Origin of the sequence: Nocardioides mangrovi, assembly GCF_020073815.1 — a bacterium.
Taxonomy (GTDB): Bacteria; Actinomycetota; Actinomycetes; order Propionibacteriales; family Nocardioidaceae; genus Nocardioides; species Nocardioides mangrovi.
Window position 1 is genome coordinate 111,999 of the sequence record NZ_JAIQZJ010000004.1, and the last position, 108,170, is coordinate 220,168.

Below are 108,170 nucleotides of genomic sequence, written 5' to 3' on the forward strand. Positions count from 1 at the left end.
GGTCGCGGCCCAGGATCTCGGCCATCATCGCGTTGGCGTACGTCGTCCGACCCGAGTCGTCGAACACCCAGACGCCGTCCGGGCCGGCCGCGAAGAGCCGCCGCACGACGTCGGGGTCGGCGTCGTCCAGCCATTCCGGATCGAGCATTGTTCGATGATGACGCACAACGAGGCGAAAGGCAGACCATGAACCACCGGAAGCTCGGCACACCCCAGGATCCGACCTTCGGGTTGGACACCTTCGGCGACGTCTCGACCGGCCCCGACGGTGTCCCGGTCAGCCAGGCGGAGACGATCCGGCAGGTCGTCGCCGAGGCCGAGCTGGCCGACGCGGTCGGCCTGGACTTCTTCGGCGTCGGTGAGCACCACCGTCCCGACTTCGCGGTCAGCGCACCCGACGTGGTGCTCGCCGGGATCGCCGGCCGCACCCGCCGGATCCGGCTGGGCACCTCGGTGACGGTGCTCAGCTCCGACGACCCGATCCGGGTCTTCCAGCGCCTCTCCACGCTCGACGCGTTGTCTGGGGGCCGCGGCGAGATCACGGTCGGTCGGGGCTCCTTCACCGAGTCCTTCCCCCTCTTCGGTCTGTCGCTGGAGGACTATGAGGAGCTCTTCTCCAGCCGGCTGGAGACGCTGGCCTCGCTCCTGCGCGGGGAGCCCGTCAACGACGTGGACGTGCAGCCCCGGCCCGAGCAGGACCTGGTCGTCTGGGTCGGGGTCGGCGGCACCCCGGAGTCGGTCGTCCGTGCCGCGTCGTACGGGCTGCCGCTCGTGGTGGCCGTGATCGGGGGGTCGCCGGAGCAGTTCGTGCCGCTGGTCGACCTCTACCACCGGGCGCTCGCCCACTACGGCCGCGGCGACCTGCCGGTGTCGATGCACAGCCCGGGCCACGTCGCCGCGACCGACGAGCTGGCCCGCGGGCAGCTCTACCCGCACCAGGCCGCGGCGTTCACCAAGATCGGCCGCGAGCGCGGCTGGGGTCCCTACACGCCGGCCCAGTTCGAGGCGAGCGCCGGCCCGACCGGCTCGCTCTTCGTCGGCTCGCCCGAGACTGTCGCGCAGAAGGTCGCGTGGGCGATCCGCACCCTCGGCCTCTCCCGCTTCCAGATGAAGTACGCCGTCGGCTCGCTGCCGCACGAGGAGCGGATGGAGTCGATCCGGCTCTACGGCACCGAGGTGGTGCCGCGGGTTCGCGAGATCCTCGAGGTGTCACCCGAGTGACGATCGCCACCCGGCCTCGTTGACAGGAGCATGCGCGTCCGCCTGCTGCTCCTCCTCGCCCTGCTGACCCCGCTGCTCCCGGTGCTGACGGTGCTGCCCTCGGGCAGCAGCGCGGCCGCACCGCGACCACGGCTGGTCGTCGAGGTGCTCTCGACCCGCGCCGACCTGGTCTCCGCGGGCGACGTGCTCGTCGCGGTGCGGATCCCGGCCGGGGTGCGGCCGGGGTGGGTGCGGGTGACCGCGGGCGGCCGGGACGTGACCAGGCGCTTCGCCGTACGCGACGACGGGCGCTACCTCGGCCTCGTGAGGGGGCTCCCGCTCGGCCGCACCGTGCTGCGCGCCAGCGCACCGGGCGCGCGGGCGGGCTCGATCACGGTCACCGACCACCCGGCGGGCGGGCCGCTCTTCTCGGGTCCGCAGACGCGGCACTACGTCTGCCAGGACGGCGCCACCGACGCCCGGTGCGATGAACCGGCGACCTACGACCTGCTCTACCGCTCCACGAACCCGCTGCAGGCCGACCTCCAGCCCTACGACCCCGCCGACCCGCCCGCCGACGTCGCCACCACGACCACCGACCAGGGCGTCGAGGTGCCCTTCATCGTCCGTCGCGAGCAGGGCTTCCTCGACCGCGACCGCTACACGATCCTCACGCTCTGGCAGCCCGGTCAGCGGTGGAGGCCGTGGTCGCCCCAGGAGCAGTGGAACCACAAGCTGCTGGTCACCCACGGCGGTGGCTGCGGCGCGTCGTACACCCCCGGCGAGCCGCCGCTCGCCGACTACTCCGGCACCCTCGACGGCGTCCCGGCCACGACCCCGAGCTACGTGACCGCCCTCGGCCTCGGCTTCGCCGTCCTCTCGACGGCGCTCGACAACACCGGCCACAACTGCTCGGTCGCGATGAACGCCGAGTCGGTGCTGATGGCCAAGGAGCGGCTCGTCGAGCGGTACGGCGAGCTGCGCTACACGATCGGCACCGGCTGCTCGGGCGGGTCGATCGCCCAGCACACCGTGGCCAACGCCTACCCCGGCATCTACCAGGGCCTGATCACCAGCTGCTCCTACCCCGACACCTTCACGGCCGGCGCGCAGTTCGCCGACTACCACCTGCTGCGGCTCTACTTCGAGGACCCGTCCCGGTGGGGGACCGGCGTGGTGTGGTCGCCGACCCAGATGGCCCAGGTCGAGGGTCACCTCTCGCACCTCAACGCCGTCGTCGCCGACGAGGGCCTCTTCAAGGCGGCTCTCAACCCCGAGAACGCCTGTCCCGGCACGTCCGACCCGGTCGCCGGCGACCCGTCGACCCGCTACGACTCCGAGACCAATCCGACCGGCGTCCGCTGCTCGGTGCTGGACCTGCTGGTCAACCAGCTCGGCCGCCGGCCGGCGTCGGTGTGGACCTCGCAGGAGAAGGCGGCGGGTCACGGCTTCGGCGGGCTGCCCTTCTCCAACGACGGCGTGCTCTACGGGCTCTCCGCGCTGGAGGACGGCACCATCACGCCCGGGCAGTTCATCGACCTCAACGTCAAGATCGGCGGCCTCGACGTCGACTCCCAGCCGATCGAGCAGCGCATCGAGGGCGACCCGGCCGCGATCGCCAACGCCTACCGCACCGGGCTGATCGACGAGGCCAACCACCTCGACGAGGTCGCGATGATCAACCACGGCGGCCCCGACCCGGGCCTGGCCCACGACTACGCCCACGCGTTCTGGACCGAGGAGCGGCTGATGGCCGACCAGGGCGACACCGACAACCGGGTGATGTGGTTCGGCCCGACCCCGCTGATCGGCGACGTCAGCTGGGCGACCGAGGCGCTGACCAAGATGGACGAGTGGCTCTCCGCGGTCGAGGCCGACGACTCCTCGGCACCGCTGGCCACCAAGGTCGCGACCGACCGGCCCGACGACGTCACCGACCGCTGCGTGGTCGACCGGCTCGCCCGGGCCTGCGACGTCGAGCAGCTGCAGGTCCTCCAGACCCGGCTGTCCACGCCGCGGCAGGAGGCGGGCGGCCCGCTCGCGAACGACATCGTCGCGTGCGCGCTCGCGCCGCTCGACCGGGCCGACTTCGGCTTCATGGTCGTGCCCTTCACCGACGAGGAGTGGGCGACGCTCGAGCAGACCTTCCGGCACGGTGTCTGCGACTGGTCGGAGCGCGGCCGCGGCCAGGGGCCGGCCGAGACCTGGCTCCGCTACGACGCCCGTGGCGGCGGCGTCGCGTACGGCGGCCGCCCGCTGCCCGCCGTGCCCGCCCACTCCGGCGGCGGGCTGACCGGCCCGGCGTGGCAGGTGATGCTGCGCAGGTGACGGAGGCGGTCGCGCCTACTTCGACTCGAACCGACCGAGCTCGGTCGCGTCGTCCCGCAGCCTGTCCCAGGGCTCCCGCGTGGTCCCGAGAGCGCTGCACAGGTACGCCGTGCTCGCCCGGCGGATCAGCTCGACCCGGTCCGGGCTCTCGTCGGTGGTGTGGGTGTCGTCGTAGGCGGTGATGCCGCCGAGGGAGTGCTCCGCGCCGGCCAGGACGAGCAGGTCGGTGGCGCCGGGCGCCAGTCGGAAGCCGTCGGTGAACCAGTCGGGTCCGCGTACGGACAGCGGCGAGTCGTCGGCGTCCCCGGCGATGACCAGCGACGGGGTGGTGAGGTCGGAGAAGTCCGGGCTCATGAAGGGGAAGTGCTCCTGGGCGAACGGCGAGAGGTCGGCGCCGCCAGTCCCCGTGAGGGCGAGCAGGACGGCCGCCTTCACCCGCTCGTCCTTCGCAGACGCCGACGAGGTGCCGTCGGCGCCGACGACGCGAGCACCGACGAGCGCGCTCGCGGTGGTGGCGCCGTACGAATGGCCGGCGACGGCCAGGCGGCCGGTCTCGGTGCGCTCGGCGAGGCCGGGGATCGCGGCGAGCACGGTCCCGAGCTCGTCGATGACCTGACGCAGGTCGCGGATCCGGATCTCCCAGAGCTCGGCGCTCCGGGGATCGTCCGCGTCGAGGCCCTGGGCGTCCAGGTGGTTCGGCTGGACGACCACGAACCCCTGGTCGGCCCAGTGGTCGACCAGGGGTCGGTAGCTGTCCATCGAGGCGCCGAAGGCGCCGTACCCGTGGGAGAACACGATCACCGGCAGGCCGGTGCCGGTGCTCGGGGCCGTCAGGTGGACCAGGAGGTCGTCGCCCCGGTCGGGGGCGGCCAGGGCGATCGGGCGGACGGAGACGGTCGGGGTGGTCAGGGTGCTCACATCGGGTCCTTCGGGTAGATTCGAAGCGGAACGTTGTTCCGGAAGAACCACCATAAGCGGAACGCTGTTCCGTTTTCAAGGAGGAGCCCGTGGTGTCGACACCAGCACGCCCCCAGCGCTCGGACGCGCGCCGCAACCAGCAGTCGTTGCTCGATGCTGCGGGCGCGGTGTTCGTACGGGCCGGGATCGACGCTCCGGTCCGCGAAATCGCGCGGGAGGCCGGCGTCGGTACCGGCACCATCTACCGGCACTTCCCGACCCGCGCCGACCTCGTGGTCGCGGTGTTCCAGCACCAGGTCGACTCCCTGGCCGCCGTCGGCGACGACGTGGCGCTGCGGGACTGGATCCTGCGGTTCGCCGACTTCCTCGTCACCAAGCACGGCCTCGCCGATGCCATGGCCTCCGACCGCGTCGGCTTCGAGCGGCTGCACGCGGGGTTCGTGGTCCGGCTCGAGCCCATCTGCGCCCGGCTGCTCGGCGTGGAGGTCTCCGCGGGCCGGATGCGTGACGACGTGCGGCCGCTCGAGCTGATGCGGGCGGTCGGCAACCTCTGCATCGGTGCCGAGGGCGACGACGAGTACGACGCCCGGCGGATGATCGAGGTGCTGCTGAGGGGCCTGACCGCCTGACCGCCCGGACTCCTCGGGGACGGAGGGTTGACGTCGGGACGGTCGAGAAGGAAGCGTGCGCGCATGGAGCGCGTGCCGCACGAGAACGTCGCGACCGTCCTGGTCGAGCCGGCGGTCCTGCACGAGCTCGAGGTGCACCTGATGACCCTCGACCTGCGGCTGTGGCCGATCGCGACCGCGCCGATCTGCGAGGACGGCCCGCGCCGGGCCTTCCAGGTCCGCCGCCGGATGCTGATGGCCAGGCGCGGCGCGTGGGACGACGCGGCCGCGTGGACACCCGTGTGGATCGGCTTCGGCGAGAGCTGGTACGACGGCGCCGAGCCGCTGCCGTGGGCCGCCCACCAGGTCCTGTGGACCACCCTCGAGCAGTACGCCGACCACGTCCGCTACCGGCTCGGCCTGGGTGGGATCCCGCGGCTCGACGTCCCCCACGAACGCACCGCCTGACCTGCAGGTTCGTCGTGTGATCGTGGCCACCGAACCCTTCGGTGGAGCCGGATCCCTTGTCAGCATGGGGGGATGATCGACTGGTCCGACACGATGGTGCAGGTCCTCGTCGCGCTCGGCGTCGCCGTCGTGGTGGTCGTCGCGGCCCGCCTCGTCTGCCGGCTGGCGGCCCGCCGCTGGCCGCAGGTCGGTGAGCTCGAGCGCCGCAGCCGGGTGCCCTTCCGGGTGCTGGTCCTCATGGTCACCCTCAACCCGGTGGTCGCGACGCTGCGCCCGGCGGAGGCCGACACCACCTGGTGGGTCGCCGGCGCCCAGGCCGCCGAGGTGCTCGCGATCGTCGCCGCCGGGTGGTTCCTCACCTCGGTGGTGCTCTTCCTCGAGGACGTCGGGCTGAGCCGCTACCGGGTCGACGTGGCCGACAACCGGCTGGCGCGCCGGATGCGCACCCAGGTCCTCGTCATCCGTCGGCTCACCATCGCCGCCGGTGCGGTGGTCACCCTCGGTGCGGTGCTGCTCAGCTTCCCGGGGGTGAAGGCGATCGGCGCGAGCGTGCTCGCCTCGGCAGGCCTGATCAGCGTGGTGGCCGCGCTCGCCGCGCAGTCGGTGCTCGCCAACGTCTTCGCCGGCATCCAGATCGCCTTCGGCGACGCGGTGCGCCTCGACGACGTGGTGATCGTCGAGGACGAGTGGGGCTGGATCGAGGAGATCACCCTGACCTACGTCGTCGTCCGGCTCTGGGACGACCGGCGCCTGGTGCTGCCCTCGACCTACTTCACCACGACGCCGTTCCAGAACTGGACCCGCCACAAGTCCGAGCTCCTCGGCTCGGTCGAGCTCGACGTCGACTGGCGCGTCGACACCGCCGCCCTGCGCGAGCAGCTCGACGTCGCGCTCTCGACCACCGATCTCTGGGACGGCCGCGGCAAGGTCCTCCAGGTCACCGACGCCGTCGGTGGCTGGGTCCGTGTGCGGGTGCTCGTCACCGCCTCCGACGCGCCCCGGCTCTTCGACCTGCGCTGCCACGTGCGCGAGCACCTGGTCACCTGGATCCGCGACCACGACGCCGGCGTACCCCGGCAGCGCGTAGAGCTGGTCGAGCGGCCGCGCAGCGCCTGACCCCGCTGGAGGGGTCGACACCGGTCGGGGTCGTCGGGCTGCGGCAGCGTCGTGGTGTGGGCCAGGCTGGTGGCGTGACAGACCGCGTCCACGTGCTGCCCGGCTCCTTCAACGTCCGCGACCTCGGCGGCCTGGCGACCGCTGACGGCCGGTCGGTGCGGGCGGGTGCGGTGTTCCGCAGCGACTACCCGGCGTTCGCCGAGCGCGAGGACGGCGCCGACGTACGACGCCTCGGGCTGCGCACCGTCGTCGACCTCCGGCGGGGCACGGAGGCGGCGGTCGAGCGGGTCCCGTGGGAGGACCACGGGGTCGCCTACCACCGCTGCCCGATCACCGCCTTCGAGAAGTCCTCGTGGGAGGCGCGCTACGCGGCCTACCTGCAGGACCGCCCCGAGACCGTCGTCGAGGCCGTCGAGCTGGTGCTGTCGCCCGCCAACCACCCGGTGCTCTTCCACTGCGCGGCCGGCAAGGACCGCACCGGCCTGGTCGCCGCCCTCGTCCTGTCGGTGCTGGGCGTGCCGGAGGAGGAGATCGTGGCCGACTACGCGCTGTCCGCCGACAGCGTCGTCCACATCGTGGGGCGACTGAACGGCATCGACCTCTACCGCGAGCTCTTCGGCGAGCTCGACGCCGATGCGCAGCACCCGCACCCGGAGCACATGGAGGGGCTGCTCGCCTGGCTGCGCGCGTACGGCGGGGCCGAGCGCTGGCTCCTCGACCACGGCCTGGGCGCCGACCGGATCGCCGCGGCCCGCTCCGCACTCCTTGAATAAACGGTCATACCATTCTAATGTGCGCATGTGACCACCGCCTCAACGAGGCGCGACGGAGGAGTCGGAGATGGCGGCAGCGCTGAAGACCGTTCGGGACCGGTACACGGACGTCGAGATCGCGGCGTACTACTACGCGGGCTCGTGGCAGCCGACCAGCTTCAACCAGCTGCTGGCCGAGCAGGCCCGGGCGCAGCCCGACGACACCTTCGTCTTCGACAGCACCACCTCGATCAGCTACGCGGCGATGCACGAGCGGGCGCTGCGGCTCGCGGTCGGGCTCAAGCGGGCCGGGCTGACGGCCGGTGACCGGATCGCGGTGCAGCTGCCCAACTGGACCGAGTTCCCGCTGATCGCGGCCGCGGCCAACCGGATCGGCGTCGTACTGGTGCCGATCATGCCGATCTACCGCGGCGACGAGGTCGGGTTCGTGCTCCGCCACTCCGGCGCGCGGGCCGTGATCACCTGCGGCGAGTTCCGCGGCTTCGACCACCACGCGATGATGCGCAGCCTGCTCGCCGAGGCACCCGAGGTGGAGAACCTGTACGTCGCGCGCGGCACCGGTGCCGACAGCCTCGCCGCCCTCGAGGTCGGCGGCGACCTCGCCGCACTGGCCGCGGAGGCCGGCCCCGACGCGTCGCCCGACGACCCCTTCCTCATCGTCTACACCTCCGGCACCACCTCGCGGCCCAAGGGGTGCTTCCACACGTTCAACACGATCCGGGCCAGTGCCGCCGCGATCCGCGCGAGCCTCGACTACGGCCGCGACGACGTGCAGTTCGGACCCAGCCCCGTCACCCACAGCACCGGGCTGGTCACCAGCGTGGTCCTCCCGCTGCTCGTGGGCGCCAGCTCCTACCTGATGGAGGTCTTCGAGCCGGGCGAGGCGCTGCGGCGCATCGAGCAGCACCGGCTGACCGCGGCGGTCACGGCGACGCCGTTCCTCCAGATGCTGATGCAGGCCTACGACCCCGACCAGCACGACGCGTCGAGCCTCCGGCTCTGGGTGTGCGCCGGGTCGCCGATCCCGGGGTCCGTGGTCGAGCGGTCGCGGGAGATGTTCGCCGGGTGCCGCACCCTGAGCCTCTACGGGCGGTCGGAGAACTTCCTCACCACGATGTGCACGGTCCGCGACGACGAGGGCCGCTCGATCACCAGCGACGGCTCGGCCGTCGCCGGCGCCGAGGTCAAGATCGTCGGCACCGACGGGCTCGAGGTGCCCCGGGGCGAGGAGGGCGACATCGCCTATCGCGGCCCCAGCCACATGATCGAGTACTTCCACGACGACGAGGAGACCGCGCTGCTCTTCACGCCCGAGGGCTTCTCGCGCTCGGGCGACCTCGGCCGGATGGACGCCGACGGCTACGTCCGGGTCACCGGGCGGCTCAAGGACATCGTCATCCGCGGCGGCATGAACATCAGCGCCCGCGAGCTCGAGGAGCACCTGCTGCGACACCCGGGCATCGCCAACGTCGCGGCGGTGGGCATGCCCGACGAGCGGCTCGGCGAGAAGGTCTGCGTGTACGTCGTCCTCGCGCCCGGGGCCGAGCCGCTCGAGCTCGCCGACGTGACGGCGTACCTCCGTGAGCACGAGGTCGCCACCCAGAAGCTGCCCGAGCGCCTCGAGCTCGTCCCCGAGCTCCCGATGACGGCCACCGGGAAGATCCAGAAGCACCTGCTCCGTGCCCAGATCGCGGCGCAGCTCGAGTCGGAGGTCGTTCCCGCATGACCGTCACCCAGCAGCGAGCCGGCCACGCCGGACCGACCCTCGACGCCGAGCGCCGCTACGAGGAGCTCGCCCGGCGGCACGCCATCGAGCTCCGCCTCTCCGCGACCGGCGCGACCGGCGGAGGGATCGCCGCGCTGGTGCAGGGCACCGCCGCGATGACCGCCAACCCGGTCTGGCTGATCGACCCCCGCTCGCGCCTGGTCGCCCGGTCGAAGGAGGCCCGCGGCTCCGACTTCAAGGTGCCGGACCTCGACGTGCTCCTCGCGGACCAGGGCGACGTCGACCTCGACGCCCCCGAGCCGCTGCTCATCACGCCCAGCCCCGGGACCGGCCTCGTCCGCCGCCACGTCGTCGTCCCGGTCAGCCGTGACTCGGTGCTCTTCGCCTGGCTGGTCGTCGCCGAGGTCTCCACCCGCCTGACGCGCGAGGAGGTCTGGCTGGCGCACCGCGCGGCCTTCCACCTCGCCAGCGAGTACGCCGTCCAGCAGCGGGTCGCCCGGGTGTCCTGGAACGCGCGCGCCGCGCTCGCCCGCCAGCTGGTCCGGGGCTCCAACCGCGACGACGACGTCAGCGCGGCCGCCGACTACCTCGGCGTCCGCGTCGACGCGGACCGGGTGCTCGTCTACCTCACCGACGCTCCCGGCGACGAGCCGCGCGACGAGGAGGCCGTGTCGGCGCTGGTCGCGCGCGAGCTCGGGGTCGAGGTGCTCGGCTCGCGTGGACGCGAGGGCACGATCCTCCTGGTCGAGGTGCTCGAGGGTGCCGCGCACATGGCGGCGGTCCACGAGGTCAAGCGCGCGATGCGCCGCGTGGTCGCCGAGCTCGGCGAGCCCGACGCGATCGTCGGCGTCTCCGCGGTGACGCGGGCCGACGCCCTCCAGCGCTCCTACCGGGAGACGCGCGAGGTCGTGCTCTGCGTGGACCGCTTCGCGCGGGCCGGTGACCGGATCATCGCCGTCGACGACCTGGGCCCGGCGCGGCTGCTGGTCGCGAACGGCGACGTCGGCGCCGTCCGCCGCTACGTCGACGACGTGCTGGGTGCGCTGCTCGGCAACGTCCCCGGATCGGCCGACCTGCTGCGCACCCTCCAGTGCTTCTTCGACACCGGACGCTCGGTCCGCGAGTCCGCCGCCCGGCTCGGGATCCACGAGAACACCGTGCGGCTCCGGATGGCCAAGATCCACGACCTCACCGGCCTCGACGTCGCCGCCAACTCCAACGACCAGCTCAGCGCGCAGACCGCGCTGCTGGTGCTGCGCCTCGAGGGCCACCCGGCGATCCCGCCCTTCGACGACGGCTCCGCGACCGCCTGATGCGCGCACTGGTGCTGCCGGCCACGACCGGGCCGGACGGCGCCGGCCTCGCCGACGTACCCGAGCCCGACGGCGCGCACCCGTGGGCCGACGGGGAGCGGCTCCTGGTCGACGTGCGGGCAGCGGCGGTCTCCTTCCCCGACGTCCTGCAGAGCCGGGGCCGCTACCAGCACGGCGCACCGGCGCCGTACGTCGTCGGCGGCGAGTACGCCGGCACCGTGCTCGAGGCGCCGGCCGGCTCGCGCTTCCGCCCCGGCGACCGGGTCGCGGGCTTCACCTGCTGGGGCGCCATCGCCGAGCGGACGCTCGCGATCCCGCGCCACACCGTCCGGATCCCCGACGCGATGTCGTGGGTCGAGGGCGCGGCCTTCTACCTCAACTACGTCACGGCGTGGTTCACGCTCCACCGGGCCGGCTTCCGTGACGGCGAGTCGGTGCTCGTGCACGGCGCCGCCGGCGGTGTCGGCACCGCGACCCTCGACCTGCTGCGCGGGCGCGCGAAGCCGGTGGTCGCCGTGGTGTCCTCGGAGCGGAAGGCCGAGGTGGCCCGCGGCTGCGGGGCCGACGAGGTGGTGCCGGCCGGCGGGGACTGGCTCGGCGAGGTCCGCGAGCTGACCCACGGGCTGGGCGTCGACGTGGTGGTCGACCCCGTCGGCGGCGACCGCTTCACCGACTCGCTGCGCGCCCTGGACGTCGGCGGTCGCCTGATGGTCGTGGGCTTCGCGGACGGTGCGATCCCGGAGGTGAAGGTCAACCGCCTGCTGCTGCGCGACCTCACGGTGATGGGCGTGGCGCTGGAGCCCTGGCAGCAGCGCTTCGCCGGGTTCGCCGACGAGCTCACCGACGCCCTGGAGCAGGCGGCCACCCGCGTCTCGCCGTACGTCGGCACGGTGCTGCCGCTCGAGCGCGCCCACGAGGCGATGGGGATCCTGGACCGGCGCGAGGCCCTCGGCAAGGTCGTGGTCGAGGTGGCCTCAGACCGGTAGGTGCACCAGCATCCCGCCGTCGACGGGGAGCACCTGCCCGGTGATGAAGGACGAGCGCTCGCTCGCGAGGAAGAGGTAGGCCTCGGCGAGCTCCTCGGGCCGGCCGAAGCGGCGCAGCGGGGTGTTCGCGCGCACGGCGGTCGCCCGGTCCTCGGGGAAGCGGGCGAGCGCGTTGGGCGTCGCCGTCACCCCGGGGGCCACGCAGTTGCAGCGGACGCCCTGGGGTCCGTACTGCGTGGCGACGTAGCGGGTCAGCGCCTCCACCCCGGCCTTCGCGATGCCGTACGACGCCCACCCGGCATCGGCCGCGCGGGCCTGCGTCGAGCTGGTGGTCACCACCGTCCCGTTGGTCGCGACCAGGTGGGGGAGCGCCCGGGCGGTGAGGTGCGTGGTCGCCCGGAGGTTGACGTCGAGCGAGAGGTCCCAGCCCTTGCGGTCGCTCTCCGCCACCGGTCCCTCGGACCCGACGAAGACGCCGGCGATGTTGACCAGGCTGTCGAGCCGGCCGTGCTCGGCGACGATCCGCTCGACGAGCGCATCGATGGCGTCCTCGTCGCGCAGGTCCACCCGGTGGCCGGTGCCGCCGAGCTCGGCGACCAGCTCGGCCGGGTCGTCGCGGTCGACGAGCACCGTCGTCGCGCCGGCGTCGGCGAAGCGCCGCGCGGTCGCGCTGCCGATGCCGCCGGTCGCCCCCGTGACGACGACGACCTTGTCCTGCATCTCCCGGGTCTCGCTCACAGCAGCAGCACTCCTCCGTCGACGGGGACGCCCACGCCGGTGACGTACGCCGCGGCGTCGCTGGCCAGGAAGACCGCGGTGCTCGCGATGTCGACCGGGTCGCCCAGGCGGCCGATCGGCACGCGGGCGTCGATGATCTTCTGCTGGTAGTTGGGGGAGTAGTTGGCGGTGGCCTCGGTGAGGAAGACGCCGGGGAGGATCGCGTTGACCCGGATCCCCTTCGCGCCCCACTGGGCCGCGAGGTCGCGGGTCATGCCGAGCACGCCGGCCTTCGCCGCGCTGTAGCCGGTGGCCGGCATCTTCGCCGTCGTGAGCGCCATGACCGACGACAGGTTGACGACCGCGCTGCCCGGCTCCATCACCCGGCCGGCGGCCTGGGCCATCCAGTAGGAGCCCATCAGGTTCACGTCGACGACCTCGCGGAAGTGCTCCGGGGTGTCCTCGGTGGCGGGGTGGTAGCGGCCGCCCCAGCCGGCGTTGTTGACGAGGACGTCCACGCGGCCGAGCTCGTCCACCGCGGTCCGCACGAGGCGGTCGCAGTCCTCGACCTTCGTCACGTCGGTCTCGACGGCGACGCAGCGCCTGCCGAGGGCCTCGACGCGGGCGCGGGTCTCGTCCAGCATCTCGATCCGCCGGGCGCCGATCGCCACGTCGGCGCCCGCTGCGGCCATGCCCTGGGCGATCGCCACGCCGAGGCCGCTGCTCGCGCCGGTGACGACGGCGACCTTGCCGTCCAGCCGGAACCGGTCCCGCCACGCGGGCTCGTCGTACTCCATGGGTCCTGTTCTACGGTCCCTCGCGGGCTTTGGCCCGCGGTGGCGCTCGGCGGCCTGTCGGTCTCTCCATCGCGTCGCGCGCGGCACGCTGGCGCGCGTCGCTCGGCGACCGGAGAGTGGTCGGGTGCCGGTCCAGGAGCTCTCCGATGTCGATGTCGTCGATCGCGCCACCGAGGTCGCGCGCCGTACCTGGCCGGGCGCCGTCGTCTCGGAGGTGCGCCGGCTCGAGGGCGGCGTCTCGTCGCTGACGTACGCCGCGCGCGTGTCGGCCGACGAGCTCGACCAGCAGGTCGTGCTCAAGCTCGCGCCGCCCGGACTCGAGCCGGTGCGCAACCGCGACGTGCTCCGCCAGGCGCGGGTGCTCGACGCCCTCGCCCCGGTGCCGGGCTTCCCCGTGCCGCGGGTGCTGCTGCGCGACGCCGGCGCGCCGCCGGAGGTCCCGCCGATGTTCGCGATGGAGCTGCGGCCCGGCCAGGCCTACGAGCCGCTGCTCGACGTCGCCGACCTCCCGCCGTCGGCGGCCGAGGTCGCGACCCGCGAGCACGAGCTCACGCGGGCGCTGGCCCTGCTCCAGTCGCGGACGCCGGCGTCCCTCGGGGTCGGCGACGAGCCGGTCTCGACCGCCGGCGAGGAGCTGGCGCGCTGGCAGCGGCTCTTCGCGACCGTCGACGCCGACATCGCCCCCGGGCACGAGTCGCTCGGCGAGCGCCTCGCGGCGCGGGTCCCGGCCGACATCGAGCCCCGGCTGGTCCACGGCGACTACCGCGCCGCCAACATGCTCTTCGTCGGCCCTCGTCTCGAGGCCGTCATCGACTGGGAGATCTGGTCGGTCGGCGACCCGCGCCCCGACCTGGCCTGGGTGCTGCTGCACACCGCGCCGTCGCACGTCTTCCACCCCGACCGGTCCGCCGCCGACCTCGAGGCCGGCCGCCTGATGCCGACGGCCGCCGACCTGCTCGCGACGTACGTCGCCGCGCGCCGCGAGCTCGGCGCCTCAGTGGCCGAGCTCGCGGACGCGACCACCGACCTCGACTGGTTCCTCGGGGTCGCGCACTACAAGGTCGCCTCGACGATCGCGGTGATCTGGAAGCGGGAGCGCAAGCGTCCCGAGCCCGACCCCAAGGTCGCGCACGCCGCCGCCCACCTCGACGAGGTGCTGGCGGCCGGGCACGCCGCGCTCGGCTGACGGGCCGGGCCGCGGTGCGTCAGCGGACGGTGACGACGACCTTGCCGACCGCCGTCCGGTCCTCGAGGGACGCGAGCGCGTCGGCGGCCTTCTCCATCGGGTAGGTCGCCCCGATCGCCGGGCGCAGCCGGCCGTCGTCGAGCAGCGCCTGAACGCCGTCCCGCACGCGCGCGAGCGTCCCGGGGTGCTCGGTCTCCATCACGTCCATCGTGATCCCGGTGAGGGTCAGGTTGCGCAGGAGCAGGCGGTTGACCTTGACCTCCGGGATGGAGCCGCCGGCGAAGCCGACGACGACCCCGGTGCCGCCGATCCGGAGCGACCGGACCAGGTCGAGGAAGAGGTCCGCGCCGACCTGGTCGACGAACGCCTCGACACCGCGCCCGTTCGGCGTGAGCGCGCGCACCTGGTCGAGCCACGGTCCGCCGGTCCCGTCGGTGCGCACCACGTGCGTCGCGCCGGCCCGGGCCGCCATCTCGGCCTTCGCGGCCGACGACACCAGCGCGATCGTCGACACCTCGAACGCCGGGCCGAGGTCGAGCAGGCAGGTGCCGACCCCGCCGGCCGCACCGGACACCAGGACGGTGTCGCCGGGGCGGAGGTTCGCCCGGTCGAGCGCGTACCAGGCGGTCGCGTAGTTCATGTAGATCGCGGCACCCTCGGCGTAGGACATGTCGTCGGGGATCTTCACCATGAAGTCGTCGAGGGCGAGCGCCTGCTCGGCCATCCCGCCCTGCCAGACGATCGCGGAGATCCGGTCTCCGGGTGCGACCCACGAGTCGGCCGGCGCCTCGAGCACCGTGCCCGCGATCTCGCTGCCGCAGATGTAGGGCGCGTCGACGCCGGCCTGGTACTTCCCGCGGGTCTGCAGCGGGTCGATGAACGACAGCCCGACCGCGTGCACCTCGACCAGGACCCGGCGGCCGCCGGCCCGGCGGTGCGCGCCGAGCGGCTCCGGCACCTCGCGGACGACGGCGGCCGTGGGCCCGTCGAGGGACTCGACGACGACCGCGCGCATCTGGCCGCCCATCAGTCGAAGTACGCGAAGAGGGACTCGGCCACGCAGGCCGGCTTGTCCTCGCCCTCGATCTCGAAGGTCTGCTTCATCCGGAACTTCGACCCGCCCTCGACCGGCTCGACCGCGAGCAGCTCCGCGGTCATCCGGATCCGCGAGCCGACCCGCACGGGGTTGAGCCAGCGCACCTTGTCGTAGCCGTAGTTGAGCGCCAGCGAGTGGCCGTTCATCTCGAACAGCTCGTACTGGAACTTCGGACCCAGCGACAGGGTGTAGAGCCCGTGCGCGATCGTCACCCCCCAGGGGGAGGCCGCGCCCCGCTCGGGGTCGACGTGCAGCCGCTCCCAGTCCTCGGTGGCGTCGGCGAAGGCGTTGATCCGCTCCTGGGTCACCTCGTGCCAGTCGGTGGTGCCGAGCACCTGGCCCGCACGTGCGCGGAGCTCGTCCGCGCCGGTCATCACGATCGTCATACCCCCCATGCAACAAGGCGATCGGCGTCCTGACGACCGGCTGACGGCAGGGGGCTGGAGAACTCCACACCGGCTCCTCGGCGCGGCGACCGCGTGTCCGCCGAGCCGCCGTACGGTCCCGGCCATGGACATGTCGATCCCCGCAGACGTCACCGCCTTCATCGCCGACCTCGACCGCTTCATCGACGAGGAGATCAAGCCGATCGAGGAGGCGAACCCCGAGTACTTCGACCACCGTCGGGAGTTCTCCCGCACCGACGTCGAGCGCGGTGGCATCCCCACCCGCCGGTGGCGGGAGATCATGCACGAGGCCCGGGTGCGGGCCGACAAGGCCGGCTTCTACCGCTACCCGCTGCCCGAGGCGCTCGGCGGCAAGGGCGGCTCCAACGTCGCGATGGCGGTGATCCGCGAGCACCTCGCGCACCGCGGGCCGGGTCTGCACGCCGAGCTCAGCCACGAGGCCTCGATGGTGGCCAACCTGCCGCTGGCCCTGGTGCTGCACGAGTACGGCACCGACGAGCAGAAGGAGGCCTACCTGGAGCGGCTGGTCTCGGGCGACATGGAGATGGCCTTCGGCCTCACCGAGCCGAACCACGGCAGCGACGCCACCTGGCTGGAGACGCGTGCCGTCCGCGACGGCGACGACTGGGTGATCACCGGCGCGAAGCGGTGGAACAGCGTCGTCGACGTGTCCGAGATCGACCTGGTCTTCGCCCGCACCAGCGGGCAGGACGGCAAGGCCGAGGGCATCTCGGCGTTCCTCGTCCCGACCGCCGCGGAGGGCTTCGAGGTGCCCTTCTACTGGTGGACCTTCAACATGCCGACCGACCACGCCGAGGTGCGGCTGAACGGCGTCCGCGTCCCCGCCGCCGCGATGATCGGCGAAGAGGGCCGCGGCCTGGACTGCGCCCAGCTCTTCGTCCACGAGAACCGCATCCGGCAGGCCGCGTCGTCTCTGGGCGCCGCGCAGTTCTGCATCGACAAGGCGCTGGAGTACACCGAGGAGCGCTCGCTCTTCGGTCAGAAGATGCGCGACTACCAGGGCGTGCAGTGGCAGCTGGTCGAGCTGCAGACCGAGGCCGAGCTGGTGCGCAACACGATCCTGCGGACGGCCTGGGAGATGGACAACCACGGCAAGACGGCGGTCAGCGACAAGGTCGCGATGGTGAACGTCCGGGGCAACCGGCTGGCCTGCGACGCGGCCGACCGCGCGATGCAGATCCACGGGGGTGTCGGCTACAGCCGGCACTACCCCTTCGAGCACATCTACCGGCACCACCGCCGCTACCGGATCACCGAGGGATCCGACGAGCTGCAGTACCGCCGGATCGCCGCCGGGATGTGGGACTTCAGGTCCCGCTGAGCGACCCGTCCAACCCGCCGTGCACCAGCTCCAGCACCAGCTCGACCACGACGTCCGGACCGCCGGTCGTGGCGAGCCGGTGCGCGCGGGCCGGCCAGGTGGACACCGAGAAGACCGTGCCGAGCGCGGCCTGGGTCACGGCGGCGACCTCGTCGGGGTCGAGGTTCGGCAGCCGGCGGGCGACGAGCTCCTCCCACCGGCGGGTGTAGTGGCCCATCCGCGCGGTGAAGGCCGGTCGCCACGGCTCGGCCAGGTTGCCGAGCTCCCGCTGGTGCAGGACGACGAGGTCGCGCCGCTCGAGGGCGAACCGGACGTGGTGGCGCAGTGCGCGGTCGAGGTCGTCGGCCGGGTCGGCCCCGGTCGGGGCGGTGGCCTCGTAGAGCTCGTCCATCGCGAGGTGCAGGAGGGTCGCGAGGATCTCGTCCTTGCCGCTGAAGTGGCGGTAGAGGGAGGGTCCGCTCAGGCCGGCGCGCGCGCCGATCTCGTCCATGCCGACGCCGTGGAAGCCCTTCTCGCGGAAGGCGAGGGCCGCCGCGTCCAGGATGCGCCGGTCCCGCTCGCGGAGGTCGACGGCGCGACGCACGTCCCGGGGCGGGGTCACGAGCGGACGCTAGCACGGACTGTGAACGATCGTTATCATGGGCGATCTGAATGGTCTGACCGTTACGGTCGGGTGGGGAGGTGAGGTCGGGATGGAGGCATCGTCGGCGGCCGCGTCGCGGCGTCGTGCCGAGCTCGCCGAGGCGGGCGCGGCGGCGTACCGCGTCGGCTACGAGCTCGTCGGCCCGCTCGACGACCTGCCCGAGCCCGGGGTCCCGGGCGAGTGCCTCCAGGACCTGCGGATGCTCGACGGACAGCTCGCGATCCTGGCGGGCCTGATGCGCGAGCGGCTCAGCGACGAGACCGTCGACCTGACCCGTCAGCAGGTCGCGGCGCACAGTCACGCGCTGCACGAGGTCCACACGGTGCGCTTCGGGATCCACGACCACCTCGGTCACGAGCGGCTCCGTCGTCTCGACGAGCTCGACCGCGGCCTCTCGCAGCTGCGGCTGGTCACCGACCAGGACCAGCTCCTCGAGTCGGTCTGCGAGGCGGCGGCCGAGTCCTGCGGCTTCGACCGCGTGATGCTCTCGCGCATCGACGACGACACCTGGGTGCCGTGGCACAGCTTCGCCCGCACCATCGGCCCGGCCGAGCGCCGCTTCCAGGCCTGGATGCGGCAGCCGCCGCGGATCCAGCTCTCCCACATGATGCTCGAGAGCGAGCTGGTGCGCCGGCGCGAGCCCGCGATCGTGCGCGACGCGGCCACGGACGCACGCGCCTACGCCCCGCTGGCCCAGGCCGCGACGCAGACGTCGTACGTCGCCGCGCCGATCATCTCGGGCGACCGGGTGATCGGGCTCCTGCACGCCGACAACACGACCGGCTCGGTGGCCGACCTCGACCGCGACCTGCTGTGGTTCTTCGCGATCGGGTTCGCCCAGATCTTCGAGCGTGCGGTGCTCCTGGCCCGGCTGCGCGACCAGCGCGCCGAGGTGATGCAGGCGATGAAGTCGGTCGAGGCCGTGCTCGACGAGCTGGCCACGACCGAGATCGAGCTCTCGACCCGGCAGCGGGCCTCGGAGCTCGCGAGCGCTCGGCCGGTGCCGCCCGCGGTGGTCGAGCGGTCCGTCGAGCTCGAGCGGATCCTGACCAGTCGTGAGCTCGAGGTGCTGGGCCTGATGGCCACCGGTGCCACGAACGAGCGGATCGCCCAGCGGCTGGTGATCGGCACCCAGACGGTCAAGAGCCACGTGAAGCAGATCCTGCGCAAGCTCCGCGCGGAGAACCGCGCCGAGGCGATCTCTCAGTACCTCCGCCTGACGATCGGCGCCCGCGAGGACTGAGGCCCGGGCCCCGTCGGGGCGCCGCTGGGGGTCACCACAGTCGGAGGTCGCCGCACCGTTGTCGATTCGGTCTGACCATTGTAATGTCGACATCGTTCTGCTGAGATCGACGTCACGTCGCTGGCCCTCCGAAGGGGATCCCATGGCTCTGGCTACGGTGCACGACCGCTACTCCGACGAGGAGATCGCCCGCTTCTACGAGCAGGGGCTGTGGCAGGACTACACCCTGTTCGCGGCCGTGCGGGAGCAGGCGGAGGCGCAGCCCGACAAGGTCTTCGGCACCGACTCGACGACGTCGGTCACCTATGCCGAGCTCCGGGACCGGGCGCTCGAGCTCGCGCTCGGCCTGGTGCGTCGCGGCATCGGGGTCGGGGACCGGGTCGCCGTCCAGATCCCGAGCTGGACCGACTTCTTCGTGATCTCCGCGGCCGTGGCGCGGATCGGCGCGGTCATCGTGCCGATCATGCCGATCTACCGCCGCGACGAGGTCGGCTACATCGTCGGCGCGGCCGAGGTGAAGCTCGCGATCACCACCGATCACTACCGGGGCTTCGACCACGCCCGGCTCTTCCTCGACCTCCGGGCCGAGCACCCCGGGCTCGAGACGGTCGTGGTGCTGCGCGGCTCCGGCGTACCCGCCGGCGCGATCTCGTACGACGAGCTGCCCGTCGCGATCGCGAGCCGGGAGGAGCTGGCCGCGGCCGAGGCCGAGATCGGTGCCGGCGTCGGGCCCGACGAGCCGTTCGTGATCGTCTTCAGCTCCGGCACCACCAGCCGCCCCAAGGGCTGCCTGCACACCTTCAACACCATGGCCTGCGGCGCGCGCCTGCTCGGCCGGGGCTGGGGCTACACCAGCGACGACGTGCAGTTCGGCCCGTCCCCGGTCACCCACACGACCGGTCTGGTCACCAGCTTCATCCTCCCGCTCGTGCACGGCGCCGCCTCGCACCTGATGGAGCAGTGGGAGCCGCGCGAGGGCCTCGAGCGGATCGCCAAGTTCGGGTGCACCGGGTGCGTGAGCGCGACGACCTTCCTGCAGATGGTCCTCAACGTCTACGACCCCGACGTGCACGACGCGAGCAGCATGCGCTTCTGGGTCTCGGCGGGCGCGCCGATCCCGGGCAGCTTCGTCCGGTCGGCGCGCGAGCAGTTCCCCGAGATGAAGGTGTTGAGCCTCTACGGCCGCACCGAGAACATCACCACGACCTTCTGCACGGTCGAGGACGACCCGGAGCGCTCGATCACCTCCGACGGCAAGGCGCTCCCGCTCCAGGAGGTGCGGATCGTCGACGAGCAGGGTGCCGAGGTGCCGCGGGGCGAGGAGGGCGACATCGCCTACCGCGGGGCGATGAACTGCCTGGAGTACATCAACCAGCCCGAGGAGACCGCGGTCAACTACACCGCCGACGGCTTCCACCGTTCCGGCGACCTCGGCTCCATGGACGCCGACGGCTACGTGCGGGTCACCGGCCGGCTCAAGGACATCGTCATCCGCGGCGGCCTCAACATCTCGGTGCGCCAGGTCGAGGACCTGCTCTCCGCGCACCCGGCGGTGGGCGACATCGCCGTCGTCGGTATGCCCGACCCGAAGATGGGCGAGAAGGTCTGCGCCTACCTGGTCCCGGCGTCCGGCCACGAGGCCCTCACGCTCGAGCAGATCCGCGACTACCTGCTCGGCGAGGGCCTCGCGATCCAGAAGGTGCCCGAGCGGCTCGAGATCGTGGGGGACCTGCCGACCACGGCGACCGGCAAGATCCAGAAGCACCTGCTGCGCGCCGACATCGCGGCCAAGCTCGAGAGCGTGGACGCCTGAGGTGGACCTCACCGACGCACCCGACGAGGCGGCCTTCCGGGCGGAGGTGCGGGCCTGGCTCGAGCAGACCCTGCCCACCCTCGCCTGGCCCGAGCCCGCGCGCCTCGAGGACCGCAAGCCCTTCTGGCAGCAGTGGCAGCGCGCGCTCTTCGACGCCGGGTACGCCGGCCTCACCTGGGCCGAGGAGTACGGCGGCCGCGGGCTCGACGAACGCATGCGCGCCGTCTTCTCCGAGGAGTGCGACCGGGCCGGGGCGCCCGAGCGACTCAACATCATCGGCGAGGACTTCTGCGGCCCGACCATCGCGCACTTCGGCACGGCCGAGCAGAAGGAGCGGCTGCTCCGCCCGATCCTGACCGGCGAGGAGATCTGGTGCCAGCTCTTCTCCGAGCCCGACTCGGGCTCGGACCTGGCCTCGCTCCGCACGAGGGCGACCCGGGTCGAGGGAGGCTGGAGCATCTCGGGCCAGAAGATCTGGACCTCGCGTGCGCAGATCGCGGCGTACGCGATCCTGCTGGCGCGCACCGGAGGCGCCGAGCCCGACAAGGCGCGGCACCGCGGGATCACGTTCTTCCTGGTCCCGATGGACGCCGAGGGCATCACCGTCCGGCCGCTGCGGCACATGCTCGGCGAGGCCGAGTTCAACGAGGTCTTCCTCGACGAGGTCTTCGTGCCCGACGAGATGGTCGTCGGTGCGGTCGACGGCGGCTGGCGGGTCACGATGGGCACGCTCGGCTTCGAGCGCGTCGCGATCGCCACCGGCCGGGTCAACACCACCAAGGCGATCCGCGACATCATCGACGACGTCCGCGCCGCCAAGGGCGCCGACGGGCAGCCGCGCGGCGCCGACCCGCACGTGCGCCAGCAGGTCGCGGACCTGTGGTCCCGCGCGCTGGTGCACCGGGCGATCTCGATGCGGGTCATCACCGGCGCGGACGCCGGTGGACCGCCCGGACCGGTGACGTCGATCGGGAAGCTCTACTTCTGCCCGCTGGTGGAGGACCTCGCCGACTTCCGGCTCTCGCTGGAGCCGCTCGGCGGCCAGCTCGACCTCGACGACGAGCTCAACGACACCCGCGCGTGGCTGCGCCTCGCCAACCAGGCCCGGGGCACCGCGATCGCCGGCGGCTCGACCTACATCCAGCGCAACATCGTGTCGGAGCGGATCCTCGAGATGCCGCGTGGAGGAACGTCGTGACCTACGTGTGGACCCCCGACGAGGACTACCTGGAGAACTCCAACGTCGCCCGGCTGATGCGCACGCTCGGCGTCGCGACCGCCGACGAGCTCCGCGCGCGGTCGGTCGGGGACATCGGCGCGTTCTGGCAGGCCGTGGTCGAGGACCTCGACATCCCGTTCGCGACGCCGTACGCCCAGGTCGTCGACCAGACGCGGGGCGTGGCCTGGCCGGAGTGGTTCCCCGGCGGCGGCCTCAACGCGGTCGACGCCTGCCTGGGCAAGTGGGCGGGACGGACGCCGGAGGCGGCCGCCGTCGTGCACGAGGCCGAGGACGGCACGACCTCCGAGGTGACCTACGCCGAGCTGGCCGACCGGGTCGCGCGGGTCCGGGCAGGCCTGCGCGCCGCGGGCATCGGCAAGGGCGACGCCGTCGCGCTCTACATGCCGATGACGCCGGACGCCGTGGTCGCGACGTACGCCGTGGTGAGCACCGGGGCGATGCTCGTCCCCCTCTTCTCCGGCTTCGCCCCCGGCGCGATCGCCTCGCGTGTGCAGGACGCCGGCGCCGTCGCCGTGATCACCGCCGACGGCACGCTGCGTCGCGGTCGCTCGACCTCGATGCTGCCCCAGCTGCGCGAGGCACTCGGGAGCTGCCCGACCGTGCGGACCGTCGCCGTCGTCGACAACATCGGCGAGCGCGGCGCTCTCGGCCCCGGTGAGGTCGCGTGGGAGGACTGGCTGGCGCTGGACCCCGACCCGGATGTCGAGCCGACCAGCGCCTCCGACGTGCTCCTGCTGGCCTACACCTCGGGCACCACCGGCAAGCCGAAGGGCGCCGTGCACACCCACGCCGGCTTCGTGGTGAAGACCGCCTGCGAGGTGTCCTACGGCTTCGAGATGGGTCCGGGCCGCACCTTCTGCTGGATCACCGACATGGGCTGGATCATGGGTCCGCTCTCGATCCTCGGCACCCACGGCACCGGCGGCACGCTGCTGCTCTACGAAGGCTCGCCCGACGTCCCGGACACCACCCGCCTCTGGCGCCTGGTCGAGCGCCACCGCGTCTCGATGCTCGGCGTCAGCCCGACCCTGATCCGCGCGCTGCGCAGCAAGGGGCTGCTGCCGACCCAGGCGCTCGACTCGGTGCGCGTGCTCGGCTCGACGGGCGAGCCGTGGGACCCGGAGTCCTACGAGTGGCTGGCGCGCGACGTCTTCGGCAGCCGGGTGCCGATCATCAACTTCTCCGGTGGCACCGAGGTCGGCGGCTCCTTCCTCTGCCCCTACCCGGTCGAGCCGATCCGCTCGTGCTCCCTCGGCGGCCCGGCCCTCGGCATGGACGTCGACGTCGTCGACGACCGCGCCCGGCCGGTGCGCGGCGAGATCGGCGAGCTGGTCTGCCGCCAGCCCTGGCCGGCGATGACCCGCGGCATCTGGAACGACGACGCCGAGGGCTCGCGCTACCACGAGGCCTACTGGTCGACGTACGACGGACTGTGGCGGCACGGCGACTACGCCCTGTGCGAGGAGTACGGCGACGGCACGACCGGCTGGTTCATCCTCGGCCGGTCCGACGACGTCATGAACGTGGCCGGCAAGCGCGTGGCCCCGGCCGAGATCGAGTCGGTCGTCGCGGTCGACGAGGGCGTCGCCGAGTCCGCGGTCGTCGGCATCCCCGACACGACCAAGGGCGAGGCCGTCTGGGTCTTCTACGTCGCCCGCGGGGACGAGGAGGAGTCCGTGGTCGCGGCGCGGGTGCGTGGGCGGGTCGCCGCCGAGGTCGGCAAGCCCTTCGCCCCGAGCCAGGTGCTCCGGGTGCAGCAGCTCCCGAAGACCCGCTCGGCCAAGATCCTCCGTCGGGCGATCAGGGCCGCGGTGCTCGACGCCGACCCCGGCGACCTGTCGGGTGCGGAGAACCCCCAGGCCGTCGACGAGATCCGGGTCCAGGTCAAGGCGCTGCCGTGACCGCTCCCGGGTTCGCGCTAGGCCTCGACGTCGATCGAGGTGCGGTCCTCGACCGCCATCACCGCCTCGGCGTACCCGTGGACGTGCCGCTGCATCCGGCGTACGGCGGCCTCCGGGTCGCCGGCGCGGATCGCCTCGGTGATCGACTTGTGCGCCTGGGCCGTCGTCTGCCGGACCGCCGAGTCGACGAAGCCCTGGTTGTCGGTCGAGGTGTAGATCGCCCGCGACAGCGCGAGCATGAAGCCGTTGAGCAGCTCGTTGTGGCTGGCGACCGCCACGGCGACGTGCCAGTCCACGTTGGCCTGGAGGAACTCCCCGAGCGACCCGTCGCGGGCGATCGAGTCGTTGGCGCGGTCGAGCGCGGCGAGGTCGTCGTCGGTCCGGTGCAGCGCCGCCAGCCGGGCGCACGAGGGCTCGATCGCCTCGCGCGTCTCGTGGAGCGCGGCGAGCCGGATGTTGCGGCCGCGGATGAGCAGGTCGACCGAGCTGGCGATCGACTCCTCGCCGAGACGCTGGATGAAGGCGCCACCGGCGCGGCCGGTCTTGATCCGCACCAGGCCCTGCACCTCGAGGATCCGCAGCGCCTCCCGCACGGTGGCGCGGCTCATCCCGGTCTGGGTGACGAGCTCCCGCTCGGGCGGCAGCGCCGTGCCCTCGGGGAACTCGCCCCGCAGGATGCGCTCGCGCAGCTCGTCGGCGAGCACGTCGGACGCCTTGGGGACCGACATCGGTGCCAGCTGGACCGCGACCCGCGTCGTGCCGTTCTCGGGCGATGCCGGTTCGGCCATCGTTCCCCACATTCTCAGATGTTTTTGGTCATACCTAAAGTAACAGCGAAAGGACCCCGAGATGGAGTGGAGACTCTCCGAGGAGCAGGTGTCCTACCAGGAGACGCTCCGGGACTGGCTGTCCGCGGTCGCGCCGGTCGAGTCCGTCCGCGGCTGGATCGAGGCCGCGGACCCGGCACCCTTCGTCGAGCGCCTCGCCGCTGACGGCTGGCTCGGCGTCGGCGTCGACGAGGAGCTCGGCGGCCAGGGCGGCGGTGTCGTCGAGCTCGCGCTCACGGCGGAGGAGCTCGGTCGTGCCGCGGCGCCGTCCGCGGCCTGGCTGGCCACGGTCCTCGCCGTCCCCGGTCTCGCTGGCTTCCCCGACCGCACCACGGCGTGGCTGGCGCCCGCCGAGGACGCACCCGACGCGGCGACCGGGGTCCGGGTCGACGGCGACGGGCGGCTGAGCGGCACGGTGCCGCGCGTCCTCGCCGGCGACGAGGCGGCGGCGTACGTCGTGGCCGTCGGTGCCCCGGGCGACCGGGCGCTCCGGCTGGTGGAGCGGGCCGCCCCCGGCGTCGAGGTGGCACCGCGCCGGCTGCTCGACGGCACGCGCACGGTCGCCGACGTCCACCTGGACGCGGCACGGTCCGCGCCGCTCGACCCGGACGCGGCGGCCGCCGTCCGCCGGGCCACCGACCTCGCGGCCGTCCTCGTCGCCGCCGACGCGCTGGGCGCCATGGAGCGGATGCTCGAGATGGCGGTCGCGTACAGCCTGCAGCGCCGCCAGTTCGGGGTGCCCATCGGTTCCTTCCAGGCGGTCAAGCACGCCGCGGCCGGCATCGAGGTCGCGGTCGAGGCGTCGCGCTCGGCCCTCTACTTCGCGGCCGCCTCGGTCGAGGCCGGGCTCGAGGAGTGCTCGCTGCACGCCGCGGCGGTCAAGGCGCAGGTGACCGCGGAGGCGAGCCGGGCCGCCGACACCGCGCTGACCATGCACGGCGCGATCGGCTACACCTGGGAGCACGACCTGCACCTCTTCTACAAGCGGGCGCGGCTGGACCGGTCGCTCTTCGGCGAGCCGACCGCGTGGAACGAGCGGATCGCCGACGGGCTGGCCCTCGTCTGAGCGCCCTCGGGGCGCCGACTGTGCCCGCCTCCAGTGGGCCGTCGTCGACCCGTAGTTTCTGGTCAGACCTTTTGTTAGAGTCGCACCAATTCGCTCCCCGTCGGCATCGGGGCACGGCGAGCGTCGTAGGAAGGAATCGTTCGTGGACTTCGAGCTGACGGAGGACCAGCAGACCATCCGCAAGGCGGTGGCCGAGCTGGCGGCCAAGTTCGACGACCAGTACTGGATGGAGAAGGACGCGGAGCACGAGTTCCCTCGTGAGTTCTACGACGCCTTCGCCGACGGCGGCTGGCTCGGCATCACCGCGCCCGAGGAGTACGGCGGGAGCGGCTTCGGCATCACCGAGGCCTCGATCCTGCTCGAGGAGGTCGCCGCGTCCGGCGCCGGCATGAACGGCGCGAGCTCGATGCACCTCTCGATCTTCGGGATGCACCCGGTGATCGTGCACGGCTCGGATGCGATGAAGCAGGAGACGCTGCCCCGCATCGTGACCGGCGACCTGCACGTCTGCTTCGGCGTGACCGAGCCCGGGGCCGGCCTCGACACCACGAAGATCACCACCTTCGCCAAGCGCGACGGCTCCGACTACGTGATCAACGGCCGCAAGGTCTGGATCTCCAAGGCGATGGAGTCCGAGAAGATCCTGCTGCTGACCCGCACCAGCAAGTTCGAGGACGTCGACAAGAAGACCGACGGCCTCACCCTCTTCCTCACCGATCTCGACCGCGCCCACGTCGACATCCGGCCGATCAAGAAGATGGGCCGCAACGCGGTCACCTCCAACGAGCTCTTCATCGACGACCTGCGCGTGCCGGAGGAGCACCGGATCGGCGAGGAGGGCCAGGGCTTCAAGTACATCCTCGACGGCCTCAACCCCGAGCGCTGCCTGGTCGCCGCGGAGGCGCTCGGCATCGGCCGGGCTGCGCTGCGTCGCGCGGTCCGCTACGCCAACGAGCGCGAGGTCTTCGGCCGGCCGATCGGCATGAACCAGGGCCTGCAGTTCCCGCTCGCCGACTCCCTCGCGCGCCTCGACGCGGCCGAGATGATCCTGCGCAAGGCCACCTGGCTCTACGACCAGGGCAAGCCGTGTGCGCGCGAGGCCAACACCGCCAAGTACCTCTGCGCCGACGCGGCCTTCGACACCGCCGACCGCGCGCTCCAGACGCACGGCGGCATGGGCTACTCCGAGGAGTACCACGTCGCCCGCTACTTCCGGGAGGCGCGGCTGACCCGCATCGCCCCGCTCTCGCAGGAGATGGTGCTCAACTTCCTGGGCTCCCACGTCCTCGGGCTGCCGAGGAGCTACTGATGACCGGACCCTTCTCCCTCGCCGGTCGCTCGGCGCTCGTCACCGGCGCGGGTGCCGGTGTCGGCGCCGCCGTCGCGCAGGCGTACGCCGCCGCCGGGGCCGCCGTCCTCGTGACCGACGTCGACAAGGACGCGGCCGCCGCCGTCGCCGACCGGATCGTCGCCTCCGGGGGCCGGGCGGAGTCGTGCGCGCTCGACGTCCGCGACGCCGATCAGGCGACGCAGGCCGCCACGCAGGCCGCCGGCCTCAACGACGGCACCCTGAACATCGTCGTCAACAACGCGGGCGTGATCAGCCCGGCGATGTTCCCCAAGATGACACCGGACGCGTTCCAGCTCGTCCTCGGCGTGCACGTCGGCGGCACCTTCACCGTCAGCCAGGCCGCCCTGCCCGTCCTCCCCGACGACGGCACCGGCCGGATCATCAACGTGACCTCCGCGGCCGGGCTCGTCGGCACGATCGGCCAGGCCAACTACGGCGCCGCCAAGGCCGGCGTCATCGGCCTCACCAAGTCGCTCGCCAAGGAGCTGGCCCGTCGTTCGATCACCGTCAACGCCGTCGCCCCGCTCGCCGCGACTGCCATGACCGAGAACATCCGCACCAACGAGAAGCTCGCGGAGATGACGCTCGCGCGGATCCCGCTCGGCCGCTGGGCCGACCCGGACGAGATCGCCGCGACGTTCGTCTTCTTCGCCTCCGACGCCGCGTCGTACATCACCGGGCAGGTCCTGCCCGTCGACGGCGGGACGGTGATCTGATGCCGCTGCAGGGCCGCACCGCGTGGCTGGCCGAGGCGCTGCGCACCCCCATGGGCAAGGCGCACCCCGACCGGGGCTGGTACCGCGACGTCCACCCCAACGTGATGCTCGGTGCCGTCTACACCGCGCTGCTCGAGTCCACCGGCGTCGCGCCGGGTGACGTCGAGGACCTCGTCGTCGGCTGCACCGCGCCGTTCGGCGAGCAGTCGCGCAACGTCGCCCGCAACGCCTGGCTCCAGGCGGGCTACCCCGCCGAGGTGCCGGCGACGGTGCTGGACCGGCGCTGCGGCTCGGCCCAGTCCGCGGTCGAGATGGCGGCGGCGCTGATCGCTTCAGGCACCCACGACCTGGTGATCGCCGGCGGCGTCGAGCACATGGGCCACATCCCCATGACCGCCGTCGTCGAGATCGAGAAGCTGTACGGCGCGGCCTGGCCGGCCGAGCTGCTCGCTGCCTCGGACTTCCCGGCGATGGGCGAGGCAGCCGAGCGGATCGCCGAGCGGTGGGACATCAGCCGTGCCGAGATGGACGCGTTCGCGGTGCGCTCCCACGAGCTGGCCGCGGCCGCCGTCGAGGCGGGCCGCTTCGAGCGCGAGATGATCCCGCTCGAGCTCGACGGCGAGCGTCGTACGACCGACCAGGGCATCCGTCCGGGCACCACGCTCGAGGGCCTCGCCGGCCTGAAGACCCCGTTCCGGGAGGACGGCCGGGTCACCGCCGGCAGCTCCTCGCCGCTGACCGACGGCGCCGCCGGCGTCCTGGTCGCCTCGGACGACGCGGTCACCCGGCACGGCCTGACCCGGCGGGCGAAGGTGCTCGACCAGACGACGGTCGGCGTGGACCCCGCGATCATGCTCACCGGTCCGATCCCGGCCACCCAGCGGCTGCTGGAGCGCAACGGGATGACGATGTCCGACATCGACCTGGTCGAGTGCAACGAGGCCTTCGCCTCCGTCGTGCTCGCCTGGGAGCGTGAGCTCAAGGCCGACCTCGACCGTGTCAACGTCAACGGCGGCGCCATCGCCCTGGGCCACCCGGTCGGGGCGTCCGGCTCGCGGCTCTTCGCCACGCTGCTGGCCGAGATGGAGCGACGCGACGTCGAGGTCGGCCTGGTCACGATGTGCTGCGGCGGCGGTCTCGGCACGGCCACCCTGGTGCAGCGGGTCTAGGGGCCACCGATGATCGACGTCGGCGCCTTCCTGCACCCCGGGGACGGGGTGTGGTGGGGACAGGGGAGCGCAGAGCCCGAGCCGCTGGTCAACGCCGTCCTCGACGTCGTCGACCGGGTCGGCCCGATCCGCGCGTTCTCCGGGCTCACCTGGAACGAGCGCCTCTCCGGTGACCTGCCCGAGCAGCTGACCGTCGTCTCGTACGGCGGCCTCGGCCGGCTCCGGGCCCTGAGCCGGCACGGGCGCCTCGACGTCGTGCCCTGCCACTACTCCGCGATCCCGCGGATGTTCGCGACGGGGGCGCTGCCCAACGACGTCGGCTTCGTCCAGGTGTCGCCGCCCGACCGCGACGGCTACGTGACGCTCGGGACCGGCGTCGAGTACGTCGCCGACGCGATCCCGCACACCCGCACCCTGATCGCCGAGATCAACGCGCAGATGCCGCCCACGGTCGGCGGGCCGCGACTGCCGCTGTCCGCCTTCGCCGCCGTCGTGGAGACCGACCGGCCGCTCCGCGAGGCGCCCGGGCGTCCGGCGGACCACGTCGACGTCGCGATCGCCGGCCACGTCGCGTCGATCATCGACGACGGCGCCACCATCCAGATCGGGGTCGGGTCGCTCCCGTCGGCGGTCCTCGAGGCTCTCGCCGGCCACCGCGACCTCGGCTTCCACAGCGGGATGCTCAGCGACACCGTGCTCACGCTCGTCGAGAAGGGAGTGATCACCGGCGCCAAGAAGGAGATCGATGCCGGCGTCGTGGTCACGGGTGCCGCGCTGTGCTCAGCCGGCGGCTACGCGCGGCTCGGCGCCCTTCCCGTCGAGTTCCGCGCCGCGTCGTACACGCACGCGCCGCCGGTCCTCTCCCAGCTGGGCTCGCTCGTCTCGATCAACTCCGCGATCGAGGTCGACCTGCTCGGCCAGGTGGGCGCCGAGCTCGCGCGCGGTGTCCACATCGGCGCGACCGGCGGCCAGGTGGACTTCAGCCGGGCCGCGTCGCTGACCGGCACCCGGTCGATCATCGCGCTGCGCTCGACCGTCGGGTCGGGCGAGACGTCCGAGTCGACGATCGTCCCCGCGCTGCGCAGCGGCGTCGTCACGACCGCGCGCGTCGACGTCGACGCCGTCGTCACCGAGCACGGGGTCGCCATGCTGACCGGCTGCACGGTCGCCGAGAGGGCGCTGCGACTGATCGAGGTCGCCGCGCCGGAGCACCGCGAGGCGCTGCAGCGCAGCCTCGCCGAGCAGGAGATGTGATGTCCCAGACGCAGGCCTTCCCCAACGCCACCCGTGGCGAGACGCGCACCGTGCAGATCCGCGAGGTCGGCCCCCGCGACGGCTTCCAGAACGAGCCGGAGACGATCGCGACGCCGGACAAGATCCGGCTGATCGACGCCCTCGGCCGCGCCGGGTTCAAGCGGATCGAGGTCGCCAGCTTCGTCCGGCCCGACGTCATCCCGCAGCTCTCCGACGGCATCGAGGTGCTGCGCGGCATCGACCTGCCCGACGACGTCGACCGGATGGTGCTGATCCCCAACAGCCGCGGCCTCGACAACGCCCTCGCCGTCCGGGACCTCTTCGAGGAGGCCACGCTCTTCGTCAGCGCGAGCCAGACGCACAACACGAAGAACATCAACCGGTCGGTCGAGGAGACGATGGCCGACGTGGCCGTCATGGGCAAGCGCATCGTCGCCGAGGACCTCACGCTCTGCGCCGTCATCGCGACGTCCTTCGGCTGCCCCTACGAGGGACCCGTGCCCATGGACCGGGTCCTCGACCTGGCCGAGCAGTTCGCCGCCGCGGGCGCCACCGAGATCGGCTTCGGCGACACCACCGGCATGTGCAACCCGGCGTACTCCCGCGCCTTCTTCGAGGCCGCCATCGAGCGGCTCCCCGGCATCGAGGTCACCGCCCACTTCCACAACACCCGGGGGCAGGGCCTCGCCAACGCGTACGCCGCGCTCGAGGCCGGCTGCCGCAGCTTCGAGTCCAGCTTCGGCGAGCTCGGCGGCTGCCCGGTCCCGAAGGGGTCCACGGGCAACATCGCCACCGAGGACCTCGTCTCGATGTTCCACGAGATGGGCGTCGACACCGGCCTGGACCTCGCGGCCGTGATCGAGGCGGCCCGGGAGGCACAGTCCACCCTGGGCCGGAAGCTGACCAGCCACTCGATCGTCGCCGGGCCGGTCACCTGGTACCCGGCGTCCTGAACCACTCACCCGATCCCACCAACACAGGAGAGACACCCATGAGCAACCGAGTCGCACTGGTCACCGGAGGCGCCCAGGGCATCGGCAAGGGCATCGCCACCACGCTCGGTGCCGAGGGCTTCCGGGTGGTCATCGCCGACCTCAACCTCGAGGTCGCCGAGCAGACCGCCAAGGAGATCAGCGCCGCGGGCGGCGAGGCGATCGCGGTCCAGGTCGACGTGACCTCCACCGAGTCGGTCCGTGCGGCCGTCGCGACCGTCGAGCAGGAGCTCGGCCCGGTCGAGGTGGTCGTCAACAACGCCGGCTTCGACGACTTCATGCCCTTCGTCAAGACCACCGAGGACTTCTGGGAGCGCATCCTCGACGTCAACTTCAAGGGTCACCTGCGGGTCATCCAGGCGACCGTGCCCGGCATGATCGAGCGCGGCTTCGGGCGGGTCATCAACATCGGCTCCGACGCCGGCCGCGTCGGCTCCTCCCTCGAGGCCGTCTACTCCGGCGCCAAGGGCGGCATCATCGCCTTCGGCAAGACCCTGGCCCGCGAGGTCGCCACCAAGGGCGTCACGGTCAACACCGTCTGCCCCGGCCCGACGGACACCCCGGCGCTGCGCAAGTTCGCCGACGGCCAGGGCGACGACGCCGAGAAGGTGATCGGCGGCATGGCCCGCGCCGTCCCGATGAAGCGCCTCGGCACCCCCGAGGACATCGGCCCCGCCGTGGCGTTCTTCGCCTCCGACGGCGCCGGCTTCGTCACCGGCCAGACGCTGTCGGTCAGCGGCGGCCTGACGATGGCCGGATGAGCCCCGAGACCTGGACCCCGCAGGGCGAGTGGACGGACATCCGCTACGAGACGACCCCGGACGGGATCGCCAGGATCACCATCGACCGCCCCGAGGTGCACAACGCCTTCCGGCCGCAGACCCTGGTCGAGGTCGACCAGGCGCTGCGGCTCGCCCGGGAGGACGAGCGGGTCGGCGTCATCGTCCTCACGGGCGCCGGCGACCGCGCCTTCTGCTCCGGCGGTGACCAGCGGGTGCGTGGCGAGAGCGGCTACCAGCTCGACGAGAGCGCGACCGGCCGCTTCCACGTGACCGACCTCCACGTCGCGATGCGGCGCTGCCCCAAGCCGATCGTCGCGATGGTGGCGGGCTGGGCGATCGGCGGCGGCCACGTGCTGCACCTCGTCTGCGACCTGACCATCGCGGCCGACAACGCCCGCTTCGGCCAGGTCGGCCCGCGGGTCGGCTCCTTCGACGGCGGCTACGGGTCGAGCATCCTCGCCGACCTCGTCGGGCCGAAGAAGGCCAAGGAGATCTGGTTCCTCTGCCGGCAGTACGACGCCGCGACCGCGCTCGAGATGGGTCTGGTCAACACGGTCGTCCCCCTGGCCGACCTCGAGGCCGAGACGATGCGCTGGTGCCGCGAGATGCTCGCGCTCTCGCCGTACGCGCTGCGGCTCTCGAAGCTCAGCTTCCACGCCCACGAGGACGGCTACGCCGGCATCCAGCAGCTGGCCCACGACGCCAACCTCCTCTTCTACGGCACCGCCGAAGCCGCCGAGGGCCGCGAGGCCTTCAAGGCCAAGCGCGCCCCCGACTTCACCCCGTTCCCGCGGCGTCCCTGACCCGCCGACCCCAGGAGAGTCCTGTGTCCGACACCGTCGTCACCTGGCGCACCCACGCACCCGGCATCTGGGTGGTCACCATGGACCGCCCGCCGGCCAACGCTCTCGGCCTGCCGATCCTCGACGGGCTGCACGCGCTGTGCGACGCCGCCGAGGCGGCCGGCGACGTGAAGGTCGTCGTGATCGAGTCGGCTCTGGACGGCTTCTTCGCCGCCGGGGCCGACATCAAGCACATGTCGACCATCGACGCGTCGTCCTTCCTCGCCTACGGCGACCGGATGCGCTCGGCGAACGACCGGCTCGAGGCCGCCTCCTTCCTCTCCATCGCCGCCGTCGACGGGCTCGCCCTGGGCGGCGGGCTCGAGCTCGCGATGGCCTGCACGATGCGGGTGGCGGGCGCCGCCGCGAGGCTCGGCCTCCCCGAGGTCAAGCTGGGGCTGATCCCCGGCGCCGGCGGCACCCAGCGGCTCCCGCGGCTGGTGGGCCACGGCCGGGCCCTCGACATCATGCTGACCGCGCGCCAGGTGCCCGCCGACGAGGCGCACGCGATCGGCCTCGTCGACCGGCTGACCGACGGCCGGGCCGTCGACGCGGCGCTCGACCTGGCCGCCGAGCTGGCCGGGTCGTCGCTGCCGGCCCAGCTCGCCGTCGTCCGCAGCGTCACCGCCGCCTCCGAGCTGCCGCTCGAGCAGGGCATGAAGCTCGAGGCCGAGCAGGAGCAGGGACTCTTCGAGCACGGCGAGGCCGCGGAGGGCATCGCCGCCTTCGTCGCCAAGCGCCGGCCCGACTTCGCCTGACCCGTGCCGCCCCTGGCCCCCGAGACCAGCAGGACGACGCTGCTGGCCGCGCTGGTGACCGTCTGGGTGCTGTGGGGCTCGGTCTACCTCGCCATCCGCATCGTGGTCGACGAGGTCGACCCCTTCCAGGCGATGGCCCAGCGGTTCGCCGCGGCGGCGCTGATCCTCGCCGCGATCGTCGTCGTACGGCGTGGTGCACGAGGCCTCCGCGTGTCCCGCCGGGAGGTCGGCGCGCTGGTGGCCACGGGCGTGCTGCTGGTCGGGCTCGGCAACGGGTTGCAGGCGCTCGCCCAGGTGCGCGGCCTGCCCTCGGGCGTGGCCGCGCTCGTCGTCGCGACCGTCCCGGCGTGGGCGGTGCTGCTCCGGGTCGCCACGGGGGAGCGACCGTCGTCGATGACCCTCGCCGGCGTCGCCGTCGGCTTCCTCGGCCTGGCGGTGCTCGTCCTGCTCGGCCACGGCGTCGGCGAGGCCCTGCCGATCGGTGCCGTCCTGCTCTGCCTGGGCAGCAGCATCAGCTGGACCCTCGGCTCCTTTCTGGCCGGGACGCTCGCCCTCCCCGACGACCTCTTCGTGGTGGCGACGTACCAGCAGCTGGTCGCCGCCTGCTGCTCCTCGCTGCTGGCGTTCGGTCACGGCGAGCGGTTCAGCGTCGACTACTCGGTGGGCGGCTGGGCGGCGCTCGCCTACCTCGTGGTGGCCTGCTCGATCGTCTCGTTCGTCGCCTTCGCGTGGCTGCTCACGCACGTGCCGCTGTCGCTCACCGCCACCCACGCCTACGTCAACCCGGTGGTCGCCGTGCTGCTCGGCTGGGCGATCCTCGCCGAGCCCCTCGGGGCCCCGGTCCTGGTCGGCGGCGGCATCGTCGTGAGCGCCGTGGTGCTCATCGTGACGGCCGAGCGTCGGCCCTCCGACCCCCTCTCGGAAGGGGCTCCTGTGACGGCGATCACTCCTGTGGGGGAGGCGAATGCCCCTTCAGAGGGGCGAAACTATCGAATTGTCAGACCACAATCTCTCCCACGAGCCGGTACGGACGAGCCGTGCCGCTCTCACGAGTAGGGGAGAGCTGTGAAGAGCACAGTTTCGACTAAGGCGGCGACGACCATGGCGGTCGTCCTGGTCCTGGGCACCACCCTCGCCGCCTGCGGGTCGGCGAGCAGCAACGACTCGGGGAGCGATGGCGGTGACGACAGCACGATCAAGATCGCGCTGATCCCGCCGACGAGCGGGGCGCTGGCCCAGTTCGGCACCGATGCGGTGAAGGGCTGGCAGGTCGCCGCCGACATGGTCAACGCCAAGGGCGGCATCGACGGCCACAAGGTCGAGCTGATCACCAAGGGCACCGACGCCGACCCGGCCACCACGATCCGCGTGGCCAAGGAGGCGGTGACCCAGGACGGCGCCCAGTTCATCGGCGCCGTGATGACCTCGCCCGAGCACGCGGCGCTCAACGCCCAGCTCGCCGGCATGGGGGCGCTCGACTTCAACGCGCTCGGCAAGGACGACGCGCTGGTGGGCGAGCAGTGCTCGCCGAACGCCTTCCACATCGTCCAGACGAGCAGCATGGACCTCAACGGCCTGGCGTCCTCCATCGACGAGATGCCCGGTGACAAGTGGGCGATCATGGCCGTCGACTACGCCACCGGGCACAGCGCCGCCGACAAGTTCACCGAGGAGGCGGAGAAGGCCGGCAAGACGATCGTCTCGACGCAGTTCGCGCCGCTCAACACGACCGACTTCGGCTCCTACATCACGAAGATCAAGGACAGCGGCGCCGACGCGGTCTTCGCGGTGGAGTACGGCGCCGACGGCGTCGCCTTCGTCAAGCAGGCCGAGCAGTTCAACCTCTCGTCCCAGGTCAAGACGGTCCTCGGCTTCAACATGGTCTCCGAGCCGCTCTTCCCGACGCTCGGCGACAGCATCGTCGGCTACTACAACAACGTCGGGTACGACGTGAACGCCGACAACGACCTCAACCAGGAGTTCGTGGACGCCTACACGAAGGCCAACGGCAGCGCGCCGTACTACGTCCCGGCCGACAACTTCCTCGCCGCCGAGACGCTCTTCGCCGGCATCGAGAAGGCGGGCAGCACCGACCCCGACGACGTCGCGGCCGCGCTGAACGACCTCACCTTCGACTCGATCGACGGGTCGGTGACGCTCCGCGGCGCCGACCACCAGCTGCTCCGGCCGTCGTACCTCGGTCAGGTCGAGGGCAGCGGCAAGGACCTCAGCTTCAAGATCCTGAGCTCGGCGGAGGCGTCCACCACGACGCCCGAGCCCAGCGCCGACTGCAAGATGTGAGGACGGGTTCGTGAACGCCGCGCAGCTGCTCAACGGCATCGCCCTGGGCTCCTTGTTGATGGTCCTGAGCTCGGGCCTGGCGATGATCTACGGCCTGCGCGGCGTCACGAACTTCGCGCACGGCGCGCTCTACATGTCCGGCGCGTACCTCGCCTACACGCTCTCGGACCGGCTCAGCTTCTGGGCCGCGCTGGTCCTGGTCCCGGTGATCCTCGCGGTCATCGGGGTGGTGCTGGAGATGGTCTTCTTCCGGCCGCTCCAGCACCGGTCCCACATCGAGCTCGGGCTCATCACCTTCGGCCTGGCGCTCATCGCCGAGCGCCTGGTCGTGCTGATCTGGGGGGAGAAGACCCTCTCGGTCGACCCGCCCCCCGGGCTGACGGGCACCACATCCGTCCTCGGGGTCGACTACCCGACGTACCGGCTCGGGATCATCGTCGTGGCGCTGGCGCTGGCGGCGATCCTCGTCATGTGGCTGCGCTACACCCGCACCGGGCTCTACGTCCGGGCGGCCAGCCAGGACATCGAGACCGCCGGGATCATGGGCATCGACGTCAACCGGGTGAGCCTGATCGTCGTCAGCTTCGGCGCCGCCCTGGCCGGCCTGGCCGGGACGCTCGCGGCGCCCTACGTCTCGCTCGACCCCAACATGGGCAACAGCTTCCTCATCATCGTCCTCATCGTCGTGGTGATCGGCGGCATCGGCAGCATCGGTGGCGCGATGGTCGCCGGCATGGGCCTCGGGATCATCCAGACGGTCAGCACCGTCTGGTCGCCGTCGGTCGCCGTGGTCGTCCCGTACGTCGCCCTCGTGGTCGTCCTTCTCTGGCGACCGCAGGGCCTGGCCGGAAAGAGAGTCTCGTGAGCGTGACCACCCTCCCTGACGCACCGCCGGCGGACGTCGTCGCACCGAGGTCCCGGCGCCGGCCGGGGCGCACCCTCCTCGGCGCCGGGCTCATCGTGGCGGTGCTGCTCGCCGGCCTCTCGGTGCCCTACATCATCAAGGACCCCTACACGATGGGGCTCGTCCTCGAGATGGCGCTCCTGGGCCTGCCCGCGCTGGGCATCGGCTTCCTGGCCCGCCACCTCGGCCTGATCAGCCTCGGCCACTCGGCCTTCTTCGGCGCCGCCGCCTACTCGGTCGGCATCGCGGTCAACCGGTGGGACCTCTCGCTCACGGCGGCCGTCGGCTTCGCCGTCGTCGTCGGCACCCTGGTCTCGCTCGTGATGGGCGTGCTCGTGGTGCGGGCGTCCGGCATGGGCTTCCTCATGCTGACGCTGGCGCTGTCGATGGCGCTGTGGCAGCTGGCCCTGCAGACCTCCTTCCGGCCGTGGACCGGCGCGCACGACGGCCTGCTGATCAACGCCGGCGCGGACGCGAGCTTCCTCGGCATGGGGCCGAGGGAGATCCAGGACCCCGGCCTCTTCTGGGCCGGCGTGTGGGTCTCGCTCATGGGTGCGGCCCTCGTGCTCTGGCTGGTCGGTCGCTCCCGCTTCGGCGTGCTGCTTGAGGGCATCCGCGAGAACGAGGAGCGGATGCGCTTCTCCGGCTACGGCACCTTCCTGCCGCGGCTCGCGGCCTTCACGCTCACCGGCGTCGTGGCCTCGCTGGGTGGCGCGCTCTTCGCGGTCAACGCCGGCTACATCTCGCCCGACATCCTCGGCTTCACCCGCGCCGGTGACTCGCTCATCGCCGTCCTCATCGGCGGGCCGGCGAGCCTCGCGGGGCCGCTGATCGGCACCGGACTCTTCGTGTGGGCCCAGGCGCACCTCAACTTCGGCGGCAACCTGCACCTCTTCACCGGGATCGCGCTGATCCTCGTCCTCGTCTTCCTGCCCGGCGGCCTGACCGGCGCCGTGCAGCGCATCGCCCGAGCCCTCCGGAAGGGAGGATCGCGATGAGCATCTTCTCCGCGTCGGGCCTGACGGTCCGCTACGGCGCGCTCGCCGCGCTGACCGACGTCGCCATCGAGCTCGAGCCGGGCGTGGTCCACGGCGTGATCGGCCCGAACGGAGCCGGCAAGTCGACCTTCATCGACGCCCTGTCCGGCCGCCGACGGCCGTCCTCCGGCGTCGTCCGGCTCGACGGCGACGACATCACCCGCCGCTCGGTGCGGTGGCGTCGCGCCCACGGCGTCTCCCGGTCCTTCCAGCGGACCAGCGTCTTCGGGTCGATGACCGTCCGGACGCAGCTGGAGATGATCGCCCGCCGCAACGACGAGCCCGACCTGGACGAGATCGTCTCGACGCTCGGCCTCGACGAGGTCCAGGACCAGGTCTGCTCGGAGATCGCCTACGGCACCCAGCGGTCCGTCGACCTCGCGATCGCCCTGATCGGGCGGCCGCGGGTGGTGCTCCTCGACGAGCCGTGCGCCGGCCTGGTGGCCGACGAGTCGGTCCGGATGCTCGAGCACGTCCGCACCCTCTGCACGGAGCGCGACGTCGCGGCCCTCCTGGTCGAGCACGACGTCGAGGGCGTGTTCCGCACCTGCGACGTCATCACCGTCCTCGACCTCGGCTCGGTGCTCGCCACGGGCGCCCCGGCCGAGGTCCGCGCCAACCCGGACGTCGTCCGGGCCTACCTGGGGAGCGCCGCATGAGCACCGTCCTCGAGTTCCGCCACGTCTCCGCGTCGTACGCCGGAGCGCGCATCCTGCAGGACGTCTCGTTCGCCATCGAGGAGGGCGAGACCGTCGGGCTCGTGGGACGCAACGGCGCGGGCAAGTCGACCACGCTGCTCTCCGTCTACGGCGTTCCGCAGGTCACCGGGGAGATCCTGGTCGCGGGCAAGCCGCTGCGCGGTGGCGCGCACGTGCCGACCAGCCGCGGCGTCTCGCTCGTCCCGCAGGGCAAGCGGATCTTCAGCAACCTGACCGTCGAGGAGAACATCCTGCTCGGGCGGGCCTCGCGCCGGCACGGCTCGTGGACGCTCGACGCCGTCTACGACCTCTTCCCCAACCTGGCGCGCGGCAAGGGCCGTCCCGGCACGTCGCTGTCGGGCGGCGAGCAGCAGATGCTGGCCATCGCCCGGTCGCTGATGAGCGAGCCCGCGCTGCTGATGCTGGACGAGCCGACCGAGGGCCTCGCCCCGGTCATCATCGACGCGATCGTCGAGGCGCTGATGGAGATCCAGAGCCGGGGTACGGCGCTCCTGCTGGTGGAGCAGCACATCGGCATGATCCAGAAGGTCGCCCAGCGCTACCTCGCCCTGCGCTCGGGCCAGCTGGTCGGCGAGGGCGCGGTGAGCCAGCTCGAGGACCGCGCGGTCCAGGAGCTCATCGCCCTCTAGGTCACGTCAGCGGCCCGACTGGAGCGACCTCCACCGTCGCCGGGTCACCTCATGGTCTGACCATTTATGCCCGGCCTAGTCTGGTCGGGACAGCGCCCGAACAGGGAGGACGCCACGTGGAGCACACAGGCCCGCTCGCCGGGCTCAAGGTCGTCGAGATCGGCAGCATCGGCCCGGGTCCGTTCTGCGCGATGCTGCTGGCCGACCTCGGCGCCGACGTGGTCCGGCTCGACCGCGCGAGCGGCGCGGCCCTGGTCGGTCCCAACGCCGACTTCCGCACCGAGGTCATGCACCGCGGCCGCCGGTCGGTCGCCGTCGACCTCAAGAACCCCCGCGGCCGCGAGGTCGTGCTCGAGCTGGTCCGGGACGCCGACGCCCTGCTCGAGGGCTTCCGCCCCGGCGTCACCGAGCGGTTGGGCGTCGGCCCGGAGGACTGCTGGGCGGTGAACCCGCGGCTGGTCTACGGCCGGATGACCGGCTACGGCCAGGACGGCCCGATGGCGCAGGCGGTCGGCCACGACCTCAACTACGTCGCGCAGAGCGGCGTCCTCTCGATGATCGGCCGCGCCGGTCGGGCTCCGGTCCCGCCGTTGAGCCTGGTCGGTGACTTCGGTGGCGGCGGCCTGATCCTCGCGCTCGGCCTCCTGGCCGCCGTGATCGAGGCACGGGAGTCCGGCCGCGGGCAGGTCGTCGACGCGGCGATGACCGACGGTGCGGCGCTGCTCGGCGCGGCGTTCCACGGCTTCGTCAGCAACGGCACCTGGCACAGCGGCAACGCCGGTCGCGGCACCAACATCGTCGACAGCGGCGCCCCCTTCTACGACGCCTACGCCTGCTCGGACGGCGCCTACCTCGCCGTCGCGGCGATGGAGCCGCACTTCTACGCCGAGCTGCTCGAGGTCCTCGAGCTGGACCCCGCGACCCTGCCGCCCCAGCTCGACCAGTCGCAGTGGCCCGCGCTCAAGCAGACCATCGCCGACCGCGTCCGCACCCGGACCCGCGCGGACTGGGTGGCGCGCGCCGACGGTCGTGCGTGCGTCTCCGCGGTCCTCGACCCGGAGGAGGCCTGGGCCCACCCGCACAACGTCGCCCGGCAGACCTTCACCGAGCTCGCCGGCGTCACCCAGCCGACCCCCCAGCCGCGCTTCGGCCGCACCCCGGCCCGCATCGACGGGCCGCCCCCGGCCCCCGGTGAGCACACCCGGTCCGCGCTCGCCGACTGGGGCGTCGACCCCGACACGATCGCCGCCTGGGAGCAGGCCGGCGCCGTACGACAGGAATCCCTGCAGGAGGAGATGGCGTGAGAGCGCTCGACCGCACCTACGAGACGTTGCTGCTGGAGGAGGTGGAGCCCGGCATCGTCGTCGTCACGCTCAACCGGCCCACGCGCTACAACGCGATGACGAACACCATGTTCGACGAGCTGGAGCGGATGGCGCTCGACCTCAACGACGAGGATGACTGCCGCGCGGTGGTGCTCACCGGTGCGGGCAAGGCGTTCTGCGCCGGCTACGACCTCGCCGACGCGGACCTGCTGGCCGACCTCGGCGCGATGGCGATGCTCGACCAGCAGGAGCGCGCCTGCCGCGCCCTGCTCGCGGTCCGCTCGATGCGGCACCCGGTCATCGCGGCGGTCAACGGCGCGGCCACCGGTGGCGGCCTCGCGCTCACCCTGGCCTGCGACATCCGGATCGCCGGACCCGAGGCGAAGTTCAACACCGCCTTCGTGAAGATCGGGCTCTCCTCCGGCGACCTCGGCACCTCGTGGACCCTCAGCCGGCTGTGCGGCCCCGCCATCGCCAGCGAGCTCGGCTTCACCGGCCGGATGGTGCTCGCCGAGGAGGCCGCCGCGCTGCGCCTGGTCAACCGGGTCGCCGACGACTGCGTCGCGGCCGCCCTCGAGCTGGCCCGCGAGATCAGCTCCAACAGCCCCGGCGGCGTCCAGCTCTCGAAGCGCGCGCTCCAGGCCAACATGGAGGTCGGCTCCTTCGCCGCCGCCATCGAGCTCGAGAACAGGGGCCAGGCGCTGCTCACCCGCGGCACCGACATGCCCGAAGCCCTCGCGGCCTTCAAGGAGAAGCGCCCGCCGATCTTCACCGGAGCGTGAGTCACGTGGACATCGACTTCCCCGAGCTGGAGACGCTCACGTTCGAGATCGCCGAGGAGGGCGTCGGCGTGCTGCGGATCAACCGCCCGGACCGGATGAACTCCCAGACGATCCGGATGTTCAGCGAGTACGGCGAGGCCGCGTTCGCGCTGCGCGACGCACCCCTGCGCTCGCTCGTCGTGACCGGCGCCGGCGACCGGGCCTTCTGCGCCGGCTTCGACCTCGACGAGATCCACCAGATCACCGAGATGGGCGTGCGGGAGTTCCTCAAGTTCCAGGAGACCGCGACCGGCGGTATCCAGGCCATCCGGCACCTGCCCTTCCCGGTCATCGCCGCGATCCACGGCCCGGCCACCGGCGGCGGACTCGCGCTCGCGCTCGCCGCGGACATCCGCCTCTGCGACGAGAAGGCCAAGTTCTCCGCGGCCTTCGTCAAGGTCGGTCTCTCGGTCGGCGAGCTCGGCACCTCCTACCACCTGACCCGGCTGCTCGGCCCGGCCGTGGCCGCCGAGATCGGCTACACCGCCCGCATCGTGGGCGCGGAGGAGGCCGCCCGCATCGGCCTCGTCAACCGGATGGTGCCGGCCGACTCGCTGTGGGAGGAGACCCTCGCGATGGCGCGGCTGATCGCCAGCAACAGCCCCAGCGGGGTGCGGATGTCCAAGCGCGCGATCCAGCGCAACCAGGAGATCACGTCGTACGCCGCGGCCCTGGAGCTGGAGAACCGCGGGCAGGCCCTGATGTCGCGCACGCGGGACATGCCGGAGGCGCTCGCGGCGTTCAAGGAGAAGCGCCCGCCCGTCTTCACGGGCGAGTGAGCGGCGCCGATGAGTGACTGGGACTGGTCCGAGGACGACCTCGGCCGGCTGGCCGCGTTCCTCGCCGACCGGGGGCTGACCTCGGGCGCCGTGAGCACGCGCCGGATCGGCGACGGGCACTCCAACCTCACCTACCTGGTGAGCGACGGAGCCGGCCGGAGCGTCGTCGTCCGCCGGCCGCCGCCCCCGCCGACGCCGCCGGGCGCCCACGACATGCTCCGCGAGGCGCGTTGGATCGACGCCCTCGCCGGGACGTCGGTGCCGGTGGCGCCGCTGCTCGCCACGGCCGAGGCCGGCGAGGTGATCGACGTGCACTTCTACGTCATGGGCTTCGCACGCGGACCGGTCGTCACGACACGGACCCCCACGCCGCTGGACACGCCCGGCGTACGCCGCGACCTCGGCCACGCGCTCGTGGACACCCTGGCCGACCTCCACGCCGTCGACTGGCGGGGCCGCGGCCTCGCCGACATGGGCCGGCCGGAGGGCTTCAACGAGCGGCACCTCCACCGGATGGGCCGGCTGGTCGCGGACGGTGCGGGTGACCCGCCCGCCCACTTCGCCCCGATCGTGTCGTGGCTGTCCGCCCGGGTCCCCGCCGAGTCCGGGGCGGCGATCGTCCACAACGACTACCGCGTGGGCAACGTCGTCCTCTCGGAGTCCGCGCCGGGCACCATCGCCGCCGTGCTCGACTGGGAGCTGACCACGATCGGCGACCCACTCTTCGACCTCGGCTACTTCCTCTCCTCGGTGCCCGAGCCGGACACGGCGATGACGCCGACCGAGGAGCTCGGCACAGCGATGCTCGAGCCCGGCTGGCCCACGCGCAAGGAGCTCGCCGACCGCTACGCCGAGCGCACGGGCGCCGACCTCGCGGACCTCACCTGGTACACCACGCTCGCGCTCTGGAAGCTCGCCGTGCTCTACGAGTACGGCCGGCGCCGCGCCGTCCGCGGCGTCGGCGACCCCTACTACGCAGACCAGGCGCTCGTGCAGTCCTTCCTGGACGCGGCGCACCACACCGCCGGGCTCGACCCGGCCCCTCGACCCTCGGAGCACCCGTGACCCAGACCCGCCCGGAGTTCCACGACGCGATCGTCACCCCCGCCGACCTCGACGGGCTGCCGACCGGCTTCTTCGACCGCTTCGTCGTCAACCTGCACCCGACGTCCGGCACGGCGCCGTCGGTGCTCGTCGGCTGCGGACTGCACCCCGTCCGTGGCACCGTCGACGGCTTCGCGGTGCTCGTGACGCCCACCGAGCAGCGCAACGCGCGCTTCTACACCGAGCTCGCCGCGACCGACTGGTCGTCCTGCGGCCCGCTCTCGTGGGAGGTCGTCGAGCCCAACCGCGAGTGGCGGCTCGCGCTCGGCGACAACCCGACCGGGATGACCTTCGACGTGACCTGGCGGGCTCGGGCGCCGTACTGGTGGGGGACCGTCGACGTCGACAACCCGTCGGGCGGCACGACCTCCTTCGACCACCTCTTCCAGTCCGGCCTGGTCTCCGGGACGCTGACCGTCGACGGCGACACGACCCCGGTCGACGGGTGGTACTCCCAGCGCGACCGCTCCCGCGGGCTGCGCACGATGGCCGGCGGCCAGGGGCTGCACATCTGGTACCAGGCGCAGTTCCCCGACCGCTCGATCGGCTTCCTGCTGGTCGAGCGGCGCGACGGCTCGCGGATCATGCTCGAGGGCGCCGTGATGCACACCGACGGCACGCTCGACGACATCGTCGACGTCCGGCACGCGCTGGTGCTCGACGACCTGGACCTGCGCGGCGGCACCGTCGAGGTGACCACGGCCTCGGGCGCCGTCTACCGCGTCGGGTGCGACGGCACGGCCGGTGGCGGCTTCATGGCCGGCGCCGGCTACGGCGGCCACCACGGCGAGGCGAAGGGCGTCGACCACGTGGAGGGCGAGACCTGGGAGCTCGGCTCCGTCTCCCAGCGGACGCTGGACTCCTCGCTCACCGACCGGCTCGCGACCTTCGACTGGGACGGTACGGCGGGGTCGGGGATCTTCGAGCTCGCGCTGTCCCGCTCCTCGTCGTACTCGTACGTGTCGACGCTGTAGTCATCGCTAGCGTCCTTCCATGGACCTCGGACTCGCCGACGCGCCCGCACTCGTCACCGGAGGCAACCGGGGGATCGGCCTGGCCGTCGCCCATGCGCTTGCCCGGGAGGGTGCGCGGGTCGCGCTGCTCGGCCGCGACGCCGCCGCCCTGGCCGCCGCCGCGACGGCGGTCGGGCGGGGCACGCTGACGGTCACCGCCGACACCACCGACGACGCCGCCGTGCGGGCCGCCGTGGAGACCGTGGTCCAGGAGCTCGGCGGTCTCGACGTGGTCGTCAACGCCGCTGCGCCACGGGCGCAGCCGGGCCAGCCGACCGGCCTCGCAGGCCTGGACGATGCCGACCTGCTGCACCAGGTCGACACCAAGGCGCTCGGCTACGCGCGGGTCGTGCGCGCGGCCGCGCCGCACCTCGAGCGCGGCGGCGGGCGGGTGGTGAACATCAGCGGCATGAACGCGCGCTCCACCGGGTCGATCGCCGGGTCGGTGCGCAACATCGCCGTCGTCGCGATCACCAAGAACCTCGCCGACGAGCTCGGTCCCCGGGGCGTCACGGCCACCTGCGTGCACCCCGGGCTCACCGTCACCGAGCGGGTCGAGGGCGACCCGGCCTACCTGGAGCAGGCGAGCCGCAACGGCATCGGACGACCGGTCACCGCCGACGATGTCGCGGCGGTGGTCACCTTCCTGGCCTCGCCCCGCGGGGCCGTCGCCAACGGTGCGGTGATCACCGTCGACGGCGGCCGGCCGGGGCCGATCTGGACCTGAGCACCCCCGTGGCCCAGCAGATCGGGGTCCAGCAGTCCAGCTCTAGAAGATCGACTTCGCGATGATCTCGCGCTGGATCTCGTTGGTGCCGCCGAAGATCGGCGGCGCCAGGGCGCGGCGCACCTGGAACTCCATGCCGTACTCGCGGGCGTAGCCCGCACCGCCCATCAGCTGCATGCCCTCGAGCGCCGCCTTGCGGGCCACCTCGGTCGCACGCATCTTGGCCATCGAGGACTCACGGGCGAGGCCGTCCTCGTGGCCCTCGTCGATCGCCTGGGCGACGTCGTACACGAAGGCGCGGGTGGTCTCGATGTCGGTGGCGAGGTCGGCGACGCGGTGCCGCAGCGCCTGGAAGTCCGAGATCGGCTGGCCGAAGGCGTCGCGCTGGCGCATGTAGGCGACGGCGTCCTCGAGCGCGCGGCGGGCGTTGCCGATGCTGAACGCGGCGATGATCATCCGTTCGACCGAGAGCCCGCGCATCAGGTGCTTCCAGCCCTGGCCGGGCTCGCCGACGACGGCGGAGGCGGACACCCGGGCGCCGGTGAAGAAGACGTCGTTGCAGGTGCGCGCCTCCATGGTCCGCACCTCGCGCATCTCGATGCCCGGGGTGGCGCACGGGACCATGAGCAGGGTGAGCCCGGTGTGCTTGGGGCCCGAGGTGTCCTCACGGACCAGGGTGAGCATGTGCTCGGCGACGTGGGCCGCCGAGATCCAGGTCTTCTGGCCGTCGAGGACGTACTCGTCGCCGTCGCGCACCCCGCGGGTCCGGACGGCGCCGAGGTCCGAGCCGGTGCCCGGCTCGGACAGGGCGATCGCCTCGATCCGGCCGGCGGCCAGGTTGGAGACGATCGTCTTCTTCTGCTCCTCGGTGCCCCACTTGAGATAGGTCTGCGCGGCGGTCAGACCGGTGGAGTAGCCGAGCACGGGAGCCAGGCCGCGGTTGGTCTCCTCGAGGAAGACGCACTCGTCGACGAAGCCGGCGCCGCCCCCGCCGTACTCCGACGGGAGGGAGACGCCGAGCCACCCGAGCGCGGCCATCTTCTCGAGGATGACCGGGCTGTTGGCGATCGCCTCGTGGTCGGTCAGCTCCTCGAGGCCGGCGAAGCCGCCGACCTCGCGGGCGCAGAAGTCCTCGATGGCGGCCGCGAACTCGAGCCGCTCGGCGTCCAGGCGCATGCCTCAGTTCCCCCGGTACGCCGAGAAGTCGGGCTGGCGCTTCTCGTTGAAGGCGGTGATGCCCTCCTTGGACTCCTCGGTCTCGCCGAACATCTTCAGCGTCGTGTAGGCCATGTTGCCGACGCTGATGAAGTGCTCGGTGTCGGTGTTGAAGGACTGCTTGAGCACCTTGAGCGCGGTGGGGGAGTAGGAGTTCATGGTCTTGGCCCACTCGCGCACCTCGTCCTTGAGCGAGGCGGCCGGGACGACCTTGTTGACCAGGCCCCAGTCCAGCGCCTCCTCGGCGGTGAGCCGGCGCAGCATGAACCAGATCTCGCGGGCGCGCTTCTCGCCGACGACGCGGGCGAGGTAGCCGGAGCCGAGGCCGGCGTCGAAGGAGCCGACGCGCGGGCCGTTCTGGCCGAAGGTCGCGGTGTCGGCCGCGATGGTGAGGTCGGCGAGCACGTGGAGCACGTGGCCGCCGCCGATCGCGATGCCGTTGACGGCGGCGATGACGGGCTTGGGCACGTCGCGGATCACGCGGTGCAGGGACTCGACCTCGAAGAGGCCGCTGACCGACGGGCCGTAGTCCCCGGTCTCCATCCGCTGCTTCTGGTCACCGCCCGAGCAGAACGCCTTGTCGCCGGCGCCGGTCAGGCAGATGGTGCCGACCTCGTCGCTGGCCCAGGCCCGCTTGAAGCTCAGCACGAGCTCGTCGACGGTGCGGGCGCGGAAGGCGTTGTAGCGCTCGGGCCGGTTGATGGTGATCCAGGCGAGACCGTCCTCGACCTCGTACGTCACGTCCGTGAAGTCGTCCATTGCGATCCTCGGTGTCCTCTCTCCTCGGGCCCTGCCCGCTTTGGCCTGACCATTGCCGACTGTAGGTCGGCGGAACGATCGTTCACAAGTGCCCTGCGGTGTTCCGACTGGTGGTGTCGACATCCACATCGGGCCCGGCGGTCGCGGTGGTCCGCTCCGGGCCGCCCGACGATGCTCGACGGGTGACCGACGACTTCCCGACCCTGTGCGCGTCCTTCCAGGCCGTGGCCGCCGAGGGCGGTGACCGGCTCGCCCTCGCGGCACCCGGTCACCCCGGCATCACCTGGCGGGAGTACGCCGAGCAGGTGGCCGGCCTCGCGGTCGGCTTCGCCGCTCTCGGCGTACGACGGGGCGAGCGGGTCGCGCTGCTCATGGGCCCGCGCCCCGAGTTCTCGGTGGCCGACACCGCGCTGCTGCACGCGGGAGCCACGCCGTACTCCCTCCAGGAGAGCGAGCCCGTCGACCGCCTCGTCGCCCTGCTGGGCGTGGCCGGCAGCCGCGTCCTCGTGACCGACGCGCGGCTCCTGCCGCTGGCCCGCGACGCCGCCGCACGGATGCCGCTGACGCTCGTGAGCGTCGACGGGCCGGCCGACGGGGTGCTCGGGCTCGACGACGTGCGAGCGGCGGCGGACCCGGATGCCGACGCGGCGGCGCTCTGGCGCGCGGTCACCCCGGACGACATCGCGACGCTGATCTTCACCTCCGGGACGACGGGGGTGCCGAAGGCGGTCCAGCTCTCGCACCGGGCGATCTCCTCCTCCGCCGCCGACACGTTCGCGCTCGCGCCGGTCACGCGCTTCGGCGAGGTGCTCTCCTACCTCCCCCTCAACCACATCGCCGAGCGGTTCATGAGCCACTACGCGGGCCTGACCGCGGGGCTGACCGTGCACTCGGTCCCGGACCCGGCGACGCTCTACGACGAGATCGTCCGGGTCCGGCCGACCCGGTTCTTCGGAGTTCCCCGCATCTACGAGAAGCTCGTCGACCGGATCCGCGCGCTGCTCGACGCGGACCCGTCGCTCGACGCCGACGGGCTGCGCGCGGCGGTCGGCCTCGACCGCGCCGAGTACCTCGGCGTCGCGACCGCGCCGGCGGCGTACGAGATGCTCGCCTACCTCCACGCGGTCGGCTTCCCGGTCTCCGACATCTGGGGCATGTCCGAGGCGGTGATGTGCACGCTCAACCCGCCCGGCGACATCCGGCTCGGGACGGTGGGGCGCTTCCTGCCCGGCATGGAGGGGCGCATCGCCGAGGACGGCGAGGTCCAGGTCCGGGGGCGGCACGTCTTCTCCGGCTACGTCGGCGACCCGGACCGGACGGCCGAGATCCTCGGCGCCGACGGCTGGGTCCGGACCGGCGACCTGGGCCGCATCGACGACGACTACCTCACCATCCTCGGCCGGAAGAAGGAGCTGCTGATCACGGCGACCGGCAAGAACCTGATGCCGGCGGTGATCGAGGGCGCGGTCAAGAGCGCCTCGCCGCTCATCGACCACGTCGTCGCGATCGCCGACGGACGCCGCTACGTCACCGCGCTGGTCGCCCTCGACGAGGACCAGCTCCGCTCCTTCGCCGCGGGTCGCGGCCTCACCGGCGACTTCGCCGAGCTCGCCGCGAGCCCGGAGGTCCGCGCCGAGGTCGATGCCGCCGTCCGTGCCGGCAACGAGAGGCTGGCGAAGCCGGAGACCGTCCGGGGCTTCGCGATCGCGGACGCGCCGTGGCCGCCCGGAGGCGACGAGGTCACCACCACCGCCAAGCTCCGGCGCGCCGAGATCACCACCAAGTACGCCACCACGATCGAGAGGCTCTACGCATGACCGCGTTCGACGTCGAGACCCTGCGCGGCCGCCGGGCCGACCAGCGGTGGAACCGCATGTCGGTGGGCGACCTGCTCGAGCGGGTCACCTGGAGCACGCCCGACAAGGTCGCCCTCGTGGGCTGGGCCGGCGCGTTCTCCGAACCGCGCTTCGAGCGGGTCACGTACGCCGAGGGCGACCGGATCGCCAACCAGGTCGCCCACGCGCTGCTCGCCGAGGGCGCACAGCCGGGCGACCGGGTGCTGCTCTACTGCGACAACTCCGTCGAGGCGCTGCTCACGATGGTCGGCATCGCCAAGGCCGGGATGGTCGCCGTACCGGTCAACTCGCTGCTCGCTCCGGACGTGCTGCGCCACGCCCTCGAGCTGGTCGAGCCCGCGGTCGTGGTGGCCGACGCCGGGCTGGTGGCGCGCGGAGCCGAGGTGCTCGCGGCCCACGGCCGGACGCCCGCGGCCCTCATCGAGGTCGACGGGGAGGCCGGCCCGGGCGGCCGCTCGTTCGGCGCCTGGATCGACGCCCAGCCGACCCACGAGGTCGACGTGCCCGTCAGCGGCGACGACATCTGGGCGCTGCTCTTCACGTCCGGCACCACCTCGATGCCCAAGGCCTCGATGACGGCGCACTCCTACACCTACCTGAGCGGCTACGCCTACGCGATGTCGCAGACCCGCGGGCTGCGCTACGAGACCGACCTCGTGCTCGCGACCTTCCTCCCGATCGTCTACCACTGCGGCCACAACTCGGGGATCGTGCCGGCCTGGATGAGCGGCGGCACGGCGGTGGTCGGGCGCCGGCCCGACGACGTCGGCCTGGCCGAGGCAGTGACGCGCGAGAAGGTGACGTCGGTCTGGGCGGGCTCGCCGCTGTGGGTCGAGCGCCTGGTGGCCGTGGCCGAGCAGCGCGACGACATCGACCTGTCCTCGCTGACGACGGTCATGTTCTCGTGGGGCGCGATGGGGGCGGACCTGCTGCCGCGGCTGGCGGCGGTGGCGCCCCAGGCCCAGCCGCTCGAGGTCTTCGGGCAGACCGAGTCGCAGTCGTGCTTCCGGTTCTGGCCCCAGATGCACCCCGACCGGGCCGCCGAGGCCGTCGCGGGCACCAACCACGTCGGGCTCCCGACGCCACTGCTCGCCGCCGACGTCCACGATCCCGACGGCACCAGCCTGCGCGGTCGGGCCGGCGAGCCGGGCGAGGCCGTCTACCGCAGCCCGATGATCACGCAGGGCTACTACCGCAACCCGGAGGCGACCGCGGAGGCCTTCCGCGACGGGTGGTTCCACTCCGGGGACAGCTGCCGCTACGTCGAGCCGTCGGCGCAGGACCAGGTCATGGTCGACCGGCTCAAGGACGTCGTGAAGACGGGCGGCGAGAACGTCTCCAGCCTGCGTGTCGAGAACGTCCTGGCCGAGCACCCGGCCATCGCCCGCGTCGCCGTCGTCGGCCTGCCGGACCCGACCTGGGGCGAGCTCGTCACCGCCGTCGTCTCCCTCGTCCCGGGGGAGCTCGTCGAGGAGGCCGACCTCATCGCGTGGGCCCGCGCCCGGTTGGCCGGCTACGAGACCCCGAAGCGGGTCGTGTTCGTGGCAGACCTCCCCGAGACCGTGGGCGGCAAGGTGCGCAAGCACGAGCTCCGAGCCCGGCTCGCGAGCGCCTGACATGGCGTTCGTGCGCTCCGGCGCGGAGGAGCTCTTCGGGATCGAGCTGACGGTCGGCGAGGGCGAGGCGCGGGCCTCGATGCCGGTCGGCCCGTGGTTGGTCGGCCCGGACGGGCTGCCGTCGGCGGGGGCGCTCGGCGTGCTCGCCGATGACACCTTCGGGTACGCCGTCAACGCGGCCGCCCCGGGCGGCGGCTGGTCGTCGACCACCGAGCTGTCGGTCACCTTCGTCCGTCCGCTCCCGACCTCGGGGCGGGTGCACGGCCGGGCCCTCGTCGCCGCGAGCGATGCGGCGGGAGGAGTGGCCCGGGGCGAGCTGCGCGACGACGCGGGCGAGCTCGTGGCCTACGGCCACGGTCGCAACAGGTACGTGGCGATCCCGCCGCCGCTCGAGGCGATCTCCTCCGGGCGGGTCGCCCACGGGCTGGAGCTGCCCGCCCCCGGCGAGGCCGCCGGTCTCCTCGCGATCCTCGGCGACGTCGAGGTCGCGGAGCCCGGGCTCCGCCTGACCCTCGGGCCGCGGCTCGGCAACCCCCGCGGCACGCTCCACGGCGGGATCTCGCTGGCGCTCTGCGAGCTCGCGGCGGTCTACGCGGTCCCGGGGCTCAGCACCACCAGCGCGTCGACGCACTACCTGCGGCCGGCGCCGATCGGCACCCGGCTGCTCGTCGAGCCGACGGTCCGGCACCGCGGCCGCACCCTCGCGGTCGTCGAGGTGTCGGTCCGACGTGAGGACGGCGCCGAGTGCGTGCGCGCGACCGTGGTGCGGGAGGCGTCAGCGACGTAGGCCCATGGCCCCGCTGAGCGGCATCGGCCACGGCACCGCCGCGGCCTGCGCCACCCAGGCGTCGATCCCGGCAGCGACGTCGTCGGGGTAGGGCAGCGCCCGGCGGCTGTCGAGGTCGACGTGGACCAGCGCGATCTCGACCGTGCACGAGAGGACCTCCCGACGTCGGTCGAGGATCAGGGAGATCACGTGCCCCGCGCGGGAGGATCGCTCCAGGAAGAGCGTGTGCACGCTGAAGGGATCGCCCTCGTGCATCTCGCTGAAGTAGCGGATGTGGTGCTCGGCCGTGAAGACGCCCATCCGCCTGTTCGCGCGGTAGTCACGGTCGATCCCGACGTCCCGGCAGATCCGGTCGGCGCCGTGGGCGCCGTAGTCGAGGTAGTGCCGCACGTTCATGTGCCCGTTGTCGTCGATGAACTCGGGGGCGACGGTGCCCTCGAGGACCGCCGGCACGGCGAGCACCTCGTCGTACGTCGGCTGCTGGGTGGTCGGTGGCATGGCGGCACCGTAGGACGCGGGAGCGCCGGGTGCGCAGCACCGCGGAGAGCGCGGGTGTGGGGCTCGACAGGTCGCGGGTCCGGCGTCCTTTGACCGGGCGGTCCCGCATCGTGTGTCGTCGTCGCATGCTGGAGATCACCGTGGCCGAGCTGGCCGAGGCGCAGGGGCTCGACCTGGGCGCATCCCCGTGGATGGAGGTCACCCAGGAGCGGGTCGGCACCTTCGCGGACGCGACCGACGACCACCAGTGGATCCACGTCGACACCGAGCGCGCGGCCGGCGGTCCCTTCGGCGGCACGATCGCGCACGGCTACCTGACCCTGTCGCTCGTGCCGGCGCTGCTCAAGCAGCTGATGGTGATCACCGACCACGGCCGGGGGACCAACTACGGGCTGGAGAAGGTGCGCTTCACCTCGGTCGTGCCCGTCGGCGCCGAGATCCGGCTGGCCGCCTCGATCCCCGGGGCGATCCGCCGCGACGACGGCGGCGTGCAGTACCGCGTCGCCCTCCGCGTCGAGGTGATGGGGCAGGAGAAGCCGGCGATGGTCGGCGAGTCGATCTACATGACCTACCCGGCGGGCTGAGCCCTGCCCGGGGGCAGGATCAGGCCTGGGTGGTCGGGCGGACGACGACCTCGGCCACGCCCATCCGGCGCGGCGCCCGGACGACGAAGGCGATGACGTCCGCGATGTCGCTCGGGAGCAGCGGCTCGACGTCGGCGAAGAGCCGTTCGTAGTGCTCCTGCACCGGCTGCTGCTGGTGGCCGAAGAGCTCGGTCTCGACGACGCCCGGCTCGATGACCGAGACCCGGACGTGGTGCGGCGCGAACTCCTGGCGCCACGACTCCGACGCGGCCGTCACCCCGAACTTCGTGGCGTTGTAGATCGCCACGTTGCGGTTGGCGAAGCGGCCCGCGATCGACGAGATGTTGACCAGGTCGGCGACCCGCCGCGGACCGGTCGCGGCCGCGTCCACGAGGTGGGGCAGGGCGGCCTTGGTGACGTACATCAGCGCCTTGAGGTTGAGGTCGACCATGGTCTCCCACTCCTCGAGCGTCGCCTCGAGCGTGGGGCCGTTGAGCATCCGCCCGGCGTTGTTGACCACCGTGTCGAGCCGGCCGAATCTCTCGACGGTCGCGGAGACCGCACCGGTGGCCGCGACCGGGTCCCGCAGGTCCGCGGGCAGGACGAGGCACCGCTCGCCGATCTCCGCGGCCAGCTCGTCGAGCCGGTCGGAGCGGCGGCCCACCACAGCCACCGCGGCGCCGTACGACGCGAGGGTGACCGCGACCGCGCGGCCGATCCCGCTGGTCGCGCCGGTCACGAGGGCGACGGTGCCCTCGAGGTCGCGACTCACCGGGCGAAGGTCTCGATGATCGCGGTGGTGTTCTCGGCGACCCGCTCGGCCGACAGCGTGAAGCTGGGGGAGTAGAGGGCGGCGTGGTCGTAGCGCTTCTCGAGCCGCTCGACCTGCTCGCGGACGTCGTCGGTGGTGCCGTAGGCGGCCATCTCCGCGAGCATCGCGTCGGAGACGGCATCGACCATCGCGTCGTGGTCCTTGGCCCGGAAGGCCGCCTGGATCTCCGCCGTCTCGGCGCCGAAGCCGGAGGCCTCCATGACCGTCCCGTAGGCCTTGGGCGCGACGTAGAAGGCGATCTGGGCGGCCGCCTCGCGCCGCGCCTGCTCGACGGAGTCGGCGATGGCGGTGATGATCACGCCCTTGAGCGCGACGTCGGAGGCGCTTCGGCCGGTCTTCTCGGCGCCGCGCTCGATCGCGGGCCGGGCGACGTCGCCGAGGTACTGGTCGGTGATCGTCGGGTGGCAGATCAGGCCGTTGGACACCCGGCCCGCGACCTCGATCATCCGGGCGTTCACGCCGGCGGTGTAGATCGGGATCTCCGGGCGCAGGGGCGGCTCGATGTCGGCGGTCGGCGTGATGTTGCAGGAGTAGAAGCGACCCTCGTGCACGACGGGTCCCTCGTGGAGCTGCCAGAGCCGGCGCAGCAGCGGGATCAGCTCCTCCATCCGTGAGGCCGGGCCGTCGGGGTCGGTGACCCCGTGCCAGCCGACCATCATCCCGCGGGTGCCGGTGCCGAGCCCGAGCGTGAAGCGGCCCTCGCTCATCTCGTCGAGGAAGCGCGCGTCGTTGGCGAGCACGAGGGGCGAGCGGCCGACGGCGTACGCGATCGCGCTGCCCACGCCGATCCGCGTGGTGGCCGCGGCCATCGCGGCCACGGAGACGACGGCGGAGCGGTTGAGGAACTCTCCCGACCAGGCCCCGTCGAAGCCCGCCTGCTCGGCGCGCACGGTGATGTCGCGGGTGTCCTTCAGCCCGCCTGCCAGCACGGTGATCCCTCGTGTCGTCACCCGCTCAGCATCGGCGCGCGCGGCGACCGGGGCAATCGGAGGTACCCCTGCCGGGTGGAGGGCTCACCAGTGGCGGCGACCGCCGCCGGTGGCGTCGTACCTCCGCCGCGGTGACCATGGCGACGTGGACCCACAGATCCAGCTCGGCATCGCCGTCAACGACGAGCTCTTCAGCCCGGACCCCGGTGCCCGGCGTGCTGTGCTCGACCACATGGGCGACGTCGGGCTCGACCACCTGACGGTCGGCGACCACATCAGCTTCCACGGCGGCACCGGGTTCGACGGCTTCGTCGCGGCCACCGCCGCGCTCGCCTCCCACGACTCCCTCAAGGTCCTGATCGGCGTCTACCTCGCGGGCCTGCGGCACCCGATGGCCACCGCGCGGTCGCTCGCGACCCTGTCGCAGCTGGCGCCCGGTCGGCTGACGCTGGGTGTCGGCGTGGCCGGCGAGGACCGCTCCGAGGTCAGCAACATGGGCGTGGACCCGAGCACCCGCGGCCGTCGCATGGACGAGACCCTCGGCCTGCTTCGACGGCTCGCCACGGGTGAGGCGGTCGACCACGACGGCGAGTTCTTCCACCTCGAGTCCGCGAGGATCCTGCCTCCCGTCGAGCCGCGGGTCCCGATCGTCATCGGCGGTGCGGGCGACGTGGCTGTCCGCCGTACGGCGGCGTACGGCGACGGCTGGCTCGGCATGTGGTGCTCGGCGCGCCGCTACGGCGCGACCCACCAGCAGCTGCTCGAGGCCTGCGAGCAGGCGGGCCGGGACGCGCCGACCTTCGCCGGCCTCAACATGTGGGTGGGGCTCGGCTCCGACGCGGCCGCCGCGCGCACCCGCCTCGGCGAGCGGATGTCGGCGCTCTACAACCTCCCGGCCGAGAAGTTCCAGCACATCACCGCGGCCGGCCGGCCCGAGGACGTCGCCGACTTCCTGTCCGGCTACGTCGAGGCCGGCGCGCGCACGCTGACGCTGGTGCCCGTCAGCGACGACATCCACACCGCGATCGAGCTCTCGGGCCAGGTCCGCACGCTGCTGCTGGGCTCGTGAAGGCCGCGCTCCAGCGGGAGTACGGCGGCCCGGAGGTCCTGCGGGTCGAGGACGTGCCGGACCCTGAGGCGCGACCCGGCTGGACGACCGTGCGGCTCCGGGCGGCGGCGCTGAACTGGCACGACGTCCTCGTGCGCCGCGGGCAGTACTCCTCGCCGCTGCCGCACGTCCCGGGCGCCGACGGCGCCGGGATCGACGAGAGCACCGGCGAGGAGGTCGTCGTGCTGCCCTCGCTGTGGTGGGGCAGCGACGAGTCCGCGCCGGCGACGGGCTGGGAGATCCTCGGTGACCACCGCTTCGGCACCTACGCCGAGCGGGTGGCGGTGCCGGTCGAGTGCGTGCGTCCCAAGCCCGCGGGACTGAGCTGGGCGCAGGCCGCGGCCCTGCCGCTGGTCGGCGTCACCGCCTACCGCGCGCTCTTCTCCCGGGCCGGCCTGCGCCAGGGTGAGTCGCTGCTCGTGCTCGGCGCGGGCGGCGGCGTGGCCACGATGGCGGTCTCACTCGCCGCGGCCGTCGGCGCGACCGTGTTCGTCACCTCGTCGTCGGTCGACAAGATCGACGCCGCGCGCGACCTGGGCGCCGCAGGCGGCGTCCTCTACACCGACGACGGCTGGCCGGAGGCAGCGCGGGAGGCCAACCAGGGCAGGGGATTCGACGTCGTGCTCGACTCCGTCGGCACGTGGGCGCAGTCGCTGCGGGCGCTGCGTCCCGGAGGTCGGCTGGTGGTCCTCGGCGCCTCCCGCTCGGAGCACGAGGAGCTCGCCGTCCGGCCCTACTACTTCGCCCAGCACACCCTGCTCGGCACCACCATGGGCAGTCCCGCCGACTTCGCCGGCCTGCTCGACCTGCTCGCGGCGTACGCCGTGCCGCCGCCGGTGATCGACAGCACCCATCCGCTCGACGACGTGGTCGAGGCCCACCGTCGCCTGGAGGCGGGCGCCGCCTTCGGCAAGATCATCCTGGAGACCAGCTGATGCCCGTCCGCTACGACGTCGACGACCACGGCGCCGCGTTCGTCCTGCTCGACAGCCCCGAGACCCGCAACGCGCTCAGCGACGAGCTGCTCGACGAGCTGCTCGCCCGGCTGGCCGACGCGAAGGCGGACGAGGCCGTCCGGGTCGTGGTCCTGGGCTCCACCCACGACCGGGTCTTCTCGGCCGGCGGCGACCTGAAGGCGTTCGCGTCCGACGTACCCACGGTGACGAAGTACGCCGGTCTCGATCGCTTCCCCCGGCTCTACGAGCTGATCGGCGGCCTCGGCAAGCCGGTGATCTGTGCCGCCGGCGGCGACGTGCTCGCCGGTGCCTTCGGCCTCGCCCTGGCCTGCGACCTGGTCATCGCCCGCGAGGGGGTCCGGTTCGGCTGTCCCGAGATCAACGTCGGCGTCTTCCCCTTCATGATCTCGGCGCTGATCTACCGTAACCTCGACCGGCTGAAGGCCAACGAGCTGATGATGCTCGGCGACCCGATCGACGCGACGGAGGCCGCCCGCCTCAACATCGTCAACGCGGTCGTGCCGGCCGAGGAGTTCGAGGCCACGGTCCGGAGCTGGGCGCACCGGCTCGCGGCGAAGTCGCCGTTGCTGATGCGGATGGGCAAGGACGCGATCGACGCCACCCGCGACATGAGCCTCCCGGACGCCCTGTCGGCGCTGCGGTCGCAGCTCGCGCTGGCCTTCACGACCGACGACATCCAGGAGGGCGTCAGCGCCTTCCGGGAGAAGCGCGACCCCGTGTGGCGGATGAGATGAGGACGGCTACGCACGCTCCACGCATCTACTGGTTCGTGGTCTGCTCCCACACGAGGATCGCCCGCGTCGACGGCGCGTACGTGCCGGTCCCGGACTCGGTCGCGCACGCCAAGCAGATGGGCAGCTCGCTGACCGCCTGCGGGAAGCCGGTCGGCACCTGGACCCGGCTGTTCGAGATCGCCTTCCCGAGCGACGGCGAGAACTGCGCCGACTGCCTGGCCGCGGTGACACCTCGGCGCTGACGCCCGCCGAGCACTGGAGAGAGCCACACCCGGCTGCCCTGCGGCCGCGGGCGCTCAGGAGTCCGGCTGCCTAGGGTCGGCCGGGTGACTGACGGTCAGATCGTTCTCCTCGACGGGGCCAGGACCCCGGTCGGCAGCTTCGGCGGCGCCTTCAAGGACGTCCCCGGATTCGAGCTCGGCGCGACCGCGGTGCGGGCCGCGCTCGACCGCTCGGACGTCGCACCCGAGGAGGTGCGCGAGGTCGTCATGGGGTGCATCGGCCAGGTCGGTCCCGACGCCTACAACGCCCGACGCGTCGCCGTGACCGCCGGACTCCCGACGAGCACGCCGGCGTACACCGTCAACCGCCTGTGCGGATCCGGCCTCCAGGCGATCTGGTCGGCGGCGATGGAGATGCGCTGGAACGACCTCGACATCACCGTGGCCGGCGGCGACGAGTCGATGACGCGGATGCCCTTCTACGACTTCGGCGCCCGCTCCGGCTACCAGCTCGGCGACCGCGCGCTCGTCGACGGCACGGTCATGATGCTCACCGACCCCTTCCACGGCATCCACATGGGCATCACCGCCGAGCGCGTCGCCGAGCGGTACGGCGTCTCGCGCGCCGAGCAGGACGAGTTCGCCGCCGAGTCGCAGCGCCGGGCGGCCACGCCCGAGGCGAGGGCGGCGTTCGCCGAGGAGATCGTCCCGGTCGAGGTCGGTGGCCGCCGACCGGTCACCGTCACCGAGGACGAGCACCCCAAGCCGGAGACCACCGTCGAGGCGCTCGGCCGGCTCCGCCCGGCCTTCCAGAAGGACGGCTCGGTCACCGCCGGCAACGCGTCGGGCATCAACGACGGCGGTGCCGCCGTCGTGCTCGCGACTGCGGGTGCGGCCGCGGCCCGCGGCCTCACCCCGCTCGTGTCGCTCGAGGCGGTGGCGACCGCCGCCATGGAGCCCGAGCTGATGGGCTACGCGCCCGTCCTGGCGCTGCGGTCACTCTTCGAGCAGACCGGCACCCGGCCCTCCGACATCGACGTGATCGAGCTCAACGAGGCCTTCGCGTCCCAGGCCGTCGCCGTGATCCGCGACGCCGAGCTCGACCCCGCCCGGGTCAACCCGTACGGCGGCGCCATCGCCCTCGGCCACCCGGTCGGCGCCACCGGCGCCATCCTGTCCCTCCGGGTCGCCAAGACCCTCGTCCGCGAGGACCAGGAGCTCGGCATCGTGACGATGTGCATCGGCGGCGGCCAGGCCCTCGCCGCCCTCTTCCGCCGCGTCTGAGGCCGCGCGCGCCACTCACCACGTCGCGCTCGGGGTCGACACCGGCCCGACAATGTCATACATTTCGACGTACTCAGACATGCATGATGTCGAACAACGTCGAAAGGCTCTCCGTGGATGCACCGACCGGACCGATCGCGAACCGCTGGACCCGCCTGGTCGGGGTCGCCCACCCGATCGTGCAGGAGGGACTCGGTCCGTTCCGGACCCCGCGGCTGGCCGCGGCGGTGTCGAACGCCGGTGGGCTGGGGACCGTCTCGATGCCGGGGATGCCCGAGGATCTCGAGGCCGGGGCGCGGCTCTTCCGCGACCACATCGAGGAGTGCGCGACGCTGACCGACCGGCCCTTCGCGGTCAACATCCCGGTCGGCGTGGACGCGAACGGCGAGGTCCTGCCCTTCACCGACGTCTACATCCGCATGGTCCTCGACGCCCGGGCCGCGGACGCCGAGCTGGCCCGGCGCCTGACCGTGCTCACCACCTCGGCCGGCTTCCCGGGGGCGTACGTCGACCGGATCCACGACGCCGGCATGGTCCACCAGCACAAGGTCGGGTCGACCCGTCAGGCGGTGAAGGCCGCCCAGGCCGGCGTCGACGTCGTCCTCGCCGCCGGGTTCGAGATGGGCGGCCATGCGCCCGCGGCGATGGTCCACACCTACGTCCTGGTCCCGAGCGTGACCGAGGCGGTCGACGTGCCCGTCCTGCTCACCGGCGGTGCTCGCGACGGGCGCGGCCTCGCGGCCGCCCTGGCGATGGGGGCCGAGGGTGTCGCCATGGGCACGCGCTTCATCACCAGTCGCGACAACTCGGACTGGCACCCGGCGTACATCCAGGCCCTCCTCGACGCCCGGGAGGGCGACGACGTCGCCTTCGACGGGGTCTACGGTCCCTGCCGCGGGCTGCGCAACGCGGCGTCGGACGAGCTGGTCGGGCGCGGGCGCCACGGGGGGAGCGACGCGGTCGCCGAGACGCGGTGGAAGATCGAGTCGATGCAGCGCGCCCAGACCGAGGGCGATGTCGAGCACAGCCTGGTGATGACCGGCCAGGTCGCGTCGGCCATCCGCGAGCTCGTCGACGTGGCCGAGTTCGTGCCGGCCATGGCCCAGGAGGCCGCGGACGTGCTCAGGGGCGTGGTGGGCAGCCAGCTCGGGACCCCGGTCGCCGTCGGCTGACCGGTTCGGCCGACTACTGAGCGGTCACGCGGGCGGAGACGACGACCCGGCCGTCCACGGTGCCGGTGACGTCGCCGACCCACAGCGATCGGCCCGCGTGGACCGTGTGCGCCCGGAGGTCGACCGTGGCGCCGGGCGCCCCGGCCCGCGTGTGGACGCAGTGGACCGAGGTGGTCGCCAGGTCGCAGCCGGCGTCGATCCTGGCCTGGGTGGCCACCAGCTCGGCGGCCGCGAAAGAGACGCCGCCGTGGAGGACTCCGCGCGGGTTCTCCAGTTCCGGGACCACGGCGAGCCGGGTGATGTCGCCGTCCCGCTCCAGCCCGAGCAGCGCCGCGAGTCCGCCTGCGACGGCCGCGGGGGTCGGGAGACCGCCCTGTCGCTGGGCCGCATCCGGCTCGGCCGGCCCGACGCGCCGTCCGCGCTCACGGCAGTGCGCCAGGACGCGGCCCTCCGCGTCGAGGACCTCGCCGACGGCGTACGAGCCGACCTCCACGGTGTGGGCGCGGCCGATGAGGCGGCCGGTGGTCGGCAGCGGCGCCAGCAGGTCGAGGGACAGCTCGGTGCTGACCGTCCATGCGTCCGGGGGCAGGCTCTCGATGAGCGAGTAGCCGAGGACCTCGTCGACCAGCACGCCGAGCGCGCCGACGGCCGTCCGGCCGTCCGGTCCGACGTGGCGCTCGTCGAGCACCAGGGAGCCGGTCATCGCGGCCCCTGCGCCTCCGGTCGCGTCGATCTCGTCGACGCCGAACCAGAGGTCGGGCGACGTCGCTCGGGTCGCGGTGCTCACGCGGCCGAGATCCCGCCGTTGACGCTGATGGCCTGTCCGGTGAGCTTCGCCGCGCTCGGCCCGCCCAGGAAGACGACGAGCGAGGCCTGGTCCTCGGGCTCGGCGACCCCCAGGTGCGCCTGGGCGGCCGCGCGCTCGAAGAGCTTCTTGCTGAAGCCGTCGCGCAGCACGTTCTCGGCCGTCGGGGTCCCGGCGATCAGGGACGGGGTGAGCACGTTGCAGCGCACGCCGTCCCGCTTGCCCTCGATCGCCGCGACCCGCGTGAACATGACGATCGCCGCCATCGCGGCGCCGAGCACCGACTCTCCCGGGGTGGCGACCTTGGCGGCGTCGGAGGCGATCGTGATGATGCTGCCGCCGCCCTGGTCGGCCAGCAGCGGCATGGCGGCCCGGGTGAGCAGCATCGGTGGCAGTGCCTGGCCCAGCATGATCCCGGCCACGTCGTCGTACGGGATCCGGCTCAGGAGCTCGGGCCGGTACGTGGCGGTCGTCGAGCTGACCACGACGTCGAGCCCGCCGAGCAGCCGGTGCGCCTCGTGGACGATGTGCTCGACCTGCTCGTGCTGCGCGGCGTCGCAGCGCAGGAACTCCACCTGGGCCTCCGGTGCCTGCCTGCGCAGGTCGTCGCGCACCGCCACCCCCCGCTCCTCGGTGCGAGCCAGCAGGGCGAGGCGGCGCACCCCCGCGTCGAGGAAGGCTCGAGCGCTCGCGAGCCCCACGCCGGAGGTGCCGCCGGCGATGAGCACGGCCGCCTCGTCGTACCGGGCGACCTTCGGCCTGTCGACCACGGATTCCTCCTCATGTAGGGATCTACAAATTTAGTGACTGAGTGAACTTGAGTGTCTCAGATCGACGCGGCACCATGGCGTGACCCAGGTCACTTGCCGTCCACCGAGCCCGGAGCGCCGTATGTCCACCACCGCCGCCCTCACCACCTCCTACCGACCGGCCGAGCCGGGTGAGGTCCGGGAGGCCACCGTCTGCGACCTCCTGCGTCATGCCGCGGCGACCGTGCCCGGCCGCCTGGCCCTCGTCGACTTCGGCCCCGAGGAGCGCCGCGAGTGGAGCTACGCCGAGCTGCTCACGGATGCGGAGCTCGCCGCCCGGGCGCTCCTGGCTCGCTACGAGCGCGGTGACCGCATCGCGGTCTGGGCACCCAACAGCGGGGAGTGGGTCGTCCTGCAGCACGCGATCGCGTTGGCCGGAATGGTCCTCGTGGCGCTCAATCCCGCCTACCGAGGACGGGAGATGGAGTTCGTCCTGAACCAGTCCGGGGCCGCGGCGCTCTTCTGTCCCGGGCTCTACCGGGGGTTCGACATGGCGGCGCTCGCCGACGACATCCACCCGCGCGTGCCCACGCTGCGCGGCGTCCACCGCTTCGAGGACTGGGAGGCGTTCCTGGCCAGCGGCGATCCCCGGACGGAGCTTCCGGAGGTCCAGCCGCGCGACCTCATCCAGGTCCAGTACACGTCGGGTACGACGGGCTTCCCCAAGGGCGCGATGCTCCACCACATGGGCCTGGTCAACGAGGCCACCTTCGTCGCCGAGCGGGCGGGCATGGCCGACGGCGGCGTCTACGTCAACGCGATGCCGATGTACCACATCGGGGGCGGCGCGGTGACGTCCTTCGGCGCGTGGGCGATGCGTGGCACCTTCGTGCTCCTGCCCGGCTTCGACCCGGGCGCGGTCCTCGAGGCGTTCGAGGCCTACCGGGGAACCCACACCCTGCTGGTGCCGACGATGCTGATCGCCGTCCTCGACCATCCCGACCTGCTCACCCGTGAGCTGTCGAGCGTGCAGACCATCCTGAGCGGCGCCGCTTCCGTCCCGGCGTCACTGGTGCGTCGGACGATCGCGACCCTGGACTGCCAGTTCAGCATCCTCTTCGGCCAGACCGAGTCGCACGGCGTGGTGAGCCAGACGCGGGTGACCGACACGCCGGACGACCAGGCCGACACCGTCGGGCAGCCGTTGCCCCGGCTCGAGCTCAAGATCGCCGACGTGCAGGGTGAGCCGGTGCCGATCGGCGCGCAGGGCGAGATCTGTGTCCGCGGCTACCAGAACATGCTCGGCTACTTCGACATGGAGGAGGAGACCACCGCGACCATCGACGCCGACGGCTGGCTCCACATGGGCGACATCGGGACGCTCGACGAGCGAGGCTTCCTGCGGGTCACCGGCCGGGTGAAGGACATGATCGTGCGGGGCGGCATGAACCTCTACCCGGCGGAGATCGAGGCGGTCCTGCTGGACCACCCGGCCGTCGAGACCGCCGCGGTGGTCGGCGTACCGGACGAGCACTGGGGTGAGCAGGTCGGCGCGGTCCTCCGCATCCGGTCGGGGTTCGAGCGGCCGACGTCGGCAGAGCTGACGGCGTTCGTCCGTGAGCACATCGCCCCGCACAAGGCACCGGTGTACTGGGCCTTCGCCGAGACGCTGCCGATGACCCCGAGCGGCAAGATCCAGAAGTTCGTGCTCCGCGAGCAGCTCTCGACCGGTGACCTCGTCTTCGACGAGGTCCGGTCGCCGACTCACTGAGGAGTCACGAGGCCGCCGGCGCGGCTGGCGGACAGCTCGGTCCCGGTCCAGTCGAGGGAGGCGTCGAGGTCCTCGCCGACGGCCTCGACGTAGGCCCGCACGTGTCGGTCCATCCGTCGGCGGGCGAGGTCCGCGTCGCCGGCACGGACCGCCTCGGTGATCGCGAGGTGGGCGCGGCAGGTGTCGGCCCGGACCTGGGCGTCGACGCGCCCGACATGACCGGTCGAGTCGTAGATCAGCTCGGCCAGCGCCTCCATGAGCCCGGCCAGCAGCTCGTTGCCCGAGGCCCGGGCGACGGCGACGTGCCAGTCCACGTTGGCGCGCAGGAAGCCGCTCACCTCGCCGGCGATCGCCATGGCGTGGTTGCTGGCGTCCATCGAGGCCAGGCCGGCACCGGTACGCCGGGCGGCGGCCAGGCCGGCGCAGGCCGGCTCGACCGCCGCCCGGGTCTGCAGCAGTGCCCCGACCGCGACGTGCGGTCCACGCAGCACCATGCGGACCGACCTCGCGACCAGGTGGCCGTCGGGCCGACGGACGTAGGCACCGCCGGCCCGACCCGTTCGGATCTCCACCAGCCCGTGGACCTCCAGGATCCTGAGCGCCTCACGCACCGAGGTGCGGCTCAGGCCGGACTGCGTCACCAGGGCCCGCTCGGACGGGAGCGCGGTGCCCTCGGGGAGGAAGCCGCCGGTGATGCGGTCCGCGAGCGCCTCGGCCAGCACGTCGCTGGCCTTGGGCACCCGGAGGCGGCCGAGGGATCCGGACGTCATGCGAGCGAGGTCACTTCAGGTTGCAGTCCGGGTTGGCCGTCGGGTTGTTCTCCGACGCCGGAATGGCCGCGGTGGCCTTGAGGATCAGCTGTCCCTGGGCATCTCGCTCCACGGTGCCGACGTAGGTGGGCGCCTCGATCTGGTGGTCCTCGGCGCGCATCGTGACCTCGCCCTGGATCGAGTCGTAGGTGAGGCCCTCGAGTGCGTCGGCGACGTCGCCCGGTGCGATGCTGCCCGCCTTCTCGATGCCGGCGAAGATCGTCTGCATCCCCATGTACCCGTTGCCGATGTTCTCGGTCGGGCCCTCACCGTTCTTCTCGGTGTAGGCCTTCACGAAGGCGGCGGTCTCAGGGGTGTCGGCGGTCGGCAGCCAGTTGTTGGTGCCCAGGGCGCCGACGAGCCGGTCGTCGTCGAGTGCGGCCAACGTCGTCGACGACAGACCCGTGTTGGCGAGCACCGTGTCGTACTTCTGCAGCACGCCGAACTGCAGGGCCTGCTTGTAGAAGTTCACCGCGTCGGCGCCGGCGAGCGACACGACGAGGCCACCCTTGCCGCTGAGCTGGCTGAGGTAGCTGCCGAAGTCCGTGGTGCCGAGAGGTGAGAACAGCTTCGCGCCGAGATCGCTCCCCTCGTCCTCGAGCGCGTTCTCGACACCGGTGGTGCTCGCCTGCCCGAAGGAGTAGTCCGCGGCGATGCTGTCCCACTGCGGCTCATCCTCCTGCCCCAGCCAGTAGGCGATCGTGTTGATCCCGACCGTGTCGTTGGCCGTGGTCCGGAAGTAGCGCGGCGTGCACGCCTTCCCCGTCAGGTCGTCGCTCTGTCCCTGGGTGCCGATCATCAGGGCGTCCCAGGCCTCGAGCTTGGGCGTCACCGCCGCCATCTCGGGCGACGACACCATGCCGATCACGTACGGCGCCTGCTTGTCCTGCACCAGCTTCTGGGCGGCCGCGAGGGCTCCCTCGGGGGTGCCGAGGTCGTCGGCGAACTCGAGCTCGATCTTGTGTCCGTCGATCCCGCCGTCGGCGTTCGCCTCGTCGGCGGCGAACTGGATCCCCTTGCGCTGCTCCTCGCCGTACGCCGCGTAGGGCCCCGACTGGGGCGTGACGACGGCGACCCGGATCGGGCCGTCGGTGTCCTGCTTGGCGGTGTTGGCGGCGCCGCCGGAGCAGCCCGCGGCCGCCATGGTCAGGCCGGCGGCGGCGACGATCGCTCCGCCTCGGACTCGTGCGTTCTTCATCTGTTCTCCCATCAGGACGGCCGCAGGGCCAGGTGTGGTGCGGATCAGACCCCGACGAGGTCGCGGAGCGCCTCGTCCGAGGTGTCTTCGACGCGGCCCTCAGCGACCGTCTCGCCCTTGAGCAGTACGGCGTACCGATCGGCGAGGCGGGTCACGAGGTCCAGGCGCTGCTCGATGAGCAGCATCGACGTGCCGGCCGCCTTGAGGTCGGCGAGGCAGTCCCCGAGAAGATCGATGACCACCGGCGCGAGGCCCTCGGACGGTTCGTCCAGGAGCAGCACCCGTGGGTTGGACATGAGCGCACGACCGATGGCCAGCATCTGCTGCTGGCCGCCGCTGAGCTGCGTGCCCAGCGAGTCGCGTCGCTCCTTCAGGTCCGGGAAGGTGCGGTACACGCTGGCGAGGTCCCAGGGCCCGCGCCGGCGTGGTGCCGTCCCGACGACCAGGTTCTCCTCCACGGTCAGCGTGGGGAGGATCCAGCGGCCCTGCGGCACGAGGGCCGCGCCGCGCCGGGCGGCCTCGTGCGGGCGTCGACCGCGCAGCGGCGCACCGTCGACCGTGATGCTGCCGCCGCGGAGGTGGGCGATCCCGAACATCGCGTTGAGGCTGGTGGTCTTCCCCACCCCGTTCGGGCCGAGCAGCGCGAAGGACTCGCCCTCGGCGACCTCGAAGCTCAGACCGTCGAGGATGAGGGCGTCGTCGTAGTAGGCGCGGACGCCGTCGAAGGCCAGCACCGGGGCGGTCATGCCGCGCTCCGGCCGAGGTAGGCCGCCACGACCTGCGGATCCCGGCGCACCTCCTGCGGTACGCCGTCGGCGATCACCGCTCCGTGGTCGAGCACCGTGAGCCGGTCGCACACGCGGTAGACGACCTCGAGGTGGTGCTCGACGAGCACCACCGTCATGCCGCGGTCCCGCACCAGGGCCGCGAGGTGGTCGGCGAGCGCGATGCTCTCCTCCCGCGACAGTCCCGCGGCGGGCTCGTCGAGCAGCACCAGGTCCGGGGCGCCGACCAGGGCGAGGGCGATGTCGACGCGTCGCTGTTCGCCGTACCCGATCTCGGCGGGCGTGACGGACAGGCACTGCCCGAGGTCCAGGGCAGCGACGATGGCGTCGACGTCCTGCTCGCCCACCAGCCGGGCGGCGAGGTCGAGCTGGTCCGCGACGGTGAGGGTCGGGTAGACGCTGATGCGCTGGAACGATCGGGCGATGCCGAGGTGCCGACGCCGACTGGCCGAGAGGTCGGTGATGTGCCGACCGCGGTAGCGCACGGTGCCGCTGGTCGGTCGACGCCGGCCGGACACCAGGTCGATGCAGGTGCTCTTGCCGGCGCCGTTGGGACCGATGAGGCCGTGGATCGAGCCTTCGGCGACCTCGAGGGTCACCTGGTTGACGGCCTTGACGCTGCCGTAGGCGAAGGAGAGGTCATCGAGCTGCAGCACGGCGGGCTCCTGCGGTGTCGGTGGAGGGGGCGGCTCCGGCGTCGAGCGGATCGCGAGCGGGCGCGGGTGGGGCGGGCTCCGTGGCGCGGTGACGGACCCGGACGACGGCCGCCGTCCGCGCCCGTGCCGCGATCTCGGCGAGCCCGCCGGGCGCCACCAGGACGACGATGATGAGCACGACGCCGAGCACCGCCTGGTAGTGCGCGCCGCTGCCCGACAGGTAGTTCTGCAGCACGATGAAGAGAGCTGCTCCCACCGGGGGACCCAGCACGCTGCGTACGCCGCCGATGACGGCGACGATCAGCGCCAGTCCGCCGGTGGACCAGTAGAGGGTCTCGAGCGAGATGAAGCTCGTGGTGACCAGGTTGACCGTGCCGGCCAGGCTGGCGACGAGCCCGGAGACGGTGAAGGCGACGACCCGGGGCCAGTAGGTGGCGTAGCCGGAGAAGCGCACCCGCTCCTCGTTGTCGCGGATCGAGGCCAGTCGCCGACCCCAGGTCGTCCGGCTCAGTGCCCACAGCGCGGCGACCGAGGCCATGAGCAGGCCCCACACGAGCGGCCACGCGTCGACGGGGTTGCCGTACATCACGACGTCCTTGCCGAGCAGCGACCCCTCGAGCGAGACGTTGAGCCCGTCGGCGCCCCGGGTGATCGAGTGGAGCTGCCCGCCGGCCACCCACACCAGCATCCCGATGGCGAGGGTGAGCATCGCGAACGCGATGCCCGGGACCCGGATCGTCACCAGTCCGACCACGAGCGCCGCGACCACCCCACAGCCGATGCCGGCGAGCAGGGTCAGCCCGATCGGCAGCGAGGCGTGCTCGGCGACGTACGCCGTGCCGTAGCCGGCGATGCCGTAGAACGCCGCATGGCCGAAGCTGAGCTGTCCGGTCTGGCGCAGCAGCCATCCGATGCTGAGGGCGAGGATGCCCATGATCGCGGCCTGCTGGGCGAGCTGGAGCTGGTAGAGCGTCAGCACGTACGGCGCGCCGAGGCCGACGAGCGCCAGGACGACCCAGCCGGCGACCTCCCACCGGGCGCCGCGGCGGGCCCGGCGCAGGGTGTCGGCGACGGTCGGCGCGCTCACAGCGCCGTCCTCCTGCCCGCGATGCCCTGCGGTCGCAGGAGCAGCACCACGAGCATCAGCAGGTAGGGCACGTACGCCGACAGCGTGGGCGCGTGGACCGCGGTGATGGAGTTGGCGAGGCCGATCAGGAGCGCTGCGACCATCGGCCCGCCGATGCTGCCGAGGCCGCCGACGACGACCACGATGAAGGTGATGATCAGGATCTGGGTGCCCATCGCGGGCGAAAGCGTCAGGTAGGGACCGGCCAGGACGCCGGCGAGCCCGGCCAGCCCGAAGCCGAGAGCCACGACCGTGGCGGACACCCGGTCGACGTCCACGCCCATCGCGCCGGCCGTCACCCGGTCGTCGCTGGATGCCCGGACGAAGAGTCCCGTGCGTGAGAACTTGAGCCAGGTCATCAGGCCGGCGCAGGCCAGCAGCCCGACCGCGATCACGAAGAGCCGGTACGTCGGGTAGGTGGCGAACCCGAGGTCGGTGCTCCCGGCGAGCACCGAGGGCGGGTCGATCGTGTAGGCCTGGGTGCCCCACACGGACTGCACCACGTCGGCGATCACGAAGGTGAGGCCGAAGGTCAGCAGCACCATGTCCAATGGGCTCCGGCCGACGAGGTAGCGCAGGCCGAACCGGTCCACGAGAAGCCCGGCCACGGCGAGCACGACGGGCACCACGACGAGGGCGACCCAGAACGACGTCCGGCCCGAGAGCGACATCGCGACGTACGCCGCGAGCATGTAGACGGCTCCGTGGGCGAAGTTGACCACGCCGCGGAGGCCGAAGATCAACGCCAGTCCCGAGGAGAGGACGAGGAGGAGGACGCCGAACGCGAGACCGTTCAGCACCTGGACTGACATGGACACTCCTGGGTTGTCGGGAGATGGGCAGGGTGCAGCAACCGAGGGACCCGGGTGGGTCCGCGGCGGATCGGGGCGGGACGGCGGGGGAGCCGGTCAGCGCCTCTCGTGCGCGGCGTAGGCGTCCTTGGCGACGAGCATCTTCTGCAGCTCGTTCGCGCCCTCCCAGATCTGGGTGACCTTGGCGTCACGCATCAGCCGCTCGACGGTGTAGTCGCGCATGTAGCCGTTGCCCCCGTGGAGCTGGACCGCGGTCGTCGTCACGGACATGGCGGTGTCGGAGCAGAAGAGCTTCGCCATCGACACCGCCGCTCGGGACGCGCTGGTGTTCTCCACCGCGAGGTCGCAGGCGTGGTGCAGCAGCGCCCGACCCGCCGCGACCGCGGTCGCCATGTCGGCGACCATGGCCCGCACCAGCTGGAACCGTGAGAGCGACTGCCCGAACTGCTCGCGCTGCGCGGTGTAGGCCAACGCCTCGTCCAAGGCCGCCTGGGCGATGCCCAGCGCCTGCGCCGCGACCAGCGGTCGGGTGTAGGTCAGCGTGTCCATCATGTACTGGTAGCCACGCGCCGGGTCGCCGACCACGTGGCCGTCCGGCACGAAGACGTCGTCGAGGTGGACGTCAGCGGTGGGGAAGCCGTGGAAGCCCATCTTCTCCTCGGGCTTGCCGAAGCCCAGCCCCTCGTCGCCGGCGTGAACGAGGAAGACGCCGTACGAGCTGTCGGCGCCGCTGCGCGCCAGGACGGCGTACCACGTGGAGTGGCCGGCGTTGGAGATGAACCGCTTCTGGCCGTTGAGCAGCCAGCCGCCGTCGACGCGCTCCGCACGGGTGCGGAGCGAGGCGAGGTCCGTGCCGCCCGTGGGTTCGGTCAGGCAGAAGCTCGCCAGCTCGTCGCCCCGCGCGACACCCGGCACGACCGTCGCGGCGAGCGCCGGATCGGCGTGGACCGCGACGGGGGTGAGGGCCGCCCAGGGGGTGAGCAGGATGCTCGCCGAGCTCGCGCAACCGCGGGCCACCTCCTCCACCGCGATGACCTGGGTGTGCAGGTCGGCACCGGATCCGCCGAGCTCCTCGGGGAACGCCAGGCCGGCGAGCTCCATCTCGCGGAACGCCGCCCGGGAGTGCTCGGGCACCGTGCCGGTGCGGTCGGTCTCGGCGGCGTGCGGCCTGATCCGGTCGTCGACCATCCTGCGGACGCTCGCGCGGAACTCCTCGAGCTCGGTCCGAGCCGTGACCGCGTGACCTCCGTGAGAGGCGTCCTGCGCAGGGCTGGCCTGCGTCGCCGCGATGGTCATGAGACCGCCTCGACCACGTGGACCCGGCTGTCGAACTCGTAGCCCGACAGAGCCGCCCTCATGTCCTCGACCGCGCGCTGGTCGCGGACCGCCACGACGGCGCAGAGCCGAGCGCCGGCGTGGTCCAGCGCCACCTCGGCGGTCGGGTCGATCTGGTGCGCGAGGCCGGCGACCACCCGGGTCACGACGTCGATGCGCAGGGCGGGCTTGGACACCTTGCCCACCGGCGTCAGCGGCATCTCGTCGACCACGATGACCTCGACCGGGGCCGCCGCCCGCTCGTGCACGTGCTCGCGGCAGAACGCCAGCAGGGACTGCGGGTCCGGCGCGGTGCCGAGCACCGGCTCGACGTAGACGACGGGCAGCTCTCCCTTCGCCGGGTCGGGCCTCCCGACCGCGGCCGCGATCTGGACCTCCGGGTGGGCGACCAGCGCCTCCTCGATCTCCTTGGGGTCGATGTTGTGGCCGCCACGGATGATCAGGTCCTTGGCCCGCCCGAACACCCAGACGAAGCCGTCCTCGTCGACCGAGCCGAGGTCGCCGGTGTTGCCCCACCGCCAGTGCGGAGGCAGGTCGCTCGGCACGCCCTCGGGGAAGTAGCCGCCGTCGAGTGCGGGGTCGAGATAGCCCGACATGACGGTCGGCGTGGCGGTGAGCAGGGCACCCCGCTCGCCGGGCGCGCAGTCGCGGAGCCAACGCCCGTCGGCGTCGAGCTCGACCGCCTTGACGCGCACGAAGGGCAGGGTCCGCCCCACCGAGCCGACCCGTGGCTGAGAGCCGTCGTTGAAGTGACCGGTCGTGGTGCCGTGCAGCTCGGTCATGCCCCAGTTCTCGCGCAGCCAGATCCCGAAGCGCTCGTGGAACCGCAGCACGAGGTCCATGGGCACGGTGCTGCCGCCGACGTGGAAGTCGCGGACGACGCAGCCCTCGGAGCTGCCCGAGCCGTGCAGCAGGGCGAGCGCCGTGGTCGGCGTCGCCAGCAACGAGGTCACCCGGTAGTGACGAGCGATGTCCCAGAAGGCTGCGACGGCCTCACGGGACCGGAAGCCGACCTCGGTCAGGGTGAGCAGCGTCCCGCCGAAGACGAGGGTGCGCAGGCCGAGCGAGATCGTGCCACCGCAGTGGAAGTTCGGCATGCCGTGGGCGGTCACGCCGTCGGTCTCGTTGCCCATCAGGGCCGCGACGTTCCAGGCGACCCGCAGCTGCCCGGCCTGGGACATCCGGACCAGCTTGGGGGTGCCGGTGGTGCCGCCGGTCGGCATGATCAGGGCATCGCGCCACGGGTCCTCGTCGGGGGCGAAGTCGAGCCCGCCGCCGTACGCCGCGGCCCGCGTCCGCAGGTCGGCACGGGGGTCGTCGTCGTCGACGTAGAGCACTTCGACGAGGGTCGGCACGTCGGCGAGCAGGGCCGCGGCACCGCCCTTGGCGTCGAGCGTCTCGCGGGTCGTGACGAGCACGGTCGCGCCGACCTGGCGAAGGATGGCGACCACCGGCGCGAGGTCGAGGAAGGGGTTGAGCGGCACGACCGTGCCCGCGGTCTGGCCGCCCCACAGGGCCGTGAGCCCCTCGGGGACCATCGGCAGCATCAGGCCGACGGCCGACGGCCTGCCGCCGGCGATCGCGTGGAAGAGGTTGGCGCTCGACTCGATGTCCGCGATCAGGTCGGCGAAGCTCACCGAGCGGGCCGGCGTGAGGAGGTCGGGGGGCTCGATCAGCACGATGGCCGGCTTGTCCGGCTGCTCGCGAGCGACCTCGCGCAGGCATCCGAGCACGGTGTCGGCCGGCAGCAGCCCCTCCTCGCCGTACGTCGTCTCGATCGCCACGACGTCGGCGACGCTGCGGAGGCGGCGGCGGACGAGGCGTCGGTCAGACAACGGAGATCCCCCCGTTGACGCTGAGCACCTGGCCGGTGACCCGGCGGGAGCGTGGCGACGTCAGGTACAGGGCGGCATGCGCGAGATCGCTGGGCTCCGTCAGTCCGAGGGACGCGGCGCGGGTGATCTTGTCGAAGATCTTCTTGCTGAACTCCTGCGACATCGCGCGGTCGTACGACGCGGTGTCGACGATCAGCGACGGCGTCAGCACGTTGACCCGGATCCCGTCGCGCTTGGCCTCGACGGCGAGGGTCTGGGAGAACGTGACGATGGCCGCCATCGCGGCGCCGATCCCGGTCTCGCCGGGCGTCGGCACCTTGGCGGCGTCGCTCGCGATCGTGACGATGGCGCCCGAGCCCTGCCGGCGCATGAACGGCAGCACGGCGCGGACGGTCAGCAGCGGCCCCAGTGCCTGCTGGGTGAGGATGTCGCGCAGCTGCTCGAGGGGGATCTCGTGCAGCAACGTCGGCTGGTACGGCGCGACCGTCGAGCAGACCAGCACGTCGATGCCGCCGAGGACCCGGTGCGCGGTGGCCGCCGCCTCGAGCGCGCCGTCCGGGTCGTTGAGATCCGCCGACACGAACTCGACACGTGCACTCGGAGCCTCCTCCAGCACCAGCTCGACCGCCCGCTTGCCGCGCTCCTCGTCACGTCCGATCAGCACCAGGTCGGTGCAGCCGGCGCGGACGTACTCGATCCCGGTCGCCAGCCCGACCCCGGACGTGCCTCCGGCGATCACCACACGCTGTCCGGCGAACTCGCTCATCGCCACTCCGTTCCTCATCCGAACGCTGAATCGTTCGATAGGTGAACTCTCAGACCATTTATCGGACGCAGGTGTGATCGGCGCCACGATCGTTGGTGCGGCCCATCGTGGCGTCACGTTTGACGTTTTGCAAGCCTCGGAGCGCAGATTTGTCTAAATCGAGGAGGCATCACGTCGGGCCGCGTGGAGCGATCAGGCCGGGCCTGACTCCCGGTTGATCTCCCAGAACCGCTCGTGGGCGGGCGTCGACCAGTGCCGGCGCAGGCGGCGGAAGAGCGCGGCCCCGTCCCGGCCGACCCAGTCGGGGAGCAGGGCGACGGGCAGCATCGGGTCGCGTCGCATGAACCGCTGCTGGAGGCTGAGGAGCGAGAGGTAGGACAGCAGCACGTCGTCGGGCTCGACGACCTCCTCGCGGCCCTCCTCCTGCTCGAGGAACGTGGAGTACGTCGCCCCCAGTGCGTCGAGGTCCCAGGAGCGCTCGAGCATCGTGGTCGCGTCGAGGCCGACGTCCCGCAGGTGGCCCACGAACGCGAAGCTCGTCTCCTGCAGCTCCAGCGCGGAGATCAGCCGTCGCAGCTCCTCGACCCGACCGGCGTGCGGGGTCAGCCACACCCCAGGTGTCGGGTTGCCCATGCCGAGCCAGGACAATCCCCCGTACAGGCGAGCGCGGGTGGTGCGCTGCTGCTGCGGCACCGTGACGTGCAGGACGAGCCAGCGCTCGTCCCACTCCTCGCCCCCGTCGAGGAAGAGGTGCGAGCGCCGGACGCCGCTCTCGACGAGCTCGCGACCGCGTTCGGCGAGCCGCCAGCGCACCGCGCGGCCGCGGCGCTCGCGCTCGACCCAGCCGACGGCCGCCGAGCGCGCCAGCAGCTGACGACAGGCGTGGTCCTCCACCCCCAACCCGGCGAACACCCGGAGCAGGGCGGCGGTCCAGACGCCCTCGTCAGTGTCCTTGAGCATCTCGCCCACCACGGTGATGAGCAGCGACCGGGCGCTCGCGGGCGGCAGCACGGGAACCCCGCCGCGATTGCCGGGATATCCGTCGGTGACAACCACGGGCCCCATTGTGGCGAAACCATCGATGTCATACACTTTTGAAGACTTGATAACGAAATTCGTCTAACTCCAATGGAGGCAGTGCATGGCGAGCTCAGCGCTCGAGGAACTCCGGGGAGCGGCCCGGGACCATCGGAGCTACATCGCGCGGTGGCGCGCTGAGCACCCCGGAGCCCTCGTGCTCGGGGTGATGCCGATGAACTACCCGCGGGAGCTCGCTCACGCCGCCGGCGTCCTGCCCGTCATCGTGCCCGACGACCTGGAGCCCGTGACCGAAGGACGGGGGCTGATCCCCGAGTTCTACTGCGGCTACACGCGCAACCTGGCCGACCAGGCCGCCACCGGCCGCCTCGGCCAGTACGACGCCATCCTGCTCGCCGACCACTGCATCCAGCTGCTCGGCGCGACCGACGTGGGCAGGGTCCTCGAGCCGCAGCGCGAGGTCTTCCTCGGGATGCTCGCCACGTCGTTGAGCGACTCGTGGGCCGACGCGAAGGTCAGGGAGACCCTCCAGCAGCATCGCCGGGAGATCGAGCGGATCACGGGGACGACGATCCAGGAGGAGGCCCTCCGCTCGTCCATCCGCGCCTTCAACGCCGACCGGGCGTTGCTGCGCGGGCTCCTCGACGCCCGCGCCGCCGGCAGCACGTCGTACTCCCCGGTCGAGCTCGTCGACCTGGTCGCCTCGGCCCAGGTGATGGATCCGCTCGACCACCTTCCCCTGCTGCGAGAGGTGATCGGCGAGCGCTCCGAGCAGGCCTCGGAACGTGACGACCGGGTCCGGGTCCACATCTCGGGGCACCTCTGCCACGCGCCCCGACGCGAGCTCCTCGAGGCGATCGAGGAGTCCGGGGCGACGGTCGTCGACGACGACATCTACACCGGCCGCCGGTACGCGCAGACCGACGTCGACGAGTCGCTGCCTCCGCTGGAGGCGCTCGGCCACTGGTACGCGCAGCGCAACGTCAACCTCCCCTGTCCGACCCGCGTCCAGCAGGAGGTCGACTGGGACGGCTGGCTGCTGGAGGCGATCGAGCGCAGCGGCGCCGAGGTCGTCGTCCACCTGATGCCGAAGTTCTGCGAGCCGCACATGCTCTATTACCCCGAGCTCCGCAAGGCGCTGGATGCCGCCGGCATCCCGCAGCTGCTGATCGAGACCGAGCACGAGGGCATCCCGCTCGAGTCCTTCCGCACCCGCATCGAGGCGCTCGTCGAGCGCGCGCTGCGCATGCGGCCCGCCTACGCCTGACATCTCACTCCTGGAGGAAGCATGACCATCACGACAGACGAGCCCCGCAAGGACCGCAGCCGCCGCCTCGACGTCACCCGCGCCGGCGGTCAGCTGATCACCGACTACTGGGAGGACCTGTTCACCGCACGCGAGCAGGGCAAGCAGATCGTCTGGTACAACGGCGGCGCCCTGAACCCGATCTTCCAGGCCGCCGGCCTGGCGTGGTGCCACGGCGAGGCGTTCTCGGCCCGGCTGGCCGCCCAGCAGCTGGAGGGCCCGGCCCAGCTCGCCGGGGCGGAGTACGGCTACCAGGCCGAGCTGTGCTCCTACTCGCGCACCCACCTCGGTTGCTCGGTGCTCACGATGGGCGCCGACGACGGCACCGAGAGCGGCATCGTCGGGATGCACGACCAGGAGGTGCTGGCCGCCAAGCTGCCCAAGCCGGACTTCTTCGTGAACAACTACGCCGGCTGCTCGACCGGCCAGCAGTGGGACGGCGTCTCGTTCCGGATCTTCGGCAAGCAGCTCCCGATCTTCAACGTCTCCCATCCCTACCTGTGGGGCAACAAGCCCGATGCGGGATACCTGGTGGGGGAGGAGTGGGAGGCCGCGTCGACGTACGTCGCCGAGCAGCTCCGTGAGCTGATCGCGTGGCTCGAGACCCAGACCGGTCGCCCCTTCGACTGGGACCTGCTCTCCGAGTCGATGCACTACATCAAGCGTGCCGCCGAGCTGCGGCGCGAAGGGCTCGAGCTGACCAAGGCTCGCCCGGCCCCGGCGACCTTCTGGGACTGGATCGCCAGCGTCGCGCCGATCAACTTCCTCCCGGGCGACCAGCAGCTGGTCGACTACTTCCAGGACGTGAGGGACGAGATCCAGGGCCGCATCGACCAGGGCATCTCCGCAGTCGAGGACGAGAAGTACCGCCTCTACTTCGACGGCATCATGAACTGGAACAAGCTCGGCTTCCTCTCGCGCAAGTTCGCCGAGCACGGCGCGGCCGTGCTGGCCGGGCGCTACATCCAGAACGCCTTCTGGCAGGAGCCCCAGCTCATCGATCCGGACGACCCGATCAAGGGCATGGCCCAGCACTACCTGCTCTGCCCGACCAACCACGGCGCGAAGACGATCGACTACCTGACGCTGCGCGACTGCGAGGCCTACGACATCGACGGGATCGTCTTCCACTCCACGCGGACCTGCCGCGCCTTCACCGGTCCGCAGCGCCTGCTGGCGAAGTCGGCCCAGGACAAGCTCGGGATCCCCTCGATCTTCTTCGAGGGCGACGTCGCCGATGCGTCCTTCTACAAGGAGGAGATCCTGGAGAGCCGCCTGGTCGCCATGCTCGAGTCCATCGACATGAAGCGCGCGCGGGCCTCGTGAGCCACTACCTCGGCGTGGACCTCGGGTCGACCACGGCGAAGGCCGTCGTGGTCGACGACGAGGGCGCGATTGTGTCCAGCGCGACCATCGCGATGGGGGCCGTCTCGCGCGCGGGCATGGAGGCCGCCGTCGCGCGTGCTCTCGAGCGCGCCGGCATCGAGCGGGACGCGCTCGCCGGCACCGTCTCGACCGGGTACGGCCGACGCCTGGTCCCCGGGGCCCAGAAGAGCTTCACCGAGATCACCTGTCACGCGCGGGGCACCGCGGCGATGGTGCCCGGCGTACGGCTGGTGATCGACATCGGCGGCCAGGACTCCAAGGCGATCACGGTCGACGCCGACGGGCTCGTGGACGAGTTCGCCATGAACGACCGCTGCGCGAGCGGCACCGGTCGGTTCTACGAGGTGCTGGCGCGCGCGATCGAGGTCGACCTGTCGGACCTGGGAGAGCTGGCGATGCGGGGCACGCAGGACCTCGAGGTCAGCAGCATGTGCGCCACCTTCGCCGAGACCGAGATCGTCTCCCTGCTGGCCCAGGACCTCCCGATCGCCGACATCGCGGCGTCCGTGCACCGGGCCATCGCGGCCCGCACCCTGGCCCTCGTGGCCCAGGTCGGGCGGCACACGCCCGTGGTCCTCACCGGAGGCGTGGCCAAGAACCCGGCCGCCGTCCACTTCCTGTCGCGGGCGCTCGGCGCCGAGGTCCAGGTGCCGAGCGAGCCGCAGATCACGGGCGCGTACGGCGCTGCCCTCATCGCGCGCGACGCCACCCGTCGCGGCCGTGCGCCCGTCGACGACGTGGCCGACGCCGACCACCTGTTCCCCCGGACCGACCACGGCGCCCACGGGCACTCGTGCGCCGGCTGCGACGGCACGTTGGTCGACCTGGGCCGCACCATCCCGGTTCGCTGACGAGCACCACGCGAAACGCCCCCGCCGGATCCGGCGGGGGCGTTCTGCGTTGCAGGTCAGAGCCCTGCGATGCTCGGTGGGCAGGGGCGGGGTCGAACCGCCGACCTATCACTTTTCAGGCGATCGCTCGTACCAACTGAGCTACCTGCCCGAGCGACGCACACCTTACAGGAGCGGTCCGGACGCTGCGAAAACGCCGCCGTACTGCGGACTTCTCAGGCGAGCCTGTCACTTCTCAGGCGTTGCAACGGCCGAGAAGTGCGGGATTCACCGGTGCACCGGTGAATCCCGCAGCGGCGGCCCGTCCCATCCGCGCGGCCCCGTATGATTCCGCTCGTGCTCGAGCGAGCACGGGCCCCCATCGTCTAGCGGCCCAGGACCCCGCCCTTTCACGGCGGTAGCGCCGGTTCGAATCCGGTTGGGGGTGCCAGGACCAGCACGTTGCGCGCGCGAGATCTGCCCGCAACGTGGGCGCGCTTCACTGTTCCCGGTCGGGAAGGGAGCGCGGATGACGCTGCTGGTGCGCGGCGCCGTTGCGGTCGTGCGCGGCGACGGTGTCGAGACTGCGGGCGACGTCGAGGTCGACGACGGACAGGACGTCGTCACGGTCCTCGACGCGACGGGCTGCGTCGTGACGCCCGGACTAGTCAACGCCCACCACCACCTGGCCCAGAGCGCCTTCCGGACGCTGCCGGGCACCCGCGGGGTGCCGATGGCGCAGTGGCTGCCGACGATGGCGGCGGCGTACGCCGAGGTCGGGCTCGACCCCGAGCTGATCGGCGCTGCGGCCGCGGTCGCGGTAGCCGAGGGACTGCTGTGCGGCGTGACGACGGTGGCCGACCACATGCTCAACTGGCCGTTCGACGCCTCGCTCGACCTCACGGTCGAGATGGCGGCGGCGGTGGTCGCGGCCGCCGCCCACCTCGGGTCGCGGCTCGTGTTCGTGCGCGGCAGCGCCCGCGACGACGCGGTGTGGGCGGCCGAGTCGGCCCGTGCGATCGCCGAGGAGCTGGTGCCGGTCGGCGGCGTCAGCGCCGACGGGATGCTGCAGGTGGCGGTCGGCCCGGCCGGGGCGCACAGCGACGCGCGCGAGACCTTCGACGCGATGGCCGAGGTGGCGCGCGACCGAGGGCTGCGTCGGCGCACCCAGGCCAACGAGCAGGTCGACGTCGCCATCGCGCTCGACCGCTACGGCCGCCGGCCGATCGAGCTGCTCGGCGACTGGGGCTGGCTCGCGCCCGACGTGACGCTGGCGCACCTCGTCGACCTGCTGCCCGACGAGGTCGCCGCTCTCGCGACCGCGGGCGTCACCGGCACCCACGCGCCCGGCTTCGACGTCCCGATGGGCTGGGGCGTCTCCCGCGTCGGCGACCTGCGGGCCGCCGGCATCGCCGTCGGACTCGGCACCAGCGGCGGCGGCCTCAACGACGCCGGTCACCTGCTGGCCGACGGCCGCCTGGCCCTGCAGGTCTCCGCGCTGACCGGCTCGCCCCTCTCCGCCAGGGACGTACTGGAGATGGCCACCCGGGGTTCGGCCACCGGGCTCGGCCGTCCCGACCTCGGGCACCTGGGCGAGGGGAGTGCCGGGGACCTGTGCGTGTGGGACGTGTCCGGCGTGGCGGACGCCGGCGTCGCCGACCCGGTCGCCGGCCTGCTGTGGGCCGCGCCCGGCCGCCGGCCCCGCGACGTCGTCGTCGGCGGGCGGGTCGTCGTCCGTGACCACGTCCTCCGGACGGCCGACGAGCGCGCCGTCGCCGCACGACTGAGCGCCCTCCTCGCCGTACGACGCTCCGGCTGACGAGCGCCGAGCGGTCAGTGCATCGCCATCCCGCCGGTGACGTTGAGCGCCTGGCCGGTCAGGTAGGCCCCCTCGGCCGACGCGAGGAAGAGCACGAGGCCGGCGACGTCGTCGGGCGTGCCCAGGCGGCCGAGCGGTGACAGCGACGACCAGCGACGGACGTCCTCCTCGGTGCGCGAGTCGGCGCCCATCTCGGTCGGCACGTAGCCCGGGCAGACCGCGTTGACGGTGATGCCGTGCGGGCCCCACTCCAGTGCGGCCACGCGGCTCAGCGCGACGACGGCGGCCTTGCTCGCGGCGTACGCCGCCTCGTGCGCGCCGCCCTGCTTGGCGGCCATGCTCGCGATGTTGACCACGCGGCCGCCGTCGCCGCGCGCGATCATGTGGGCGCCGGCCGCTCGGGTGACGAGGAACGTGCCGAGTGCGTTGACGTCGTTGACCCGCTGCCAGGCCTCCACACTCGTCGCCGTCAGCGGCGCGAGGTGGTGGATGCCGGCGCAGTGCACGACCACGGACAGGCCGCCGACCGTGGCGGCCGCATCGTCGAAGGCCGCGGCCACCGACGACTCGTCGCCCACGTCGGCGACGACGGCGCACGCGAGATGGTCGGTGGCGTGGGGCACGACGCGGTCGAGGCACACGACCCTGGCGCCCTCGGCCGCGAAGCGCTCGCCGATCCGTCGGCCGATGCCCGAGGCAGCGCCCGTGACCAGCACCCCGGTCCCCGTGAACCGGCCGTCCGTCGCGGTCGTCACGACAGCCGGGTGCGGGGCGGGAGCTCGAACCGGTCGATCTCGCCCAGAGCGGCGACCGCCTCGTCCGTGCTGTGCTCGAAGATCCGCTTGCCCGCATCGGCGGACGCGGTGGTCGCGTCGCCGACGATCCCCAGCGGACCGAAGTCGTCGCTGAGCCAGCCGAACGCGACGGGCTTGCCGTTGAAGCCGAGCTGCTCCCACGCGCCCAGGCCCGCCGGCACGTTGCGGACGAGCCGATCGGTGCGGACCAGGTCGGGGCGCAGGTGCAGCACGATCGAGGTCTCGGCCCAGCCGCCGTGGATGCCGATGCCCTCCTCGTCGGCCGCGCCGAGCTCGGGGCCCTCGTCGGGCACGCGCATCGCCGGCATCGCGAAGGTCATCAGCCCGAAGTGCCGCCGGATCTCTCGCAGCGCGACGCCGAGCATCGCGACGTTCCCCCCGTGCCCGTTGAGGAAGACGAGCTTGCGGGCCGGCGTCGCGGCCACCGATCGCCCGAGGTCGACGAGGGTGTCGAGCAGCGTCTCGGCCCGCAGCCACAGGGTGCCCGACGCCCAGTGGTGCTCGTCGGACTTGCCGACCGAGATGGTCGGCAGCTGCCAGACGTCGAGGCCTGCGGCCACGGCGGCGGACACCGCGGCCGTGGCGACGGACTCGGCGGTGAGCGCGTCGGTCACCAGCGGGAGGTGCGGACCGTGGTGCTCGATCGCCCCGATCGGTACGACGAGGATCGAGTCGTCGCCGAGCACCTCCAGGGTCTGCGGTCCGGTGAGCTCGGCCAGCTTGCGGGTGTCGCCCACGTGCCCTCTTCTCCTGCTTCCTCGCTGCTTCGTCTGGCGGGTGCTGCCCGGCCGCCGGGACCCGTGGGCCCCGGCGGCCGGGCGCGATCCCTAGGAGAGCCCGATCGAGGGGTCGATGAACTCGTTGGTGTAGAGGTCGGAGGCCTGGAGACCGTCCTTCACCGGCGACTTCAGCTTCTGGTAGATCGGCAGCGCCGTCTCCAGGAAGGTGCTCATCCGGTCGTCGTCGAAGTCACCGAGGGTGTCGTTCGTCCCGTTGCCGACGAGCTTGTCGGAGATCATCGTGTCGACCGAGTAGTCCGCCACGCCCTGGCTGTAGGTCCAGCCGGTGTTGTACTCCTGCACCAGCTTCAGGATCAGCGCGTTGGCCTTGCTCGGGTCGGCGAAGAAGTCGACCTCCGCCTGCTGGAGCACCGGGGTCAGTGCCTTGAGGCAGGGGGAGAGCTTGTCGAAGTCGGCCGTGCGCACGGCCATCTCGGACTGGTAGGGGTCCCATCCGGTCTCGGAGATCAGCGCGTACTTGACCGGCTTGCCCCAGCTCGGCACCTCGTTCTCGTAGATGTAGGGCTCGGCCGAGGCGAAGCCCTGCTGCACGTCCTTGCCGCCGGCGGCGACGAAGTTCGCGGGCGTGCCGTCGTAGCTGGAGTCCTGGCTGCTCTTCGACACGTAGCCGGCGTCGAGCAGGTAGTCCTGGTACGCCGAGCCGGCGAAGTAGCGCCACACGCCGCCGGACTCGTCCAGGGCCGCCTTCAGGTCGTCCACGCCCTCGACGTCCGGGTAGTACTCCGGGTCCCACATCACCATGATCGGGCTCTGGTCGAGCGGGGCGAAGAAGGCCTTGGTCGGCTGCTTGGCCGAGTTGGCGATCTGGTCGTCGGTGGTGATGTAGCCCATCGTGATCGAGTCGTCGGTGTACATCTGCTGGCCGACGCCGGTGTAGCCGATCGCCGGGCCGCCCGCACGGATCTCGAGGTTGACGCCGGTCGACTTGCCCTGGGAGTAGAGCGTGCCGGTCACCGACTTCTTGTTGGCGTCGATGACGGCGTCGTCGCCGAGCATCTCGTAGAGGTGGCCGTGCTCGGACTCGGGGTTCCAGTCGGTCTGCACGACGATGGTGGAGGGACAGCCGGCCGCGGCGAGGTCCACCCCGCTGGCGTCGGCGGACTCCGCGGCGGTGGGCGTGTCGTCGGAGGAGCCGCAGGCGGCCAGAGCGGTGACGAGGGTCAGGGCGCCCGCGAGGGCGGCCACACGCCGTGAGGATCTGCGCATCGAGGGTGTCTCTCTTTCCGTTGGGTTGTTCACTTCACCGGTTCGTACCAACGGCCGACGGCGAGCTTGGAGAGCAGGCCGAACAGCGCGAAGACGAGGACCCCGAGAAGCGCCGCCACGAAGATCGCCGCGAACAGCTCGGCGTAGAGGGTCTGGCGCGCGTAGATCATCAGCAGCGAACCCAGACCCGGGGTGCCGCGCTGGAAGAAGAAGTCGCCGACGATGGCACCGACCACGGCCAGCCCGGCCGAGGTGCGCAGCCCGACGAAGATCGCCGGGAGGGCGGCGGGGAACATCAGCTTGGCCAGCACCGTGCCGCGCCGGGCCCGCTGGAGCGCGAAGAGCTCGTGCAGCGGCCGGTCCACGGACTGCAGCCCGAAGAGCGTGTTGGAGACCATCGGGAAGAGCGCGATCATCACGCAGACGACCACGCGGGCCTTGAACTCGTAGCCGAACCAGACGCCGATGAGCGGGACGATGGCCAGGATCGGGATGGTCTGGAGGATGACGGCGTAGGGGTACGTCGAGCGCTGCACCCAGGTGGCCATCGACATCGCGACCGCCCAGGCGATGCCGATCACCGCGGCGATGGCCAGCCCGACGATCACGACCTTCGAGGTCTGCCAGAGGCTCTCGAGGATCTGGCTGCGGATGGTGCTGTCCAGGTAGCCCTGCGAGATCACCTCGTCGAGGGTGGGCAGCAGGAACTTCTTGTTCTCGGCCAGGCTCGCGTTGACGGCGTACCAGGCCGCGACGATGAGGCCGAAGACGATCAGGGGCGGGCCGGCGATCGTCACCCAGCCCAGGATGCGTCGACCAGCGCGCGGTCGCGGCGGCGCGACGTACGCCGGGGTGCTCGCGGCGGTGGGCTCGACCGTCTCCTCGACGGTCTGCTCGACGGTGCCTTCGGTGGTGGACATCAGCGGTGCCCCTCTCGCAGTGCGTGCGACACCTCGCCGACCAGCGCCGCGAACTCCGGGGTGTAGCGGATGTCGGGATCGCGCGGCATCGGCAGCGGTACGTCGATCGTCCTGACGATGTGACCGGGTCGGCCGGACATCACGACGACCTTGGTGGAGAGGTAGACGGCCTCGGAGACCGAGTGGGTGATGAACATGCCGGCGAAGCCCTGCTCGACGAAGAGCCGGATCAGCTCGTCGTTGAGCCGCTCACGGGTGATCTCGTCCAGCGCCCCGAACGGCTCGTCGAAGAGGAAGAGCTCCGGGTCGAGGGTGAGCGAGCGCGCCAGCGAGGTGCGCATCCGCATGCCGCCCGAGAGCTGCTTGGGCATGTGCTTCTCGAAGCCCTCGAGGCCGACGAGCTCGATCGCGGCCTGGGCCTTCTGGCGGCGACCCGCCCGCGACATGCCGTTGAGCTCGGCGAGCAGCTCGACGTTGCGGCGTACGTCGCGCCAGGCGAGCAGCGTGGCGTCCTGGAAGACGTAGCCGATCCGGTCGGTGTTGACGGTGACGGTCCCGTCGCTCGCGGTCTCGAGGCCGGACGCGATCCGCAGCAGCGTCGACTTGCCGCAGCCGGAGGGGCCGACGACGGTCACGAACTCGCCGCGCCGCACCGTGATGTCGACGCCCGAGAGCGCGACCGTGCCGTTGGGGAAGCGCATCGCGACGTCGCGGAAGTCGATCAGGGTTCCCGGTGGGGTGGTGCTGGTGGTGGCGTCACGGGTCGCGGCGACGGGCATGCGGGCTCGCTCTCGGGCCGGGGAGACGAAACGGCGATGTTGATCTGCTCAACATTCACGGACGCTACGAGACGAACGTTTCGCCGGCATGACGCAGTCGTAACCAGCGACCGCTCCCGATCAGCGCGTGCGGAGGGTCAGGCCGGCCAGCCGTGCTCGCGCGCCAGCGCGCCGAGGACCTCGCGCACCTTGCGGCTGGCCTCCGCGGCGAGCGGGCTCGTCGAGACGCCCTCCCGCGACACGAGCCGCCCGCCGACGTAGACCCGCTTGAGGTTGCGCAGGCCGCAGGCGAGCACGTAGGAGCGGACGGGGTGCCACAGCGGACCGACGTCCGGCGCGGCCGGGTCGACCACGACGAAGTCGGCCAGCTTGCCCACCTCGAGGCTGCCGACCCGGTCGGCCACCCCGAGCAGCTCCGCCCCGCCGAGCGTGTGCAGGCGCAGCACGGTCTCCGGCATCATGTCGAGCGGCCGGCCGCTCTCGGCGCGCACCAGGAACATCCCCGCCCGCATGTTCTGCCACGGGTCGGACACGTCGGTGCAGGCCTGGTCGTCCAGGCCCATGCCCACGGTCATCCCGGCCGCGAGCATCTGCGGCACCTTGGCGGTCCCCGACGCGAGCCGCCCGTTGGACGAGGGCTGCCACGACATGCCGCTGCCGGACTCGGCCGCGGCGGCGATGATCTCGTCGGTGGTCTGGATGAAGTGCCCGAAGATCATCCGCGGCCCGAGTGCGCCGGAGTCGCGGTAGAGCGCGAACTTCGACCGCTGCACCTCGACCGCCTCCCGCGTCTCGAGGAAGTGCGCCTGGTTGAGGGCGCCGTGGCGACGCATCGCCTCGACCTCCAGCTCCGCCGCGTCCGGGCGGTTCGACCACTGCACGCCGCCGGTCACCGCGTTGCCCAGGGCCACGTCGGGGTCGAGCCCCGCGACGTAGTCACAGACCTGGGCGAACCGGCCGAGCACCTCGTCGCTCGTGCCGACCGCGTCGTCGAGCGACGTCGAGTTCACGAAGCGCAGCCCCGCGTCGGTCTTCGCGTCGACCTGGCGCAGCTGGTAGTCGGCGGGCCGCAGCCGTCCGACCACCTGCCGTACGCCGGCGACCATCGGCTCCCACGGGATCCGGGGGTCGGTGAAGTCGTAGGCCGTCGTGACGCCGTTGCCCAGGAAGTCGAGCGCGCCGTGCAGCGTCGTCCAGTAGATGTCCTCGGCACCGGCGTGGCGGAGCAGTCCGAGCATCGAGTCGCACCAGCCGTAGAGCGTCTCGGAGACCCCGAGCCCGCGGCTGGCGCTGGTGAAGAGGTGGCTGTGGGTCGACACGAAGCCCGGCGCCACGAACGCCCCGTCCACGTCGAGGACCTCCGCGGCCGAGACGTCGGCCGGCGGGTCGCCCGCGCCGAGGGCCGCGATCCGGCCGTCGGCGACCAGCAGCCAGCCCGACTCGACGTACCCGAGGTCGTCGGCGCCCGGCGCCATGGTGATGAGCCGGGCTCCCCGCACCAGCAGGTCGGCAGCGTCAGTGTTCATGAGCGGCGCAGGTGCTCCTTCACGACGACGAGCAGGTAGGGGCGACCGTCCGGGGACCGCCAGTGGTGGGCGACCTCCGACGGGCAGGCGAGGGAGTCGCCCGGCGCGAGCAGGGAGACCTCGCCGTCGAGTCGCACCTCGACGCGGCCGCTGACGACGTAGACCCACTCGTGCTCGACGTGCACGTAGGCCTGGCCGAAGTCGGTGTTGGACCCCGCGACCTCGAGCGTCTGGAAGGGCGCGGCCGCGTCGTAGAGGACGCGGGCGTGGGCGGCGCCGTACCCACCCGTCCGGCCGGCGGTGGCGCGCAGCACCCGCGGGTCGTCGTCACCCGGCGGGCTGGTGTCGGGCACGGCGAGCAGCTCGACCTGGCTGGTCCCCAGGGCGTGCGCGATGCGCTGGAGCGAGGACATGCTCGGGCGGGCCTGGCCCCGCTCGAGCTGGCTGAGGAAGGGGTGGGACAGCGAGCTGAGCTCGGCGAGTTGGACGAGCGTGAGCCCGCGCGCGTGGCGGGCGGCGCGGATGCGCTCGCCCAGGGCGCGGGCGTCGCGGGTGTCGGGGTCGTCGGTCGGGGGAGAGGTCGTCGGCTGGGTCGGCCTGGTCGGCACGGGGTTCCTCGGGGTTCCTCGGGTTCATCGGGCGGGCGCGATGCGTGACGGGCATGAAACGAACGATTCACGTCACCGAAACTGCGGCTCCGTACGTTCGCAGATGTTGAACACATCAACATCTTGCAGCGGAAGGACGGCCCGTGTCACTCCCCCGGGACCTGCAGGTGCTGCGCCACGCCACCCTGCCCGACGGCCGCGTCGTCGACGTCGTGATCGACGACGACACGGTCACCGACGTGGTCCCGGGCGGCGGCGCGGCGCCGGCGCCGGACGGCCCCGCGGCCGAGCTCGACCTGACCGGCTTCGTGCTGATGACCGCCCCGGCCGAGCCCCACGCCCACCTGGACAAGGCGCGCAGCTGGGACGCCATCCAGCCGCCGATGGGCGACCTGGTCCGGGCGATCGACTCGTGGGTCGCGCACAGCGCGACGATGACCACCGAGGAGATCGCCGCCCGCGCCCGGGAGCAGGCCCTGCGGATGCTGCGCCAGGGCACCACCGCCGTACGGACGCATGTCGACCTGCTCCGCGGCGACCAGCCGCTGCGCGGGGTCCGCGCCCTGGTCGAGGTCCGCGAGGAGCTGGCGGGACTGATGGACCTCCAGCTCGTGGCCCTCGGCCACGAGCTGGTCGACGACGACGCGTACGCCGAGGCGCTCGACCTCGGCGTCGACCTGGTCGGCGGGGCCCCGCACCTCGCGACCGACCCGTTCGACGAGCTCGCCCGCGCCGTGCGCCTGGCCGAGCAGCACGACGTCGGCATCGACCTCCACACCGACGAGTCGCTCGACGGACCGCTGACGATCGTGGCGTTCGCCCGGGCGGTCCGCGGCTGGACGCGCCCCGTCACCGCGGGGCACTGCGTCCGCCTCGGCACGCTCGACGCCGAGGAGCTGGAGCAGGTCGTGGCCGAGATCGCCGCGAGCCCGATGGGCATCGTGTCCCTGCCGATCACCAACCTCTACCTGCAGGGGTGGGAGCACCCGGTGGCCACGCCGCGGGGGCTGACGGCGCTCCGGGCGCTGCTCGACGCCGGCGTACCCGTGGCAGGCGGTGCCGACAACGTCCGGGACCCCTTCAACCCGGTCGGGCGCAGCGACGCGCTCGAGACCGCCTCGCTGCTCGTCTCGGCCGGCCACCTGACGCTCGACGAGGCCGTCACGGCCGTCACCGACGGCGCGCGCCGGGTCATGTCGCTGCCCCTCGCCGGGGCCGTGCCCGGGCGTCGGGCCGACCTCCTCGCGGTCCGCGGGGCGAACCTCGCCGAGGTCGTCGCCGACGCCGGTCCCGACCGGTACGTCGTCCACGCCGGACGCCTGGTCGCCCACAGCCACGCCGTCCACGCGCTCGCCCCGACCCGTCCCCCTGTCTCGCCCGTCTCGCCCGTCTCGTCCGCCAAGGAGCCCGCATGACCACCCCCGTCCTCGCCGCCGTCGCCCCCGACACGATGCACGCCCTCGCCGCCGAGCTGCGCGAGCTGATCGGGGCCGACGCGGTGAGCGACGACCCCGCCTCGCTCGACAAGGCATCGGTCGACGGCGCCGTGATGTCGCCGGTCGTGGTCGACCGGCTCCCGCTCGGCCGCGCGCAGCTGGTCGCGTCACCGGTCAGTGCCGAGGAGATCGCGCTCGTGGTGGGCGCCGCGGTGCGCCACGGCGTCCCGATCACGCCCCGCGGCAAGGGCACCGGCAACTACGGCCAGGCGATCCCGATGGCCGGAGGTCTGGTCCTCGACATGTCGAAGGCGCGCACCGTCGTGGAGGTCGGCGACGGCTTCCTGACCGCCGATGCGGGGGCGACGATGATCTCCCTGGAGAAGGCGGCCGCGAAGACCGGCCAGCAGCTGCTGATGTTCCCGTCCACGGTGTCCTCGTCCATCGGCGGCTTCGTCTCCGGCGGCTCCGGCGGCACCGGGTCGATCCGGCACGGCATGCTGCACACCGGCTACGTCAAGGCGCTCGACGTGGTGCACGCCGTCCCCGACGCCGCGCTCGTGCACCTGGAGGGGGAGGAGACCGAGGCCTACCTGCACAACTACGGGACGGCCGGGATCATCGCGCGGGTCACCCTCCACCTGGAGCCGCTCCAGGACTGGCAGGCCTTCTACGCCTCGTTCGAGGACTTCCACGACGCGTTCGCGCTCGTGCGGGCGCTCACGGCGCTGACCCCGACGCCGCGGCTGGTCTCCGCCGACCTGCCCGAGGTGGCCGCGGCGCTCCCGGCCGACGCCGCGCTGCCGGCCGGGCGGGCGAGCCTGCGGGCGATCCTCGACCCCGCCTCGGTGGCCGAGGCCGAGCGGCTCGTGGTGGCCGCCGGCGGCACGGTCGAGGCGGTGCGCAGCGGCCTCCAGCCAGCGATGAAGGTGTCGACCATCAGCTACAACCACCCCGTCGAGTGGCTGATGCGGACCACCGACCGCCGGTGGTTCCACGTCGAGGTCAGCGGCGACTCCCTCATCGACCGGGTCGACGAGCTGCACGAGGTCTACCCCGGCGCGATGCTGCACCTCGAGGGACAGGCGGGCCGGCCGATCGGGATGCTCGTCGCGCCGTACACCGGTGCCGAGGACGTGTGGGCCGGGTTCGAGCGCCTCACCGCCCTCGACGTCGGTTTCCACAACCCGCACCAGTGGTACGTCGACTACCTGCCCGACCGGGCCCGGGAGCTGGCCGTCACGACCGACCCCGGAGGGCTGCTCAACCCCGGCAAGCTCGTCACCCCGGACGTCGTGACCGGCGCGGGCTCGAAGATGGCCTCGCCGCCCGTCGAGCCGCAGCGCCGGGTCGCCCCGTGACCGAGGCGCCGGCGGACCCCTTCGAGCTCCTGACCGAGTGGCTGCCGGGCAACGACGACCCCGTCCGCCCGCTGATGACCCTGGCGACGACGTCCGTCGACGGCTGGCCCGCGGCTCGCACCGTGCTGCTCAGCGAGTACGACGGGTTGGGCTTCTGGTTCCACACCGACAGTCGCTCCGACAAGATCGCGGAGGTCGACCGGGTGCCCCGTGCGGCCCTGGTGATCCACCTCCCCGCGATCGCCCGGCAGGTCGTCGTCCAGGGGACCGTCGTCCCGGCGGACCCTGCGGAGGAGGTGCGCGCCTACAACCGCCGGTCGGCGTACCTGAAGGTGCTCGCCTGGCTCAATGACGCCGACCTCGCCGCCCGGCCGCTCCCCGAACGGCAGGAGCGGTGGGCGGCGTTCTGCGCCGAGCACCCGCCGGAGTCGCTGACGCCGTCCGCGACCTGGACCGGGCGGTGCGTGCGCCCCGAGCGGCTGGTGCTGTGGTGGGGTCGCGAGGACGCCGCGAGCCGTCGGGTGGTCTACACGCGGGCCGGCGAGGGCTGGTCGATCACCGTGCGTCCCGGCTGACCGACGCCGATTGGGACACCGGCGGGGACGTGGGTTAGAGTTCCCTCGCTTCACCGGTTGGAGCGACAGCACCACCGAAGCATGGCCCCGTAGCGCAGTTGGTTAGCGCGCCGCCCTGTCACGGCGGAGGCCGCGGGTTCGAGTCCCGTCGGGGTCGCCAGCAGACGCCCCCGGATCGCGAGATCCGGGGGCGCCGCTCATTTCCGGCCAGTTCCCAGCGATCCGCCAGACTGGCCCCATGCCGGTCGAGATGACGCCCGAGGAGTTCGACGCCCTCGTCGACCGCGCGCTCGACGCGATCCCCGACGAGATCGCCGCCCTGGTGCGCAACGTCGTCGTGCTGGTCGAGGCCGAGGCCCCGGCCGACGACCCCGACCTGCTCGGCCTCTACGACGGCATCGCGCTGACCGACCGCTGGGGCGACCCGTCGATGGAGCTGCCCGACCGGATCTTCGTCTTCCGCGACAACCTGCTCGACATGTGCGACTCGCGCGCGGAGGTCGAGGACGAGGTGCGGATCACGGTCGTCCACGAGATCGCCCACCACTTCGGCATCGACGACGAGCGCCTGCACGACCTCGGCTACGCCTGACCCACCGTCCAGCCGAGAGCGCACGCGCCGAGCGCGACGACGATCGTCGCGACGGCGTACGCCGCGCCGCGCCGCCGCCCGAGCCCGTGGGTCTGGACGGCGAAGGACGAGTAGGTCGTGAAGCCGCCGCAGAAGCCGGTGCCGAGCAGCGCCGCGGCGTGGTCGGAGAGCGCGAGCGCGGAGAAGAGACCGAGCAGGAACGAGCCCGCGACGTTGGCGACGAACGTCCCGCGGTGCCAGCGGCCGTCGAGCCGGGTGGCGAGCAGGAAGCGGCAGGGCGCCCCCACTGCGGCGCCCAGCGCGACCAGGAGCGGCGTCACTCGTCACCGCCCTCGGCCTCGAAGTCGCCGCGCTGGGCGAGCGTCGACCAGTGGTCGGCGATCGCGACCGCGACCAGGCAGGCGGCCAGCGTGCCGAGCAGGTAGAGGCCGGCGGTCGCGGTCCGCCCGTGGTCGAGCAGCGCGCGCGTCTGCTCGGAGTAGGCCGACAGCGTGGTGTAGCCGCCGAGCAGGCCCGGGCCGAGGCCCACGGCGAGCGTCCGGCTGCGGCGTACGGCGGTGAGGGCCGGCAGCAGCGCGAGCAGGAAGGAGCCGGTGACGTTGATCGCGAACGTCGCCCAGGGGAAGTCGTCGGGGTCGCTCGGGAAGAGGTCGGTCAGCCACCACCGCAGCAGGGCGCCGAGCGAGCCACCGATGGCGACCGCGAGCACGAGGCGCGGCAGGGGGGAGCGATCGCTCAAGAGACGCTGCTCTGCCGGCCGGCCACGGGCGCATCCTGCCACGCGAGCGCGGCCTCGCCGCCCTCCTGCCGGACGAACTCGCTGAGGAACCAGCGCTGGAAACGGCGCTGCTCGGGGGTCCGGGCGAGCGAGAGCAGCCGCTCCTCCCGGCAGAAGGCGTCGGCGAGGTCGAGCAGCTCGATGAAGCGCCCGATGGTCGCCGCGGTCGGCCGCGGCATCGCGACCTCGAGGTCGGCGGTCGCGCTGCCGGACGCGAGCGCGGTCTCGATCTGGTCGGCGCCGAGCCCCGCCCGCAGGTCGCTCTCCAGCGAGCCGAAGAGGTCGGAGAGGTCCTTGGCGAGGGGGTAGTCGGCCTCGTGGGCGAGCGCGAGGAGCCGCACCTCCCGACGGAGCTCGCGGTAGTGGCGCTGGAACTCGATGAAGGACCGCAGGGGTACGCCGTGCAGGTGGATGCGCATCTCGTCCTCGCCCGCCGCGGGGTCGGCGGCCGGCGCGCTCGTGCCGGTGACCACGCCGGGCACCATCTCGTCGCCGTAGTGGGCGGCCGGCGCGAACCAGACGGTCTTGCCGTCCTCCTCGATGTCGACCCCCCACGCGCTCGAGCAGCGGGCCACGATGCTGAGCCCGCGGCCGAAGGTGAGCAGCAGCTCGTCGTCGAGGGTCTCGCTGCCGGGCATCAGCGGCGGCTCGACCGAGCCGTCGCGGACCTCGACGCGCGGGTGCTCGCGGGTGCCGCGCACCCGCACCGAGAGGGGCGGTCCCGCGTGCAGGAGTGCGTTGGTGACCAGCTCGGAGGTGCCGAGCTCGGCGCACTCAACGAGCTCGTCGCGACCGATCTCACGGCAGGTGTCGACCACCCAGCGGCGTGCGTCCTGCACGCTGCGGGGACCCGAGCCCAAGGACAGGGCTGGCCGATTCAGCGGCACGGTTGGTCTCCGAAGGGGCTCGTCTGGTCATGGCAGTGCCATTGTCGGCTCGTGTACCCCTGCGATTTCGGGGTGAAACCTCGCTTTCAGACGGAGATCCACGCGGTCTGGACGGGTACCGACGAGGCGATCCGTCGCGCCGGGCTCCGAGGACGGCTGATGTGATCGAACAGACCCCCCGATTGCGAGGTCGGGGGGTCTCGGCGGAACAATGGGTACGAGCGACCGTGTTCAGTTAGCACGATCCAATCGCGGCACGAAAGGTCCGACATGGCAGCGCAGCCAGTCCCGCAGGAAACCCACCAGCCGATCGGGAGCGAGGGACGCCACCGCGTGGTCGTCATCGGCTCCGGGTTCGGCGGTCTCTTCGGCACCAAGGCACTGCGCCGGTCCGACGTCGAGGTCACGCTGATCGCGAAGACGACCCACCACCTCTTCCAGCCGCTGCTCTACCAGGTCGCGACCGGCATCCTGTCCCAGGGCGAGATCGCGCCGTCGACCCGCGAGATCCTGGCCGGCCAGGACAACGCCCAGGTGCTGCTCGGCGAGGTCACCGACATCGACCTCGACGCCCGCACGGTCACCTCCAAGGTGCTGGGCCGCGAGACGACGACGCCGTACGACTCGCTCATCGTCGCGGCGGGCGCCGGTCAGTCCTACTTCGGCAACGACCACTTCTCCGAGTTCGCGCCCGGCATGAAGAGCATCGACGACGCCCTCGAGCTCCGCGGCCGGATCTTCGGTGCGTTCGAGCTCGCCGAGATCGGCGCCCAGCGCGGCGAGAACGTCGACCACCTGCTCACCTTCGTCGTGGTCGGCGCCGGCCCGACCGGGGTGGAGATGGCGGGCCAGATCGCCGAGCTCTCGCACCGCACGCTGAAGAAGGACTTCCGCGCCATCAACACCCGCCACGCGCGGGTGATCCTGGTCGACGCGGCGCCGCAGGTGCTCCCGCCGTTCGGGCAGAAGCTCGGCGCGAAGGCCAAGTCGGAGCTCGAGAAGCTCGGTGTCGAGGTGATCCTCGGCGCGATGGTGACCGACGTCGACGAGCGCGGCATCGAGATGAAGTTCAAGGACGGCCGGGTCGAGCGCATCGAGAGCGTCGCGAAGATCTGGGCCGCCGGCGTCCAGGCCAACCCGCTCGGCAAGACCCTCTCCGAGCAGAGCGGTGCCCCGCTCGACCGTGCCGGCCGGATCGCGGTCAACCCCGACCTCACCCTGCCCGGTCACCCCGAGGTCTTCGTGGTCGGCGACATGATCGCGCTCGACAACCTCCCGGGTGTCGCCCAGGTCGCGATCCAGGGCGCCAAGTACGCCGGCAAGGAGATCGACAACCGGATCAAGGGCAAGGCGTCCCAGGGCCCGTTCCACTACTTCGACAAGGGGTCGATGGCGATCATCAGCCGGTTCCGCGCGGTCGCGCTGATCGGCAAGCTGCGCCTCACCGGCGTGGTCGCCTGGCTGATGTGGCTCGCGCTGCACCTCGTCTACATCACCGGCTTCAAGAGCCGCGTCACCGCGCTGCTGCACTGGGCGGTCTCGTTCATCGGCCGCGGCCGGTCCGAGCGCACCACCACCGAGCAGCAGATCTTCGCCCGGTCGGCGCTCAGTCGCCTCAAGGGTGGTGCGGCCGACCTCGTCTCCGACCCCGGGGCGTACGACGCCGCGCGGGCGATGCTCGAGACGACCCGGCGCGCGGAGCTCGAGGCCCAGGCGGCCGAGGAGGCGCGGCTCACCGACTCCGGCGAGCGTGGCGTCCCGGTCGAGCAGCGGGTCGGCTAGCGCCTACTCGAAGTACTTCGGGGTCGGCTCCTGCCGGTCCTGCTCGGCCATCCGCTCGCGCGCCCAGCGGGGCAGGATGAAGAGGCCCTCGGCCTCGACGGTGACGCCCTCGGCGTCGCTGAGCTGACCCTTGGCCCAGGTGCGGATGCCCTCGCTGCGCTCGATCCAGGCCTCGGCGCGCAGGTCGCCGAGCGGCGTCGCGCGCCGGTAGCGCAGGGTCAGGGTCGCGGTCATGCCGGGCTTGCCGCCGGCCCCGGTGGCCTCGCCGAGCAGCTGGTCGAGGATGAGGGCCGAGACGCCGCCGTGGACCAGTCCCGGCGGTCCCTCGTACGCCGCGCCCAGGTGGAAGTCGCTCCACGCCCGGCCGGTGCTCTCCCGCTCGACCACCACCGGCGGGGACATCGCGTTGCGCAGCCCGACCACGGGGTTGCCCCAGGGCCGGCCGCGACCGGACGCGCTGTAGCGGACGCCGTACGGCCCGTCGAGCTGCTCGGCGCGCAGCCGCGCCGTCAGCGCCTCGACCTGGGCCGTGGCAGCGGCGATCTCCTCGTCGGCGACGGTGGTCCGGATGGTCGCGTCGACGAGCTCGCGCACGGCGTCGGCCAACGGACCGTAGAGCGCCCTCTGCCGCTCGATCTCCGCATCCGCCACCTCGTCGCGCACATACCCGGCCACGCCGGGGATCCTAGAACATGTTTCAGTTTCGTCGCGTCGGAAACCCGGTGGCGACCGGTCCGCACCAGTTGGTGGAATCGTCGCGTGACCACGCTCTCCCATCCCGACGCCAGCCTCGCCGACTCCTGGTCGGAGACGATCGCCGAGTTCCACGCCGCCGGCGAGGAGCACGTGCACGGCGCCGGGCTCTGGGAGTTCGACGACCTCGACGTGTCGCCGGCCGGCTGCGCGGCCGTGGCCGAGCGGCTGGTCGCGCTCGGCGACACCGCCACGCCGATCCCCGAGGACCGGGTCCACTGCACCTACTTCTGGATGACCGATGGCGACGGACCCACGCGCGAGGTCGTCGGGTTCCTGGCGCTGCGGCACGCGCTCACGCCCTGGCTGCTGGAGGAGGGCGGCCACATCGGGTACGCCGTCCGCCCCGCCCGCCGCCGTGAGGGCCACGCCGGCCGGGCGCTCGCCCTCGCCGTCGGCGAGGCCGGCGCGCTCGGCCTCGACCGGGTCCTGGTCACCTGCGACGACGACAACGTCGGCTCCCGGCGGACCATCGAGGCCGGCGGTGGTGTCTACGAGGACACCCGCAACCACAAGCTCCGCTACTGGATCGACACGGCCGGAAAATGAGGTGAACCGCCGGCGTCTCGGGTCACCGACGGTTCAACAGCGGTGAGGCTAGTGAGTCCGAGCCTCGGAGCGCAGCCCCGCGAGGCAAAATTCGTGCGAATCCGCCCGGGTGGAGTAGACCGGTCCGCGCGCGGACCGGCATCGGTGGTAGGCCCCGTGGGACTCGAACCCACAACCCATGGATTAAAAGTCCACTGCTCTGCCAATTGAGCTAGGGGCCCGGAGGCCGGCTGGGAGCCGACCGCCGGGCCAGCGTAGCGGTGGGGGACGGCGGCCCCTACTGGAGCACCGGGGGAGCGCCGTCCTCGTCGCCGGTCCAGTCCTCGTCGACGTCGAAGAGCTCGTGGGCCTTGCCCTGCTCGTCGTCCTTGTTGCCCTTGCCGCGACCAGCGGCTCCGGCTCCACCTCGGCCGCCTGCGCCGCGCGAGCCGGCGCCGGCCTTGCCGGCGGCGCGGCTGGAGCTGCTGCGGCCGGCCGCACCGGCGCCGCGGGCGCCGGTGCCGCTGCGGCCGACGGCCCCGGAGGCACCGGAGGTCGAGGTGCCGGTGCGACCGAGGACGCCGCTCGAGGAGGCGCGGGCGCCGGTGCCGATCGCTCGGCCCGCCGCGCCGGAGGCGCCGGAGACGCCGGAGGTGGGGACGACCCCGCCGCCGAGCACGCCGCGCAGTCCGCCGGAGAGCGCCGCGGCGGCGATGCCGCCGCCGGCCACGCCCGCACCGGCGCCGACCGCGCCACCGACGGAGGTGAGTCCGCCGCCCGGGGTCGCCGTCCCCGAACCGCCGGGGTCGCCGCTGCCGCCGTGGTCGTACCACCAGTCCGGCGGCGGGTCGTTGGTCGGGACCGGCCCGGGTCCACCGGTGGTCGGGTCGTTGCTGTTGTTGGTGTTCGACGGCCCGTCCCCGGGGCCGGTCGGGCCCGTGGGGCCGGTGTCGGTGGGACCCTTCGGCGGGTTCCACGGACCGGAGTCGGTCGGGCCGGCCGGCGGGTGACCGGTCGGGGTGACCGGGGTCCGGCCGCCCGGGTCGCTGCCGCCCGAGGTCGGCGCCTTCTCCGGCTGCGGGTCGGGCTCGCCGTGGATCTCCTTCATCGTGGCCGAGGAGGCCTGGAAGGTGGTGTCCATCTGGTCGGCGTGCTTCTTCGAGACCGCCTCGCGGTGGGCCATCGTGGCCTCGTAGTCGGCGACGCCCGCGTCGTAGTCCTTGCGCGCCTTGATCGACTTGTCCGAGGTGGGGTCGTCGTCGACCGGCTTGAAGTCACCGGGAGCACCGGGCTCCGGGCCGAGCGCCGCGTGCGCCTCCTGGGCGGCCTTGATCTCCTGCGCGGAGAGGCGCAGGGCCTCGGCGCCGCCGCGGAGCGCCTCGGCGCGGTCGTTCATCGCCTTCGCGGACGTCGCGAACGCGCTCTCCATCGCCTGGGAGGTCGCGTGGCCGGCCTCGCCCTCGGGCACGTCCATCGAGCATTTCTGGAGCTGCGTGGCGACGATGTCGAGCGCCCGGCCGCAGCGGTTCCACTCGATGTGGGCGGTGTCGACGACCTCGTGCTTGGCTCCCTCGAGCGCCGTGATCAGGCGGCTCTCCTCCGCGCGCGGCATCAGGCACCGTCCTGGTGGTCGTGGAAGTCGTGGTGGTTGAGGTAGTGCCCGGCGGCCTGGACGCTCTGGCGCACGGTGCCGTAGAGCTCCTGCTGCTCGGTGTCGGTGTCGTCCATGCCCTGCATGAAGGTCGTGAGGTTCTGGCTGTAGATGCCGAGCCCCTTGATCATCTCCTTGAGCGCCTCGACGACGTGCTCGTGCGCCGTGGCGGTCTGGGTGTCGAGGTCGGCGCCGGCCGCCGACCTCCCGAAGGCCCCCACCGTCGAGGTCGTGGGCTGGTCCTCGTGCAGCAGCTCCTGGTTGGTGTAGAGCACACCCTTGATCGTGTCGATCGTGTCCTGATCGACCCCGATGCCCGTCAGGACACCGGACACCTCCGCAATGAAGTTCACGTCTACTCCCCCGAGTGTGGCCAGTTCGGCTGTCACTTTCCCAGCCCCGTGTGAGTTAAAACGACGCGGGTATGACTGGGTCATGAAGCTAGCGCGCGGCCCTCGGGGGCCCCGACGACGCCCGGCCCGCGCCGGCGTCCCCGTCCTGGTCACCGGCCTCGCCCTCGCGGCGGTGCTGACCGCCTGCGGCAGCGACGGCAGCGACCCGTCGGCCGACCCGACACCCACCTCGTCGAGCTCCGGCGCGGGCAGCTCGGCGCCGACCTCGGAGAGTCCGTCGGTCGATCCCGCCACCGGTCTGGAGCTCACGCACGGCGCCCTCACGGTGCACGTCCCCGAGGGGTGGACCCGCGGGAACAGCGTCGGCACGCTCCAGGTGTCGGCGGACGCCCCGCAGCGACGCGGCTACCTCGCGATCGGCAAGATCCCGGCCGTCGACCCGGACGAGAGCGTGATGAGCCAGGGGAAGTTCGCCGCCACGCACGGCGGAGGGTGGAAGAAGGGGTCGGTCACGATCGAGCCGATCGTCAGCCTCGGCGGCGAGCCGGCGTACCACATCTCCGGCATCGAGGAGGGCCTCGGCCCGGCGGACCAGGTCGGCCTCGTCCACGACGGGGTCGCCTACACCCTGAACTTCGACCGCGACTTCGGCGACGGCACCCAGGAGGAGTGGGCGCAGATCATCGCCTCGGTCCTCGCCTCGGCCAGCTGGTCCGGCTGAGCGACCGGCCACGAGCGTCGGCGCGCGTCAGAGGACCCGGAGGCCCTTGCCGACCAGCACCGCGCCGAGGATCAGCAGCAGCACGCTCATCACCGCGGCGTTGTGCTGCTCGAGCCAGACCTTGAGCTCGTCCAGGGGGCCGGCCAGCCGGTCGTGCGCGACCAGGTAGCCGACCACGGGCACGGCCACCGTCGAGGCCGCGAGGACGGTGAAGAACGCGACCGCGACGACCACCTCGCCGGTGTCGGTCCCGGCGCCGCCGATCGCGGTGCCCGCGGCGACGCACAGCAACAGGTTCTTCGGGTTGGCCGCCGAGAGCAGCAGTCCGAGCCCCGCGCCCTTGGTGAGGGTGAGGGTGTCGATCGCCGCCATCCAGCGCGGCAGCGTCGCCTCCTGTCCCGGTCGGGGCCGGCCTCGCCACTGCCGGACCGCCATCAGGAGCAGCAGCGCGCCGAGCGCGATCTTGATCCAGCCCGCCGCGGCCGACGGGTCGTCGCCGTCGTCGTCCAGCCCGGCGCTCGACGCGATCGCGACGACGACCACGGTCGCGAGCAGGATGCCGGCCACCCAGCCGAGCAGGAACCCCGCGCTGGCGGCCCGCGCCCGGGGGCCCAGCAGCATCAGGATCGTGGCGATGACCGGCACCGGGCTGATGGCCACCCCGACCGCGAGCGGCAGGAGCTGGCCGAGCACGCTTCCCATGTCCCCAGGCTCGGGGCGCCCGAGCCGAGGCGGATCACCCGGAGCGGGTGACCGGACCGGTGCGGCGTTGCCTGTCCGTCACACCCCGGACCCACAACCTTCATCCGGCTCCTGAGAAAACCGGACGCAGCCCTCTTGCTGGAACGTGTTGCTTGGTAATGTATGCGGCGCAACAGGTGCAAGTTCCAGCAGGTCTGACGCCCGCGGAGTTTGTGATCCAACGGCGTTTCTTCTTACGTGGGCCTGCCACTCACGCGAAGTCGGAGCGACGTGTCACCGCATCTGGTGTGGACCGTCGAAGTGACGGTTCTCGCCCCGACTAAGGAGTACACGAGCAATGGCTCAGGGCACCGTGAAGTGGTTCAACGCCGAGAAGGGTTTCGGCTTCATCGCGCAGGAGGACGGCGGCGACGACGTCTTCGTGCACTACTCGGCCATCCAGACCCAGGGTTACAAGTCCCTCGACGAGAACCAGAAGGTCGAGTTCGAGGTCACCCAGGGTCCGAAGGGCCCGCAGGCGGAGAACGTCCGTCCGGTCTGACCGCGACTGACGTCTCGGGCTCAGCCCACCACGTCTTCGAGGGGCTCCACCGTTCGCGGTGGGGCCCCTTTCGCATCCCCGGACATCCGTCAGGTCACACCCAGTTTCCATGATCGGGCGTTTCGGGACGTGACCGTCGGGCAGTCTTGGCGTTAGGGGAGGTCAGACACGAGATGCAGGCGGCAGGTGATGGGGTGCAGCACGACCAGTTCGACGTGACCCTCGAAGACTCCGACCTCCTCGGCGAGGTCGAGCTGACCACGAACCTCATCATCGCGGCCAGCGAGTCCGAGGAGCACCTGAGCGTCGACGAGATCGACGAGATCCTCGGCGTCGTCCCTTCGCCGCGCCAGGGCAGTTAGGGCAGCTAGCAGGTCGCGAAGAGCACCGGACCCGACGAGAGGTCCGAGAGCACGTACGCGCCCTCGACCGGGACCAGGTCGAGCCGCACCAGATCGCCGTCCGCCGTCGCCGACGCGACCGTGAAGCGGTCGGTGAAGTCGCCGCCCTGTCCGGGGGCCGGTCCCGCCGCGAGCGTCGCACGGGTGTCGGCGTTGGTCCGGGCCTGGTCGTCGTCCTCGAAGCCCATCGCCACCAGCACGTGGCCGCCGGGCTGCATCGACATCGCGAACGCCGTGACCGGGTTGACCTCGCCCGCCTCGGCGACCAGCCGCTCGCCGGTCGCCTGGTCGTCGTCGTCCGCGTGGCTCATCGCGAGCGCCGAGCAGGTGTAGTCGCCCGCGTAGACCGACGCCGAGAGCGCGTCGCCCGACGCCGAGACGACCTCCTGCATCGGGTCGGGGAGGTCGGTGTCGCCCAGGTGGTCGACGACGCCCTGGAGGTAGTCGGCCTTGTCGCTGGTCAGCACGAGGCCGTCGCCAGCGTCGATCGCGACGTACTGCAGCTCGGGGGTCAGGTCGGCGCCGATCTCCGGGAGCAGGGTGTCGCCCCCCTGCCAGACGCCGTCGTCGCGGTCGGGCCGCGTGAAGCCGCTCGCCTCGAGCTGGTCCCCGACGTGGTCGAGGTCGGCGTCGTCCGGCAGCTTGAGGATCACCACGGCGCCGTCATCGGCCTGGCTGAAGAGCTCCCACGAGACGGTCGCGGGCGAGAAGCCGAAGTGGGCCTGGAGCACGCGGGCCGACTGGACGAGGGCCGACGCGGCGGTCAGGTCGTCGTCGTACCCCTCGTCGAGGAAGTCCTCGACCTTCCCGGGGGAGGAGTCCTCGTCGAGGTGGGCGCCGACGCGGTCGCGGACCGCCGCCCAGTCCGTCCACGAGAGCCGCTGCGCGTCCGCCGGGGCGTACGACGCGGCCCGCTCCAGCGGGGTGCGGTCGTGGTCGCGCCAGAGCCGGACACCGACCAGCGAGGCGGCCACCACGACGAGCGCCGCGACGACCACCATCGCGACCGTGGTGCGCTTCGACAACGGGGGCTCCTGTTCGCGGCTCCGGGGGTGTGAGACTAAGGGCACGACTCCCGATCCGGAAAGCGCCGGCTGCGCGAGCCTTCGCATCCGTTCTGGACGGCGTCGTCGGCGACTCGACGGGCCTCCGGCCTGCCTTCGCACCTCCTTCTTGCCAGAACGGCGCGAAGCCCCGCTCGCTACGGCGCCGGACTAAGAGCCGTACCCTGACGCCATGCCCGGGAAGGACGTGCTCGCCGCCGGCGCCGTCGTCTTCGGCTCCGGCAAGCGGGTGCTCGTCGTGCATCGTCCCCGCTACGACGACTGGTCATTCCCCAAGGGCAAGCTCGATCCGGGCGAGCACATCACCTCGGCCGCGGTCCGCGAGGTCGAGGAGGAGACCGGGCTCCACGTCCGGCTCGGGCCGCCGCTGCACGGGCAGCGCTACCCGGTGACCGGTGGCCGGATGAAGACGGTGTCCTACTGGGTCGGCCGCGCGGTCGGCGACCCCGACGTCTCCGGCTACCGCCCGAACGACGAGATCGACCAGGTCGCCTGGGTGCCGTACGACGAGGCGCGCACGCTGCTCAGCTACGAGCACGACCGCGTCACGCTGCGCGAGGCCTACCCGCTGCGGCGCAAGACCCACGCGGTGGTGGTCCTGCGGCACGGCGACGCGCGCTCCCGGAAGATGTGGCGCCGCCAGGACGACCGGCTCCGGCCGCTGCTCCAGGCGGGCCGGCTCCAGGCCCAGCGGGTGATCCCGATGCTGGCGGCGTACGACGTGACCCGGATCGTGAGCTCGAGCAGCACGCGCTGCGTCGAGACCGTCGCGCCCTACTCCGACACGACCGGGTGGAAGCTCGAGCTCGAGGACGGGCTCAGCGAGGAGGAGGCGAGCGCGGAGAGCGTCGGCGGCATCGTCGACGAGCTGATCGACGGCGACGAGAGCGCGGTGCTCTGCAGCCACCGCCCCGTGCTGCCCGCGGTCTACGAGGCCATCGGCGTCGAGGACCCGCGCCTTGCCCCCGGTGGCATGCTCGTGGTGCACGTGCGCAAGGGCGCCGTGGTCGCGTCCGAGCTCCACCAGGCGCGCTGACCGGATCGCGCTGTCAAGCCCCATTTGGGGTTGTTCACGTGATCGCCGTCTCGTGAGTCCCGGCGCGTCTTCGACTGGGCATGCCGAGTTCACCGCCCGTTCACCGACGGCCCCGGAGCCGTCCACCTCCGCTCCCTAACTTCGCGGTGACAGAGCAGAAGAGAACCCAAGTTCAGGAGCTACGAAGTGATTCGCACTTCCATCCGTCGGGCCGTGGTGCCCGGTATCGCCGTCCTCGCCCTCGCCCTGACCGGGTGCGGCGCCGGCAACGAAGACAACGCCAGCGACGGCGGCGGCTCGAGCAGCTCGGGCCTCAGCGGCGAGGTCGCCGGCGGCGGCTCGAGCGCCCAGGACTCGGCGCAGCAGGCCTGGCGCGCCGCGTTCCAGGGTGACAACCCGGACGTGACCATCACCTACGACCCGGTCGGCTCCGGCGCGGGTCGCGAGAGCTTCGAGAGCGGCGCGTTCCTCTTCGCGGGCTCCGACTCCTACATCACCGACGACGAGGGCGAGCTCAGCAAGGCCAAGGAGCAGTGCGGCGCCGACCCGATCGAGGTCCCGGCGTACATCAGCCCCATCGCGGTGGTCTTCAACCTCTCCGGCGTGGACTCGGTCAACCTCGACGCGAAGACGATCTCCGAGATCTTCGCCGGCAAGATCACGGCGTGGAACGACCCGGCCATCGCCGCGCTCAACGACGGCGTCGACCTGCCGGACACCAAGATCACCCCGGTGCACCGCTCCGACGACTCCGGCACCACCCACAACTTCACCGACTACCTGAGCAAGGCCGGTGACGGCGCCTGGACCGACGAGCCCTCGGACACCTGGCCGATCAAGGGCGGCGAGTCCGCGGAGGGCACGTCGGGCGTCATCGCCGCCGTCAAGGGCGGCGACGGGACGATCGGGTACGCCGACGAGAGCCAGGCCGGCGGCCTCGGCCAGGCCGCACTGAAGGTCGGCAGCGAGTTCAACGCGCCGAGCGCCGAGGGTGCGGCCAAGACCCTCGAGGTCTCGCAGCCGGCCGACACCGCGTCGGACTCGATGCTTGCCTACGACATCGACCGCACCACCACGGAGTCGGGCGCCTACCCCCTGATCCTGACCTCCTACCTGCTGGCCTGCCCGACCTACGACAGCGCGGGCACCGCCGACATCGTCAAGTCCTTCCTGACGTACATCGTCTCGAGCGACGGCCAGCAGGCCGCGGCGAGCGCCGCGGGCTCGGCCCCGCTGCCGGACTCGGTCTCCCAGAAGGCGACGGACGCCCTGAGCGTCATCGCCGCCAAGTAGTCCCGCTTGACCCTGAGGGCGCGGCGGTCCGGAACCCGGGCCGCCGCGCTCCCATGAACCGACAGGAGCTCCGTGTCCGTCACCGAACCGACTGAACGCGCGGCCAGGTCGCGGCCGGCGACGAGCCCGGGCGACCGGGTCTTCGCCGGGCTGTCGTCCGCCGCGGCGATCGCCATCCTGGTGGCCCTCGCCGGCGTGTTCGTCTTCCTCTTCATCGAGGGCTTCCCGGGCCTGCACGCCGACGCCGGCGTCTACAAGCCGGCGGAGGACTTCCTGTCGTACGTCGGCCCGCTCGTCTTCGGCACCGTCTGGGCCGCCGTGGTCGCCCTCGTCATCGCGGTGCCGTTCTCGATCGGCGTCGCCCTCTTCATCTCGCACTACGCACCGTCGCGGATCGCGGCCCCGATCGCCTACGTGATCGACCTCCTCGCCGCCGTGCCGAGCGTCGTCTACGGCCTCTGGGGCGGCCTCGCGCTGGCCCAGGCGACCAAGCCGGTCATCAACTGGCTCTTCGAGCACCTCGACTTCATCCCGTTCTTCGCGGGTCCGCCGTCGGTCACCGGCCGCACCATGCTGACCGCGGGCATCGTCCTCGCGGTCATGGTCGTGCCGATCGTCACCGCGATCTCGCGCGAGATCTTCGCGCAGACCCCGCGCCTCCACGAGGAGGCGGCGATGGCGCTGGGCGCCACCCGCTGGGAGACGATCCGGCTCGCGGTCTTCCCGTACGCCCGCTCCGGCGTCATCTCCGCGGTGATGCTCGGTCTCGGTCGCGCGCTCGGGGAGACGATGGCGGTCGCGATGGTCCTCTCGGCCACGCCGGTCGTCACGCTCAACCTGATCTCCGACACCAACCCGGCGACGATCGCGTCGAACATCGCCTCCAACTACAAGGAGGCGAGCCCGGACCGCCAGGCTGTCCTGATCGCGACCGGCCTGGTGCTCTTCGCGGTGACGTTCCTGGTCAACTTCGCGGCCCGCTGGGTGATCGCCCGCAGTGAACGGAGCATCACGCGATGAGCACCTCGACTCCGCTCGAGCCGGAGCTGGACGGGCTGTCCGAGGGCCTGTCCACGGTCCGGCTGCCGCGCGCCGCGGTCCTGCTGGTCGCCGCGCTCGCCGTCGCCGTGTCCGGTGGCCTGGCGCTGATCCTCGGGTGGGGACTGGTCGGCACCGTCGTGCTGGCGGTCGTCCTCTTCGACATCGGCCTGCCCCTCTGGTCCCGCCTGGTCGAGGGCGGCCGCTACGCCGCCGACCGGCTCGCGACGTGCCTGGTCTACTCCGCCTTCGCCGCCGTGCTGGTGCCGCTGGTCTGGCTGATCTGGCTGGTCCTCAAGAACGGCCTGGGCGCGATCGACGGCGAGTTCCTCACCTACTCGATGCGCGGCGTCGTCGGTGAGGGCGGCGGCATCTACCACGCGCTCATGGGCACCCTGCTCGTCACGCTCGCGACCGCCGTCATCTCCGTGCCGATCGGCATCTTCACCGCGATCTACCTCGTGGAGTACGGCAAGGGCAACCGGCTCGCCCGCTGGACGACGTTCCTGGTCGACGTGATGACCGGCATCCCCTCGATCGTGGCCGGTCTCTTCGCGCTCTCGCTCTTCGTGCTGATCTTCGGTCCGGCGATCCGGATCGGCTTCGCCGGCTCGGTGGCGCTCTCGCTGCTGATGATCCCGACGGTGGTGCGCTCGACCGAGGAGATGCTGCGGCTCGTGCCCAGCGACCTCCGGGAGGCGTCGTACGCCCTCGGCGTGCCGAAGTGGCGCACCATCGCGAAGATCGTGCTGCCGACCGCGCTCGGCGGCATCGTCACCGGCGTCGTGCTCGCCGTCTCGCGCGTCATCGGCGAGACCGCGCCGCTGCTGGTCGTCGCCGGCGCCACCGACTCGGTGAACATGAACCTCTTCAACGGGCGGATGATGACGCTGCCGGTCTACATCTACCAGCAGTACTCCTCGCCCGGGATCGCGCCGCCGACGGGTGGCGACCCGCCGGGCTACGCTCGGGCGTGGGGGGCCGCTCTGGTCCTCATCGTCATCGTCATGCTGCTGAACCTGGTGGCGCGGGTCATCGGCAAGATCTTCGCCCCCCCGACCGAACGGCGCCGTTGAGCGCAACGTTGTGTGAGAGAGAAACCATGGCCAAGAGCATCGACGTCTCCGACCTGAACATCTACTACGGGGACTTCCTCGCCGTCGAGGGCGTCAACATGACGATCCGGTCGAAGGCGGTCACCGCCTTCATCGGACCCTCCGGCTGCGGCAAGTCCACCTTCCTGCGCACCCTCAACCGGATGCACGAGGTGATCCCCGGCGCCCGCGTCGAGGGCAAGGTGGTCGTCTCCGGTCAGTCGCTCTACGACGCGGCGATCGACCCGGTCGCCGTACGCCGCCAGATCGGCATGGTCTTCCAGCGACCCAACCCCTTCCCGACGATGTCGATCTACGACAACGTGCTCGCGGGGATGCGCCTCAACTCCAAGCGGCTGAAGAAGTCCGACGCCGACGCGATCGTCGAGAAGTCGCTCAAGGGCGCCAACCTCTGGAACGAGGTCAAGGACCGCCTGTCCAAGCCCGGTATGGGCCTGTCGGGCGGCCAGCAGCAGCGCCTCTGCATCGCCCGCGCGATCGCGGTCGAGCCCGAGGTGCTGCTGATGGACGAGCCGTGCTCGGCGCTCGACCCGATCTCGACGTCGGCGATCGAGGACCTGATCCACGAGCTCAAGTCCGAGTACACGATCGTGATCGTGACCCACAACATGCAGCAGGCGGCGCGCGTCTCCGACGACACCGGCTTCTTCAACCTCAAGGCCGCCGGTCAGCCCGGCCACCTGGTGGAGTTCAACCCGACCACGAAGATGTTCACCAACCCCGACGAGGAGTCGACCGAGGCCTACATCTCGGGTCGCTTCGGATAACCCCTGCTACGCCTCAGGTGCCCTGGGGGACGGCCGATGTTCTGTCCGGAAGTGTCAGACAAAGCCAGCCAACCCAGTCATCCCAGGGAGCCCCAGGTGCCGCGCAGAGCAGTCGTGGTCGAGGACGATGCGGACACCGCGTCGCTCCTCGAGATCGCGCTGACCTCTCAGGGCTTCGAGGTGAGCATCGCCGACGAGGGTCAGGCGGCCGTCGAGATGGTGAGCGCGCTCCAGCCGGACCTGGTCACCCTCGACGTCGGCCTGCCCGGCATCGACGGGCTCGAGGTGTGCCGGCGGATCCGGCCGCTCACGGACGCGTACGTCGTCATGGTGACCGCCCAGGGCGACGAGATCGACCGGCTGATCGGGCTGGAGACCGGCGCCGACGACTACCTCCCCAAGCCGATCAGCGTCCGCGAGCTCAAGGCCCGCGTCAACGCGATGTTCCGCCGGCCCCGCCGCCTCACCGAGAGCCTCGCCCCGGCGTACGACGAGCCGGTGCCGGTCGTGTCCGTCGTACCCGACTCCGAGATCGCGCACGAGGTGCTCCGCCACGGCGACCTGACCGTCGACGTCGACGCCCACCGGGCGTGGTGCGGCGGGTCCGAGGTCAGCCTGACGCCGACCGAGTTCGACCTGCTCGTCACGCTGATGCGCTCGCCGACCCGGGTGTGGTCGCGCAGCGTCCTGATGCAGGAGGTCTGGGGTCAGACGTGGGGCGAGACGCACCACGTCGAGGTGCACATGGGCAACCTGCGGCGCAAGCTCGGCGACCGGCGCGGCGAGGTGCGGTTCGTCGAGACCGTGCGCGGCGTCGGCTATCGCCTGCGGGCCGCCAGCTGAAGGACCTTCGGCCCCCCGGGCGGACCGTCGCGCTCGTCGACGAGCGTGCCGACGGGGAACACCGCGCCCGCGCCAGGCATCGGCACCTCCGGCCCCGAGGGCACCAGGCGCCGGGGCTCGAGGGGGCGGAAGTCGACTCTCTCCGTCACGGCTACTCCTTGTCCGACCGCCAGATGAGCGAGAGCCCGAGAAGGAGGGCCGCACCGAGCGCGACCCACGAGGCACCGTAGCGGACCACGGGGGAGCGCAGGGCGCGAATGACGTCGCCGACCATCGGGACCACGTGCTCGGTCTTCCAGACGGTCGAGTCGGTGATCGTCGCGCGCCACGGGTCCGGGCCCGGGTTGGCGTCGCCCTGCGTGCGGACCATGACGCTGCCGTCGGCGTGGTGCTTGACCGCGATGACCCGGTGGGTCTCCACGTGCTGGTCGGCGACCGGCGCCCGGAAGGTGAGGATGTCGCCCACCTCGACCTCGTCGGCCGGGATCGGCTCCGACACGACCAGGTCGCCGGGGTCGATGGTGCCGGTCATGCTGCCGGTCAGCATCACCGCGGTGCGGTAGCCGAGCACGTGCGGCCCGATCGCGAGGGCCGCGAACCCGACCACCGCCGCGAGCAGCGCGACCGACGCGAGCGCGCTCAGGCCGCGCCGTACGACGGCGCGCGCCTGGGGCTCGCGGCGGTGCCGCGCGTACGCGGTGAACGGCGGCAGCTCGAGGACGTGGGCGGTCATGGGTATGGTCCGATCAGGAGGCGGTCGGGGTGACGACGGTGGTGGTGCCGGTGCGCTGGGTGCCGGTCAGGGTCCAGGTGACGCCGGTGCTGAGGCCCTGGGTGGAGCTGCCCGACGTCGACGACGGCAGGGTGAGGGTCGCTCGGATGTAGACGGCCTTGCCGGAGTTGATCGTCGGCAGCCAGCTGGAGGTCTGGCCCCAGCCGCTGGTCGGGCCGTTGTCGCCGAGCGGGCCGTTGGTCGACAGGTTCGTCGTCGTACCGGGGCAGGTCATGGCGTTGCCGTTGACGACCCAGGGCTTGTCGCAGTTGTCGACCGTGAGCCGCAGGGCCTGGGTCAGCGCGTTGTTGTTGGTGATCGTGGTGGTCAGGTCGAGCCCGCCGAGCTGCACGGAGTTCGGAGCCAGCTGGATCGTCACCGGGAACACGATCGAGTCGCCGGGCACCATCTTCGAGGCGGTGACCCCGGTGCTGTTGGCGGCCGAGTTCATCAGCACGCCGACGGTGCCCGAGTCGACCGAGGCGCCCGCGTCGGTGGTGTCGGTGTAGGCACCGAAGGTGCCGACGCCGGCGACGCTGGCGGCGCCGCCCACGAGGGCGACGGTGGCGAGGATCTTGGTGATGGTCCGGCGAGCGGTGGTGGTGCGCATCGGGGTGTCCCTTCCGTGGGTTCCCCGCCTGGCGATCGGCCTGCGGGGCGTCCTGACACACCTATGGAACAACTGTCATCTCAAGACCCCGCTGCCCGGATGCTCACCGTTTCTGCAAGACAACTGCAAGGGGTCGGATGCGGTAGTCCCGCACGTTCTCGCGGTCAGAACCGCCCTGGACCGCGAAAACGTGCGGGGCGAACGCCCCCAGGGCCCCGTGGATTACCCCCGCGCGAGATCGAGGATCCCGGCACCGTGTCGCCATGGATCTCTCCGGGGTACGACGCGACGTGGTGCTGCCCGTCCGCGTCGACCCGGAGGGCAAGACCGGACCTACGCCGCATGAGTCTCGCGGCCCGCGCTGGCGGCGCTCCAGCCGCGGACTCTTCGTGCCGGCCGAGGTCGACGCCACCACCCTCTCTCAGCGGGTGGTCGAGGCGGCGGCCGCGCTCCCGGACGACTGGGGCGGGATCACGGGTTGGGCCGCCTTGGGATGGATGGGCGGACGGTGGTTCGACGGGACCCCGTGGGGCGGTGGGGAGACGCGCCCGGTCGTTCGTGCCGTCGGGGGCAACCACTGGGCGCGCGCGCAGCCGGGGCTCCCGATCAGCGAGGAGCGGCTCAAGCCGGGTGACCTCCTGGTGGTCGACGGCGTGCGCGTGACCCACGCGGTCCGATCGGTTCTCTTCGATGTCCGCTACGCCACGAGTCTCCTGTCCGCGGTGACCACGATCGACATGGCCTGCTTCAACGACCTGGTCTCGCTGGCCGAGCTCGATGAGTTCGCGGCCGGGCTGCGCGGTTGGACGGGCATCCCGCTCTTCCGGCGGGCGCGAAGGCTGGCCCGCGAGAACAGCTGGTCACCCCAGGAGGTCGAGATGCGTCTCGAGTGGGAGCGCGCCACCGGTCGCCGGCGACCTCTGTGCAATCAGCCGGTCTTCGACCTCGACGGAGGTCTGCTGGGTACGCCGGACCTCCTCGACCCCGAGGCCGGCGTGTACGGCCAGTACGACGGAGCCTTGCACCTGGCGGGCGCCCAGCGGGCCCGTGACCTGGATCGCCAGCACGACTTCGAGTCGCACGGCCTGGTCGGGGTGACGAAGGTGGCCGCAGATCGGCAGGACCCTGTGCGGTACCTCGAGCGGCTCTCATCGGCCTATGGCCGCGCTGCCGACATCCCGGCCTCGCGTCGTCGGTGGACCATCGAGCCGCCTGGCTGGTGGCGGGACACCACGACCGTGGCTGCGCGCCGCGCCCTGGACGACGGGCTCCGGGGTCGGCTGCTCGGCCACCGGGCGGCCTGAGCGTCGAGGGTCGTAGTCCCGCACGAATTCGCGGGGGTTGGGGGCGGCCACCCCGCACACCGGCGGGGCCAAGCCCCC

The 108,170-nt window shown here is 72.2% G+C and carries 109 protein-coding genes and 4 tRNA genes (1 of these 113 only partly in view); 69 read left to right on the top strand and 44 right to left on the bottom strand.

The annotated features are described in order from the left end of the window. Nucleotides 1–148, bottom strand: partial view of a response regulator gene (locus K8U61_RS09360; protein ID WP_224122739.1) — the start only. It extends 3,071 nt beyond the left edge of the window; the window shows 148 of its 3,219 coding nt (coding positions 1–148); the start codon lies at nt 146–148; the stop codon falls past the left edge of the window. A gap of 38 nt (nt 149–186) precedes the next feature. On the opposite strand from K8U61_RS09360, the gene K8U61_RS09365 reads away from it, so the two are divergent. Then, nucleotides 187–1,221: an LLM class flavin-dependent oxidoreductase gene (locus tag K8U61_RS09365; RefSeq protein WP_224122740.1), complete on the top strand. Its 1,035-nt coding sequence runs from the start codon at nt 187–189 to the stop codon at nt 1,219–1,221. Nucleotides 1,222–1,251: 30 nt separating this feature from the next. After that, entirely contained in the window at nt 1,252–3,528 is a 2,277-nt protein-coding gene (locus tag K8U61_RS09370) for a DUF6351 family protein (protein ID WP_224122741.1), read from the top strand. A gap of 15 nt (nt 3,529–3,543) precedes the next feature. On the opposite strand, the gene K8U61_RS09375 is transcribed toward K8U61_RS09370, so the two are convergent. After that, the gene (locus K8U61_RS09375; RefSeq protein WP_224122742.1) at nt 3,544–4,446 is read right to left on the bottom strand and encodes an alpha/beta hydrolase family protein; all 903 of its coding nucleotides are present in this window, start codon (nt 4,444–4,446) and stop codon (nt 3,544–3,546) included. Between the two features lie 92 nt (nt 4,447–4,538). Here K8U61_RS09375 and K8U61_RS09380 point away from each other — a divergent pair, with 92 nt between their 5' ends. The 7 genes from K8U61_RS09380 to K8U61_RS09410 all read left to right on the top strand — a co-directional run bounded on the left by K8U61_RS09380 (nt 4,539) and on the right by K8U61_RS09410 (nt 11,436). Beyond that, a complete protein-coding gene (locus K8U61_RS09380) occupies nt 4,539–5,075 on the top strand; it encodes a TetR/AcrR family transcriptional regulator (RefSeq protein ID WP_224122743.1) in 537 nt (178 codons plus the stop codon). A gap of 63 nt (nt 5,076–5,138) precedes the next feature. Beyond that, nucleotides 5,139–5,522 (top strand): hypothetical protein, encoded by a 384-nt coding sequence (locus K8U61_RS09385; RefSeq protein ID WP_224122744.1) that lies wholly within the window; start codon nt 5,139–5,141, stop codon nt 5,520–5,522. Between the two features lie 72 nt (nt 5,523–5,594). Then, entirely contained in the window at nt 5,595–6,638 is a 1,044-nt protein-coding gene (locus tag K8U61_RS09390; protein ID WP_224122745.1) for a mechanosensitive ion channel family protein, read from the top strand. 74 nt (nt 6,639–6,712) lie between these two features. After that, the gene (locus tag K8U61_RS09395; protein WP_224122746.1) at nt 6,713–7,411 is read left to right on the top strand and encodes a tyrosine-protein phosphatase; all 699 of its coding nucleotides are present in this window, start codon (nt 6,713–6,715) and stop codon (nt 7,409–7,411) included. A 67-nt stretch (nt 7,412–7,478) separates the two neighbouring features. Beyond that, on the top strand, nt 7,479–9,137 hold the full coding sequence (locus K8U61_RS09400; RefSeq protein ID WP_224122747.1) for an AMP-binding protein: 1,659 nt from the start codon (nt 7,479–7,481) through the stop codon (nt 9,135–9,137). Beyond that, nucleotides 9,134–10,450: a PucR family transcriptional regulator gene (locus K8U61_RS09405; RefSeq protein ID WP_224122748.1), complete on the top strand. Its 1,317-nt coding sequence runs from the start codon at nt 9,134–9,136 to the stop codon at nt 10,448–10,450. Before K8U61_RS09400 ends, K8U61_RS09405 begins: the two co-directional genes overlap by 4 nt. After that, nucleotides 10,450–11,436 carry an NADPH:quinone oxidoreductase family protein gene (locus K8U61_RS09410; protein WP_224122749.1) on the top strand — a complete coding sequence of 329 codons (987 nt, stop codon included), beginning with the start codon at nt 10,450–10,452 and terminating at the stop codon, nt 11,434–11,436. Before K8U61_RS09405 ends, K8U61_RS09410 begins: the two co-directional genes overlap by 1 nt. Here K8U61_RS09410 and K8U61_RS09415 read toward each other — a convergent pair. Together K8U61_RS09415 and K8U61_RS09420 are read right to left on the bottom strand one after the other, a co-directional pair. Next, on the bottom strand, nt 11,425–12,174 hold the full coding sequence (locus K8U61_RS09415) for an SDR family NAD(P)-dependent oxidoreductase (RefSeq protein WP_224122750.1): 750 nt from the start codon (nt 12,172–12,174) through the stop codon (nt 11,425–11,427). The genes K8U61_RS09410 and K8U61_RS09415 overlap by 12 nt on opposite strands. Next, on the bottom strand, nt 12,171–12,950 hold the full coding sequence (locus K8U61_RS09420; RefSeq protein ID WP_224122751.1) for an SDR family NAD(P)-dependent oxidoreductase: 780 nt from the start codon (nt 12,948–12,950) through the stop codon (nt 12,171–12,173). The genes K8U61_RS09415 and K8U61_RS09420 overlap by 4 nt, the downstream gene beginning before the upstream one ends. Before the next feature lie 124 nt (nt 12,951–13,074). On the opposite strand from K8U61_RS09420, the gene K8U61_RS09425 reads away from it, so the two are divergent. Beyond that, nucleotides 13,075–14,136 (top strand): phosphotransferase family protein, encoded by a 1,062-nt coding sequence (locus K8U61_RS09425; RefSeq protein ID WP_224122752.1) that lies wholly within the window; start codon nt 13,075–13,077, stop codon nt 14,134–14,136. A gap of 19 nt (nt 14,137–14,155) precedes the next feature. Here K8U61_RS09425 and K8U61_RS09430 read toward each other — a convergent pair whose 3' ends face one another. Together K8U61_RS09430 and K8U61_RS09435 are read right to left on the bottom strand one after the other, a co-directional pair. Further along, nucleotides 14,156–15,163: an NADPH:quinone oxidoreductase family protein gene (locus tag K8U61_RS09430; protein ID WP_224122753.1), complete on the bottom strand. Its 1,008-nt coding sequence runs from the start codon at nt 15,161–15,163 to the stop codon at nt 14,156–14,158. Then, nucleotides 15,163–15,618 (bottom strand): MaoC family dehydratase, encoded by a 456-nt coding sequence (locus K8U61_RS09435; RefSeq protein ID WP_224122754.1) that lies wholly within the window; start codon nt 15,616–15,618, stop codon nt 15,163–15,165. The genes K8U61_RS09430 and K8U61_RS09435 overlap by 1 nt, the downstream gene beginning before the upstream one ends. Nucleotides 15,619–15,742: 124 nt before the next feature. Here K8U61_RS09435 and K8U61_RS09440 point away from each other — a divergent pair, with 124 nt between their 5' ends. After that, nucleotides 15,743–16,981, top strand: a complete 1,239-nt coding sequence (locus K8U61_RS09440; RefSeq protein ID WP_224122755.1) for an acyl-CoA dehydrogenase family protein — start codon at nt 15,743–15,745, stop codon at nt 16,979–16,981. On the opposite strand, the gene K8U61_RS09445 is transcribed toward K8U61_RS09440, so the two are convergent. Next, nucleotides 16,968–17,582, bottom strand: a complete 615-nt coding sequence (locus K8U61_RS09445) for a TetR/AcrR family transcriptional regulator (protein WP_224122756.1) — start codon at nt 17,580–17,582, stop codon at nt 16,968–16,970. The two genes, K8U61_RS09440 and K8U61_RS09445, sit on opposite strands and share 14 nt — an antisense overlap. A gap of 91 nt (nt 17,583–17,673) precedes the next feature. Here K8U61_RS09445 and K8U61_RS09450 point away from each other — a divergent pair, with 91 nt between their 5' ends. From K8U61_RS09450 to K8U61_RS09465, 4 genes are all read left to right on the top strand, one after another. Further along, nucleotides 17,674–18,867 (top strand): LuxR C-terminal-related transcriptional regulator, encoded by a 1,194-nt coding sequence (locus tag K8U61_RS09450; protein ID WP_224122757.1) that lies wholly within the window; start codon nt 17,674–17,676, stop codon nt 18,865–18,867. A 142-nt stretch (nt 18,868–19,009) separates the two neighbouring features. After that, a complete protein-coding gene (locus K8U61_RS09455) occupies nt 19,010–20,680 on the top strand; it encodes an AMP-binding protein (protein ID WP_224122758.1) in 1,671 nt (556 codons plus the stop codon). Nucleotide 20,681: 1 nt separating this feature from the next. Further along, nucleotides 20,682–21,878, top strand: a complete 1,197-nt coding sequence (locus tag K8U61_RS25430; protein WP_224122759.1) for an acyl-CoA dehydrogenase family protein — start codon at nt 20,682–20,684, stop codon at nt 21,876–21,878. After that, nucleotides 21,875–23,821, top strand: coding sequence for an AMP-binding protein (locus K8U61_RS09465; RefSeq protein ID WP_224122760.1), 1,947 nt, complete (start codon nt 21,875–21,877; stop codon nt 23,819–23,821). The genes K8U61_RS25430 and K8U61_RS09465 overlap by 4 nt, the downstream gene beginning before the upstream one ends. Before the next feature lie 17 nt (nt 23,822–23,838). Here K8U61_RS09465 and K8U61_RS09470 read toward each other — a convergent pair whose 3' ends face one another. Continuing rightward, the gene (locus K8U61_RS09470) at nt 23,839–24,609 is read right to left on the bottom strand and encodes a FadR/GntR family transcriptional regulator (protein WP_224122761.1); all 771 of its coding nucleotides are present in this window, start codon (nt 24,607–24,609) and stop codon (nt 23,839–23,841) included. A gap of 61 nt (nt 24,610–24,670) precedes the next feature. Here K8U61_RS09470 and K8U61_RS09475 point away from each other — a divergent pair, with 61 nt between their 5' ends. The 21 genes from K8U61_RS09475 to K8U61_RS09575 all read left to right on the top strand — a co-directional run bounded on the left by K8U61_RS09475 (nt 24,671) and on the right by K8U61_RS09575 (nt 44,937). Continuing rightward, on the top strand, nt 24,671–25,714 hold the full coding sequence (locus K8U61_RS09475) for an acyl-CoA dehydrogenase family protein (RefSeq protein ID WP_224122762.1): 1,044 nt from the start codon (nt 24,671–24,673) through the stop codon (nt 25,712–25,714). A gap of 142 nt (nt 25,715–25,856) precedes the next feature. Further along, complete coding sequence (locus tag K8U61_RS09480) at nt 25,857–27,023, top strand: acyl-CoA dehydrogenase family protein (protein ID WP_224122763.1); 1,167 nt, start codon at nt 25,857–25,859, stop codon at nt 27,021–27,023. Continuing rightward, nucleotides 27,023–27,781, top strand: coding sequence for a 3-oxoacyl-ACP reductase FabG (fabG, locus tag K8U61_RS09485; RefSeq protein ID WP_224122764.1), 759 nt, complete (start codon nt 27,023–27,025; stop codon nt 27,779–27,781). The genes K8U61_RS09480 and fabG overlap by 1 nt, the downstream gene beginning before the upstream one ends. After that, complete coding sequence (locus K8U61_RS09490; RefSeq protein ID WP_224122765.1) at nt 27,781–28,950, top strand: thiolase family protein; 1,170 nt, start codon at nt 27,781–27,783, stop codon at nt 28,948–28,950. Before fabG ends, K8U61_RS09490 begins: the two co-directional genes overlap by 1 nt. Before the next feature lie 9 nt (nt 28,951–28,959). Next, entirely contained in the window at nt 28,960–30,204 is a 1,245-nt protein-coding gene (locus K8U61_RS09495) for an acetyl-CoA hydrolase/transferase family protein (protein WP_224122766.1), read from the top strand. Further along, nucleotides 30,204–31,157, top strand: coding sequence for a hydroxymethylglutaryl-CoA lyase (locus K8U61_RS09500; protein ID WP_224122767.1), 954 nt, complete (start codon nt 30,204–30,206; stop codon nt 31,155–31,157). The genes K8U61_RS09495 and K8U61_RS09500 overlap by 1 nt, the downstream gene beginning before the upstream one ends. Before the next feature lie 38 nt (nt 31,158–31,195). Beyond that, complete coding sequence (locus tag K8U61_RS09505; RefSeq protein WP_224122768.1) at nt 31,196–31,957, top strand: SDR family NAD(P)-dependent oxidoreductase; 762 nt, start codon at nt 31,196–31,198, stop codon at nt 31,955–31,957. After that, nucleotides 31,954–32,781: a 1,4-dihydroxy-2-naphthoyl-CoA synthase gene (gene menB, locus K8U61_RS09510; protein WP_224122769.1), complete on the top strand. Its 828-nt coding sequence runs from the start codon at nt 31,954–31,956 to the stop codon at nt 32,779–32,781. Before K8U61_RS09505 ends, menB begins: the two co-directional genes overlap by 4 nt. 23 nt (nt 32,782–32,804) lie before the next feature. After that, on the top strand, nt 32,805–33,578 hold the full coding sequence (locus K8U61_RS09515) for an enoyl-CoA hydratase/isomerase family protein (RefSeq protein ID WP_224122770.1): 774 nt from the start codon (nt 32,805–32,807) through the stop codon (nt 33,576–33,578). Nucleotides 33,579–33,581: 3 nt separating this feature from the next. Next, complete coding sequence (locus tag K8U61_RS09520; protein ID WP_224122771.1) at nt 33,582–34,634, top strand: EamA family transporter; 1,053 nt, start codon at nt 33,582–33,584, stop codon at nt 34,632–34,634. Nucleotides 34,635–34,679: 45 nt separating this feature from the next. Beyond that, nucleotides 34,680–35,879: an ABC transporter substrate-binding protein gene (locus tag K8U61_RS09525; RefSeq protein ID WP_224122772.1), complete on the top strand. Its 1,200-nt coding sequence runs from the start codon at nt 34,680–34,682 to the stop codon at nt 35,877–35,879. Between the two features lie 10 nt (nt 35,880–35,889). Further along, nucleotides 35,890–36,744, top strand: a complete 855-nt coding sequence (locus K8U61_RS09530) for a branched-chain amino acid ABC transporter permease (protein WP_224122773.1) — start codon at nt 35,890–35,892, stop codon at nt 36,742–36,744. A 2-nt stretch (nt 36,745–36,746) separates the two neighbouring features. Further along, a complete protein-coding gene (locus tag K8U61_RS09535; protein WP_224122774.1) occupies nt 36,747–37,781 on the top strand; it encodes a branched-chain amino acid ABC transporter permease in 1,035 nt (344 codons plus the stop codon). Continuing rightward, nucleotides 37,778–38,479 carry an ABC transporter ATP-binding protein gene (locus K8U61_RS09540; protein ID WP_224122775.1) on the top strand — a complete coding sequence of 234 codons (702 nt, stop codon included), beginning with the start codon at nt 37,778–37,780 and terminating at the stop codon, nt 38,477–38,479. The genes K8U61_RS09535 and K8U61_RS09540 overlap by 4 nt, the downstream gene beginning before the upstream one ends. Next, nucleotides 38,476–39,168 (top strand): ABC transporter ATP-binding protein, encoded by a 693-nt coding sequence (locus tag K8U61_RS09545; protein ID WP_224122776.1) that lies wholly within the window; start codon nt 38,476–38,478, stop codon nt 39,166–39,168. Before K8U61_RS09540 ends, K8U61_RS09545 begins: the two co-directional genes overlap by 4 nt. A 116-nt stretch (nt 39,169–39,284) precedes the next feature. Then, nucleotides 39,285–40,472 carry a CaiB/BaiF CoA transferase family protein gene (locus tag K8U61_RS09550; RefSeq protein ID WP_224122777.1) on the top strand — a complete coding sequence of 396 codons (1,188 nt, stop codon included), beginning with the start codon at nt 39,285–39,287 and terminating at the stop codon, nt 40,470–40,472. Further along, nucleotides 40,469–41,275: an enoyl-CoA hydratase/isomerase family protein gene (locus K8U61_RS09555; protein ID WP_224122778.1), complete on the top strand. Its 807-nt coding sequence runs from the start codon at nt 40,469–40,471 to the stop codon at nt 41,273–41,275. The genes K8U61_RS09550 and K8U61_RS09555 overlap by 4 nt, the downstream gene beginning before the upstream one ends. A 5-nt stretch (nt 41,276–41,280) precedes the next feature. Beyond that, nucleotides 41,281–42,093, top strand: a complete 813-nt coding sequence (locus tag K8U61_RS09560) for an enoyl-CoA hydratase/isomerase family protein (protein ID WP_224122779.1) — start codon at nt 41,281–41,283, stop codon at nt 42,091–42,093. 9 nt (nt 42,094–42,102) lie between these two features. Further along, entirely contained in the window at nt 42,103–43,158 is a 1,056-nt protein-coding gene (locus tag K8U61_RS09565) for a phosphotransferase family protein (RefSeq protein ID WP_224122780.1), read from the top strand. After that, a complete protein-coding gene (locus K8U61_RS09570) occupies nt 43,155–44,171 on the top strand; it encodes an Rv3169 family protein (protein ID WP_224122781.1) in 1,017 nt (338 codons plus the stop codon). The genes K8U61_RS09565 and K8U61_RS09570 overlap by 4 nt, the downstream gene beginning before the upstream one ends. Before the next feature lie 19 nt (nt 44,172–44,190). Next, on the top strand, nt 44,191–44,937 hold the full coding sequence (locus K8U61_RS09575) for an SDR family NAD(P)-dependent oxidoreductase (RefSeq protein WP_224122782.1): 747 nt from the start codon (nt 44,191–44,193) through the stop codon (nt 44,935–44,937). Between the two features lie 42 nt (nt 44,938–44,979). On the opposite strand, the gene K8U61_RS09580 is transcribed toward K8U61_RS09575, so the two are convergent. Together K8U61_RS09580 and K8U61_RS09585 are read right to left on the bottom strand one after the other, a co-directional pair. Further along, nucleotides 44,980–46,113: an acyl-CoA dehydrogenase family protein gene (locus K8U61_RS09580; RefSeq protein WP_224122783.1), complete on the bottom strand. Its 1,134-nt coding sequence runs from the start codon at nt 46,111–46,113 to the stop codon at nt 44,980–44,982. 3 nt (nt 46,114–46,116) lie between these two features. Further along, complete coding sequence (locus tag K8U61_RS09585) at nt 46,117–46,911, bottom strand: enoyl-CoA hydratase-related protein (protein WP_224122784.1); 795 nt, start codon at nt 46,909–46,911, stop codon at nt 46,117–46,119. Between the two features lie 182 nt (nt 46,912–47,093). Between K8U61_RS09585 and K8U61_RS09590 the strand changes: the two genes are divergently transcribed. Genes K8U61_RS09590 through K8U61_RS09600 form a run of 3 tightly spaced genes read left to right on the top strand, consistent with a single transcriptional unit; the run spans nt 47,094 to nt 51,170 of the window. Continuing rightward, nucleotides 47,094–48,728, top strand: coding sequence for an AMP-dependent synthetase/ligase (locus K8U61_RS09590; protein ID WP_224122785.1), 1,635 nt, complete (start codon nt 47,094–47,096; stop codon nt 48,726–48,728). Next, nucleotides 48,725–50,383, top strand: coding sequence for an AMP-binding protein (locus K8U61_RS09595; protein ID WP_224122786.1), 1,659 nt, complete (start codon nt 48,725–48,727; stop codon nt 50,381–50,383). The genes K8U61_RS09590 and K8U61_RS09595 overlap by 4 nt, the downstream gene beginning before the upstream one ends. A 1-nt stretch (nt 50,384) precedes the next feature. Next, nucleotides 50,385–51,170, top strand: a complete 786-nt coding sequence (locus K8U61_RS09600) for a PaaI family thioesterase (protein WP_224122787.1) — start codon at nt 50,385–50,387, stop codon at nt 51,168–51,170. Here K8U61_RS09600 and K8U61_RS09605 read toward each other — a convergent pair. After that, a complete protein-coding gene (locus K8U61_RS09605; protein WP_224122788.1) occupies nt 51,159–51,668 on the bottom strand; it encodes a thioesterase family protein in 510 nt (169 codons plus the stop codon). The two genes, K8U61_RS09600 and K8U61_RS09605, sit on opposite strands and share 12 nt — an antisense overlap. A 125-nt stretch (nt 51,669–51,793) precedes the next feature. Between K8U61_RS09605 and K8U61_RS09610 the strand changes: the two genes are divergently transcribed. After that, on the top strand, nt 51,794–52,252 hold the full coding sequence (locus K8U61_RS09610) for a MaoC family dehydratase (protein WP_224122789.1): 459 nt from the start codon (nt 51,794–51,796) through the stop codon (nt 52,250–52,252). 19 nt (nt 52,253–52,271) lie between these two features. Here the strand turns inward: K8U61_RS09610 and K8U61_RS09615 are convergent, their stop codons facing one another. Together K8U61_RS09615 and K8U61_RS09620 are read right to left on the bottom strand one after the other, a co-directional pair. Then, nucleotides 52,272–53,024, bottom strand: coding sequence for an SDR family oxidoreductase (locus K8U61_RS09615; protein ID WP_224122790.1), 753 nt, complete (start codon nt 53,022–53,024; stop codon nt 52,272–52,274). Then, nucleotides 53,021–54,034, bottom strand: coding sequence for an LLM class flavin-dependent oxidoreductase (locus K8U61_RS09620; RefSeq protein WP_224122791.1), 1,014 nt, complete (start codon nt 54,032–54,034; stop codon nt 53,021–53,023). Before K8U61_RS09620 ends, K8U61_RS09615 begins: the two co-directional genes overlap by 4 nt. Before the next feature lie 124 nt (nt 54,035–54,158). Here K8U61_RS09620 and K8U61_RS09625 point away from each other — a divergent pair, with 124 nt between their 5' ends. The 6 genes from K8U61_RS09625 (at nt 54,159) to K8U61_RS09650 (ending at nt 59,509) form a co-directional block, all read left to right on the top strand. Continuing rightward, nucleotides 54,159–55,082 carry an LLM class flavin-dependent oxidoreductase gene (locus K8U61_RS09625; protein WP_224122792.1) on the top strand — a complete coding sequence of 308 codons (924 nt, stop codon included), beginning with the start codon at nt 54,159–54,161 and terminating at the stop codon, nt 55,080–55,082. Then, entirely contained in the window at nt 55,079–56,056 is a 978-nt protein-coding gene (locus K8U61_RS25435) for a quinone oxidoreductase family protein (protein WP_224122793.1), read from the top strand. The genes K8U61_RS09625 and K8U61_RS25435 overlap by 4 nt, the downstream gene beginning before the upstream one ends. Then, nucleotides 56,056–56,832 (top strand): enoyl-CoA hydratase/isomerase family protein, encoded by a 777-nt coding sequence (locus K8U61_RS09635; RefSeq protein ID WP_224122794.1) that lies wholly within the window; start codon nt 56,056–56,058, stop codon nt 56,830–56,832. Before K8U61_RS25435 ends, K8U61_RS09635 begins: the two co-directional genes overlap by 1 nt. Then, nucleotides 56,829–57,074, top strand: coding sequence for a hypothetical protein (locus K8U61_RS09640; RefSeq protein ID WP_224122795.1), 246 nt, complete (start codon nt 56,829–56,831; stop codon nt 57,072–57,074). Before K8U61_RS09635 ends, K8U61_RS09640 begins: the two co-directional genes overlap by 4 nt. Before the next feature lie 84 nt (nt 57,075–57,158). Continuing rightward, the gene (locus tag K8U61_RS09645) at nt 57,159–58,337 is read left to right on the top strand and encodes a thiolase family protein (RefSeq protein ID WP_224122796.1); all 1,179 of its coding nucleotides are present in this window, start codon (nt 57,159–57,161) and stop codon (nt 58,335–58,337) included. A 113-nt stretch (nt 58,338–58,450) separates the two neighbouring features. Then, nucleotides 58,451–59,509 (top strand): NAD(P)H-dependent flavin oxidoreductase, encoded by a 1,059-nt coding sequence (locus K8U61_RS09650; protein WP_224122797.1) that lies wholly within the window; start codon nt 58,451–58,453, stop codon nt 59,507–59,509. A gap of 13 nt (nt 59,510–59,522) precedes the next feature. On the opposite strand, the gene K8U61_RS09655 is transcribed toward K8U61_RS09650, so the two are convergent. Together K8U61_RS09655 and K8U61_RS09660 are read right to left on the bottom strand one after the other, a co-directional pair. Then, on the bottom strand, nt 59,523–60,296 hold the full coding sequence (locus K8U61_RS09655; protein WP_224122798.1) for a PaaI family thioesterase: 774 nt from the start codon (nt 60,294–60,296) through the stop codon (nt 59,523–59,525). Then, nucleotides 60,293–61,084, bottom strand: a complete 792-nt coding sequence (locus K8U61_RS09660; protein WP_224122799.1) for an SDR family NAD(P)-dependent oxidoreductase — start codon at nt 61,082–61,084, stop codon at nt 60,293–60,295. The genes K8U61_RS09655 and K8U61_RS09660 overlap by 4 nt, the downstream gene beginning before the upstream one ends. 121 nt (nt 61,085–61,205) lie before the next feature. Between K8U61_RS09660 and K8U61_RS09665 the strand changes: the two genes are divergently transcribed. Beyond that, nucleotides 61,206–62,834: an AMP-binding protein gene (locus tag K8U61_RS09665; RefSeq protein WP_224122800.1), complete on the top strand. Its 1,629-nt coding sequence runs from the start codon at nt 61,206–61,208 to the stop codon at nt 62,832–62,834. On the opposite strand, the gene K8U61_RS09670 is transcribed toward K8U61_RS09665, so the two are convergent. From K8U61_RS09670 to K8U61_RS09715, 10 genes are all read right to left on the bottom strand, one after another. After that, a complete protein-coding gene (locus tag K8U61_RS09670) occupies nt 62,828–63,604 on the bottom strand; it encodes a FadR/GntR family transcriptional regulator (protein ID WP_224122801.1) in 777 nt (258 codons plus the stop codon). The two genes, K8U61_RS09665 and K8U61_RS09670, sit on opposite strands and share 7 nt — an antisense overlap. Before the next feature lie 10 nt (nt 63,605–63,614). Beyond that, nucleotides 63,615–64,841, bottom strand: coding sequence for an ABC transporter substrate-binding protein (locus K8U61_RS09675; protein WP_224122802.1), 1,227 nt, complete (start codon nt 64,839–64,841; stop codon nt 63,615–63,617). Nucleotides 64,842–64,885: 44 nt separating this feature from the next. Then, nucleotides 64,886–65,587: an ABC transporter ATP-binding protein gene (locus K8U61_RS09680; protein WP_224122803.1), complete on the bottom strand. Its 702-nt coding sequence runs from the start codon at nt 65,585–65,587 to the stop codon at nt 64,886–64,888. Next, entirely contained in the window at nt 65,584–66,282 is a 699-nt protein-coding gene (locus tag K8U61_RS09685; RefSeq protein ID WP_224122804.1) for an ABC transporter ATP-binding protein, read from the bottom strand. The genes K8U61_RS09680 and K8U61_RS09685 overlap by 4 nt, the downstream gene beginning before the upstream one ends. Beyond that, a complete protein-coding gene (locus K8U61_RS09690; protein ID WP_224122805.1) occupies nt 66,266–67,369 on the bottom strand; it encodes a branched-chain amino acid ABC transporter permease in 1,104 nt (367 codons plus the stop codon). Before K8U61_RS09690 ends, K8U61_RS09685 begins: the two co-directional genes overlap by 17 nt. Continuing rightward, nucleotides 67,366–68,220, bottom strand: a complete 855-nt coding sequence (locus K8U61_RS09695; protein WP_224122806.1) for a branched-chain amino acid ABC transporter permease — start codon at nt 68,218–68,220, stop codon at nt 67,366–67,368. Before K8U61_RS09695 ends, K8U61_RS09690 begins: the two co-directional genes overlap by 4 nt. A 96-nt stretch (nt 68,221–68,316) precedes the next feature. Continuing rightward, nucleotides 68,317–69,516 (bottom strand): acyl-CoA dehydrogenase family protein, encoded by a 1,200-nt coding sequence (locus K8U61_RS09700; RefSeq protein ID WP_224122807.1) that lies wholly within the window; start codon nt 69,514–69,516, stop codon nt 68,317–68,319. Further along, complete coding sequence (locus K8U61_RS09705) at nt 69,513–71,390, bottom strand: AMP-binding protein (RefSeq protein WP_224122808.1); 1,878 nt, start codon at nt 71,388–71,390, stop codon at nt 69,513–69,515. The genes K8U61_RS09700 and K8U61_RS09705 overlap by 4 nt, the downstream gene beginning before the upstream one ends. Further along, nucleotides 71,383–72,156 (bottom strand): SDR family NAD(P)-dependent oxidoreductase, encoded by a 774-nt coding sequence (locus K8U61_RS09710; protein WP_224122809.1) that lies wholly within the window; start codon nt 72,154–72,156, stop codon nt 71,383–71,385. Before K8U61_RS09710 ends, K8U61_RS09705 begins: the two co-directional genes overlap by 8 nt. A 192-nt stretch (nt 72,157–72,348) precedes the next feature. Then, the gene (locus K8U61_RS09715) at nt 72,349–73,212 is read right to left on the bottom strand and encodes a PaaX family transcriptional regulator (RefSeq protein WP_224122810.1); all 864 of its coding nucleotides are present in this window, start codon (nt 73,210–73,212) and stop codon (nt 72,349–72,351) included. 85 nt (nt 73,213–73,297) lie between these two features. Here K8U61_RS09715 and K8U61_RS09720 point away from each other — a divergent pair, with 85 nt between their 5' ends. From K8U61_RS09720 to K8U61_RS09730, 3 genes are read left to right on the top strand one after another with little or no spacing between them, the layout of a single operon-like run. Next, nucleotides 73,298–74,461 (top strand): 2-hydroxyacyl-CoA dehydratase subunit D, encoded by a 1,164-nt coding sequence (locus K8U61_RS09720; RefSeq protein WP_224122811.1) that lies wholly within the window; start codon nt 73,298–73,300, stop codon nt 74,459–74,461. A 21-nt stretch (nt 74,462–74,482) separates the two neighbouring features. Beyond that, nucleotides 74,483–75,826, top strand: a complete 1,344-nt coding sequence (locus K8U61_RS09725; protein ID WP_224122812.1) for a 2-hydroxyacyl-CoA dehydratase subunit D — start codon at nt 74,483–74,485, stop codon at nt 75,824–75,826. Beyond that, nucleotides 75,823–76,737, top strand: coding sequence for an acyl-CoA dehydratase activase (locus tag K8U61_RS09730; protein WP_224122813.1), 915 nt, complete (start codon nt 75,823–75,825; stop codon nt 76,735–76,737). Before K8U61_RS09725 ends, K8U61_RS09730 begins: the two co-directional genes overlap by 4 nt. Nucleotides 76,738–76,814: 77 nt before the next feature. On the opposite strand, the gene K8U61_RS09735 is transcribed toward K8U61_RS09730, so the two are convergent. Further along, nucleotides 76,815–76,888, bottom strand: a tRNA-Phe gene (locus tag K8U61_RS09735). 203 nt (nt 76,889–77,091) lie between these two features. Between K8U61_RS09735 and K8U61_RS09740 the strand changes: the two genes are divergently transcribed. Both K8U61_RS09740 and K8U61_RS09745 read left to right on the top strand, forming a co-directional pair. Then, nucleotides 77,092–77,167 (top strand) — tRNA-Glu (locus K8U61_RS09740). A gap of 78 nt (nt 77,168–77,245) precedes the next feature. Then, complete coding sequence (locus K8U61_RS09745) at nt 77,246–78,535, top strand: amidohydrolase family protein (RefSeq protein WP_224122814.1); 1,290 nt, start codon at nt 77,246–77,248, stop codon at nt 78,533–78,535. Between the two features lie 14 nt (nt 78,536–78,549). On the opposite strand, the gene K8U61_RS09750 is transcribed toward K8U61_RS09745, so the two are convergent. From K8U61_RS09750 to K8U61_RS09780, 7 genes are all read right to left on the bottom strand, one after another. Then, nucleotides 78,550–79,290, bottom strand: a complete 741-nt coding sequence (locus K8U61_RS09750; RefSeq protein ID WP_224122815.1) for an SDR family NAD(P)-dependent oxidoreductase — start codon at nt 79,288–79,290, stop codon at nt 78,550–78,552. Then, complete coding sequence (locus K8U61_RS09755; RefSeq protein WP_224122816.1) at nt 79,287–80,087, bottom strand: creatininase family protein; 801 nt, start codon at nt 80,085–80,087, stop codon at nt 79,287–79,289. The genes K8U61_RS09750 and K8U61_RS09755 overlap by 4 nt, the downstream gene beginning before the upstream one ends. A 90-nt stretch (nt 80,088–80,177) precedes the next feature. Continuing rightward, nucleotides 80,178–81,335, bottom strand: coding sequence for an ABC transporter substrate-binding protein (locus tag K8U61_RS09760; protein ID WP_224122817.1), 1,158 nt, complete (start codon nt 81,333–81,335; stop codon nt 80,178–80,180). Nucleotides 81,336–81,385: 50 nt separating this feature from the next. Continuing rightward, a complete protein-coding gene (locus K8U61_RS09765) occupies nt 81,386–82,276 on the bottom strand; it encodes an ABC transporter permease (protein ID WP_224122818.1) in 891 nt (296 codons plus the stop codon). Further along, on the bottom strand, nt 82,276–83,055 hold the full coding sequence (locus K8U61_RS09770) for an ABC transporter ATP-binding protein (protein WP_224122819.1): 780 nt from the start codon (nt 83,053–83,055) through the stop codon (nt 82,276–82,278). Before K8U61_RS09770 ends, K8U61_RS09765 begins: the two co-directional genes overlap by 1 nt. 137 nt (nt 83,056–83,192) lie before the next feature. Further along, nucleotides 83,193–84,581, bottom strand: a complete 1,389-nt coding sequence (locus K8U61_RS09775; RefSeq protein WP_224122820.1) for an amidohydrolase family protein — start codon at nt 84,579–84,581, stop codon at nt 83,193–83,195. Next, nucleotides 84,578–85,189, bottom strand: a complete 612-nt coding sequence (locus K8U61_RS09780; RefSeq protein ID WP_224122821.1) for a helix-turn-helix domain-containing protein — start codon at nt 85,187–85,189, stop codon at nt 84,578–84,580. Before K8U61_RS09780 ends, K8U61_RS09775 begins: the two co-directional genes overlap by 4 nt. Nucleotides 85,190–85,332: 143 nt before the next feature. On the opposite strand from K8U61_RS09780, the gene K8U61_RS09785 reads away from it, so the two are divergent. The 5 genes from K8U61_RS09785 (at nt 85,333) to K8U61_RS09805 (ending at nt 89,153) form a co-directional block, all read left to right on the top strand. Further along, nucleotides 85,333–86,604 carry an amidohydrolase family protein gene (locus tag K8U61_RS09785; RefSeq protein ID WP_224122822.1) on the top strand — a complete coding sequence of 424 codons (1,272 nt, stop codon included), beginning with the start codon at nt 85,333–85,335 and terminating at the stop codon, nt 86,602–86,604. Beyond that, nucleotides 86,601–87,986, top strand: a complete 1,386-nt coding sequence (locus K8U61_RS09790) for an FAD-binding oxidoreductase (RefSeq protein WP_224122823.1) — start codon at nt 86,601–86,603, stop codon at nt 87,984–87,986. Before K8U61_RS09785 ends, K8U61_RS09790 begins: the two co-directional genes overlap by 4 nt. After that, nucleotides 87,983–88,561, top strand: coding sequence for a pyridoxine/pyridoxamine 5'-phosphate oxidase (locus K8U61_RS09795; protein WP_224122824.1), 579 nt, complete (start codon nt 87,983–87,985; stop codon nt 88,559–88,561). The genes K8U61_RS09790 and K8U61_RS09795 overlap by 4 nt, the downstream gene beginning before the upstream one ends. Nucleotides 88,562–88,644: 83 nt before the next feature. Then, nucleotides 88,645–88,721, top strand: a tRNA-Asp gene (locus K8U61_RS09800). A gap of 78 nt (nt 88,722–88,799) precedes the next feature. Continuing rightward, nucleotides 88,800–89,153, top strand: coding sequence for a metallopeptidase family protein (locus K8U61_RS09805; protein ID WP_224122825.1), 354 nt, complete (start codon nt 88,800–88,802; stop codon nt 89,151–89,153). On the opposite strand, the gene K8U61_RS09810 is transcribed toward K8U61_RS09805, so the two are convergent. From K8U61_RS09810 to K8U61_RS09820, 3 genes are read right to left on the bottom strand one after another with little or no spacing between them, the layout of a single operon-like run. Continuing rightward, nucleotides 89,144–89,473: a fluoride efflux transporter FluC gene (locus K8U61_RS09810; protein ID WP_224122826.1), complete on the bottom strand. Its 330-nt coding sequence runs from the start codon at nt 89,471–89,473 to the stop codon at nt 89,144–89,146. The two genes, K8U61_RS09805 and K8U61_RS09810, sit on opposite strands and share 10 nt — an antisense overlap. Further along, nucleotides 89,470–89,892: a fluoride efflux transporter CrcB gene (gene crcB, locus K8U61_RS09815; RefSeq protein WP_224122827.1), complete on the bottom strand. Its 423-nt coding sequence runs from the start codon at nt 89,890–89,892 to the stop codon at nt 89,470–89,472. The genes K8U61_RS09810 and crcB overlap by 4 nt, the downstream gene beginning before the upstream one ends. Then, on the bottom strand, nt 89,889–90,770 hold the full coding sequence (locus K8U61_RS09820) for an ATP-binding protein (RefSeq protein WP_224122828.1): 882 nt from the start codon (nt 90,768–90,770) through the stop codon (nt 89,889–89,891). The genes crcB and K8U61_RS09820 overlap by 4 nt, the downstream gene beginning before the upstream one ends. Before the next feature lie 318 nt (nt 90,771–91,088). Between K8U61_RS09820 and K8U61_RS09825 the strand changes: the two genes are divergently transcribed. Next, complete coding sequence (locus K8U61_RS09825) at nt 91,089–92,600, top strand: NAD(P)/FAD-dependent oxidoreductase (RefSeq protein ID WP_224122829.1); 1,512 nt, start codon at nt 91,089–91,091, stop codon at nt 92,598–92,600. A 3-nt stretch (nt 92,601–92,603) separates the two neighbouring features. Here the strand turns inward: K8U61_RS09825 and K8U61_RS25440 are convergent, their stop codons facing one another. Then, on the bottom strand, nt 92,604–93,275 hold the full coding sequence (locus tag K8U61_RS25440) for a PaaI family thioesterase (protein ID WP_224122830.1): 672 nt from the start codon (nt 93,273–93,275) through the stop codon (nt 92,604–92,606). An 84-nt stretch (nt 93,276–93,359) separates the two neighbouring features. Here K8U61_RS25440 and K8U61_RS09835 point away from each other — a divergent pair, with 84 nt between their 5' ends. Beyond that, nucleotides 93,360–93,902: a GNAT family N-acetyltransferase gene (locus tag K8U61_RS09835; RefSeq protein ID WP_224122831.1), complete on the top strand. Its 543-nt coding sequence runs from the start codon at nt 93,360–93,362 to the stop codon at nt 93,900–93,902. Between the two features lie 145 nt (nt 93,903–94,047). Here K8U61_RS09835 and K8U61_RS09840 read toward each other — a convergent pair. The 3 genes from K8U61_RS09840 to K8U61_RS09850 form a co-directional block, all read right to left on the bottom strand. Then, nucleotides 94,048–94,123 (bottom strand) — tRNA-Lys (locus K8U61_RS09840). A 56-nt stretch (nt 94,124–94,179) separates the two neighbouring features. Continuing rightward, on the bottom strand, nt 94,180–95,493 hold the full coding sequence (locus K8U61_RS09845) for a hypothetical protein (RefSeq protein WP_224122832.1): 1,314 nt from the start codon (nt 95,491–95,493) through the stop codon (nt 94,180–94,182). Then, nucleotides 95,493–95,885, bottom strand: coding sequence for a hypothetical protein (locus K8U61_RS09850; protein ID WP_224122833.1), 393 nt, complete (start codon nt 95,883–95,885; stop codon nt 95,493–95,495). Before K8U61_RS09850 ends, K8U61_RS09845 begins: the two co-directional genes overlap by 1 nt. 82 nt (nt 95,886–95,967) lie before the next feature. Between K8U61_RS09850 and K8U61_RS09855 the strand changes: the two genes are divergently transcribed. After that, nucleotides 95,968–96,606 carry a hypothetical protein gene (locus K8U61_RS09855; RefSeq protein WP_224122834.1) on the top strand — a complete coding sequence of 213 codons (639 nt, stop codon included), beginning with the start codon at nt 95,968–95,970 and terminating at the stop codon, nt 96,604–96,606. Between the two features lie 27 nt (nt 96,607–96,633). Here K8U61_RS09855 and K8U61_RS09860 read toward each other — a convergent pair whose 3' ends face one another. Further along, complete coding sequence (locus K8U61_RS09860) at nt 96,634–97,308, bottom strand: GAP family protein (protein ID WP_224122835.1); 675 nt, start codon at nt 97,306–97,308, stop codon at nt 96,634–96,636. A gap of 337 nt (nt 97,309–97,645) precedes the next feature. Between K8U61_RS09860 and K8U61_RS09865 the strand changes: the two genes are divergently transcribed. Both K8U61_RS09865 and K8U61_RS09870 read left to right on the top strand, forming a co-directional pair. Next, nucleotides 97,646–97,849: a cold-shock protein gene (locus K8U61_RS09865; RefSeq protein WP_224122836.1), complete on the top strand. Its 204-nt coding sequence runs from the start codon at nt 97,646–97,648 to the stop codon at nt 97,847–97,849. A 194-nt stretch (nt 97,850–98,043) separates the two neighbouring features. Beyond that, complete coding sequence (locus K8U61_RS09870) at nt 98,044–98,211, top strand: hypothetical protein (RefSeq protein ID WP_224122837.1); 168 nt, start codon at nt 98,044–98,046, stop codon at nt 98,209–98,211. A 5-nt stretch (nt 98,212–98,216) separates the two neighbouring features. Here the strand turns inward: K8U61_RS09870 and K8U61_RS09875 are convergent, their stop codons facing one another. Next, nucleotides 98,217–99,275, bottom strand: a complete 1,059-nt coding sequence (locus K8U61_RS09875) for a hypothetical protein (protein ID WP_224122838.1) — start codon at nt 99,273–99,275, stop codon at nt 98,217–98,219. A gap of 211 nt (nt 99,276–99,486) precedes the next feature. On the opposite strand from K8U61_RS09875, the gene K8U61_RS09880 reads away from it, so the two are divergent. From K8U61_RS09880 to K8U61_RS09905, 6 genes are all read left to right on the top strand, one after another. Next, the gene (locus K8U61_RS09880) at nt 99,487–100,350 is read left to right on the top strand and encodes an NUDIX hydrolase (RefSeq protein ID WP_224122839.1); all 864 of its coding nucleotides are present in this window, start codon (nt 99,487–99,489) and stop codon (nt 100,348–100,350) included. A gap of 186 nt (nt 100,351–100,536) precedes the next feature. Then, complete coding sequence (gene pstS, locus K8U61_RS09885; protein WP_224122840.1) at nt 100,537–101,643, top strand: phosphate ABC transporter substrate-binding protein PstS; 1,107 nt, start codon at nt 100,537–100,539, stop codon at nt 101,641–101,643. A gap of 72 nt (nt 101,644–101,715) precedes the next feature. After that, the gene (gene pstC, locus K8U61_RS09890) at nt 101,716–102,663 is read left to right on the top strand and encodes a phosphate ABC transporter permease subunit PstC (protein WP_224122841.1); all 948 of its coding nucleotides are present in this window, start codon (nt 101,716–101,718) and stop codon (nt 102,661–102,663) included. Then, nucleotides 102,660–103,757 (top strand): phosphate ABC transporter permease PstA, encoded by a 1,098-nt coding sequence (gene pstA, locus K8U61_RS09895; RefSeq protein WP_224122842.1) that lies wholly within the window; start codon nt 102,660–102,662, stop codon nt 103,755–103,757. Before pstC ends, pstA begins: the two co-directional genes overlap by 4 nt. 26 nt (nt 103,758–103,783) lie before the next feature. Beyond that, entirely contained in the window at nt 103,784–104,563 is a 780-nt protein-coding gene (gene pstB, locus K8U61_RS09900; protein ID WP_224122843.1) for a phosphate ABC transporter ATP-binding protein PstB, read from the top strand. 96 nt (nt 104,564–104,659) lie between these two features. After that, on the top strand, nt 104,660–105,406 hold the full coding sequence (locus K8U61_RS09905) for a response regulator transcription factor (RefSeq protein ID WP_224122844.1): 747 nt from the start codon (nt 104,660–104,662) through the stop codon (nt 105,404–105,406). Nucleotides 105,407–105,557: 151 nt separating this feature from the next. Here K8U61_RS09905 and K8U61_RS09910 read toward each other — a convergent pair whose 3' ends face one another. Next, nucleotides 105,558–106,139, bottom strand: coding sequence for a signal peptidase I (locus tag K8U61_RS09910; protein WP_224122845.1), 582 nt, complete (start codon nt 106,137–106,139; stop codon nt 105,558–105,560). A gap of 13 nt (nt 106,140–106,152) precedes the next feature. Next, a complete protein-coding gene (locus K8U61_RS09915) occupies nt 106,153–106,788 on the bottom strand; it encodes a hypothetical protein (RefSeq protein ID WP_224122846.1) in 636 nt (211 codons plus the stop codon). 263 nt (nt 106,789–107,051) lie between these two features. Here K8U61_RS09915 and K8U61_RS09920 point away from each other — a divergent pair, with 263 nt between their 5' ends. Then, entirely contained in the window at nt 107,052–108,092 is a 1,041-nt protein-coding gene (locus tag K8U61_RS09920; protein ID WP_224122847.1) for a hypothetical protein, read from the top strand. The last annotated feature ends 78 nt before the right edge of the window (nt 108,093–108,170 follow it).

Excerpts from the sequence above, each read along its gene's own strand:
- K8U61_RS09365 (WP_224122740.1), top strand. The coding sequence starts at position 187 with ATGAACCACCGGAAGCTCGGCACACCCCAGGATCCGACCTTCGGGTTG.
- K8U61_RS09370 (WP_224122741.1), top strand. The coding sequence starts at position 1,252 with ATGCGCGTCCGCCTGCTGCTCCTCCTCGCCCTGCTGACCCCGCTGCTC.
- K8U61_RS09385 (WP_224122744.1), top strand. The coding sequence starts at position 5,139 with ATGGAGCGCGTGCCGCACGAGAACGTCGCGACCGTCCTGGTCGAGCCG.
- K8U61_RS09390 (WP_224122745.1), top strand. The coding sequence starts at position 5,595 with ATGATCGACTGGTCCGACACGATGGTGCAGGTCCTCGTCGCGCTCGGC.
- K8U61_RS09400 (WP_224122747.1), top strand. The coding sequence starts at position 7,479 with ATGGCGGCAGCGCTGAAGACCGTTCGGGACCGGTACACGGACGTCGAG.
- K8U61_RS09405 (WP_224122748.1), top strand. The coding sequence starts at position 9,134 with ATGACCGTCACCCAGCAGCGAGCCGGCCACGCCGGACCGACCCTCGAC.
- K8U61_RS09410 (WP_224122749.1), top strand. The coding sequence starts at position 10,450 with ATGCGCGCACTGGTGCTGCCGGCCACGACCGGGCCGGACGGCGCCGGC.
- K8U61_RS09420 (WP_224122751.1), bottom strand. The coding sequence starts at position 12,950 with ATGGAGTACGACGAGCCCGCGTGGCGGGACCGGTTCCGGCTGGACGGC.
- K8U61_RS09430 (WP_224122753.1), bottom strand. The coding sequence starts at position 15,163 with ATGGGCGGCCAGATGCGCGCGGTCGTCGTCGAGTCCCTCGACGGGCCC.
- K8U61_RS09435 (WP_224122754.1), bottom strand. The coding sequence starts at position 15,618 with ATGACGATCGTGATGACCGGCGCGGACGAGCTCCGCGCACGTGCGGGC.
- K8U61_RS09440 (WP_224122755.1), top strand. The coding sequence starts at position 15,743 with ATGGACATGTCGATCCCCGCAGACGTCACCGCCTTCATCGCCGACCTC.
- K8U61_RS09450 (WP_224122757.1), top strand. The coding sequence starts at position 17,674 with ATGGAGGCATCGTCGGCGGCCGCGTCGCGGCGTCGTGCCGAGCTCGCC.
- K8U61_RS09455 (WP_224122758.1), top strand. The coding sequence starts at position 19,010 with ATGGCTCTGGCTACGGTGCACGACCGCTACTCCGACGAGGAGATCGCC.
- K8U61_RS09470 (WP_224122761.1), bottom strand. The coding sequence starts at position 24,609 with ATGGCCGAACCGGCATCGCCCGAGAACGGCACGACGCGGGTCGCGGTC.
- K8U61_RS09475 (WP_224122762.1), top strand. The coding sequence starts at position 24,671 with ATGGAGTGGAGACTCTCCGAGGAGCAGGTGTCCTACCAGGAGACGCTC.
- fabG (WP_224122764.1), top strand. The coding sequence starts at position 27,023 with ATGACCGGACCCTTCTCCCTCGCCGGTCGCTCGGCGCTCGTCACCGGC.
- K8U61_RS09490 (WP_224122765.1), top strand. The coding sequence starts at position 27,781 with ATGCCGCTGCAGGGCCGCACCGCGTGGCTGGCCGAGGCGCTGCGCACC.
- K8U61_RS09495 (WP_224122766.1), top strand. The coding sequence starts at position 28,960 with ATGATCGACGTCGGCGCCTTCCTGCACCCCGGGGACGGGGTGTGGTGG.
- K8U61_RS09500 (WP_224122767.1), top strand. The coding sequence starts at position 30,204 with ATGTCCCAGACGCAGGCCTTCCCCAACGCCACCCGTGGCGAGACGCGC.
- K8U61_RS09505 (WP_224122768.1), top strand. The coding sequence starts at position 31,196 with ATGAGCAACCGAGTCGCACTGGTCACCGGAGGCGCCCAGGGCATCGGC.
- menB (WP_224122769.1), top strand. The coding sequence starts at position 31,954 with ATGAGCCCCGAGACCTGGACCCCGCAGGGCGAGTGGACGGACATCCGC.
- K8U61_RS09525 (WP_224122772.1), top strand. The coding sequence starts at position 34,680 with ATGGCGGTCGTCCTGGTCCTGGGCACCACCCTCGCCGCCTGCGGGTCG.
- K8U61_RS09540 (WP_224122775.1), top strand. The coding sequence starts at position 37,778 with ATGAGCATCTTCTCCGCGTCGGGCCTGACGGTCCGCTACGGCGCGCTC.
- K8U61_RS09545 (WP_224122776.1), top strand. The coding sequence starts at position 38,476 with ATGAGCACCGTCCTCGAGTTCCGCCACGTCTCCGCGTCGTACGCCGGA.
- K8U61_RS09565 (WP_224122780.1), top strand. The coding sequence starts at position 42,103 with ATGAGTGACTGGGACTGGTCCGAGGACGACCTCGGCCGGCTGGCCGCG.
- K8U61_RS09575 (WP_224122782.1), top strand. The coding sequence starts at position 44,191 with ATGGACCTCGGACTCGCCGACGCGCCCGCACTCGTCACCGGAGGCAAC.
- K8U61_RS09580 (WP_224122783.1), bottom strand. The coding sequence starts at position 46,113 with ATGCGCCTGGACGCCGAGCGGCTCGAGTTCGCGGCCGCCATCGAGGAC.
- K8U61_RS09585 (WP_224122784.1), bottom strand. The coding sequence starts at position 46,911 with ATGGACGACTTCACGGACGTGACGTACGAGGTCGAGGACGGTCTCGCC.
- K8U61_RS09595 (WP_224122786.1), top strand. The coding sequence starts at position 48,725 with ATGACCGCGTTCGACGTCGAGACCCTGCGCGGCCGCCGGGCCGACCAG.
- K8U61_RS09600 (WP_224122787.1), top strand. The coding sequence starts at position 50,385 with ATGGCGTTCGTGCGCTCCGGCGCGGAGGAGCTCTTCGGGATCGAGCTG.
- K8U61_RS09605 (WP_224122788.1), bottom strand. The coding sequence starts at position 51,668 with ATGCCACCGACCACCCAGCAGCCGACGTACGACGAGGTGCTCGCCGTG.
- K8U61_RS09610 (WP_224122789.1), top strand. The coding sequence starts at position 51,794 with ATGCTGGAGATCACCGTGGCCGAGCTGGCCGAGGCGCAGGGGCTCGAC.
- K8U61_RS09635 (WP_224122794.1), top strand. The coding sequence starts at position 56,056 with ATGCCCGTCCGCTACGACGTCGACGACCACGGCGCCGCGTTCGTCCTG.
- K8U61_RS09640 (WP_224122795.1), top strand. The coding sequence starts at position 56,829 with ATGAGGACGGCTACGCACGCTCCACGCATCTACTGGTTCGTGGTCTGC.
- K8U61_RS09665 (WP_224122800.1), top strand. The coding sequence starts at position 61,206 with ATGTCCACCACCGCCGCCCTCACCACCTCCTACCGACCGGCCGAGCCG.
- K8U61_RS09670 (WP_224122801.1), bottom strand. The coding sequence starts at position 63,604 with ATGACGTCCGGATCCCTCGGCCGCCTCCGGGTGCCCAAGGCCAGCGAC.
- K8U61_RS09675 (WP_224122802.1), bottom strand. The coding sequence starts at position 64,841 with ATGAAGAACGCACGAGTCCGAGGCGGAGCGATCGTCGCCGCCGCCGGC.
- K8U61_RS09680 (WP_224122803.1), bottom strand. The coding sequence starts at position 65,587 with ATGACCGCCCCGGTGCTGGCCTTCGACGGCGTCCGCGCCTACTACGAC.
- K8U61_RS09695 (WP_224122806.1), bottom strand. The coding sequence starts at position 68,220 with ATGTCAGTCCAGGTGCTGAACGGTCTCGCGTTCGGCGTCCTCCTCCTC.
- K8U61_RS09700 (WP_224122807.1), bottom strand. The coding sequence starts at position 69,516 with ATGACCATCGCGGCGACGCAGGCCAGCCCTGCGCAGGACGCCTCTCAC.
- K8U61_RS09710 (WP_224122809.1), bottom strand. The coding sequence starts at position 72,156 with ATGAGCGAGTTCGCCGGACAGCGTGTGGTGATCGCCGGAGGCACGTCC.
- K8U61_RS09720 (WP_224122811.1), top strand. The coding sequence starts at position 73,298 with ATGGCGAGCTCAGCGCTCGAGGAACTCCGGGGAGCGGCCCGGGACCAT.
- K8U61_RS09725 (WP_224122812.1), top strand. The coding sequence starts at position 74,483 with ATGACCATCACGACAGACGAGCCCCGCAAGGACCGCAGCCGCCGCCTC.
- K8U61_RS09745 (WP_224122814.1), top strand. The coding sequence starts at position 77,246 with ATGACGCTGCTGGTGCGCGGCGCCGTTGCGGTCGTGCGCGGCGACGGT.
- K8U61_RS09765 (WP_224122818.1), bottom strand. The coding sequence starts at position 82,276 with ATGTCCACCACCGAAGGCACCGTCGAGCAGACCGTCGAGGAGACGGTC.
- K8U61_RS09770 (WP_224122819.1), bottom strand. The coding sequence starts at position 83,055 with ATGCCCGTCGCCGCGACCCGTGACGCCACCACCAGCACCACCCCACCG.
- K8U61_RS09775 (WP_224122820.1), bottom strand. The coding sequence starts at position 84,581 with ATGAACACTGACGCTGCCGACCTGCTGGTGCGGGGAGCCCGGCTCATC.
- K8U61_RS09790 (WP_224122823.1), top strand. The coding sequence starts at position 86,601 with ATGACCACCCCCGTCCTCGCCGCCGTCGCCCCCGACACGATGCACGCC.
- K8U61_RS09805 (WP_224122825.1), top strand. The coding sequence starts at position 88,800 with ATGCCGGTCGAGATGACGCCCGAGGAGTTCGACGCCCTCGTCGACCGC.
- K8U61_RS09825 (WP_224122829.1), top strand. The coding sequence starts at position 91,089 with ATGGCAGCGCAGCCAGTCCCGCAGGAAACCCACCAGCCGATCGGGAGC.
- K8U61_RS09845 (WP_224122832.1), bottom strand. The coding sequence starts at position 95,493 with ATGCCGCGCGCGGAGGAGAGCCGCCTGATCACGGCGCTCGAGGGAGCC.
- K8U61_RS09855 (WP_224122834.1), top strand. The coding sequence starts at position 95,968 with ATGAAGCTAGCGCGCGGCCCTCGGGGGCCCCGACGACGCCCGGCCCGC.
- K8U61_RS09860 (WP_224122835.1), bottom strand. The coding sequence starts at position 97,308 with ATGGGAAGCGTGCTCGGCCAGCTCCTGCCGCTCGCGGTCGGGGTGGCC.
- K8U61_RS09865 (WP_224122836.1), top strand. The coding sequence starts at position 97,646 with ATGGCTCAGGGCACCGTGAAGTGGTTCAACGCCGAGAAGGGTTTCGGC.
- K8U61_RS09880 (WP_224122839.1), top strand. The coding sequence starts at position 99,487 with ATGCCCGGGAAGGACGTGCTCGCCGCCGGCGCCGTCGTCTTCGGCTCC.
- pstA (WP_224122842.1), top strand. The coding sequence starts at position 102,660 with ATGAGCACCTCGACTCCGCTCGAGCCGGAGCTGGACGGGCTGTCCGAG.
- pstB (WP_224122843.1), top strand. The coding sequence starts at position 103,784 with ATGGCCAAGAGCATCGACGTCTCCGACCTGAACATCTACTACGGGGAC.
- K8U61_RS09910 (WP_224122845.1), bottom strand. The coding sequence starts at position 106,139 with ATGACCGCCCACGTCCTCGAGCTGCCGCCGTTCACCGCGTACGCGCGG.
- K8U61_RS09915 (WP_224122846.1), bottom strand. The coding sequence starts at position 106,788 with ATGCGCACCACCACCGCTCGCCGGACCATCACCAAGATCCTCGCCACC.
- K8U61_RS09920 (WP_224122847.1), top strand. The coding sequence starts at position 107,052 with ATGGATCTCTCCGGGGTACGACGCGACGTGGTGCTGCCCGTCCGCGTC.